This is a genomic window from Bacillus sp. SA1-12, assembly GCF_000981385.1.
Lineage (GTDB): Bacteria > Bacillota > Bacilli > Bacillales > Bacillaceae > Metabacillus.
In genome coordinates, this window is the sequence record NZ_LATZ01000120.1 from 1 (window position 1) to 115,343 (window position 115,343).

A 115,343-nucleotide genomic window follows, 5' to 3' on the forward strand; every position below is an offset into this window, starting at 1 on the left:
AACTTCTTTTACACTCGCATATTTATCCTCTCGATTTAATTGTTTTTCCCAATAATAGTATGTACTACGTGGAATGTCAGCGACTTTAACTAATTCCACGATATCAAATTCATTCTTTAGCTCAAAAATTACTTGCGCTTTGACTTTGTTTGTAATTTTTCCTGTGCTTGAACTAAAGCGTTCAACTTTTTTAAGTAGGCGTTCTCCATACGTAAACGCTCATTTTCAGCCTGTAGAGCCTCAAGCGATCCTTCAACTGGTAATTGTTTTTTAACATTAGTTTTTGTTTCTTTTTTCATGGATGATCGCCCCTTTTTCTTTGGATGTAGGGCATCAATTCCTCCAGTCTCAAATAACTTGCGCCAGTTTCGGATCAAGCCTGGTGAAGAAATATTGAAAATGGCAGCTGCGTCATAAGAGGATATACCCGTGTCTTTCATAAACTTGAGTACATTTAGTTTAAACTCTACAGAATAACTTGTATAGGATTTAATAAATGCTTCTAAACCAAATTGTTCATAAAGGCGTATCCATCCACTTAAGATAGGAGGACTAACATTAACTTCTTCCGCAACTTTATTAATACTTTCATTTCTTTTTAAATACCTTAATACAATTTGAATTTTTTCTTCCGTTGTAAATTTGGCCATTAAAACACCCCGTAAATGTTAGTTTGGTGTCTAACATTTACGGGGCAGATCAATTCTGAGATAGCTTTCTTTTAAAATCATTCTTCGCTTTCAGCAAGCATGCGCAGGGAAAAGACCGTTTTTTCCCCAGAGCTTTTCTTTAAGAACAACTCACCGCCGCCCTGTGCTTTTGCTAAAAGCTGGCTGAACGGCAAGCCAAGACCTAGTCCTCGTTCTACATGTTTTTTGTTTTCTCCTCGATAAAAGCGTTCAAAGATAAACGGTTGTTCTTGCTCAGAGATACCGTAACCATTATCCGATACATCAAGCGAAATAAAACGGCCATCTTTGTATAGCTCAACAGAAATTTCTCCCTTTTTTCTCCCTTTTACAGCATGAAGGCTATTATTTAATAAATTCACGAGGATTTGTTGTAATCTGACATGGTCTGCAATCGCAAAAAGCTGTGGTTCATGTGTTGTAAACGTAAGGTTTACGCCCGCTAATTGCTGCTGGTGAACAATTTCCCACTGATAGATGATCTCTTTTACAACACGGCATAGATCCATTTTTTCTGGATTTACTTTAATCGAACCTGCACTAAAGCTATTAAAATCTAATAAATCCTCCACCATCTTCTGCAGTTTATTTGATTCATTTAAGGCCATTTGGACAAATTCCTTACTCTGATCGCCTGTAACAACATTGTCTCTTACTGCTTGAATCAAGGCACTTACCGATGTAATCGGTGTTTTTAATTCATGTGTCACGCCAGCGAGCAATTCCGATCTCAGAGCTTCAAGATGTTTGAGACGATTCGTCATTTCCTTGAAGGAGGTGACAAGCTGATGTAGCTCTTTTTCCTTCACATCTTCGTTTAATTCAATTTCATAGTTTCCCCGCATTAGTTCTCCAGCCGCTGTTGCGACTTCTTCAACAGGTCTTGCTAATTTTCTGGACAATGAATAGATGACAAACCAGCCTAATATCGCTAATCCTCCTAAGAGTAAAGCAAGCAGCTGATATTCTTCACGATTCATATTCGTTAAATCTGTAATCGGTTGAATAATAATGATGGCACCAATGGTTTCTTCATCATACTTAATAGGCGAAATAACAGCATATGCTGTCCTAAACCGGTCTGATGAAATTTTTTCCACTGATAATGCTTCTGGTATTTCTAATAATCTAATAAGTTCATCTTGCTTATTAGGATCAACATGAGGGCCTCTCGGGCCAAGTGAACGTACTTCTCCATCATTTGTTTTCAGATAAAATTCCAACGGCTCACGATTATTTAATACTTTTTCTCGATCCTCGAGGAACGGGAGTTTATGGCTGAGCATTATGTTACCTTCCTCATCAACTTCAACTACTCGATCCGAGATCTCTTGTGCCAGTAATTTGGTTAATTCCAGCTTGTTTTCGATTGAACTATGCCGTATCCAAAAAATTGAAACGACTGCGATAATAAGTAAACCAATGACAAGCGTGATTAAATAACGTCTTGTCCAATAATATAATAGCGGAATTTTTGACTTTTTCTTATTTAACATAGAATTGGTAACCCAATCCGCGAAGTGTTTTAATCTCTCCATCTGCCTCATCCCATCCGCTTAATAATTTACGAATTCGTTTTATGGCAAGATCAACTGCCCGATCGCTACCTTCATAATCATATCCCCAAACATTTTCAATCAGCTGCTCTCGTGTAAAGGTTTGATTCGGATGCTCTGCCAAAAATAGAAACAAGGATAGATCTCTAGGAGTTAATTGAATTTCGATACCATTTAAGAACACTTGATGAGCAAGAAAATTTATTTTTAATGACCCATAAAGTTTTACCTTATCTGCTTCCTCAAGTTGCGGTGATCTTCTAAGAACCGCACTCACTCTTGCAAGCACCTCTTCTGCAATAAACGGCTTTGTAATGTAATCATCTGCACCGCTGTCAAATCCTTGTAACTTTTGATTCATATCGGATAAAGCCGTAATCATAATGACCGGACAGGAGCTTTTTTCACGAATTTTCTCTAATACTCCCCAGCCATTAAGCTCCGGCATCATGACATCTAATAAAATGAGCGCAGGCTTTAGTTCATCAGCTTTTTGTAAAGCTTCCACACCATTGTAGGCATAGTGTACTTTATAGCCCTCTTTTTCTAAATATGCACCTAACACCATAGAAATGGCGATTTCATCTTCCACGACTAAAATTGTTTTCATCATCTATTTCCTTTTTCCTTTGATTATACTAAAACTACCTTGATTGGAAAAAGGAGTTTGACATCATGATCAGTCAAACTCCACTAAAAATCTTTGTTTAATGTCGCAACGCAGCTAAAGGACTTAAGTTTGCCGCTTTGTTTGCAGGGAAGATGCCAAAAGCAACTCCAATTATTATCGAAAAGCTTACAGCCACACCTACCGCGATCCAAGAAATGGATACAGCCATATCTAATACTTGGGAAAGCGCCTCTGCACTTCCAATGCCTATTAGAACACCCAGCAATCCGCCCAGAGCGCTTAGGACGGTTGCTTCAATTAAGAATTGCGTTAAAATATCCTTCCTTTTTGCACCAATTGCTTTTCGAATACCGATTTCTCTCGTTCTTTCGGTTACAGAAACAAGCATAATATTCATAATTCCGATTCCGCCAACAATAAGTGAAATACTCGCAATACCTGCTAACAGGAGAGTCATTGTATCTGTTACAGATGTTAATGCCTCCTGGATATCTGATTGATTCCTAACATTGTAGCTTGTTTCATCACCGCTAAATTGATTGTAGAGAAAACGTTCAATTTTAGCCATTCCCATTTCTACTGTATCTTCAGTAATCATTTTCACATCCACTGAATTAATCACGGTTTGTCCTAAAAACCGTTGTGCTGTGGCAAAGGGGATAAGGACCATATCATCAACCGTGCCTTGCAGCTCTTCACCTTGTTCCTCAAGAACACCAATTACTTTAAAGGTGGTCCCATCTATTTTTACTTCATTCCCGACAGGGTTTGTAAATCCAAATAATTCTGTTGCAATGTTAGATCCTAAAAGGGCAACCTTGTTGCGGTTTTCTTCATCAATATTTAAAATAAAGCGTCCCGAGCTGACTGCAGTTTCTTGGACATTCTCATAAGATGGAGTAACACCGTTAATGGTGACGCTCTCCATACTTGCTGTGCTATTTTTCACTGTTCCGCTTCCTGAAACGGATGGTGACACAGCCTCTACTTCAGAATAATCCTCAAACCCCATAACCTCATAATAATCAACGACTTCTTCGCTTGTTGTATTACCTTGTATCGAAACTGATACCATTGTCGTTCCTAATGATGAAACATCTTCTGAAACAGATTGTGAAGCCCCTTGCCCTAGTGAAACAAGTGCAATAACTGCTGAAACCCCGATGATAATTCCCAGCATCGTTAAAAAGGCTCTAAGTTTATTGGTTACTATATTTTTAAAAGCAATTTTGATCGCTTGCCCTAGTTTCAATGGACAAGCACCTCCCTTCTCTCAGAGATTTTTCCATCTTGTATGCGAATCACTCGCTTTGCTTGTTTTGCAATTTGTAAATCATGTGTGATTAAAATGATGGTATGGCCTTGATGATTTAAATCCCGGATCAAATTCATCACTTCAATACCCGTTTTACTGTCTAATGCACCAGTTGGTTCATCTGCCAGCAAGATCGGCGGATTTCCAGCAAGAGCGCGGGCTATCGCCACACGCTGCTGCTGTCCTCCTGATAATTCGGTTGGCCTATGGCCTGCTCGGTCAGCCAATCCGACCTTTTCTAAAGCTTCCATCACAATTTCTTTCCTCCGATTGCTGTTTAAGCCACGGTAAATGAGCGGAAGTTCTACATTTTCAAAAGCAGATTGCTTAGGCAATAGATTAAATGATTGAAAGATAAACCCGATTTTTTGATTGCGAACCTCTGCTAGTTGCTTTTGTTTTAAGGAAAGAACATTTTTCCCATCCAGATAGTATTCTCCAGAATCAGGGACATCGAGGCAGCCAATCATATTCATAAGCGTTGATTTTCCGGATCCAGATGGGCCAATGATGGCGATAAAGTCTCCTTTGTTGACGGAAAAGCTGACATCATCTAAAGCTTTAACCGTTTCTCCGCCAAGCGTATAGTGTTTCCTAATATTTCTTATCTCAACGATTCGCTGCTCTTCTATCATTGACCGATTCCTCCCCGATTACCGCCTCCGTCTTGAGGCATTTGTCCGTTACCCATACTGCCTGGGAAGCCCCTTTGCATCATTCTGTCCATACTTTCTTCTGAATCATCACTGGACTGAAGGGTCGGAAGAACCACCTCATCACCAGCGCTTATACCATTGACTATTTCGGCCACTTCTTCATTTTGCAAGCCTACTTCAACCGTTTTTTGTGTAGTTTGTGTTGCACTTTTTGCATCAGTCGCCTCTACATCTGAATTTTGCTGACCTTCTGCTTGTCCAGATTCTGTTGTGTCTTCACCTTCAGCCGGAACAAGTACATAATATTGGTCACCTTGTTTTTGAACAGCTTCAATTGGAACGGTAACGACATTTTCCTTGCTTTCCGTTGTAATCACTGCCTCTGCAGTCATTCCTACTTTGATTCCCGTTGGTTTATTAATCTTTACATTGACAGCATATTGTGCCACACTGCTGCTTTCTGATTCATTTGCTTCTTTTGATACACTTGTTACAGTCCCTGTAAACTCTGTATTTGGAAGGGCACTAACATCAATCTGTGCAGTTTGACCAACCTTCACCTTGGAAATATCTAATTCATCCACATTTACAACCATTTCCAAATTACTGTAATCTGTAATTTCGATCATTTCCGTTCCCATTGAAATCGTATCTTCTGCCTTCACGTTTAATGTTGTTATCTCTCCTGAGAACGGCGCCTCTATTGGATCTAGGTCATCATCTTCAAATGTGATTAAATCATCACCTTCTTCAACCGTATCACCAACCTCAACTAAAACTTCTTCCACAACTGTATTATTTTCATCCGCTGTGATGAGCTCCTCATTAATTGTTGAAATGCTTCCTGTACCGCTTACCGTCACTTCGACATTCCCGGTTTCTGCAACTGCTGTTTGTGTCTCCAAGACAGGGGTGCTTGCTTCCTCCTTTTTACTACTGTAAATCCCATAAGCGGTTGCTCCGCCGCCAATAACTAATACAAGTACGACAACGCTAATGATCCATTTTTTCATCTTTTCTTCTTCCTTTCCTTTTTACAAGATAATCTTATCCTTCTAAAATTTGCTAGCAGAATTGTTTTGTTTTTTGACCTAAACTGTTTACATGTACAAGCATAAGCCCGTAATGTGTCAGGCAAATGTCAGGATAAAATTTACAAAAGGAAATTTGATGAAATAAAAATAACCCCAGGATTAATATCTGGAGTCAATGTTTCAAATCAATTACCTATTTAATAAGTCTTCACGAACCGGGGTAAATGTATCTAGTAAAATGGATTCTTCTAATGCTGTTACACCGTGTTTTGCATTGCTTGGAATATAAATCGTCTCCCCCTGGTTAAGAATTGTTTCCTCTCCATCAATCCTAAAGGCGATTTTTCCTTTTATACAATAGCTCATTTGTTCATGAATATGGCTATGTTGATAGCCTTCCGCCCCTTTTTCAAATTGTACCTCCATCATCATTAAGCCTTCTCCAGGCTGGAAAATCTTCCGCTTTACACCAGGCTCTGCAGACTCCCATTTGCCAATATTCTTCATTAACGCTTCCTCCTATGTAAGATCATGTTAACGCTTGCATACACCTCTACTACTATAGCATAATTGTATCTATGATTTATGTCTTTAGGGGAAAGTTAATTCCTTTTATTCTGAAAATTTAGTTAATAACGCTAAAATGTTAGAATGGAAGATTATCGGTCCGAATAAAAACAAACCATAAGGGGGATATGACATGACTCAGTTATTATGGCCTAATGGAACACCTTTTCAAGATGCAAACCAGGAATTTTCACCGACTATTACACCCTATTTTGCTGAGCGAAATGGAAAGCATGCTACAATCATCGTTTTTCCTGGCGGCGGCTATCAAAACCGGGCACCTCATGAAGGAGAGCCTGTAGCAAAGTGGCTGAACAGCCTTGGAATAACCGCTTTTGTCTTAAACTATCGAGTGTCGCCTTTTCGGCACCCTGCGCCGCTAGCAGATGCTCAGCGTGCCATTCGATATGTTCGTTATCATGCCAATGAATGGGATCTTGATGAACAAAAAATTGGCATTTTAGGCTTTTCAGCAGGCGGGCATTTGGCTTCCACCGCATCAACCATTTTTGAAATAGAAGGCTTGGAAGCGAGTGATTCTATCGATCAAGAAAACGGTCGCCCAGACTTAGCGATTCTGTGTTATCCCGTCATATCATTCACAAACTACTTTCATGAAGGCTCTGCCCTCAATCTTCTTGGGGAAAATCCATCGCATGAGTATCGAGTCTCGTTATCTAGTGAAAATAATGTTTCTGCTGCTACACCGCCAACATTCCTTTGGCATACAGCTGACGATGCTGCAGTACCTGTTGAAAATAGTCTTCTTTATGCACAGGCATTAAGCAAAAACAGCATTCCATTTGAATTGCATGTTTTCCCCAATGGACGTCATGGTTTAGGATTAGCAGAGGATGATGCAGTGGTTGGAAAGTGGACTGAGTTATGTGGTAGCTGGTTGAAAAAGCAGGGGTTTGCAGAATAGTTTATTCTAAAAATTTGCTTGTTGGTTTTCGCTCATGTGTTCCGCGGAAGGCTGCCAAACCTCCTGGGTACCGTTCGCTTGTGGTATCTCCGTTTGGCTCGCTTTTCTAAGCAGGAGTTTTCCACCTCTTGCTGCACTAAATATAGTGCCAAAATCTAAACAAAGAAGGTTAACTAAAGGCAATCGGTCATTCACCGATTGCCTTTAGTCCTGCACTTCACTTCTCACCTCTGCATAAGTAAGGGGAAAAGATGACCCTGCTCTCTCTTTTATACTCTTTTCAATTTTGTTACCCTGCCATCTGAAATCCACTCTACTACGTAAACATTTCCTTGTGAATCCACACAAACACCATGAGGAGAGCTAAATCTATCAGGACGGTAATAAGCTTTTGGCAGATTAGGCCAACCTTCTTGTTTATAGGCCTGTTGATCCTCCCCAAGATGGCAAACAAGACAGTCATGCTGATCAAGCACGGTTACCCGGCTATTTAAATCTGGAATATAGACGTCGTTGCCATAAAAATAGAAGCTGCAAGGTAAGTCTAAATCTTGATCTACAAATCGTTTATGTTCCCCTTCTAACGTAAAAACTTGAATTCTATGATTCCTTCTGTCAGCAACATAAACCTCAGGTTCAGGACCTCGTAAATTAATAGAGATGCCATGAGGCTCCAATAATTTACCAGGCTCGCTCCCGTGTCCTCCCCAAGATCTAATATAATCTCCTTTAGAATTATATTGATGAATATAATATTGCCCGTAGCCATCACTAATGTAGATATCCCCATTTGGCCCCACGCAAACATCTGTAGGGATATATCTGCGCTTTTGATCGTAAACATCCGGGAGCTCTGGTTGACTCAATTCCAGCAATATCTCTCCATTTATTGACGTTTTTACCACTCGGGAACTTGTAATATCTGTGATATAAAAATACTCTTTCCCGTCTCTATCTTTGTGAAGATAAAATCCATGGGCACCGCCCTCAAATTCACTTCCCCATGAGGTTATATAATTGCCTTCTTTATCAAACTTGATGATCGAATCTTTACTTGTATTGAATATGTATACATTATCGTTTGAATCGACACAAACTCCATGAGTATATCCGTATGTCATCCCTTCAGGAAGTTTCCCCCATCCAGATTCTACCTCAAAAAGAAGTGAACTATTCCCCACCGCAATGCTGCCAGTCATAAATAACATCCTCCTTCATCATCATTTATTCACCCTGCCTAAAAACGATTTGTACCATTTTTAAAGAATCATAGCTTCCTGCCTTGCAGCAGCTGTGTTTTCATCCACTCGTTTTCTACTAATCCGTCTCCTTCTGAATGAAGCCGTAAATAGAGCTTTTCCCTTAAATCACTTACTATATTTGAAAAAGCTGATTCGTAAATTTGATTGACAAGTTCATACGGGTCCTCTTTAAGAAAATATAATTCATCTACATCTGTTGTATTCCAAATATACTTCCAATCATGATTTCGAATCATTCTTTGTGTATATAAGCCGAATTGTTGTCCATTATAGGTTGATACAACCTCTGTTCTCCAATTTGGACTAGTATTATTTATTAATGGAACAAGAGACTGACCGACAAAGAAATCTGGAACATCAATCTTTAGCCATTCTAGAATAGTAGGTGGAAGATCCAAAAAATTATAGACAAAATGATTGCAAATTTGTTTCGATTTAATCATCCTTGGCCATCTAATAATGAATGGAACCTTCACTACTTCATCATATAAGACATAGTGTTTATCCAGCATTCGATGCCCGCCGCACATATCTCCATGATCACTTGTGTAAATGACAATTGTATCTTCAGCAAGCTCTAATTCATCCAAAGTTGCTAATATCCGGCCAATAGCCTCATCTACTTGACTAATGATTCCGTAGTACCTTGCTACAATCGGCGCCCAGTCATCCCATGTGAAATGCTCAATCTCCCAATTGTATAATTGCTGTTTTTGAATATATGGTTTATTTAAAAAATCATCATTAAAATTTCTCCAAATCGGGATCTCCTTCGGATCATACAAGTCAGAGAACGGCTTCGAAGGTCTACAAGGCAAATGAGGTTCAGAAAAATTGACTCTAATATGCCATGGCTCACTATTACGTGTAAACTCTCTAATCATTCCCATCGTTTTTTGGGCTGTCCAATGTGTCTGCGACTTCTCGACTGGAATAGGGTTATCTTCTCCAAAATAGGATTGTTTAAAAGTAACATCTGGATAATTCTCTTTTTGAAAATGGTTATACTGTTTTTCATCAATATATTGATCATAACCATAATGTGTTGGGTCGACTTTTGGATGTACTCCCCATTTCCCAATATAGCCGGATTGATAATTTACTGCTTTTAATTCCCTGGGCCATGAGTATTCAGACGGCTCTAATGCACAAATTTTTAGCCCATTGTTAAAATTCCATAAACATCCAATCTCCTCAGGCCGTCTGCCATTCATCAAAGATTGTCTGGAAGGGCCGCAAACAGGCAAATGTGAAAAGGCATTTGAAAACCATATGCCGTCTGATGCCAGCTTATCGAGATTCGGTGTATGTACAGGGTAGTTTTTACTATACCCGATGCAATCATATCGTTGCTGATCAACAATAATCATTAGGATATTGGGGTGTTTTTTCATTTACTTCACCTTTTCAGGACAACTTAATATGGTTATATTATCTCTTTCCGCGAAATATCCAAATCAATCTCATCATAATACCTTTTTTCTGGTTCATTCATTTCATAATAACTTAGCCTTACTTTTTTCTCATTGCCCATTCCGACATGTTAATGGTCTATTCAGCCATCTTTCTTTACCTTTCTATTAAATTTCAAGACTTTGGAGTTTATATTCTGTTGGCGTTAATCCAGTTTCTGATTTAAAGTTTCTGCAAAAATAGTGGAGACTCGTATATCCTAATTTTATAGAGACTTCTTCAATGGTTTTTACTTCTAATAATAGCTGTTTCGCTTTCCTTATTCGTTCTTGGATCAAATATTGTTTTGGTGAGCAGCCTGTTGTTTCTCTGAATAACGAAGCAAAATAGGTTGGGTGGTATCCGCATAGATCTGCCAATTCAGCTGAGGACCAGTTTATATTTGGCTGTTTTCGGATAGCTTCCAATGCAGGTGCTATCTTTCTCCTTTCCCCAGAAGAATGCTTCCCATTTATTTCGTTTCTAATAATGATTGTAATTAATTGAGTTAATAATCCTCTCAGAACAAATGTATATCCGGGTTCTTCAAATCGATATTCTCTTACAATTTGAGAAAATAGGCCTTCAACTATAGGCAAAATAAAATGGTTAGGAAATTTTACTTCACCATGTTCTTCTACTTGAATCAGATAAGAAGGCGAAACAAAATGAATAAGTTCTGTTGCAGTACAATTTTTAATTCCGGGTAATGGATGAATCGGTATTAAAGAATCCTCTTCCCAACTGAAATGAATACTAGTAAACGTAAATGGGTCTTTTTTTGAAGAAATCAGCTTGTGAGGACTCTCTCCCCCGTAAAACACACATTCACCTGGATTCAAGTGGTAAACATTTGTTCCAAGCATTAATTCCGCCTTACCCGATATTACGTAAATGAGCTGGCAATCGGGAATTGTCCTCGGCCCCCAAACTTGCCCCGGTTCAGCAGTCATTTTATTTGCGAAGTTTACAGTGGGCTTTAACATTGATAATTTCCCTATTTCTATTTTTTCTTTGGTTATCATAACGATGAATCCCCCGTTTTTTTGTCAATCGCAAACACCTGTGAAAAGTGCAAATAATTTTTCGAATATTCTAACGACATGTATAAGCCAAACTTGCTATCATCTACTTACAAAGAGAATAAAGAAAAAACAAAAGAGGAAAGAGGTGAAAAACCATCCTAAACAGCCATCCGATAAACCAAAGCGTTTTGTGCACAAGTGATGGTAATCTAAACAGTAAAATGAAAAGACATTGCAAAAACTGCAAAAAATGCAGCCTTTATTCTCAATACTCCGACTCCAAGACCGAGCCTCTCTTGCTTCATTCTCAAAATGAAAATAATAATCCCAATTAATCGAAAGGATGAAGAACATGTTAACAAACGAACAATTAAAGGAATTTGAAGAGTTTGGTTATATCAAAGGCGATGTTGTATTAAGCGATGCTGAAGTGGATAAACTTCGTGAAGAATTACAACTAGTCATGGATGGAAAATCAGTAAAAAAACCTGTCCTTAATCGTAATCTTTTAGATGGAGAAAAAGATTATGGAATGTCCATTTCTAAAAAAGAAACAGTAGTACAAATTGTTAACATTTGGATGGCTAGTGATGAATTTTTCCAACATGCCTGCAATCAGAAAATTTGTGAAGAGGTTGCCCAATTAACTAAAACAGATACATTAAGAATCTGGCATGATCAAATTCAATATAAACCGCCAGTTACTGGAGGACCTACTGCATGGCATCAAGACCACCCCGCATGGCCTATTATTCAACCAGCAGATCTTGTCAGTGCATGGGTTGCTCTTGATGATGCAACAATTGAAAACGGCTGCATGTGGATGGTGCCAGGAAGTCACAAATGGGGTAATCACCAAGAATACTTAGCAAGTGACGCTCAATTTATGCCGTACCATAAACAACCGGAACTTTTGCCAGTTGGAGCTAATACAAAAGCTGTTCCATTTGAAATTAAAAAAGGGCAAGTTGGATATCATCATTGTTTAACTTGGCATGGCAGTCCTAACAACCGTTCAGATCGAAAACGCCGCGCGATCGCAGTTCATTATATGCCTGGCCATACACGTTTTGAACCCACTGGTTCGCATCCGATGGAGGCTCATGTTCATGTACAGCCTGGAGAAATTCTTAAAGGTGATGATTTCCCAGTTGTATATAAGAAAAACTCAACTATAAAGATATAAAACAACTTTTCAGGCTGTCCCTTAGCATTAAACGTAACTAGGGGCAGTCCTTTTGTTTGGATATCATAGTAAAAACAAACTCTGTTTCTATGAAATAGGAGTGCGAAGTGATTGATTGCAGCGTGAGAAGCTCGCTTTCCATGGAGTGGGCAGTTACCTCCTCTGCTTATACGCATACGGTCTCACCTGTCCGTTCGCACCCCCGCTCCAATCAACCTTAAACAATTTTCGTCAAGAACCTCTTTAATATCAAAAATCTCTTAGAAAAAATCCTTAATGAATGGGCCTCTTCTCTAATCATATTGATCTGGTGAAACTCTGCAAACTAAGATCAGCCTTTACCTTTTTAGCTAACATATACCTCCTTGGGTATGAAGAAAATAAGAAATTCGACAAGCATATAACTTATCGAATCTCTCATTTTTCTATTTTAACGTTAGCGCCAGTTCATCAAATTTCACGACACGATCCCGGATTTTACAGAAGTTGTCCCTAGTAACATATTCTAAGATAAATGGAATGCCTTCTGTATGTTTATGATACAATTTTAAAAACAGTGGCCAATCTATGTCGCCATCACCTATTGCACGTCCATATGTATCATTTACTTTACGATCTTTTCCATGGAAGTAAGCAATATGCGGGGTTAAATAAGAAAACATTTCTTCCTCTGAATTATTGGCAATTAAATTGGCTGGATCAAGCAATACTTTAAGCCGATCAGAACCAACTTGATTAATAAAGTCCACTGTTCGTTTAGCACTTGGAACAACATCAAGAACACAAGGCTCTAATGCAATCGAAACATTATAATGCTTAGCTTTTTCTACTAACCATTTTACATTTTCAACAAGTCTCAAAAAGGCAGTTTCATAAGTTTCTGCATTTATCCCCCTCATACCAGGAATAAACCCGCACTCACTTGAAACATAAGGAACACCATTTATTGAAGCAATTTCCATTAAGCGTTCAAAGTAAGATAGATTTTTTTCCAATTCCTTTTCATCAGGTTCTAATAAATTGGTAAACACACCGATTGCCGTTACCTCAATTCCATTTATTCTATATGTTTCTACTATTTCTTTACTTCTCTCATCTGATAAACTAGAAAGGTCTGATCGACCGTTATATACCCAATAATTAGAATCACTTTGTGAAAAACATAATTCTGTCCACTTAAACCCATTCTTTGCCAATAGCTCAGCAGTTTCTTTGTTGCTTAGTGCAGGAAAACTTCTCGATACGACACCAACATTCATTATTGTCCCCTCCTTCTTATTGATCATTTCCTAAAGGCCGCTCAAAAAATGTTATAAGTACTCCATTAGGATCAAGCAGAGAAAATTCTTTTAATCCATAGGGTTTTAATTGTAATTTCCCATTGGGATGGAGAAATTCTCTTTCCTTATACATTTCATATAGGTCATCGATATTATTGGTTTCAATGCGAATAACCGACCAATCACATAAATGTTGATCAGATGTATGATAAAGATGAAATTCGACATGCTCGTTTTTCAAACCCGCATATGAAAGCGGATCACCGTCTCTTATATGATTTATAAATCCTAATTGATCCGTATAAAATGTTACTGTTTTTTCCATATGAATGGCAGGAACGAGCGGAACTAGACTTAACAGCTTTGATTTTCCCATCAACAATCCATCCTTTTTTAAAGTGACCTTCACTTAATCAATTAAGATGTTAAATTATTATTTTTGTTGATTAGCTTATTTCTTGTCATTTTCTTTGCCATAATGATTAATCCGGCTCCGGCTAAACATTCAATCATGGCGATCAGTATGTTACTAACACCTGCAGAATAACCAATGGAAATCATAATCAGCTTACAAATAAAAAATAACAGGGCCTGGGAACCAGATATAAGAAAAAACGCGGGCCATATTGCCCCTTCCCTATACCCTTTTCGATAATAAAAATTGCTTGCATAAACCAAAACTAACCATCCGATTCCAAGGAGCAAAAAGCTAAAATTATCAATGGCAGGGAGGCTCCAGAAATTAAAGGAAACATGGGTTAATGTAATCATCAGTGTTTCTCGAATCGTAAACCATAGAAGGATTCCAATCACCGCTGTTACAACAGAAAATAAATAGGCTAGAAACATAAGGAAGTAATTCTTTTTTCTCGTTGCAAAATTAGATCCCATTCTCTTTTCCTGCCTCCCATTTATTACGTGTTTTCTGTAAATCTGAAAGGATCATTGAACGTGTTTCTTCATTCTCTACTAATTTTGTTTTCTGAATATAATTGACGATCTTGTTAAGTTTTTTCATATATGTTTCATTTGCATCTTGTTTAAGTTTTGCCATTTTTTCGTGCTGTCCACGCTTCTGCAATTTCTTACACTTTTGTTTAAATCTTTCTGACCATAGTTTTGGTACTTCTCCCTTTGTAAGTTCCTCTAAAACCATATGCTTTTCGCCTATATATTTTCTTGAAAAGAAATTCATAAACCAAATGGATGCAATCATAATCAAAAAAACAGATAAAGCAAAGATTAACATCAGGAGAAAGATCGTATTCATATGGCGACTGCCCCTTTTAATTCGAGCTCATTAGCTAAGTGACAGGCAACTTGATGACCGCCGCCAACATCTTTAAATGCTGGTGCTTCCTGCTTGCAAATTTCTTTTGCATAAGGGCAGCGAGGGTGGAAATAACATCCTGAAGGCGGGTTTGCTGGATTTGCCACCTCACCTCTAAGAATAATCCGTTCCTTTTTTAGTCTCGGATTTGGCATTGGTTTTGCCGACAATAAAGCTTCTGTATATGGATGTTTAGGATTTGCAAACAACTCTTCTGTACTTGCCATTTCAACCATTTTTCCAACGTACATGACACCAACCCGATCAGATATATGCTGAATGACTCCTAAATCATGTGAAATAAATAAATAACTTAAATGAAATTCCTTTTGTAAATCCTGGAGCAGATTAATAATTTGCGCCTGAATCGAAACATCGAGAGCAGAAACTGCTTCATCACAAACGAGAAATTTAGGATTGGTAGCCAAGGCACGGGCAATACCAATCCTCTGCCTTTGCCCTCCGCTAAAAGCATGAGGATAACGCTCAAGGTGGCGGCTGTTCAGACCGACAACCTCCATTAAATCTTTCACTTTATTTTTAAGATCTTCACCTTTTGCGATTTTATTGCAAATAAGCGGCTCTCCGATAATATTTAACACAGTCATTCGTGGATTTAACGATGAATAAGGATCTTGAAAGACCATTTGCATATCTCTCCGGATATCGCGCAAACCATTGCCATTCAAATCCATTACTTCGACAACTTCATCATGACGATTTCTAAATGTTACCGATCCGCTTGATGGCTCAATCGCTCGTAATAAACTTTTTCCAAGTGTTGATTTCCCGCAGCCAGATTCGCCAACAAGACCAAACGTTTCTCCTTCATTTATATAAAAGGAAACATCATCAACAGCTTTGACATGTCCAACTGTTTTTTTTAGGAAGCCCTTTTTAATAGGAAAGTATTTTTTCATTGATTGTACGTCTAAAATCTTGTTAGGAATATACATGGCAGCTGTCTCCCTTTCGTCATTTTTACTCAGCAAGGATACATCTAACATAATGACCCTCCTTCACTTTTACTAAAGGAATGTCATCAACATTACATCTCCCATCCATCGCTTTTTTGCAGCGGGAATAAAATCCGCAGCCTTTTGGAAGATTAATAGGAGTAGGAACTGTGCCTTCAATTGATTCAAGACGTTGATTTTTCAACGCGATCGAAGGGATGGATTGTAACAATCCTTGCGTATATGGATGACGCGCGCCAAAAAATAACGTGTCAACATCTGTATATTCAACTACTTTTCCTAAATACATAACTGCAACATCATCAGCCATCTCTGCAATGACACCAAGATCATGTGTAATAAAAATAACTGCTGAACCAGAGTTTTCTTTTAACTGATTGATTAAGTCCAAAACTTGCGCTTGAACGGTAACGTCCAGTGCCGTTGTCGGTTCATCTGCAATTAATATAGATGGATGACAGCATAATGCCATCGCAATCATCGCCCTTTGCCTCATCCCTCCGGAAAGCTCATGAGGATATTGATCAATTCTTTGCTCAGGATTTGACATTCCTACCTTTCTCAGCGTATCTATCGCTATTTTACGGGCTTCCTTTTCATCATTAGTACCATGTAATAAAATAGCTTCAATTAATTGATTACCAACCGTATGAATCGGAGAAAATGCCTTCATTGGCTCTTGGAAAATCATTGATATTTCGCCGCCGCGAATATCACGCACTTCTTTCCCTTTTGGGTGTAATTTACCGATATCAACAATTTCACCATTTTTCCTTCTCCGAAATTTAATTTCTCCCTCTACCTGTCCTGGAGTTTCGACAATTTGTAAGATGGCTTTTGTTGTCACACTTTTTCCGCTGCCGCTTTCCCCGACAATTCCGAGTGTTTTCCCTTTCTTTAATTGAAGGTCTACACCATCGACCGCTTTTAACATCCCTTCATCTAATTTAAAATAGGTTTTTAAATTCGTTACTTCTAAGATAATTTCCTCATTATCGTGTATACTGGTTTCTTGTAACCTGGAAGTCTCTATTGTTTGCCGATTTCCGCGCAATTTCCATACCTCCTTTATTTATATGGGTCTGCAGCATCCCGAAGGCCGTCGCCAAGGAAGTTAAAGACAAGTACTGCTACAACAATAAAGGCCGCTGGCCATAGTAACCATGGGTGATGGGCTAAGTTTTCTAATTTTTGAGAATCTCCTAATAGCACTCCCCAGCTTACGACTGGAGGTTGTAATCCTAATCCAAGAAAGCTTAGTGAGGTTTCACCAAGAATTGTAGCTGGTATTGAAATCGTGACATTAATAATGATGTAGCTTGCAAAAGAAGGGATCAAATGTTTTGTAATGATGCGTAAATGACTTGCTCCGCATAATCTTGCAGCCATCGTAAAATCTTCTTCCCGCAATGATAAGATTTTCCCCCTGACTACACGGGCTAGCCCAGTCCAGCCGATAATTGAGAAAATCATGATCATCCCAAAATAAATCTTAGTTGGAGACCAATCAGCTGGAAGTGCTGCTGCAAGAGCCATCCATAACGGAATAGCAGGAATACATAATAAAAGGTCAATGAGACGTTGAATAATCGTGTCAGTCACACCACCGAAGTACCCCGAAACTCCTCCAAGAATAATTCCTAAAATGACTGTAAAGACGATTCCTAAAAATGCAAATGAGAGTGATATCCTTGATCCGTGCAGAATTCTTGTAAATAAATCTCTTCCCAGAGAGTCTGTTCCCATAACAAAGAAAGGTGCATCTTTTTCTTTTACCCCGATCAAATGAATATTTGTCTCGAATAGACCCCAAAATTTATACGATTCTCCCTTAACAAAGAAGTGTATTGGATATTTTTTTGATGCATCTTCTTGAAATGATTTTCGAAATGTTTCCTGATCCATTTCCTCCTTTATATCGTATACAAACGGTCGAAAACTAAAGCCCTTTTCAGGATCTACAAAATGGATCTTTTGCGGTGGAGCAAATTTATACTCGGAAAATCGTTCTAATGGAACATGCGGACTTAAAAATTCAGCAAACGCTGCAATAATAAGAAGTATTATCAAAATTGGTGCTGAAATAATGGCAAGCTTATGTTTTTTAAACTTCCACCACATCAATTTCCACTGTGATGCTACCTCATAATCATTTTCCAGTTCTTTATTGTTTGTGACATGAACAGGCTGTTTATTCTTTCTTAGAATGGGGATCATTCCTCAACACCTCCAAATCTAATCCGAGGATCCACCCACGCAAGTAATATATCTGAAAGTAATGTCCCTATAACCGTCAATATACTGAGAATTAAAATAAAGCTCCCAGCAAGATACATATCCTGCGTCATAAGGGCATCTAACAGCATCGGACCTGTAGTTGGCAAATTAAGTACAATAGAAACAATGGCTTCTCCGGAAATAATGGCAGGCAGCGTCCAGCCGATTGTGCTAATCAGCGGATTAATGGCCATTCTTACTGGATATTTGAATAATAGTTTTCCTTCTTGTACGCCTTTTGCACGAGCTGTTATGACATATTGCTTTTGCAATTCATCAAGGAGCATCCCCCTCATAACCCTGATTAAACCAGCGGTACCGGAAGTACCAATAATTAGTGTGGGGATCCAAATATGCTTAAGTAAATCGATGAATTTGGCAAAGCTCCATGGGGCATCTGCATATTCAGGTGAGAATAGACCTGTAAGGGCAACTCCTGTATTAACAAAAACAGTATAAATAGCAACAAGAGCTATTAGGAAGTTTGGTAAAGCGAGACCGATAAATCCAATGATTGTAAAGACATAATCCATAAAGGAGTATTGGCGCACTGCAGAATAGATACCAATTGGAATCGCAACGATCCATGTAAAAATTAACGTGCAAATTGAAATAATAACGGTTAATCCTAAACGTTCACCAATTACATCAGAAACCGGCTCATTCCAGGTAAAAGATCTTCCAAAATCCCCATGCAAAAGGATATTTTTAATCCAAATAAAATATTGAATATACATCGGTTGATCCAAGCCATATTGTGCTTTCAAACTTTGAACCGTACCATCAGATACATCTGTCCCAGCCATTTCAAGCTGCTGTATATAAGTTGTTAAATAATCACCTGGGGGTAATTGAATTAAGGCGAATGATATAATGCTAATGGCTATCAATAACGGTATAAGTTGGATGAGACGGTGACCAATGTATGTTAACATGATCCGGACCTCCTTTTTTCTTCAAAATGGAAGGAAGGAAAAACTTAAGCAGTGCTATCCCGAACTACCTAAGTTTTCCTTTTATTTTTAGCTTACTTATTTTTTAAAGTACATTTGCTCACCAGCGAAATTAATGCTGATCGCTGTTCCTTTATCTGTGATATTCCCGAGCTTTTTATTTACAATTAAAGGTTGTTTTACATTTTCAATATGAATGAAATAAAACACATTCTTCTTCATTTCTTCTCTAATTTTATCTTCAATTGCAAACGCTTCCTGAGGAGTGCTTACTTGAAGCTCATCCATCAGTTTGAAGAATGTTTTCACATTTTCAGGAGGCTCCTCTCCTTTTTGGCCGCCAGATTGCCACCATGAATCCCAAAGCGGTCCCCAGAAAGTTTCACCATAGTCTGACATGTAATAAAGCGGTGTATGTGTCCACATAATAGAAGCCTTTATTTCATTTGCTGTATTACGTGTGCCCCATAAAGTACCATCAATTGTTTTAACAGTTGCATGAATACCGACTTTTTTCCACATTTCTACTAACAGCTCTGCAAGCGGAACGATATCAGGTGCTGCAGCCTGTACTTCAATCGGTATTGAGAATCTCTTTCCATCAGGGCCGATACGATAACCGTCTGCCCCCTTCTCCATTCCCATTTCATCTAAAAGCTGATTAGCTTTATCAAGGTCTAATGTGCTATCAACCATTTCAGATGGTTCTGCAAATCCAAAGTAAAGTGACTCAATAATTTCTTCTCTGTCAATGGCATAATTTAAGGCTTGTCTGAATCGTACATCTTGTACAACTTTACGCCATACTGGATCATCATACGTTTGATTTAAAAACACATCAGACGGAGTTACGTGCATATTTGCTAATAATGCTTCATAACCGCCTTTGTCAGCATTTTCCCGATAAACCGGCATTTTATTTAATGCAGTTGTTTCACGAGAAAAATCAACTTCACCCGCAATCGTTTTCAAACCAACAACCTCTGTATCCTGTACAATCGTACTTTTGATAGAATCAATATATGGCAGCTGATTTCCTTTGGCATCAACCTTAAAGTAATACGGGTTTCGTTCATAAATGGCGAACGTCTTATCCATTTTTGTCATAACCCAAGGATATAATGAAGGAAAACCAACTGCATTGGCATGACTCATTTCTCTTTCGGTAATGTCCATATAGTTAAAGTAGTTTACCCATGTGGACTCTGTATCTTCGCCTAACTCAGCTTCAGCAATAAGCTTCTCTAGTTCTGCCTTGTCTGCATAATCTTTATGAAACTGCTTTAAGTAATGAGCAGGTTTCAAAAGATCCGCATATCCACGCCAGTTTTGAATGGCTAAAGCAATTGGAAAGCCCCCATACGGCTTGTCAAAGCTGATTTTAAATGTATACTCATCAACAACCTCAAGCTTCATGGGAGTTCCTTGGGCATTTCCGCCTGAATGCAGCCAAGCAGGCAATATTGGCATGATTTCTTTATTAAATAAAACATCCTCTACAGCAAACCTAACATCCTCAGTCGTAACCGGTTTACCGTCAGACCATTTCAATCCTTCCCTCATGAAGAATGTAAAGACCATCTGATCTTCACTGACTTCATAGTCCTTAAGAACATTTCCAGTAACCTCTTCACCGAGAATACCAGGGGTATTTAATAATGGCTCATTGCTCATAACAAACAAATCTGCATCCCAGTTAGGAGCACGTGTAACCGTGTTAAGCTGCCCGCCGTAGTTCCCAATTTCTAATTGGAGAGATTCTGCAGGCATTTCGTTAGGTAACTTAGGTTCCTTTGGCAGCCTTTCTTTTACATCGGGCAGTCCTTTATCATCGAGCACTGGTGATTGGTGAAATTCTGTAATTTGGGAAACATCCACATTTTTAGCAACTTCTTTATTCTCATCATTATTGCTGTTTGAATCCTGTTCCCCTTCGCTATTCGGCTTGTTGCTTGCACTTTCATTATTCGTGCAACCAGCTAGGATAAGGGATATCGATAATATAAATACAAAGGCCAACTTTATTACAGTCTTCATCCTTTTCCCCCTCGCGGATTCGCTAGATTTCATTCCACTCATTATTTTTCTATTCTAAATGTTCAGATATCTAATCTCTCACCTCCCTTTTCTCAAAAATTTTAAGTATATGGTGAGTTCATTCGTTAATGTTCAAAACGAAGAACGTTTACCATCTTTCATTTGGAAAATTTCGCTTCCTTAAAAATATTGAATATGGAATTTTTCATTCTATCAACTATTCTTCAAGCAAATCAATATCATTTACCTATTGCCGTGTGATGTAATAGCATCTATATTCTTCTTTTTCAAATGAATGGATACTAAATCAGTTTGGTTTTTATAGTGTTTGTGAGGTTCTTATGATGGTATAAAATTGAAGATTCTTTCATCTTTTATCAGATGTAGGCTTTATATTGATACCCACAAGTAAGCGCTATCAAAATATGTTTTTACATTTGTTGGAGAATATTTGGAGTTTAGCCAAATTAGTCCAAACTTCATGTTCCCTAAGAACCAATTTGACTGAAAAATAAACGTAAATAATTCTATCATTACATTTTTACTTAGTTTAATTTATGAAAAGTAATATATCGTGGTCTATTAGGACAAGTTTTTTGGTCTATTCGGTCAATTAACATGCTTTTCTTTTTCATTTCGTTTTCCGTATCATGTCTTTGCAATGTAGAGATATAAAAAAGCCCCATAAACATGGGACTTTTCAACCTATTATTTCATACCGGAAATCGTATATCCTTCGATAATATGCTTTTGGAAAAGTAAGAAGATAATAATAATTGGAACAACCATAAACGTTGAGCCGGCCATTTGTAATGCAAAATTTCCGCCGTATTGTCCTTTCAATAATGCAAGTCCTACTGATAACGTATATAGGCTCTCATCATTTGCGATAATTAACGGCCATAAAAAACTATTCCAGCCAGCTATAAATGTTAGTATTCCTTGCACAGCCAGAATCGGTTTGGAAATCGGCAAAATAATTTGGACAAATACCCTGAATTCACTTGCTCCATCAAGTCTTGCCGCTTCTAATAATTCATCCGGAATCGTGGACATAAACTGTCTGAATAAAAAGATCCCAAATGCTCCTACTAGACCAGGCAATACAATTCCTGGCATCGTATTGGTTAATTGTAATTGATTTAGGATCAAATACACAGGGATCATTGTTACTTGTCCGGGAATCATCATTGTTGCTAAAACTAAATAAAAAAGTGGCTGCTTCCCCATAAATTCATATTTTGCAAATGCAAAGCCTGCCATAGCATTTAAGAAAAGTCCAATAAATGAACAAAGAACAACGATAACTGTATTGATTGTATATTGTCCAAAATTCATATTATCAAACAAATAAGAAAAATTATCGAATGTAAATTCTTTTGGCCACATAGTCGGCGGAATTTGAAGGATTTCACTTTCAGGTTTAAACGCAGATAGGATCATCCAAATAAATGGGATAGAGACTAAAAATCCTCCGATTGTTAAAACAATGCCTAATATCCATTGCTTGGTGCGCTGATTATTAACATATTGATTTGCTTTCATTTGGGTCACCTCGGATTTCTCACTTAATAATCAACTTCTTTTTTCTGTAGCCTGAATTGAACCAGAGTCACAATGATTATGGCAATAAACAAGATAAAGGAACCAGCTGCAGCATAACCAAAGTTACTAAGTTGGAATCCATTGCGGTATATAAATAACGCTACAGATGTTGTACTATCAAGCGGCCCACCATCGGTCATGATAAACGGTTCTTCAAAAAATTGCAGCCATCCGATCATCGTTGTGATTGATACGAAGAAAATGGCGTATCTCAGTAATGGAATCGTAATTTTTGTTAACTGCTTCCAGTCACTTGCTCCATCTAACTGTGCCGCCTCATAATACGTTTTAGGAATCCCTTGCAATGCTGCAAGGAAAATAATCATATTTACTCCAATAGCTCTCCATAATGCTAAAGCGATTAAGGATATTTTGGCCATAAGAGGATCCTGCAGCCAAGGAACAGCAGGAATGTTAAAAAGTCCTAAAATATAATTAAAAAGCCCAAATTGAGGGTTGTATAAATAACTCCACACAACGGCAACCGCTACGACATTCGTTACCGAAGGCATATAAAATACTGCTCGAAAAGCTTTAAATATCGGTGCTTTTCCATAATTGATCAAAATGGCGATGCCTAATGAACATACAATAACCAATGGAACACCAAAAATAACATAAAATAAGGTGTTCAGAATAGACTTCAAAAAAATGGGATCGCTTAGTACATCCAAATAATTTTTTATTCCTATAAAAGAAATCGTTGACCAATCAGCTAAACCGGCCAAATCGATATCTGTAAAACTAATAATTAAAGCAACAAATATAGGAAACAGTGAAAACAAGCACAACAAAATAAGAGCAGGTGCAATAAAGAGATATGGAATTTTTTTGTTTATTGTACCTTTCATAGCGAGTCACTTCCTTTATTATGCCCAAAGAAACTTGGACAAATTTGGGCAACCAGCAGGAAACCCCTGCTGGTCAACCTCTTTGAAAAATTTTAGTCAGCTAAGATCTCTTCTGCTTTCTTATTGAAAGCATCCATCTCTTTTTGCACATCTTCTCCACCGCGATAAATTTTTTCGAAGCTGGTTAGATATGTTTGTGCAATCTCTTCCCATTCCTTAATGACCGGCATTGCTTGAGAGTTTTCCATTTGCTCGCCAAATGTTTTGTATAGCTCATTTTCTTGTAAGGATTTGTCTTCCCATGATTTTTTATTAGCCGGCAGTGAATTCGTCATTTCTTTCCACTCTATTTGGACTTCAGGCTTACTCATATACGCTAAGAATTTCAATGCTGCCTCTTCATTTTTTGTGTATTCAAATATAGACAAATTCGAGCCGCCTAATGCAGAAAGGTTATTTTCTTTAGTAGGAAGAACAGCTGTAGCCCATTTTCCTTCTAATTCAGGAGCTTGATCGTTAATTAATTTAACCATCCAAGGACCGCTGATAAACATTGGTAAAATTCCTTCACCTTTAAATGCTTGTACAATATCAATACCTAGATCTTGTTTAGGTGTTGAGCCATCCTCAAAGAACCCATTTAAATAAGAGACTGCCTCAACAAATTCTTTTTCATTAAATAATGGTTTATTTCCTTCACCAAGCAACATGGATCCATTTTGGCGGGCAAACATGAAGCCTAAGGTTTGTTCTTTTGTATCAATACTGATTCCATATTTACCTTCTCCGCGTTCAGCTAATTTTTTAGCAGCATCACGAAGTTCTTCCCATGTTTTTGGCGCTTCCTTATACCCGACTTCTTCTAATAAATCAGTACGATAATAAAGAACACGTGTATCTACATACCAAGGAACACCTACTACTTTATCTTCATATTTAGTTGTATCAACTGAACCCTCGAAAAAATTGCTTGCTTGGAGTTCTGGATAATCCTCCATATGCGGAGTTAAATCCTTTAATGCCTTAGCACTAGCAAATTCAGGAATCCACGTTGTACCCATTTGGACTACGTCAGGTCCCTTTTTGGAAGCAACTGCTGTTAATAATTTGTCATGTGCCGTATCCCAGGGAATTGCTTGTACTTCCACATCAATTTCGGGATTTTCTTTTTCAAATTGTTCAGCAATTTTTGGAAGTGATTTAGCCTCTTCCCCCATGCCCCAAACATTAATTGTTGTTTTATCAGAACCCGAATTACCTTCATTATTTGAACAACCTGCTAAAGCTCCTGAAAAAATTACTGAGCCAATTAATGCAATTGCCGCCACTTTTTTGCCAGCTTTTTTAACGAATATATTGTTCATTTCGTAATCCCCCTAATCTAACTTTTTTTAATTAAACAGTTTTCCTATTTTTAAGGTAAATCATTCACTTTGAAGATTGATCTCTTCCTATTTAGCCTGTTCCCTCCTCTTTAGTGAAACGTTTCTATATATAGGTTATTCTTGTATAAAAACGTCTCTTCAGTGTGGAAATAATATCCTGATGGAGATTTGAAGTTCGTAGAAACGTTTCGATGAGCATATTATAAAATAATCTGTAATCGGTTTCAACAAAAAATTTATAAATTAATTAAAAATACGGAAGAACATTTATCCTCATCCTAGAAAATATTGATAAATAGCCTTATTTTCTATTAAAATTAAATTCGGAGAAACGTTTCGATTTTTAATTGACTACTTTTTTGAAAGCGTCTATAATTTGATTCATATCAATTCGAAACGTTTCTATAAAAATGACTGGAGACAAATAGGAAAAGCAAATTGGAGGATTTATGATGAGAAACCAGCAAATTACTTCTCTATTAAAACAAATGACACTAGAAGAAAAAATTGCCCAATTATTGCAGCTGGCAACCCCATTCTTTAAAGGGTCTGAGAGCCAAGGAGAAATAACCGGTCCAATGGCCGAAATGGGTGTTTCCGATGAGAATATTCGCAATGCCGGATCTGTTCTTGGCGCTTCAGGTGCCCAGGAGGTCATGAATATTCAACAAACCCATTTAAAAGATAATCGATTGGGGATTCCCTTATTAATGATGGCTGATATTGTTCATGGCTTTAAAACAATTTTCCCTGTTCCATTAGCTATTGGCTGTTCCTGGGATTTGGAATTAGCTGAAAAAAGTGCAGAAATTGCAGCACTTGAAGCATCTGTTTCAGCTGTGCATGTTACTTTTGCACCTATGGTTGATTTAGTGCGTGATCCACGCTGGGGAAGAGTAATGGAATCAACAGGTGAAGACCCGTATTTAAACAGCGAATATGCAAAGGCGTTTGTTCGCGGATTCCAAGGTAAGGATTTAACAAAAGATAAAACAAGAGTTGCTGCCTGTGTTAAACATTTTGCTGCATATGGAGCTGTCGAAGGCGGAAGAGAATACAATACAGTGAATATGTCTGAGCGCCAAATGTATGAATCCTATTTACCTGCATATAAAGCAGCTCTAGATGAAGGCTGCGAAATGGTAATGACCGCTTTCAATACGGTCGATGGGATTCCGGCAACAGCAAATAAAAAATTGATGCGTGATTTACTTCGCGATGAGTGGGGCTTCAATGGTGTCCTTATTTCTGACTGGGGAGCAGTAAAAGAGATGATTCCACATGGAGTAGCAGAGAATGCGGCTGAAGCTGCGTTGAAAGCTATTCAGGCGGGACTTGATATTGAAATGATGACAACCTGTTATATTGATCATTTAAAAAAGTTGATTGATTCTGGAGAAGTCAATGAATCATTACTTGATGAGGCGGTCGTTCGGATATTACGCCTCAAACAAAAGCTGGGATTATTTGAAGATCCATTTCGCGGAGCAGATACTGATAAGGAAAAAGAAATCATCCTTTCAGAAAACCATCGCCAAGCAGCCCGCGAACTTGCGACAAAATCATGTGTGTTATTAAAAAATGAGGATGTCCTCCCTCTTAATAAAGAACAAAAGATTGCCCTAATTGGTCCCTTTGCTCAAAATGGAGATATTTTAGGCCCATGGTCTTGGCAAGGTTCAAAACAAGAGGCTGTACAGTTATATGACGGCATCTTGAAAAAAATAGAACCTTCCCGCCTTCTTGTTTCTAATGGATGTGGCATTGAAACCAGTTCAAAAGAACAATATGAAGAAGCACTAAAAATTGCCGAGAATTCAGATGTAATTGTTCTAGCACTTGGAGAACATTCGGGAATGAGCGGCGAAGCCTGCAGCCGTGCAGATATCCGCTTGCCAAAGGCCCAGCTTGACTTAATTGAAATATTGAAACAAACGCAGAAACCAATTGTAACTGTTCTATTTAACGGGCGACCGCTAGATTTGCACGGTGTTATTGAGCACTCAGATGCTGTGTTAGAAGCATGGTACCCAGGAACTGAAGGCGGTACAGCCATTGCAGATTTGCTATTTGGCGATGCAAACCCTTCTGGAAAATTAACAATGTCTTTCCCCTATTCTGTCGGCCAGGTCCCGGTATATTATAACTGTTTTAATACTGGCAGACCGCCTGCTGAAGCGAAGGATCACTATTTTTCTAAATATTTGGATATACCAAACGAGCCGCTTCTTCCATTTGGTTACGGTTTAAGCTATACATCATTTAGTTACAACAATGCCAACATTTCGGGAACTTCTATGACCCATGATCAATTGTTAGAGGTGTCAATCGACGTTACCAATAGTGGAAGAATGGCTGGAGAGGAAATTGTTCAACTTTATGTTCGTGATATCGCAGGTGAAGTTGTCCGCCCGCTTAAAGAGCTAAAAGCCTTTAAAAAAATCTTCCTTCAGCCAGGTGAAACGAAGAAGATAACCTTTCTCTTATCAGAAAAGCAATTGCGTTATTATCATTCCAATATGGAGTTTACAAGTGATGCAGGCTCTTTCGAAGCTTATGTTGGTTCAAATAGCCAAGAAGTATACGCATTACCATTTCAACTAGTAAAATAACAGAAATGAGGAATTTATGTATGACCACTTTGACTGATACACAGTTTCGAATAGATGCAGGTAATCTATCATTTACGTTTTTAAATAGCGGAGACATTTTTGAAATTTCTCATCAGACAACAATGGTTAATCAGCTGCTGACGAACCCGATTGATGGTTCGCTGAACAACTTATATTTGCGTCTTCATAAGGAGAATGGCATGCAGGTGTATCCGCTATTGGGAATTAAATCTGCCAGCAATGTCTGCTATTCTGAATCTCAAGTTACTTGGGATGGCATAGTTGAAAATATTAAATATACCATTACTTTTACTCTTACTGAACAAGGAATTTGGTTCTGGGATGTCAATGTTGAAGGCTATAACGTTGACGTTGATATCATTTACGGCCAGGACCTGGGAATCGCAGATAAAGGAGCGGTTCGCACAAATGAGGCCTATGTTTCTCAGTATATTGATCATACAGTTTTCGAGGATGCTCAAAAAGGTTATGTGGTATGTTCACGGCAAAATCAGCCTCAACAGGGCAACTTTCCATATATGCAACAAGGGGCACTAACAAAGGCGATAGGTTTTTCTACAGATGGCTTTCAGTTTTTCGGCTTATCTTATAAAGAAACCGATGAGCCTGAAGCGTTAAAAAAAGAAATGCTTGCTAATGAAATCTATCAATATGAATTTGCTTATACCGCCCTGCAGTCAGAGCGAGTCAGTCTGAATGGACAAGCTCAATTTGTATTCTATGGATTATTTAAAGAAAATCATCCTGATGCCGTTTCTTCACCAGAGTTTGCAGAAGAAATAGCTGCTGCATGGAATTCGGTTCAAGTAATCTCTTATAAAGAAATGAAGTCTCAAGAAAAGGTATGGATTTCAAGTCGAATTGGCAAGCCATTTCAAGCATCTTCTATGACACAGGAAGAAATTAATCGCTTCTTTCCCAAACGTCATCAAGAAGAATGGGATGGTAACACTCTCTTATCTTTTTTCACTGATAAGCATGAGCATGTCATTTTAAAAGAAAAGGAACAATATGTTGAGAGGCCGCATGGACATATTTTAATGTCAGGGCAAAATGTTCAAAACATAGAAACAGTCCTAACGACTACCTCATATATTTACGGAGTATTTAATTCACAGCTTGTAGTAGGAAACACTTCCTTTAATAAAATGCTTTCAAATACTCGAAATGCATTAAATATCATGAAAACAGCTGGACAACGAATTTATATCGAATTAGATGGGGCGCTTCGCCTCTTAACAATGCCATCTATGTTTGAGCTAGGGTTTAACTATGCCCGCTGGTATTATAAAGCAAATAATGAATTAATCATTATCACAAATTACACAATCGTTGATTCGCCAGAAATACATCTCACCATTCAAGCAACAAGCGGCAAAAAATACCGTTACCTTGTAACAAACCAGGTAACAATGAATGGAAATGAGTATGAGACACCTTTCCATGTAACCGAAACGGAAGATCATTTTTCGTTTTATGCAGACGGAGCAGCAATGAATGCTTCACATTACCCTAACCTAAGCTATCACCTGAAAGTGACAGGTGCAAAGGTATCGATGAAGGATGAAAGCCTATTCGCAACAAACATTGCCCCTTATGCTGCTTCTCTTGCTGTTTTTGAGATTCATGAAGCAAGCAACTGGACGATGTCAATTCAAGGTTTATTACATGAAGGTCATCTCCCATTTGCAGAGCGTGAAGCGGAGGCAGAAATCGAGCGCTATCGATTGTTTTTCAAATCAGTCATGAATGGTTTTCAATTGCAGCAAAAGGGCAAACCAACTGAAGAACTGGAAAAAGTGAACGCTTTAGCATGGTGGTATACACATAATATGCTTGTGCACTATTCTGTACCTCATGGACTTGAACAATATGGCGGTGCAGCCTGGGGAACACGGGATGTATGTCAAGGGCCGACAGAATATTTTATGGCTACTCAGAAATACGATACAGTTCGTGAAATTATAAAAACAGTCTATTCTCACCAATTTGAGGACGATGGAAACTGGCCGCAATGGTTCATGTTTGACAAATACTTTACGATCAAGGCAGAGGAAAGTCACGGTGATATTATTGTCTGGCCTTTAAAGGTTGTAAGTGACTATTTATCTGTAACAAATGATTTCAGCATTTTGGATGAAAAAGTACCGTATACAAGAAGGAGCAACCACCAATTTACAGAAGATGTTTATCCAATCTTAAGCCATATAAAGAAAGAACTCGCTTATATTAAGGACCATTTCTTGCATGATACATTCTTGTCTTCCTATGGGGATGGTGATTGGGACGATACTCTCCAACCTGCAAATGCGCAGCTGAAGCAATACATAGTGAGCAGCTGGACAGTTTCATTAACTTACCAAGTCTTTAACCAGCTATCAAAGGTATTAAGAAGGATAAATGAACAAGATGCAATAGAGCTTGAGACATTTGCAAAGGGGATTCAAGAAGACTTTTCAAAATATATGTTACAGTCAGATGTCATTCCTGGATTTGTTTATCTAGAACATCCTGATAACCCTGAGCTTATGCTTCATCCAACAGACTCAAAGACTGGGATCGATTATCGTCTCCTCCCGATGACACGCAGCATGATTAGTGAGTTGCTGACACCGGAACAAGCGGAAGATCATTATCACATAATAAAAGAAAACCTTTTTTGCCCAGATGGTGTCCGTTTAATGAATAAGCCAGCAAATTATCATGGCGGTGTTAGTTCGAACTTTAAACGAGCTGAACAAGCAGCGAATTTTGGCCGTGAAATAGGCCTCCAATATGTGCATGCACATATTCGCTATGTAGAAGCAATGGCAAAACTGGGAAAAGTCGATGAAGTCTGGAATGGTTTATTAATGATCAACCCAATCGGCATCCAAGAAGTGGTTTCAAATGCTGAACGCAGGCAAAGCAATGCATACTTCAGCAGCTCTGATGGTAAATTTAACACCCGTTATGAGGCAGATGAAAATTTTGATAAGCTGCGTACAGGATCAGTACCTGTAAAAGGCGGCTGGCGCATATACTCCAGCGGTCCGGGAATTTACATGAATCAACTCATTTCAAATTGTTTAGGTATTAGACAGGATAATGGGAATCTTGTCATTGACCCAGTATTGCCTGAAAAATTAAACGGACTGGAATTTCATTATCAGTATATGAATCATTCCATTGTGTTTAGTTATCACCTTCAAGGTCATGAGGTCAAAAAAGTGTTAATAAATGGGCATCCTGTTTCTGCAGAAACGGTATCAAATCGTTACCGAAGCGGCGGATTAATCATTTCAGCTCAAAATCTTGAGAAGCTTTTGACTGACACTACGAATAAGATCGAAATTTTTATATAAATGGCGGCGGCCCGTTTGGCCGCCTGCTAACTATTTAGGATCTCTTTTCCTGACCAAATGAAAAAGAATTGCATCGATCTAATATAGGTTAGCTTAAAAAATAACAGTATAATATAGGAAATGGCCAAAGGATAGATAGGAGAGATCGAACGTGGTTAGTATAAAAGATATTGCAAAAAAAGCAGGTGTGTCCATTTCAACAGTATCTTATGCATTAAACGGCAACCCAAAAGTGACACAAGAAACCTCTGCTAGAATTTTGGCAATTGCCAAGGAATTAAACTATATCCCAAATGCGGCTGCACGAAACCTAAAAAAACGGGAAACAAAAATATTAGGGGTATTTTTAACAGACTATAGCGGTGCTTTTTATGGACAACTCCTTCAGGGGATGCGTGAAACACTTAGCCAAAAAGGCTATGAACTCATCGTCTGCAGCGGAAAACGCTCGCATTTATTTCTGCCTGAGCGAATGATAGATGGGGCAATTATTTTAGATGAAACACTTTCAGATGAAGCTTTGCTTCAATATGCAGATTTGGGCCATAAATTGGTGGTATTAGATCGGGAGCTTGACCATCCAAATATAAGTCAAGTTTTACTGGATAATAAAGCTGGGGCTACCCTTGCGATTAATCATTTAATTGATAAAGGGCATCGAAAGATTTACGTTTTAACAGGTCCAAAAGGTACCTATGATTCGATCCAAAGATTAAAAGCAGTCAGACAAGCGGCAAGCAGGCATCCAGAAATTGAAATTACTGAAATTGAAGGGAATTTTAACAAGCCATCCGGTGAAAAAGCGGCCAAACAAATTCTCGAGGGATCCAACCAACCAGTTGCTGTCTTTTGCTTAAATGACGAAATGGCAATCGGTATTTATGATTATCTTTCAAAATCGGATTATAAAGTTGGAAAGGATATTCACATAATCGGCTTTGATAATATTGAAGTTTCTAATTACGTCCAACCCCGTTTAGCAACAATTGATTACTCTAAATGGAGATGGGGAGCTGTCGCTTCAGAGCAATTACTAAAACTGATCGCCAATGAACCTGTTGAACATGAGCGCATTTATGTTACTGTTATTGAAGGGGAATCCGTAACTAATATATAAATAAAAATCCAGCTTAGGGGCTGGATTTTTATATTTAAGAGCCTGAAGCAACCATTAATTTTTGCAGCAAAATGATTTTCCTATCTATTTTTTGACTGATTTTTAGTACGTCTGGATGTGTAAAACCTTTATTTTTGACCAATTTATACATCGTTAGACGATGGTCATCAATACACTTGCTTAAATAGTTGAGATTGTATTGTAAATCGTTCATATCCGGTCCTTTCATACCTAAGTAAATCACTGCATATTTTACTGGTGAAACGTTTCGATAACAAACATCATAATCCGAGATTATGTAAGCTCCAGAAATACATGTTACATATTTTATTGAAAACTATTTCTCAGCATGAAGTGCAGACCCACGACTATTGAATTGAGAAAACTTCTTTTTCTAACAATTCTTCTGGCTTTTTGCCAATTGGGTCGCTATGAAAATAGTCGCGAATAACACCATCATTTAAGAAATTAGCAATCGAGACCATGATCATTCCTTGATCAAGTGCAAGATATGCTTTTGCAAGCTCTCCCGTCTCTACGTTAACTGAATCGTAGAATCCATACTTCCCATACATATTAAAGCCTTTTAATGCTTTGATGTTTTTCTGAACCGCTTCGGGTGCATAGTCTAAAGCTAAAAATGTAGCATGTGCAGTAACTGTGGCTCCATCCTTATACCCTGAGGTACCAAGCGGTGTTGCCGCAAACTCGCTGTAGCCAGTTGGAGTTGCCGCTGGTGAGAAGCCCCATGCAGCGTATCCTTTTTCTTTTGCATACGCAATTTGAAGCTCTACATGACGTTTATTATTCAATCCCAATGCTTTTGTCCCAAGCTCTTTTTCTTTAAAAACAATTCCAGGCATAAGACCTTCAAACATGCTTCCCCCCCAGCTTGGAACGAACTTTACTCCATTGTATTCATAATGGCCTTCGAACACTGTAACTCCATCATATTGAACATCGTTTCCTTTTGGAATTTGAGCTTGCCAGTCCCACTCCTTTGGCATGGTTCGATACATCTTCCACCAGTGCTCTTTTGGTACGTCCCCTTTTCCAATTGAAATATAGCTTGCAACTCGCGGCTCAGTGTAAAACAAGCCATAATGATGGTCAGTCAGCTTTCCTTTAGCCACATCATAGCCGCCGCGGAACTGGCCAACCTCTGGATCATATAGTGTAGAATAATTCATGTTATCGACAAGCCTGCTGGTTTGCTTATTTAAATCCTCATATGCTTGTCCGACAACGATTAAGCCTGCTGAAAGCCAGCCATTATCAACTTGGGAGATAAATTGCCCCCAATCTTTTTTGATGCTGCCGTCAGCTGTATTGTACCAGTTATAAAAAAGGCCATTCCATTTTTCAAGCTCTTCTAACGTATTTAATGTTACCTTTATTCTTTTAACTGCCTCATCTTCTGTAATAAGCCCCATTTGTTGTGCTGAAACGGTGCTCATCATGTACATTCCGATATTCGTCGGTGATGTATGGTTTGCTTCTGTTTCCCCTGCTTCGGTGAAGCGAACCTCATCATATGTCAAACCTGTATTTGGGTCGGTATGATCCTGAAAATATTTATATGTTTTCTTTGCAATCGCTTCCAATTCTACCTGTAAAGCTCTATCCTTTTCATTTTCATTGGCTGAAGCCATATTAGTAAAAACCAAATTTGCCATTAAACAAAACACGAACAGAAAACTTACGATCTTTGCTTTTTTCATCATTTACCCCTTTCAGATCCTAATTATAAGTTTATCGAAACGTTTCACCAATATTTTACCATAAACTTCCGACATCAGTAAGTATATTTTTACTATTCGGAGAATTTACCTATGTCATTTAATAAACTCATAAAAAAAATAGGCCTAAGTATTTACTCAGACCTTTTTGGGAACTGCCCCCTATTTCCTCCTCTTATTTCTTCGGATTCCAGCCCTTCAACACATTCTCAACCGTATATTCCTTAGCCTCTACATCGGTTAACTGAGGTCTCTCTGTATTGACGCCTGCTCCTTTATTTTGGTATTCATAAAATCTGGCATCTTTTGCACTGAAGCCGGACATATCTGTCCATCCTTCTTCATGAATATGTGCGCCAAGTTCGCAGTTTTTAAAGACCACACTTGCAATCGCATTTGGGTCACCGCCAGGATGCCAAGGACGTCCTAAATATACAGTTCCATCTGCAGCTTCACTTGTTAAGCTGCTATTTAGAAAGAGGAAGCCATATGGTTCACTTATATTTGTACTTGCTGCTGTTATATAGCCATTATTCGTTGATGAGCCTCTATCCAGTGATACGATCTCGCAATCTTCAAATACCGCTCGAGCTCCGCCAAAAATAAAGTCGACATCTCCCTCGATATAACATTGATCATAATAGTGTGTTCCCGAGTGGGCTAATAGTGTATCCTGATTTCCGATGAAGCGGACATTGTGAAAGGCAAGTCTCTCGCCACGTGCATAGACGGCAACCGCCTGAGAGCCCCCCTCTACTTGACTCTCATCAAAGGAATTTTCCATTGTGAGATTTTTTGCGGTAAAATCATTCGCATAAATGAACACACTTGCACTTCCGCTAGTTCCATATGTGCCCCCATCCGGTCTTTGTTTTTTTGCATAGTTATCGTACGTTAGAATTGTTTTCTCTGCACTTTCACCAGTTAAGCTTATAAACGGCTTATCAGCAGGCACTTTGATAACTTCTTTATAAACGCCTTTTTTCACAAAAATTTCTACGGGGTGCAGGTTATTTGATGGCACAGCATCAACTGCTGCCTGAACTGTTTCGTAATCACCATTCCCATCCTTTGATACAATCAATTTCACTGAAACTTCCTTTAATTCTTTTGTAGCATCCCCCACTCTGATTAACTCTCCTTCTGCCAGCTCTCTGCCATATTTATCTTCCAATTCATTTGGCAAGACCTCTACATAAACATGCTGTTCAAAATAGCCGGTAGATTTCGCTATTTCAAGCAGTTTTTTTGCATAGCTGCCTCCCCATGAATAACCATCACGTCGCTCTTGTTCAATTTCTTGAATCGTATGTTTGATGACCCCATCTCTGCCAGAGAATATTGGTTTATTTGTACCAATTTCATAAAATCTATACCAGGTAACCGAGTTTGGATCCTCCACAAAATAAATACCATTAGAATCACCGCTTACATAGCGAATTCCCTCCAGCTTTCCTTCATCAAACCATTGCAGCGCCCCGAGAATGGCTTTTTGAATCTCTGGTGTTTGGTTCGGGCGTGACATGAGGAATCTTACAATCCCAACTGATTCACTGCCTGAAATCGAAGGATGCTCATAGGATCTTGCGTGCTGTGGTTCATACGTAACAGGATCATGCTGGGCACACCATGCTGTCAGCTTTCCATCTACTTCAATTTGCGATTTTAAGATATACCCAATCCCTTTATCCATTGCCTTTTGTATCTTTTGCTTCGCCTCTGTATTTAAGAAACCTTGATCAAACGGGTATGCTTCCCTTACTAAATCATCAAAAAGCTCTAAAACATTGATCATCGCGTTATCATTAAAGGTGACATAATTTGAATAATAGACAGAGTCTTCAGGGGATTCGGTACGTTTTGGGTACACCTGCGGCCATCCGCCTGTTTCCACTTGCATTGTTAATAAAAAGTCGATACCTTTTACTATACTGTCCTTCAGCTTTTCATCCTTTGTTTCTCGGTACACTTTGGATAGAAAGCGAATTTCCTTAATTGTTGCCGAATTATCGATTGTTCCTATTTCTTCGCCATTAGGTCCAAATTGTTTGGAACGTTTTTCTTGTCCATCCCAAGGACGGATGTACTCATTTTCCATGCTCTTTGTCCAACCGCCATGATCCATTTGCCAGGATACAAGATAATCAGCCTGCTTTTTCATTTCCTCTAAGTCTCCAGAGAATATATTTTCCTCTTTTCGAACCACTTTCCCCGCATCTAATGCCTCTTGTAACTCATAGATTACAACCGTATCTCCAAATGCATTTTCTCCAACCGCTGCCCGTGTTGGATACATATCTTGAAATTCAGGGTTCAAGGTTTTAAAGCTTCCGGTTGCCGCCTTTAATGCCAATGCTTTTACATCAAATTCATCAAAGCTGCCGTTCAGCAACACGGCCACATGCTTCTCTGTAACCGCTTGTGCACTTACAACATGAACCTTTTTTGTTTGGTGATTGATTTCAGCTTCTATTTTATTAAAAATGGCTTCAGCTTCTCCTAGAGTTACATAATCGTTCTTACCAAATCCCGTTTTACCAGACATATAGCCATTTGAAACAACAACTCCAACAGCTGCTTTACTTTTCTCAGCTGAATCATTTGTGCTATTGCCAGGCTGCAAGTCTAACACTTCAGCAATGATTTCTGCTGCGGCTCTGCGAGTGATACGAGCATTAGGATGAATGCTACCAGCTTGATCAGCCGTTACATAGCCTTCCTGTTTAGCAGTCTCAACTACATAGCTCCACCATTTTTCTTTAGATACTTCCCATACAGTGCCTTTTGCCTCGATATTTTTATAGACATGTTCCGGGTAGTAACCCATGACGTTATTAATATGAGCGAAAAATTCCAAACGCGTCATTTCATGCTTCTTATTATGCTGATCTGATGATAGAATTCCTGCTGTTTTTAATTTTTTTAAGGTAACTCCATCCACCAGCTCTTTCATCGCTACTTCTTTTACCTCTGCTGGCTGGGGTCCCCCATGTTCTTGTTCTAACATTTTGTTATGTATCCGCAGATGATCAATATTGGCTCCTCCGCTTCCCCCTGCACCTGTTGCTACAATATCATTTTCTCCAGCCTGCAGATTAACTTTCGTTAAAACTGTTTTCCAAGAAGTCCATTCTCCTGTCGAAGGAAAGGCAAGTTCTTGTTCTGCCACTTGATTATTTACCTTAATTACTGCCGGCCGATTTTCAGCTGCACCATTTGCATAGCGAAATTCTAACGTGTACTCGCCTGCAGCAGGGACATCTTCTACAGTCCATGTAATCGTACCTCCTGGAGCATTCGGCTTGTAATCAACAAAGCCTGTTCCTGTATATCCAGGGTGTTGGGAATCAATGATTGCATCCTTAATGACTGCATCTTCCGCTTCATAAATAGCATCGAAATCTTGAGAATCCCCTTCCGCGTAAGCCCTTTCATTTTGAAAAACTCCAAAACCTGGTGTAACAGTAAGTAAAAATACGATGGTGAGCAGTAACCCTTTTCGAAGACCACTCCACTTTTTCAAACGCATCCTTCCCTTCATCATTATATTTTCTTGCATGTTGATTATAAGGGAAATGATTTCAAGAAAAATATAATCAATTTATAAGAGATAGGGAGATCGACCTGCTATTTTAAAAAGATGAAAGATCATGAGCATGAAACGAGAGGGTGATTATGACTTTTAGACCAATCCATGCCGGTTCTTTTGTTAATGTTACCTGAAAATCGTGAGCATGATTGTACTATTTTCTTTTCACTAAGCGTATGATTATAGGTAGTTAAGAATCTATTAGAAAAGGGTGGTTTCCTTTTGTGTAAGAAGCTGTGCGGTTTAACTTCCACTTTAAACAAGCTAACGTATTCACTTCTGTTAACCGGTTATAAAACATGTCCTCCTGGCTGGAGCAGACAAGGAACGAAGCCACAGCATCATTCCCTTTGGTTTATCACGAAAGGAAAAGGAGAGGTGGTTTTAAATGGTAAGCGAACGAAGCTTAGTCCGGGGAAACTAATTTTCTTTACACCTGAGATGATTTGCGATAAAAAAGCATCCAGAAATCATTCCCTTGAATTTTATTTTGTCCGGTTTTCCTATGCATTAGCATTTGAGGAAAAAGGCGTGTGGCATTTTAAACAGGCAAAGGATATTAAATTTCCGCTTAGCGGTGTCTATTCCATTACGAATAGTTCAGCCATCATCTTATTATTAGATCAGCTCAATTCATTGTCAAAAAGACGGGGGGCATCTGTCACCTTTCAGAAAAAACTGCTGCTTCAGGAACTGTTATTAACTATTTCCCAGGACTTTCGCTCACAAATGATCTCTGGTGACAGTAAAAAAGCGATTGAAGGAACGATCGAATATATGATTGATCACTACAAAAATCCGATTACCTTATCCGACTTAGCAAATATTGCTGGATTAAGTACAAGCCATTACTCCCGATTATTCAAAAAATACATTGGCTTAAGTCCGATCGATTACTTAACACACTTGCGGATTGATCGGGCAAAAGAACTGCTTGTCCTTTCTGATATCCGCATTAAAGAAGTAAGCCAAACAGTCGGATACGCTGATGAGCTTTATTTTAGCAGAACATTTAAAAGGATCGTCGGAGTATCGCCATCCCAGTTTTGTGATGATCATAAACTCATTCCAGATACCGTACCAAAATAGCATACATAAATGATTTAGACTTTCATATTGGGCTTTTATTGCCCGATATGATTTGAAAACAAAAGAAAATGAAACGGAACCTCCTCACAGCGGAGAAAGTTTCGTTTCATTTTTTTATGCGTTTACTTTTGATAGAGACGATTTTCCTTGGCTCCTGCATAGCTGGTAATAATCCTGTTTGTTTCTTAATAATTCCTGATGATTGCCCATTTCGATCATCCTCCCTTTCTTCAAAACAATAATTTTATCAGCATGTTGAATCGTTGAAAGGCGATGGGCAATGATAATCGTCGTTCGGTTTTTGGAGATCGTTTTTAAGGTTTGCTGGATAACAGCTTCTGTTTCCGAATCAATATTAGCAGTTGCTTCATCAAGGATTAACACATCCGGATCCGCGATAATCGCCCGTAAAAATGAGAGAAGCTGATTTTGCCCAGTTGATAAGATGGTGCCCTGCTCACCAAGCATGGTTTCGTATTGCTGTGGCAGCGACCTGAAAAAGGAATCGATGTTAACCGATTTTGCTACCTCAATAATTTCCTCATCACTGATCTTCTGGTTATTAAGCCGAATATTATCAAAAACGGTGCCAGAGAATACAAAGCTGTCCTGCTGAATAATGCCAATATGCTTTCTTAGCTCTGAGAGATGTACATCTTTAATATCAACACCATCAAGTGTGATTCTGCCCTTTTGAATATCATAAAACCGATTGATAAGCTGAATAATTGAGCTCTTTCCGGCACCGGTTGCTCCAACAATCCCGACCGTTTCCCCTGGCTGAATCACGAAATCTATGTCATTCAGCACCCACTCATCCTCTTTATAGGCAAACGATACATGCTGGAACTGAATCTTACCGGATACTGTTTGCCCCAATGATTTTGGCTGTATCGGATTTAGAATCGTTGGTTCTGTATCAAGTGTTTCAAAAATTCTTTCTGCAGAAGCAAGTGCTGCTTGGATTTGATTAAAGTGATCAGCCAACCCACGTAAAGGTTCAAAAAATTGTCTTACGTATTGGGTAAACGCATACACAATTCCAAAGGTTATTGCTCCTTCCAGTACATTTCTGCCGCCATACCAAACAAGAAGTGCGAGTGACAGGTTTCCGAAAAGCCCTATGGAAGGATTAAAAATCGAATTAAGGACCGTTTGTCGCATACCTGCACGATAATGCTCATCATTTAATTTGTTAAACTGTTCTAATTGCTTCTCTTCCCTGGCAAACAGCTGGATAACAGTCATGCCGGAAAGATTCTCGGCAAGAAACGAGTTTAGTCTGGAAAGAATGAGCCGGATATATCTTTGCGCTTTTCTCATCACCGATTTAAAATAAAAGGTCGTAAGTGCAACAGCAGGTATCAACATTAAACTAATAAGCGTCAGCTTTACACTCATATGAAGCATAATCATGACGATCCCGATAAGAATAAAGATTTCTTTTAGTAAATTGACAATCACCTGTGAATATAACTGATTTAGTGCCTCTACATCATGGGTGATCCTTGTCACTAATCTTCCGATTGGATGCTGGCCATAAAATGAAATCGGCATTTTGGTTAGATGCTTAAAGAGCGTTTGTCTTATATCATAAATAATCGATTGCCCTGTATATTGGAGCGTATTATGTTGATAATACATTAGCACAGCCGCTCCAATGATCAATGATAAATAAAGAACCCCCATTAAAATAAGTCCTTGATAATCATTTCCTCGGAAAAGATCAATATCCTTTGAGCTTAATTGGCTTACTGGATACACCATTCCGTCGATCGTTATTTCATTTGCCTGTTTATTTATCTGATGGTTTTCTGACTCAGAAAGACCAGTATTCCAACCGTGTACGAGGTAGTGGCCGCCCGAGATGGTCACAATGGCAGCTTTTTCTGCATTATTGAGTAACTCATTTGAGGAAAGCGGTTCCTTTAATCGCAAGTAAATCCTATCTTCAAATAAGGCTGTTTCCTCAAAAGGTATCTTTTTCTCCTGCAGTTCTTTCAAACTATCTTCACTTGATGCCTCCATTGAAATCATAGGTGAATAAATTCCATTAATATATGAATCTATTGCCACCTTAACAATGTACGGCTGTGCTAAGCTGGTGATGACAATAACTACGGTTAACAATATAGCAAGGAGAATTTGTTTCCAATATGGTTTCGCAAAGGAAAGCATCCTCTTTAGCAGCTGTGTATCACTATATTCAACGGGTTTATGATCTCCCATGGCTTTGATGCTAACTCCTCCTCCTTTTTATTCTATCATTCTTTCATAATTAGACGGGAGGTTTGAAGACTCTGCTGAAAGCTCATTCGATTGCTGCATATGCATTTTATGATAGATACCCTTTTCCCTTAAAAGCGATTCATGTGTTCCTTGCTCAGCAATTCTCCCGCCATCCAGCACAATGATTTGATCAGCCTTACGAATTGTTGAGATCCGGTGACTGACAATGATCGCCGTTTTTCCTTCCATTTCGGTATTCAATGTTTTAAGAATCTTCTCTTCGGTTTTCGCATCAACAGCACTTAAGCTGTCATCAAAAATCATAATCGGAGAGCTTTTGATCATTGCACGGGCAATACTTACACGCTGTCGCTGCCCTCCTGATAAGGAGAGACCTCTCTCTCCCAGTGTTGTTTCAAAGCTTTTAGGAAAATCTGTGATGTCTTTGTATACATGGGCTTGCCTTGCTGCTTGATAAACCTGTTGTTTTTCATATGGATTTGGATCAAAGGCAATATTATCATGTATCGTTGAGGAAAATAAAAAATTCGTTTGTGGTACATATCCTATTGAAGTTCGCAATGATTTTAATGGAAGATCTCTTATATCAACATCATCTATGAACATGGTGTTTCTCGGCGGATTGTATACACGTAAAAGCAAGTTTACGAGCGTTGATTTGCCGCTGCCGATTTTTCCGACAATAGCCAGGCTTGTGCCTTTTTCAATGACTAGATTTATATTTTCCAAGGCATACCCTTTGCTATTTTTATATTGAAAGGTTAAATTCTTAATTTTTATATCCCCTTCGATCTTTATAGGGAGAATGTCTTCTTCATCTTTTATATCCGGTTTTGTTGCTAGTACTTTGCACAGTCTGTTGTCAGCTGCTTTTCCTTGCTGAAATAGATTAATCACTTTTCCAAGGTTCTCGATCGGTGCAATTAAAAAAGATAAATATGTATTAAACGCAACAAATTCTCCAAGTGAGATCGCACCTTTCATAACTAAAATAGAACCAAATACGATCGAAAGTAAATAGCTTAAGCCTACAATCCCTTGGCTTAGTGAGGCAAACAGAGAGTTGGAGCGAATTAAACGTTTATTTGCTTCTATATTCTCATCGTTTTCTATCGTAAACTTTTTTAACTCTTCCTGTTCTTGTACGTAGGTTTTAATAATCCGTATTCCTGTGCAAAACTCTTGCACTCTGCTTGTGAGCGTGCCAATTGCCTCTTGGACCTTATTTGAATGCATTCGAATCTTCTTGCGGAAGCGATAAGCGAGATAGGTTAAACCAGGTAATGGAAGTATAACAAGCAAGGTTAAAACAACGTCAATCGTACCCGCCATCATCGAAATCGCAATCGAGATTAACACCACTGCCTCAATGGATTGAAACATCCCTTGCATACCAATTTGACGAAGAATATTTACATCATTTATGGCATGTGCCATAAGGTTCCCAATCCGCTCCTGTTGGTAGTATTCAGCAGGCAGCGTCTCCCAGTGACTGAATAATTTCGTGCGCAAATCTCGTTCCAGCATTCGTGATAAACGAAAAATATAAATCCTTCCAGAGGAGCGAAATAAAAATATTCCTACACCTACCAGTACAAACCAACCTGCTAATTGAAGGAGATCTGTAACATCAATCGATAAATGCTGGATTCCATCTGTGAAATTCTCTAATAACATCGGAACGATTAATTGAAGAATAAGGGAAATCGATAATAGTCCAGAGCCAAGCAAATACCCCCATTTATGTTGAAAAAGGTGCTGATGGAAAATGGGTCGCGTTTTCAAAAAACCCCTCCTCTCTTACTGATGAATAGTGTTAGATTACAGCACCTGCCCTCTATATACAATGGATTTCCATATCATGTTATATGGATTATTTTGCTTTAAAAAGTAAAGTGACAAGTTATTTTTAGAAGGTAAATGTATTTTATGAAGATCCCTTTTTCAATATATCTATTGCATTTTCTTTGGAAACAAAGCCTAATTCCTTCCATGCATTTTCAGTTGACCATGGTTTGCCTGGATTGTTTGAAACACCATAATAGGTGCCATATTTTACGGTTGATTGAAGCGCCAAATCAAAAAGCTGGACTGTGTCTTCATGAGACAATAACGTACGGTGAAACCGTTCCTTTTCCTTTACAGCTTTTTGCTCATCATTTTGAACACTTCCGATCCGCAAATTAATGACAGAAAGGTTATGTTCCTTTTCTCTAGCTAAAATATGGCCGATATTTTCTGACGCAAGTTTAAGTACGCCATAAAGTCCACGTGAATACGGATAATCATCTGTAGTAATTTCCCTCCCTAATGCGGAAATTCCATTTTCCTCATAATAATCTGTCGTGTGGTTGCTGCTTGCAAACACGACTTTAGGGATTCCTAACATGATTGCGGCATGTAAAATATAAAATGACGCTGTAAAATGAATCTCTGTCATTTTATAAAACTGATCAATATCCTTTAAATCATTTTCCACTTTAATCGTAAGCAAATTGATCAATGCATCCGTATCCTTTGGAATGCTTTCAAGCAGCTCATGAAAATTAGTTGCATCAACCTGAATGGCGTCCTCCATTTGGTTTGAGACTTTTTTATCTAACACCGTAAACTCATATTTATCACTTAATCCATTTTGTACGATACTTCCGACCGTTCCTGCCCCGCCAATAATCGTCACTTTTTTCTTCATTTATTTCCTCCATTTATGTAATTAATACCATGTATAGCCTGCTTTAAGTCATTTTAAACATGGATTGCATGTAATGGTTGAAACCCTTCTTAAAAAGGTTACAATCTAAAAAATCGCAAGCTTTTAATTAATCAAAGACAACATACAGTTCTTTTAGCACCTAAATCCAATTCATTTTCTTGATTGCCAATCATCAGCAGCTAGTCCGAGGCTTTCGCAGATGTTCAAAAGTGCCTGAATGGCGATTTTTGCTTCTATACGTGCTGATGAAACAAGATAAAAGTGCGGGCCGTTAGCTGTTCAGGAAAATCAAATATGTTAATGAATTTCGATTATCAGTTAACAATTAAATGGTAAACTATTGATGATCTACCCTGTCTAACGTCTAGATTAATATTGAATGAAATCAGGACTTACCACATTAAATGTTTAACTGAACTGAATGATTTGGACAAAAAACCCCTTCTGATAACATCAGAAGAGGTTCTCTCTACTTATCCTTTGGATTACTTAAACACAAGATTCGGCTTTTTAACTAAGCTATGTCGACCATCAATAAAGCGGGCTGTTCCTGATTTTGCTCTTAACACAAGCGATTGAGTTGTACCGATTGAGCCTTTAAATTGTACGCCTTTTAAGAGCTCTCCGTCTGTTACGCCAGTTGCAGCGAAGATCGCATCGTCACCCGATACCAAATCTTCCATACGCAAAATCTTCTTTACATCAATACCCATTGCGGCACATCTATTGATTTCTTCTTCGTTTTGCGGGATCAGCCTTCCTTGAAGTTCTCCGCCAAGACATTTGAGGGCAACTGCAGCAAGTACGCCTTCTGGTGCACCGCCTTCTCCTAATAAAAGGTCTACTCCAGTATGATCAAAAGCAGTATTAATGGCCCCTGCTACATCACCATCATTGATAAGCTTAATCCGAACCTTTAATTCTCGTAATTCAGAAATAATTCTTTCATGTTTTGGACGATTTAGAATCGTCACAACAACATCTTCTATATCCTTATTTTTAGCTTTCGCTACAGCCTTTATATTATCAATTAGCGGTGCATTAATATCTATTTGTCCAACTGCTTCAGGGCCAACCGCAATCTTGTCCATATACATATCAGGTGCATGTAATAGATTCCCATGATCAGCAACCGCGATGACAGATAATGCATTCCAGCCTCCCGACGCAACAATATTCGTTCCTTCCAGCGGGTCAACCGCAACATCAACACGCGGACCATAACCATTTCCAAGCTTTTCTCCTATGTAAAGCATTGGGGCTTCATCCATTTCTCCCTCACCAATAACAACGGTCCCCTTCATGGGAATGGTATCAAAAACATCCCTCATCGCTGTTGTGGCAGCATCATCGGCCTCATCTTTTTTCCCTCTTCCCATCCAGCGTGCAGATGCTAATGCTGCGGCTTCTGTCACCCTTACTAATTCCATCGATAAACTTCTTTCCATCCCTATCACTCCCCTAGTTTCCTTATCTAGCAGTTAAAAACTAAAAAGTTGCTTAAAATTTTATTTTTCTATAGGTTCATTCTTATTATAAAGAAAATTCAATTATTTTTATATATAAAAGTATAACCTTTTCCTCTTAATCCGTTACACTATTTGAATTAAACCAACGAATTACGTTTTTACGAAGTGCGATTTATCTCTAATTGTGTTTATATTATAAATATGCAGTGTTGAAATAATAAAAAAATGATCGCCCCTGAAGGAACGATCATCTTTTTTACTCTTTCATTTTATGCACTATAACGTTCTTGTTCAATCTGTTTTAACGACTTTCCTCTCGTTTCCGGTGCCATGGCAAAGCCGATAACTGCAGCGATGACGAGAAATCCAATCATAATTAATCCCGAAATCTTAAAACCCAGCAGTGAAATCATGGTTGGAACGGCTAGTGAAATAAGTCCTACCGCAACACGAGCGATACAGAATAAAAATCCCTGTGCTTTTGCACGGTATTTCGTATGGAATAGTTCACTTGCCCATAACCCGTAGAAAGCTTGCGCACCAAAACCGGCAGCAACTCCCCACAGAATAACGAAAATGAAGAGTTCCGTATATCCCATGCTTCCTAATGAAAGAACCGCCCAAGCGATAATTCCCATGACAGCACCAACCGTATATAATACTTTACGGCTAACCTTATCACCTAATTTAATAAAGACAAAATAAGTTGAAGCGACGGTTAATACCCATAAAAATGCTTGCAGCAGATTTGCTTGTGCCGCTGATAGTCCGCCGACTGTTTCATATATATATGGCATGAAATAGCCCATCACACCTGCAACTAAATTCCAAAAAACATAGATTCCGAGCAATAATGTGATTGCTTTACGATTTGCTTTAATTGTAAAGAGTTCTTTAATTGGGTTTTCTGCTTTTTGACCAGAAGCCTTCATTTTAGCTTCTTTTTGTTTCTCTTCTTCCCAAATTGTTGATTCATTGATCTGTTGTTGTAAAATCCATGTTACTAAAGCGATTACAAACAGTTGAGCAAAAATAATCCGGCTTCCAAGTAGACCTAATGGCGCTAATGCGACAGACAATAACAATGAAACCGCCGGACCGACTGACCATGCTAATTGTCCATATCCGACCCGGGCAGCCCGTTCATTATCAGGCGCTTCCTCGGCAATATACGTCCATGCCGCCGGAATAGCAGCGCCAACAGCAATCCCTGTAATAATATAACCGATTAATAGCATCGGAAAATTAAATGAGAACGTTATTAACAAGACACCAAGCATATAGACAAGAAGATCATATTTATAAATTAATTTGCGTCCATATTTATCAACTAAAATCCCGCCAAATAATGCTCCGATTGCTGCACCAAATCCATTTGCACTTAATGCACCAAGTAAGCCTAGTTTAAAATCATCTAAATTTAAATATTCCATCCAAAGCGTTAACCCGCCGGCACCTGCTACGATAGAGCCTGCTTCCAAATAGTTTGACATTGCCACCGTAATCGTTGACTTCATTCCTTTTTTACCAGCCATAGATGTATCTCCTTTCTCGATTAAAATGATATTCTAAGCTAAATAAAATACATTCTTTAACTCTTTTGAAACCGGACTGTTATCTGGATTCGTTTCCATTAATGGCTCCATGTATGCCCACCATTTTTTGCAAATTTCCGTTTCAGCCATCTTGCTCCATTTCTCTTCATCTTCCACTTCTAAATAGGCAAATAACTGTCCTGTTTCGATATCTAAGAAGATTGAATAGTTATGGACGCCATGTGCTTTTAATTCCTTTTCCATCTCAGGCCAAATTTCATCATGGCGCCGCTTGTATTCTTCATATTGGTCTTTATATACATACATAATGCTCGCTTTTCTAATCACTTTCGCCCCTCCATTACCAACTTTTTGTACCTATCGTTCTGTTCTTTAGACCGATAGAGAATACCCTTTCATTTTTTCGCGGTTGCTGATTGCGCTTTCTATTGATTACTCTAACTATATTAAACTTTCATAATCGATGAAAGGAGACAATATTAAGGTTGGGGTGAGAATATTAAGATGTTTGGAAGGGATTTCATTAGAACAAAAGCGCAAGCGCCTTGAACAGCCTGGGGCAAATAAGAAGCTCATGAATAGAAGGTGTACTTTCCCTTGAATTCATGAGCTTTCGGACCCTAGAGCTTTAGGCACTTGCGCATTAGAACCTAAACATATGACAAATTTTACATTTAACAAAAGGGTCAGTCTCACAAACACAATAGTAAGATCTAAACTAATTAGAACCTTCCTATATTGGTGTATATTGAGTGACAAACCCTTAAATAACAGCCCCATTCATTACTGCTCCCTCGTTTTATGATGGAGTTCACGGTATTGGGAAGGAGACTGTCCGTACCATTGTTTGAACAAGCGGCTAAAATATTTCGTATCTTGATAGCCAAGCTTTGTTGAAATATCATAAACTTTCAGCTCTGTTGTGGCTAAAAGTTCTTTTGCCTTATCGAGGCGGCATTTTGTTACATAATCTAAGATGGTTTCACCGGTTTGCGCCTTAAAAAAGTTGCTGAAATAAGTTGGACTCATATAAACATGTTCAGCGATTTTCTTTATGGTAATGTTTTCACCAAGGTTTTGAAGGATCCAATCTTTTGCGCGTTGTATTGGATCTGAATCTTTGTTCTTTCTTTCGTCTATTTTCTCTTTCATCTGCAGAACCCAATGCTTGATACTGTCACTTAGTTGATGGAAATTTGCTGCACGCTTAGTCAGCTGAAGGGCTCCTGGCAATAGCTCAGGTGTATCGCCAAACCCAGCATATTCAAGCCAGCGGTTTATTATCTGCAAACATAAATAATGGATAGATTCTTCAATTAATGCCGGTGATTTTAACGCTCCAATTTCCTGAAAAAATCCTTGTAAAGCCTTCACGGTATCTGCTTCGCCTTTTCCTTCCAGGGCAGAAAGGATTTGTTGAACATCTTTATAAACTGAAGATGTCATATTCTTTGATTGTTGAACCGCAAGCTGTTTTACCATCTCAGAATGAAAAACTTTATTTCCGCCTTCAATAATTCGGTATTGTAGAAGAGATAAAAGCTGATCTTTTATCATTGTTAAACATGTCATATTATTAAATTTCTCACTTACTGCTATGGAAACGGTATAAGGTGTTATTCGCCCGATCCTGCCTTTAGCTTCACTTAATGCGTGACTCGTTTTTTCATCAAAGGAAGAATTTGGTTCCTCCTCATCAAATAGCAAAAGCCAGTATTGAAGCTTACCGCCCCTCCACCACCACTGGGTAAAACCATCCAGTGACTGTTTAAACATTTTTTCTATGTTATGATTCCAAATTTCCATATCATCATTCGCTTTTTTGGAGGAAGGATGCTGATCAACACTAATATAAGCTAATTTATAGGATCCTTTTGGAAAATGCCCAGTCCAATCGATAAGTGATAAGTCCAGTTCATCATTCCAGGTTACTTCACTTAAAAACTGAATTTGTTTTGTATAGGTTAATTGTGATACTTTTTCTTGTACATCGCTCCACTGTTGTTGTTCTTCTCGCTTATCGTAAATCTTTTGTTTGACTTCTTCCATTTGCTCTGCAAACAGGATTTTATCGATAGGCTTTAAAATGTAATTGACAGCTCCTTCGCGCATTGCGGTTTGCAAATACGAAAAATCATCATATCCGCTAATAATAATCGCTGTAAATGAATGTGTACGTTTTAATTGGTTTACGAGGGTTAAGCCATCCATTTCAGGCATCTGCACATCTGTAATGAGAAGATCGAATATAATGGATTGATTTGTAATTTCATCTAAAGCTTCCTTGCCATCTGAGAATGCAGCAATGATTTGCCATTCTTCACCACAAGATTGAACAAGCCGTTCAATTCTTCGTCGTATGCGGCTTTCATCATCCACAATAATTGTCCGAATTGAAGACATTATCCATCACCACTTTCCTTTTTAACTAACAGCGGTATTTTGATGATCACTTCTGTTCCTTGATCTTCCATGCTAGTGAGTGTTAATCCATAGTTACTGCCATACATCATGACAATTCTTGCATGAACATTGGTCAGCCCAAATCCTGAATCACGGTTAATCATCGGGTCTTTTTTCAATAACTCGTGTATTTTAACAAGGTCATCTTCCTTAATCCCAGGACCGTTATCACGGATCACAAACACCATTGCATGCTTAGTTCTATCTTGATTAACTTCTATTTCAATGTTAAGTGCCTTTCTTTTTTGCATGCCATATTTAATCGAATTCTCAACAATTGGCTGAAGAATAAACTTTGGAGTTAAGTATAACTCTTGTACTTGATCTTTATGAATGTTGAATGAAAGCCTTTCTTCAAAACGAAATTTTTGCAAAGTCATATAATCTTCAATATGTAGGACCTCTTGAGAAATCGGCACGATCTTATCCTTATTGCTTAGGGAAAAACGCAGCATTCTTCCTAAAATGGCCACCATATCTACAACTAATTCGGATTCCCCATCCTCAATTGATGCTCCAATCGTTTCCAATGTATTGTACATAAAATGAGGATTGATTTGGGATTGCAGTGCATATAATTCAGCCTCTTTTTGTCTAATTTCAATATTGTCATTTCTTCTAATTTGGTCTCTTAATTTTGTTATCATTGATTGAAAACTTGCAGCCAGCACTCCAACTTCATCTCTTGAATGTATCGGGATCTTTATATGAAGATTTCCTTTTTCAACATCCTTCATCTTCTTCCCGAGTACGTTAATAGGCTTTGTCACACTCCAAGCAACAATAATTGAAATCAAGGTTGTAATCACAACGAGGATAAGGAAAATAATAATGGCTACATTTCTTACGACATCTGTCCGCTCTGTTAAATAATTGATTGGAATACGATGAACCAATAACCATTGTTGTTCTGATGATTGGCTAATACTAATTAAGGTTCTTTCCTTTGCTGTGTTTGTCCGGAAACTCCCATTTAAAAGAGGGTATTGATCTAATTCTTCGAGATAGGTACCAATTTTGGTTTGATCCGGATGGTAGATAATCTGCCCTTGATCATCCATTACCCACATCAAGGCTTTTTCTTCTTCATCTAAATCCTCCAGGATTTCCTCAATAAACGTCAGCTTAACGGCCAAAAACAATGTGCCGAGCGTTTCCCGGTTATCAAGGTCGATAATTTCTTTTACTAACAACATATATGGCGGGTTTCCTTCAAACGTCAAGTTGACCTGGTTGGGCAGCAATACCTTTGTATCCCCTTCTAAATCGTGCGCCTCTCCATATGGCAAGGGGTTTTTTGTAAAATCAAAACCTTCATATGCCACGCGCGTACTAATAAAAGAACCATTATTTGATAATAAAAAAGCTCCTAAAATATTTGAGTTATTGCTCCCAAGATAGGACCTGGAAAGAAAGCTTTCAACCGTAAATTGATCTTGGAGCAATAAGGATCGGTCTTCATATGGGCTTGCTCGCAAAACAGACATAACATCACTGGAGTTGTAAATCATATTCGGTAAATTTCCAAGCTCATTGATTTCATTTTCAATGTTTTTATTAGCCTGATTTAATAATCTCGGGACATACTCCCCTACCTCTTCTTCAATTGCTTTTGTATTTTGATAATAGGTGATATAACCTAAAACAGCCATCGGAATAACTGTTAGGAGAATATAGGTTATGATTAGTTTTGTTTTCAACTTGAAGTTTTTTAACCGTATTTCCTCCATCATATTAGAAATCATATTGATCAATATTCTCCTTCGTAAAATCAATGGGCTGCCCCATGATGACAGTATCCTCTTTTACTCTGACATTGCCAATATTTGAAATATATTGATTATCACTAATCTTCTTACCATCCAATAATTCATTTGCAATACTGACTGTTAGATAGCCGAGCTTCTTTGGACTCCACAGGGTGACAACCTGCGCTGAACCATCTTTTATATATTCTCTCATCAAATTTGGAGTTGATAAGCCAACCACTGTAATTTCACCTGGTTTGTTAATGTCTTTTACAGCCTGAGCCGCTGCAGGGGGGCCTACAGATGAACTTCCAATAATTCCTGTTAGTTCCGGATGTTGTTTTAATAATTCTGTTGCGGCCTTATAGGCTTTTTTTGGGTCATCATTTGATTCAACAATATCAACGAGCTTCATGTTCGGGTAGTTTTCTTGCTGTTGGACCTTCATCCAATAGATCCACTCATTTAAATTAGCTGCCTCTCTGGAACCAGTGATAATGGCATAGCTTCCGCGCTCATTTACTCTTGATGATAACGCATCCATAATATGGCGCCCTAATATTTCCGGATCCACCATATTAATAAACAACTCGCGGTATTGGTTTTTCGTATCTGAATCCCATGTAATCACTCTTATTCCTTGTCTTCTCGCTTCCTTTAATACAGGACCAAGCTTTTCTGGATCATTTGCAGAAACAGCTATTAGGTCAACTTTTTGCTCCATATATCCTTCGATAATTGCCTCTTGCTGTTTCCAATCTGCAATCAAAGAACCGGAATAAAGCACGTTTACACCTAAATCCTTTCCAGCTTCAAAAACCCCTTCTTCTACTGCATTAAAATAAGGAATCCCGCTAACCTTTGGAATAACCGCAATCGTGTATGTTTTATGATATTGATTTTCTGGTTCTTGCTGCTGTTCTTTTTCACCGTTATAAATTACCTCATACCGTGTGGTTTGCGGGGTGAAATTGCACCCGCTTACAAATAACAGGAGGAACAGACATGATAATGCACGAAAAAACATATGCTTCTCTCCTAATACATGAAAGTAAATATTAATTTTTATTATATCAATAAAATCGCTCGTGTCTTCAACTTCAGTCATGAGAAACACAAATCTTACAAATTATTTTTTCCATATATCAACAAAATTTACAGGTTACATCCTTTTCCGATATGACATTTGTCATACATTGCACATGACAACTATGTCTGCAAAAACCATGCCATGCCCTCTATAATTTAAGGTAACAATGCTGAAGGGAACTAAAAAAATGACCAAACAATTACAAAAAAATTTACGGAAGCAAGTTGCTCCTTTTGAAAAATCGAATACAAAAGCTAGTGTGATACAGCTTATTAATACATTGGGTCCATTTCTTATTTTGTGGATTCTTGCTTATCAAAGCCTAAGTATTTCTTATTTTCTTACATTAGGTATAACCGTTATTGCTGCAGGATTTCTTGTAAGGGTTTTTATCATCTTCCATGACTGCTGTCATTACTCATTTTTTAAGAATCGGACGGCAAATAAAATTGTTGGGACGATAACAGGGGTGATAACACTGTTTCCTTATAGCCAATGGCAGCATGATCACTCGATCCATCATGCAACAAGCGGAAATTTAGATAAGCGCGGGACAGGCGATATTTGGGTTTTGACGGTTGATGAATATATTGCTGCACCGTTATGGCGTAAAATTGTCTACCGCCTATATCGAAATCCTTTTGTTATGTTTGGGTTAGGTCCAATATATGTTTTCCTTATCATGAATCGCTTCAATAAAAAAGGAGCGAGAAGGAAGGAAAGAATAAACACTTATATTACCAATCTTTCCATCGCAGCTTTAGCAGGAATTCTTTGTTGGACATTGGGAATTGAGGCATTTCTTTTGATCCAAGGACCAATCTTTCTTATTTCAGGCTCTCTTGGTATCTGGCTTTTTTATGTACAGCATACATTTGAAGATTCGTATTTTGAAGAAAATGAAGAATGGGAATACGTGTTAGCTGCCGTTGAAGGAAGCTCATACTACAAGCTTCCAAAGCTGCTGCAATGGCTGTCAGGTAATATCGGCTACCACCATGTTCATCATTTAAGCCCAAGAGTCCCGAATTATAAGCTAGAAGAGGCACACAATACGGCAGAGCCATTACAAAATGTCCCTACGATTACGTTAGCTACAAGCTTGAAGTCACTTAAATTCAGACTATGGGATGCACAAAACAAAAGGTTTGTAGGGTTTAATTATTTATCTCAAATCTCGAAATAATCATAACATTTTCAGGTAAGAGGATTTAATCTAATTACTGTGATAAAATAACAATAACATTATCAATGATTAAAGTAGGTTCAAGATGAAAAAAAGATTTGCGATTTTTCAAAAAAGCACTGGAATTTCCCCATATATTTGGGCATTTCTAAGTATATTACCGTTTTACTTTATCTTTCAATCGTCCTCTACGATTGAAATTATTGTTGGGATTATCCTGACCATTTTATTTTTTATTACCTTTCGATATGCATTTCTGGCAAAAGGATGGCATGTTATCGTGTTAACATGCATCCTTATTTGCATATCCTTTACTTCAACCTATCTTTTCAACTATTTTTATTTTTCATTTTATATTGCCTATTTTATTGGAAACATAAAGGTTCGGCTTTCATTTTTGACCTTATATATCATTCACTTGATTGGCACAGCTGTTTCCATAAATTTTAGCATCGTCTTGCATGAAGATTTGCTGTTAAAGCACTTGCCATTTGTTATTATTAGCTGTCTTAGTGTAATCTTTCTGCCATTTAGTATTTATAATCGGAATGAGCGCGGACAACTTCAAGAAAAACTGGAGGATGCCAACAAGAGAATTTCTGAACTTGTGAAGCTTGAGGAACGCCAAAGGATTGCTCGTGATCTTCATGATATATTAGGACAAAAGTTATCCATGATCGGGTTAAAAAGTGACTTAGCGAGAAAATTAATTAATAAAGACCCTGAACAAGCACGCAATGAAATGAAGGACGTACAACAAACGGCACGAACGACTTTGAATGAAGTGAGGAAGCTAGTTTCGGAAATGCGTGGGATTCGTTTAAAAGAGGAAATGCACCATGTTAGACAAATCCTCAAGGCAGCTGAAATACATTTAGTGAGTAACGATGACTTCGTGTTAAATAATATCCCTTTATTAACTGAGAACATTCTTAGCATGTGCTTGAAAGAGGCTGTTACCAATGTGGTAAGACATAGCGGTGCTTCTACATGCTTTATCTCCGTCAAACAAACTGCAAATGAGATTGAAATCACCGTGAAGGATGATGGAATCGGCATTGTGACTAATGATAAATTTACTAAGGGAAATGGGCTTGCCGGAATGAAAGAACGCCTTGAATTTGTTAATGGCAGCTTAGATATTATTTCCCAGGAAGGAACTACTTTGCTGATAAAAGTACCGAATGTCGTAAAACAGGCAGAGGAGGAGCTCTTATGATTCGAATTGTCATTGCTGAGGACCAGCAAATGCTTTTAGGTGCCCTTGGCTCTCTTTTAAATTTAGAAGATGACATGGAAGTGGTCGGAAAAGCAAACAATGGTGAAGAAGCCCTTGCACTTGTGCAAAAACACAAGCCGGATGTCTGTATCATGGATATCGAAATGCCTGGAATGACAGGCCTCGAAGCTGCCGAAAAGCTTAAGGGCGAGGACTGCAAAGTGATCATCCTAACGACGTTCTCCCGATCAGGTTATTTTCAGAGAGCGTTAAAGGCCGGTGTAAGCGGCTATCTATTAAAGGACAGCCCAAGTGAAGAACTTGCCAGCTCAATCCGGAGCATCATCTCAGGAAGACGCATCTATGCACCTGAGCTTATGGATGACATTTACAGTGAACAAAACCCTCTTACTGAACGTGAAAGAGAGGTTTTAGAGCTTGTAGCCGACGGCTTGAATACAAAGGAAATCGCCGACCATCTTAGCATCAAGACCGGAACTGTCCGGAATTATATTTCCACCATCTTAGAAAAGCTCGATGTAAAAAATCGGATTGAAGCAATTACACAGTCAAAGGAAAAAGGATGGTTTAAATAAGCTTAAAAAATGGGACTGTCCTCAAGGACAGTCCCATTTTTTAAGCTTTTCGCACTACTACTTATTAAATATTTAATCCCTCTTTAATATTTAGACCCTCTTTAATTGATTTCAGTGTTACTTCGTTGGACCATTCTGGTTTATCAGGATAAGCAAAGACTGAATTCGTTACAATTCCATCAAATTTCATTTCTCTTAATTTCCGATATAGGGCCTCAAAGTTTACTTCCCCTTCACCAGGGTTCAAATGCTGGTGAATGGTTACTTTTGCATTAGGAGGATTCACAATATAACGTAATCCAAATGCTGCTTTATGGTTAAGGGTATCGGCAATGAGAACATGAGCAAGTAAATCTCCTGCTTCCTCTAAGTGTTTCTCTACATCGCCTATCCCATCATCATAAAAGAAAGCATGTGCAACAGAATATACCAGCTTAATCCAATCTTTATCCAGTGCACGAATCATTCGAATGGCTTCTGTATTTAACTCAATAAAATCATTTGGATGTGATTGTAAATTAAGTTTAATCCCTTCTTTTTCAAATAGCGGCATCAGCTCTTCCATAGATTTAACGAAAGCAGCTTCACTGTCAAGCGGACGGCTTATGTCACCGGCAAATTCGCTGTTCATTAAATCAACACCTAATTCAGAAGTGATTTCAATACAACGTTTCCAATTTCTTACTGCAGCTTGACGTTCTTCTTCAATTGGTGAAGACCATTGTTGAACAGGCAGGACAGAAGAGATTTTAACACCGGCATCCAAGCAATATCTTTTTAAATCTTTAATCAGCTGCCTATCAACCTTTGGATATTCATAAAACCATATAAAATCTTTACGCGGTGATAGTTCTACATATTCATACCCTAATCTGGCAACTGCATCGATTGTATCTTTTAAATTTGTATTATCACGATAATGTGACGGATCATATGCTAAACGCAATATTAACATCCCCTTTTTTGGCTGATTTGATTTAGCCGTTTTCTGCTTTTCAAGTACTCATTTCATAATGCTTTTTAAGTGCATCCGTTTCTTTTCTGCTCCAGGTTATTATTAAAATGCTGGCTATAAACCCGACTATACCGGTAAAATAAAACCCTGCAGCAAGACCAAATTTAGTATTCAAGACACCTGCTATAAAAGGTCCAGAAAACATACCAATTGCATATAAAGCTTGATAGACTCCCATCGCTGTTGCTCGTTTCTCATGTGGTATCGTTTCAATTGCTAAACCTAATAGCATAGGGAATACGATTCCAAGAGAAAATCCATTCAAAGCTTGAATCACCATTAACAATCCTTTAGATTCAATAAAAGGGGTTAAAAGCGTAATCAATGCTGATGCAAAAAAAGCAATATTTAATGTCTTCCATTTCCCTAATAGCGGTACAATAAGCTTACCCATAAAAAGTGTTGCGATCGCATGAGGGATCATAAATGTAAAAACAAGCAAACTAATCTCACTAGCCGTAAGGCCAATTTTCAAGGCATACGCAGGAATAAAACCAAATGTCGTAGTGAAAATCATACTGTGAGCTAAAATAGACAACATCGACACTTTTATCAGCATTGGCTCTTTTATTACTGACGTTAGATCGATCACTTTTACCGGAGCTCGCGCATTCTCTTCTTTTACCTCATAAATGAAAAAAGAAAGAATTGCAGCTAGAAGACTGGTTATTCCGCCTATCCAAAACGGCGCATGCCAACCCCATTCATTGACGATGATGCCGCTTACACTCATACCCAAAAGTTGAGCTAAAACCACAACAAAAGAAATGCTGCTCATAGCGCGGTGAACTTCGCGATCAACAAAATAACTTGAATATAATACAGTAAAAACAACCCATGTTGCTGCTGCAATACCGGCCAGTGAACGGGCAATTAGCACCCATCCCAGGCTATCTGTTAAGGCAAATAACAAGCAGCTTGCAGTACTGATCAACATCCCTGTGACAATAAATGGTCTTCTTAGTTTAAAAAGATCTGAACAAATCCCAATAGGCAGCCTAAAGATAAATTGCATGAGGCCATAGCTGCTGAGCACAATGCCAATAAATGTGTATTTACCTCCCATCAACTCGATATGGGGCGTCAAGATAGGCAGATAAATAAAATGCGAGAACCATGGTGCAAACGAAACAATTAAAAAAATAACTTTATCTCTAACGGAATTAATCACTCAATTATCACTCCGTCTATTTAAAGCGTAAGGCGCCTGCCTATCGGCGACAAGCATAAGGCGAATAGGAATAGAAGGTGTTCTTTACCTTCCATTCCTATTTGACTAGACCCTAGAGCCGATGGCGCCTGAAGCTGGACACAAAAACTAAGTACAAAAAGTTATTCTTGAACTGTTAAGAAAAGCGCAAGCGCCTTGCTCAGCCCCGACAAGCATAAGACTTTCATGAATAGAAGGTGTACTTTACCTTCAATTCATGAGTGGCTTATGACCTCGAGGGGCTTGGCGCGGGAGCTAGACACTAAAACTAGATTCAAATTTTATACTTTCTTACCTTTTAAAATTACCAGCGCGCTGTTACCATTTTTTTGCGAGTATAGAACTCTACACCATCTGACCCGTTCGCATGAAGATCACCATAGAAGGATTTCTTCCAGCCTGAGAATGGGAAAAAGGCCATCGGAGCAGGAACTCCTAAATTTACTCCAAGCATTCCCGCATCGATGTCTTCACGGAACTTGCGAACATTGCTGCCATCTTTCGTATAAATACATGCACCATTTGCAAAATCTGATTCATTTGTAAGAGCAATGGCTTCATCTAACGTGTTCACTCGAACAACTGATAGAACCGGAGCAAAGATTTCTTCTTTCCAAATCGTCATCTCCGTTTTTACATGATCAAAAATTGTAGGACCGACAAAGTAGCCATTTCCAGAAGCTGCAGCATCATTACGTCCGTCACGAACTAATACAGCACCCTCTTCTTTACCAATTTCAATGTATTTTTCCGTTTTTGCTTTATGAGAATCACGAATAACTGGACCGAGGAATACGCCGTCATCCATTCCATTTCCAATGGTGATATTGTTAGCAGCATCCACTAATTTCTCCATTAATACATCTGCTACTTCACCAACTGCTACAACGACAGCTGCCGCCATACATCTTTCCCCGGCAGAACCATAAGCTGCGTTAATAATTTGATTAACTGCACCATCTAAGTCTGCATCTGGCATAACAATTGAATGGTTTTTTGCTCCCGCTAATGCTTGAACACGTTTACCATAATTAGAAGCTGTTTTATAAACATATTCAGCAACCGGCTGAGAACCAACAAATGAAATGGCTTTTACTCCTGGATGCTCAAGCAATCCATTTACAACATCATGAGCTCCGTGTACGATATTCAATACGCCGTCAGGCAATCCAGCTTCTTTAAATAATTCTGCCAAACGATTTGCCAAAAGTGGCGTGCGCTCAGATGGCTTTAACACAAACGTATTACCGCAAGCAATCGCTAATGGGAACATCCAGCATGGCACCATCATAGGGAAGTTAAATGGCGTGATTCCGCCGACGACACCGATTGGATAGCGGTACATTCCTGATTCAATATTCGTTGCGATATCAGGAAGCTGTTTTCCCATCATTAATGTAGGAGCACCTGCTGCAAATTCAACACATTCAATTCCGCGTTGAACCTCACCATATGCTTCGTTGTAGCTTTTTCCATTTTCGATTGTAACAAGGCGTGCTAACTCCTCCCAATTCTCCACTAATAATTGCTGATATTTAAAAAGAATACGGGCTCTGCGAGGAACAGCTGTTTTGCTCCAGGTTTTAAATGCTTCAGCTGCTACTTCAACTGCGTGATCTACATCTTCACGACTAGAAAGAGGCACATGTGCGATTGTTTCACCTGTTGCCGGATTTGGAACGATCTCGGTTTTTCCTGAGTTTGACTCAACCCATTGGCCACCGATAAAGTTTTTAAGGTTTTGTACAGTCACTGTGTTTGTCATAATAAAGACTCCTCCTAACTTTTATATCTGATTCTTAATAGACTGCCTTTCAGCCATTTATTAGGATATAACCTAAAAATGTCAACTAAATTGAATAAGGCAGCGTTATCATTCACAACTTCATAGTAAAGACTTTAAAACTTCTTTTTTGCAAAACCATTGGTTTTCAATGTAATCGATTTCAGTGAAAAGGAATAATTTCTTACCTTACAAGACTCATTTTATATGATTCTACTCTTTTTGTAAACGCTTTTTCTGTGAATTTTTTATTTTTTTCTGTTTCCATTTTTTAAAGAAACACAGTAAAATCACATACTTTATAGGGATAAGTTAGAAAACAAAGGATCTATAGTTTCATCTTCCGTTTGCATCATAATATTTCTTTTCTAAATCTAGTAATCAAAATGATTTAGAAATCGATTTCAAAAATATAGATCAAATACATTACCGCTGACATAGCATAGCTGTTAAATGTTAAATCAATTCCAAAGTTCTTTTTGCCATCAGATTAGCATTACAGGACTCCCTAATAACCAATTCATCCTTCATCACAATTTTCTTCTTAGTCAATTCTTCACCATTGATCAAATTTAACAACAATTCCATTGCTTTCATACCAATCTTATATTTTGGCTGATTAATGGTTGTTAATTTTGGTTCATGGATCATAGACATTTTTATATTATCAAAGCCTACCACTGCAAGATCCTCGGGAACAGATAAACCGCTGTCCTTTGCAGCCCTTATCGCCCCCATTGCCGTTTCATCATTAAAGGCAAAAACAGCTGTTGGCGGAGCTTCAAACGCCAGTAACTTCATCATTTGATGATAGCCGGATTCAACCGTTGAATCACCCTCTTGTATATAGGCTGTGTCTACCTCTAGATCATGGCTTAACAATGCCTGCTTATATCCTCTTATCCGGTCTCTGCTTAATATTATATGCAGCGGTCCCGAAATATGAGCAATTTTGGTATGTCCCAGCTTGATTAGATGTTCGGTCGCTTTCCTTGCACTGCTGACATTATCAATTGATACAGTTGGAATATTTAAACCATCCATGTATTCACAGGCAAGCACGATCGGGAAATGGTCAGCAATCTGTTCTAGTTCTGTTTTATTAAGCCTGGCTGTTAAAAGGACCATCCCATCAGCCTGCTTCTGCTGCAATAGATTAATATATTCCTTTTCCCTTTCAATATCATTTTCAGTGTCTCCTAAAATGACCTGATACCCATGGCTGACGGCCACATGTTCAATTCCGCGCAGCACCTTTGAAAAGAACGGGCTCGTGATATCTGGAACAACCACAAGAATGATTTTCGTTTCCTTTGTTCGGAATTGCCTTGCCACAATATGAGGCTTATAATTTACTTGATTAATGACAGCCATCACCTTTTCGCGTGTTTCTTTGCTGACAAGTTCAGGGTGGCTAAGCACCCGTGATACGGTAGCAGGCGATACCTTTGCCAGTTTTGCCACATCGCTCATTTTCATCCAATCACCTCTCTCACCTTTAGTTGTAGCTCATTTAATATTTCAAACGTTATTGTAATCGATTTCAAAAACTTACTTACATTTTATATGACAGACTAATTTTTGTAAACGAATACTTTGATGCAGTTGTACTTGCCAGTTAATTTTAATTCCATCGATAAAGGGTCAAAATACAATGAGTTTTTACATTGCAAAAAAATAACCAGAGACAGAAGAAGCATTACCTGCTTCAGCATCTCATGGTCTATATGTTTGTTTGTTCTTTTAATGGTGTTGCCGAGTCTCTAATAATGAGTTCATCCTTCATGACAAACTTTTTTTGTTTGATTGATTCCCCATTTATTAAATTTAACAATAGCTCCATCGCCTTTTTGCCGATTTCATACTTAGGCTGGTCAATCGTCGTTAAATTAGGTTCAATGACAGAGGACATTTTGATATTATCGAATCCTACAATTGATAAATCCTCAGGCACCTTTAGACCGCTATCTTTTGCAGCTTTTATCGCTCCCATCGCCATCTCATCATTAAAGGCAAAAATAGCCGTTGGCGGGGTTTCAAACGCTAATAATTTCATTGTCTGATGGTAGCCGGATTCATAGGTGAAATCACCTTCTTGAATGTAAGCTGAGTCCGCCTCTATATCATGGCTTAGCAATGCCTGCTGATATCCTCTCATCCTATCCCGGCTTAGGATGACATTGATTGGACCCGTAATATGAGCAATTTTCGTATGGCCAAGCTTGATTAAGTGTTCGGTTGCTTTCCTTGCACTGCTTATATTATCAATCGAAACAGTAGGAACATTTAAACCATCCATGTATTCACAGGCAAGCACCATTGGAAAATGACCGGCAATCTCTTCTAGGTTGGCTTTATTTAAGCGTGCTGTTAAGAGAACCATTCCATCAGCTTGTTTTTGCAATAATAAATTGATGTATTCTTTTTCTCTTTCAACATCATTTTCAGTATCACCTAAAATTACCTGGTATCCATGGTTAATGGCCACATGTTCAATTCCTCGTAAAACCTTTGAAAAGAAAGCGCTCGTTATATCAGGGACAACAACTAGAATGATTTTGGTTTCTTTTGTTCTAAATTGCCTCGCCACAATATGTGGTTTGTAATTAACTTGATTAATGACAGCCAAAACTTTTTCCCTTGTTTCTTTGCTTACCAAATCTGGATTACTTAGTACGCGGGATACTGTTGCAGGAGAGACATTTGCTAATTTTGCCACATCACTCATTTTCATACTACCTTATCACTCACTCTCACTGAAAACGATTTAGTGGGAATAAAAAACTTTTTTTGTTAAACATAATCTATATCGTTTTCTTTCTATAATAACCTTTTTTATAAACTAGTAACACTAGTAGCATTTTAACTCATTTTATCACGAAAGGTCTGGATTTGGATTTTTCATTTTTGTTGTTTTCGTAAATTTTGTGGCTATTTATATCAGATGCTCGCTTTCAGCAGGCTGGGCGGTGAGCCTTCTCGGCGTAAACGCTGCATAAGTCATACCTTTCGAACTGCTCCCTTGTCTTGCTTCAGCGCCCAGCCCCTCTAGGGTCTAGCCACTCTTGAATTGAAGATAAAAACGTCTACTATTCAAATGCATCTTATTAGCCCGAGACTGAACAGGCGCTTCCGCATTTTCGAACCAGGATTTTTCAACCAACTCCAATCACCCTTAAACAGTTTTGGTCAAAAAGCCTATTTGAAAACAACAATCTCTTTGAAAAATACCATCATTTTTCACACAAAAAGAAGGAGCTGTCTTATTCGAAAGGATTAAGCCCCAAACACGGTATGTGTCGGAGAGCAGATCCATTTTAGACAGCCCCTCTTCTTCTTTTTAATTTATACTTGCGCTGAATTTTTTGGCCTTATTACTGGAGCCAAACTCCCTCATTTTCCCTTTCACTGTTGCTACAATCGCTTCTTTCCCAGGTGTTGTGATGGCCCGGTGATCATATAGATCAAGATCACGATTTAGCTTTTCCCGGACAGCCTTGGTCCAGGCTTGTAAGCATTCGGTATTCACATTGATTTTGGCATGGCCTAATTCAATGGCTTTCTTGATTTGATATTCAGGTATGCCCGAGCCTCCATGCAAGACCAGGGGGATGCCTGTTAGTTCTGAAATCTGTTTCATTTCATCGAAGCCTAGTTCTGGTTCTCCTTGGTATGGTCCGTGAACAGACCCAAGGGCGGCAGCCAAGGCATCAATTCCTGCCTCTTTCACGATTTGCAAGCACTCATTAGGATCAGCATACTTCACTCCGCCAATCAGTCCATCCTCCATACCGCCGACCGTTCCTACCTCTGCTTCAACAGATACTTCCTTTAAACGAGCATAGTTGACAACCTGTTTTGTCATCGCTATGTTCTCTTCGACGGGATAATGGGATCCATCAATCATGACAGAAGTAAACCCGGCATCGATTGCCTGTATGCATCTTTCAACACTCATGCCATGGTCTAGATGCAATACCACCGGAACGGTAATCGACATTTCCTCTACAAGTGCTTTAACCATGGCAGCGATCGTTTTAAAACCGCCAAGGTACTCAACAAGCCTGTCAGAAGCAGCAACAATAACAGGTGATTGTTCTTCTTCTGCTGCCTCTAAGATGGCCTGTGCCCACTGCAGACTATTAAGATTAAATTGTCCTACAGCATAGCTGCCTTCTTTTGCTTTCAGCAGCATTTCCTTCATAGATACTAATGACACTTTTCTGATCACCTCTTTTTATAGATTTATAAAAGAATTTATTTTAAAAGCCTTTTCAATTTCGTCATACGTTAAGTAACTTAAAGCGTGGATTGATCATTTTTTAAGCATTGATATTGATCTTGTCTGTTGATTGCTTGTAAAAATCGGGTTGATCTTTTAACGAAACGACTTCTTTCTCACCTGAATGCTGTGCTTTAATCGCAGCATCTGCTGTTACAGCGGCAATATATCCGTCCCAAGAAGTCGGTCCATTTGGTTCACCTGTTTTATGAATGGAATCCATAAAATGCTGTAATTCCTTGTCATATGCATCAATAAAGCGATCCTTCCAATCCAATAGCACATTTGTGCCAAACATAGCATTTTTTCTGAACGATATACTTTGGAACTCCGGCAGGCTGACAATTCCTTCATCACCGATTACCTCACATTGAATATCATAGCCGTATTTGCAATTAACAAATATTTCAGCTGTAATAACAATGCCGCCCTTAGTTTCTAAGGTAACAATTTGCGGATCTCTCAGATTCTCATGGGCATTCTTTGATTTTTTCGGATAGGTCACTTGTACCGTTTTATAATCATCATTCACAAGCCAATGCAAAACATCAATTTCATGTATTAGCGTATCATGGATCGCCATCTCTGTTGTATATGTTTCAGGGACCTCACGATTTCGATGTACACAGCGGATCATCAGCGGTTCACCAATGAATTGGTTGTCAATTGCATCTTTTAATTGAACATAACCAGTATCATATCTGCGCATAAAGCCTACTTGCACTAAGCGCTTGCCATGCTTTATTTCAGCTTCGACAATTCTCATGCAGCCTTCAGCTGTTGTTGCCAATGGTTTTTCAACGAACACATACTTTCCAGCTTTAATCGCGGCAAGCACGCTTGCTTCATGTGCAGGTCCCCAGCTTGTTACAAGCACAGCATCAACGTTATCAGCAGCAATAAGTGCTTTATCATCCGGATAAACGACTGCATCTAATTCAAAGCTTTGTACAGCATTGATTGCAGACTCTTTGTTAACATCTGTGACAGCAACAATTTTGCCGCCTGATAATTTATTTTCAATTCGCTTAATATGTTCTCTGCCAATTGCGCCAGTACCAATTACCCCAAATCGAATGGTCATGTCTATTCCTCCCTTTAATTAATGGATATATCCAAATAAAACGGGCAGTAAATCCCACTTCAAGATTCAAAAGAGAAGCGGGGGTTAACTGCCTGTAAAGATCCGACAAAAGACAGGATGTCCAAGTCATGCTATTGCCAAGGAAGTGGAAATGTATGCGTGAAGTTCCGTTTTTGGATGTTAGCCCACAATTTCTGTCTTTTTCAGAGTAAGTAATGTTTCATCAATGTATTTTCTTGCAATTAATGCATATTCCAACGGATGTGCAACCGAAGGATCCTGCTCTGCTTCTATGACAATCCAGCCTTTATAATTATGGTCAAGCAGTATTTGGTAGACTTCTGTAAAATCAATGCATCCGTCACCAGGGACAGTAAACATGCCATTTAAAAAGGATTGTAAAAAGGATTCGCCTTTTTCCCTGCATTGTGCCAGCTGTTGATCTCTTACATCTTTAAAATGAACGTGTTTAATGCGGTTGATATGCTTTGTTAATAGTTTCATATAATCACCATCAGAAACATAAATATGACCTGTATCATAAAGGAGGTGAACATGGTTTGAATCGGTATTGTCCAGTAGGCGATCAATTTCTTCTAATGTTTGAACACCTGTGCCCATATGATGATGATAGACTAATTTTAAGTTATATTGTTCGGCAATTTTCCCAAGTTCGTTTAAGCCTTGGCATAATTGGTTCCATTCCTCGTCAGTAAAGACAGGCTTTTCTGTAAAGACATTTTTAGTTGTTCCTTGTATGCTGTATGTTTGTTCTGATACAACAGCAACGTCTGCCTTCACTTCCTGCAAATATTCACAATGTTGATGAAAAGCCTTTGAAGCCTCTTCAAGTCCATCGCGGATCAGGAAACTGCTGAACCACTGGCCTGCAATTTTTAAGTTGCGCAGCTTAATTTCTTTATTTAACACCTCTGCCTCAGGGAAGAAACCGCCAACCTCTGTCCCTTGGAAGCCAGCAACAACAATATCACTCAATAGATGTGACAACGTATTTTCCTTGCCGATCTCAGGCAGATCATCATTTCGCCAGCCAATTGGTGCAATGCCCCAACGAATCTCTTGATTACTCATTCTTATTCACCCTTTATTAATATTGCTTTGCATATCTTAATTTTTCTTGCTTAAGTTCAAATGTTTTTTGAACAAGTTCTTGCTCAGACACTTCCGGGAATCCTAAGTTCCACCAGCTGCCATCATAACCATCTGTCATTGTTTTTGGAAGCACTTTCATCTCAATTAGAGTTGATCGTTCCTGTTTCTTAGCATCCTCTAAAGCTGCTTTTAATTCTTCAACCGTATTTGCCCGGTACGCTTTAGCGCCATAACCTTCAGCAACTTTCGCATAATCAATATTCATAATTTGATTATCTGCTGTTCTGAATTCACAATGGAAACTGCCATTTCCAGAATCCATTTGAAGATTATTAATACAGCCAAATCCTGAATTATCGAATAAGAGCACATTTATTTTTTTGTTATACTGAATAGCTGTGATAAATTCTGAATGCAGCATGAGGAAGCTTCCATCACCGACGATTGTATACACCTCTTTTGCTGGGTCAGCCAGCTTTAATCCTAATGTACCGGAAACTTCATAGCCCATACAAGAGTACCCGTATTCAAGATGATAGGTGTTCGGAACTTCTGAATGCCATAAACGCTGCAGGTCTCCTGGAAGAGAGCCGGCTGCACAAATAATGATGCTGTCAGGATCGATCGTGTCATTAATCGCTAAAAGTGCAGTCGTTTGCGGAAGTTCTGTTTGTAAAGCATCCGCATACTCATTCAACACTTCTTGTGAAAAATGATTCTTAATTTCAGGATCAAAGTTTTCTCGATTAAATGTGACTTTGCTTAGGCGGTCACGTTCAATTAACCATTCTTCTTTTAATTCAGTAATCGCGTTGCCAAACTCGCTTTTATATCCTTCCAGCATTGGTGTTAAAGCCTCAAATGCTGTTCTAGCATCAGCTACAACTGGAAATGCATCCAATTTATAGGCTTGCATGCGGCTGACATTGATATTTAAAAACTTTGCAGTTTCAAAGTTAAATAGTGTTTTAGATGACGTTGCAAAATCAGTAAATCTGGTCCCGACGCCAATAATCAGATCGGCTTGCTGTGCGGCTTTATTTGCCGCTGATGTTCCTGTAATTCCAAGCCCGCCAAGGTTATTTTCGAATGAAGATTCGATTGCTGATTTTCCTGCTTGAGTTTCAACTAAAGGAATATTATATTTTTTTGAAAACTCCATTAGCGCTTCACGAGCTTCTGAATATTTCACTCCGCCACCTGCAACAATAACAGGTTTCTTGCTTGCCTTAATTAACTCGGCAGCACCTGTCAGCTCACGTTGTGAAGGAAGCTTGCGGTCAATGTAATGGACGCGCTTTTCAAAGAATTTTACATCATAATCAAAGGCTTCCCCTTCAACATCCTGAGAGATACAAATAGTTGCCGGACCAGCTTTTGCCGGGTCTGTCATCACTTCAAAAGCCCGAATTAAACTTGACATTAATTGCTCAGGTCGAGTGATGCGATCCCAATATCTTGATACAGGCTTTAATGCATCATTTGTTGTGACAGCTGTGCTGTATTCTTGCTCAATCTGCTGCAATACAGGATCAGGCTGGCGTGTCGCATAAGTATCTGCCGGCAGGAATAAAACCGGAATATTATTTGCAAGGGCAGTACCTGCTGCTGTAACTAAATTAGCAGAACCTGGGCCGCTTGAAGTTGAAACAGCATATATTTTTTTGCGCAGCATTTGTTTGCTATATGCGATCGCTGCATGTGCCATACCTTGTTCATTTTTCCCTGAAATGATTTTTAAATGTCCTGGGTCCTGTTCAATCGCCTGCCCAATGGCTAATACATTTCCATGGCCAAAGATTGTAAAAATACCTTCAACAAACGGAAACTCCTCACCATCTATATGGACATATTGCTGATTTAAAAACTTGAACAAGGCTTGTGCTGTTGTTAATCGAATTGTTTCCATCCCTCTTCACCTCTATGAAATTGAAATTGTCTCGTTTTTAGCTATTAATTCTTCAATCTCTTCCACTGTAGGCATTGCTTCTGATGAGCTATGCTTGCTAACAACAATCGATGCTGATGCACTGCCATATTTTAATGCTGATTCAATATCTTTACCTGTGATTAGTGCGAATAAGAATGCTGAAGCATAGGAATCACCGGCTCCAAATGTTTTTAATACGTTTGTCTTATAGGCCAAACCTCTAAAAATTTCACCCGATTTTGCATAGGCATATGAGCCTTCAACACCATGCTTAATCACGATAAGCTCTGGAGAATGCTTAAACAGATAGTTGACTGTATCCTCGTTTTTCCCTTCTGTCTTTCTGTTTTCCAATACATCAAATTCATCACGTGTCCCAACGACGACATCTGACTGCTCTGCAACTAATGAATAATAAACAGCTGTTTCTTCAGGTGTTTCCCAGGAATATGGACGATAGTCCAATTCGAAAATAACTTTTACATCATTTTTCTTCGCAAGATTAACGGCTTTTATCACCGCTTCACGAGACGGACTTTTTGATAATGCGGTACCTGAAACAAGCAGAACCTTCGATCTTTTAATATAATCCTCATTCACTTCAGAAGGAGTTAAATAAAGATCTGCTACATCCTGACGATACATGAGAATGCTGCATTCTTCCGGACTCTTAATCTCTGTAAAAGCTAAACCTGTTTTATGTCCCTCAGTATCGACCACCATATTGGACGTATCAATTCCAGCATCCCTCATATATTTTTCAATAAACCGTCCGTGCTGGTCATCGGAAATTTTACCGATGAACCCAGCTTTTAATCCTAGCTTGGAGCTTCCGATTGCAATATTTGCAGGAGAGCCACCAACATACTTTGAAAACGTCATGGTTTCTTCCATTGGGCGGTTATATTCCACTGCATTTAAATCAATGCAAGCGCGACCAATTGCAATAATATCGAATTCCTTATCAGCATGAAAATAAATATTCATTTTATCTAACAGCTCCTTTTTTTATCGATTTAAAATCCATTCATGATCAGGATCGTTGTAGAACTTCCAAATCCTCTTCGGACCTGCCATTACATTTAAGTAATAGGATGTGTAGCCTTCAGGAACACCTACTGGATGGTAGCCCGCAGGTACAAGAACCATGTCACCGCTCTCAACAGCCATTGTTTCATCCAATGAACGATCATCAGTGTATACACGCTGGAAGACAAAGCCCTGCTTCGGATTCATTTCATGGTAGTATGTTTCTTCTAAAAATGACTCCTCTGGCAAATTATCTTGATCATGCTTATGCGGAGGATAGCTGGACCAATTTCCGCTTTCTGTATATACCTCAACAACTAGTAAACTATTTGCAGAAGGATCGGAATCTGGTAAAATATTGTGCACCATACGCTTGTTGTTTCCAGTTCCTCTATGCTCGACCCCATTGTCTGCAGCACTGATTAATTTTGTCGGCAATTGCTTATCTGATGGCGAATAGCATAAAGCAACACGCGCTCCGCTTACTGCCTCTACTTTAAACGTTCGATCATTTGATACATAAACACTGTCTGTTGGTTTCTTTTCAAAGACAGATTCACGTGTACCAATTTCTTCAAAATTGACCTCTCCATCCGAAACATTTATCTTCCCAGTTAAGGCCACAATGCAGCATTCTTTGTTTCCCAGCTTTTCTGAATATGTTGCACCTGGAGCAAGGTCAATCATTTTAAATCCGACATATTCCAATGATGAATTTTCTGATGCTACTTCATGAATAAGTGTTACACCTTGTTCCAGCTCTTTTTGAACAGGCTTGCGCAGCAATTTACTCATTGCAATCTCCTCCTATTTTTATAAGTAAGATAAGAAATGTCACTGCAATCGATTTCATTGGTGGTTTTAAAAACAAAATAGAATTGTCTATTCAATCATACACTTTTCCTGATTTCTTCTACAGATTAATCGTTAAACCGTTTTCAGTCAATACTTTTTAGCGTTTTAAAGGTAATTTTTTCAGAAATTCCCACTTTCCAAGTTCACTTATTCGCAATTAACGTATATTTTACTGCAATCGATTTCATTGATAGTTAGATTTTTTTGATAAGATTAGTTTGATAGTACTTCTAACTAAGTAATCCTATCTTTAGATTTAATCTTACCATTTATATAAAACGCTTTCAATAGGTATCCTTAAATTAATAGATCAATAATTTCTAAGTCATTTTATTTACAATTTACCTGTTAAAAACTGTGCTTCGCCAAGACCAAAGCTCCAATCGGCCTCTCCATTTTCAGTGATTGAGATCATCAAGTCCTCTGGTGATATACCGCACTCCGTTTCAAGTCTATCTGCCAGCAGGGAATATAGTCTTTTTTTCTGTTCTTTTGTTCTGGCTTTACTTACAATACTGATGATCACCACATTATTTGTTCTATTAAAACCTAATCCTGTATCCTGGATAATAAGTTCATTGGCTGAATGCTGATGGACAATTTGATAACGGTCCCTTTCAGGCACGTTAAATGCTTCCACCATTGCATTGTGGGCGGTATCCAATAATTTTTTTAATGACTGCTCATCTCGGCCTTCAATTAAATCAAAACGTAATAATGGCATAAATAACTTCCTCCTTGAACATGTTTATATATAGTAAAACTTTTAAGCCATATGTTTGAAAAAGGCTTAAAAGTTTTCTTAACATCCTAAGTTAATTCAATTTGTCAGAAATGACAAGCTGGATATCATGCTTGTTTGCAAATTCCTGATAGGCATCACTTGGCAGCCGATCTGTAATAATCGCGTCAAGTTCAGATAAATCACAATAGGTCATTAACGCATATTGATCAAACTTTTCATGATCAACTAGTAAATAAACCTTTGAGCTTTTGTTAACAACGGTTTGCTTCATTTCATTTTCAACAGGTGATGAATGAGTAACACCGTTTGTGATGGAAAGTCCTGCAGATGCCATAAATGCCTTGTTGATATTGTATGATTTCAATAAGTCCAGATTTTTCAGGCTGACAAAAGACTTGGTTTTACGCTCTAATACTCCGCCAGCAGAAATGACATTTAAATTGTTGTATGGAAAAGATTTGAAAATAAAATCCAGATTATTAGTTAGGATTGTCACATTTTTCTGTTGCAGATAGTCCACCATCTCTAATGTAGTAGTACCTGAGTCAATATAGATAATATCCCCATCCTCAACAAAATCTGCTGCCGCTTTACCAATTGCCTTTTTTAGTCGTACATTTCTTGTTTGTCTCTCATGAAAGGATGTAAGTGTTGCATGATTGACAGAAATTCCGCCATAGACCTTAATAATCGTTCCGCGATCAACCAATTGCTGGATATCACGGCGAATGGTGTTTTTTGATACATTAAACACTTTACAAAGCTCATCCAATGATACTGTTTCATGGACTAAAACATATTCTTGTATCTGTTCAATCCGTTCTGTTTTTAACATGACTACCCCTTCTTGTTTATATTACCTATTCAAAAGCTCTAAGCAACATGAACCTTACCTACATATTAACAAAAACTACCCAAAAGTTCACCATATTTTTAAAAAAATATTAAATATTTAGTTATTACCTTTAGTATTTTGACCAAATTCATCTTAAAAGAACCAAAATATAACCAATATTAGCCATCATGTGATTAAATCATATACCCGCCTCTTTTGAAGATACCATCCAATCAAAAAAGGCGGGTGGATTTAAAATTGAACTGATCAATGTAACTGCTTTTGTTCAATAGCATGAATCGAATCATAGAGAATGCCAATTAAGCTTTTTATTTCTTCTTTATTGATGATGAGAGGCGGGGCAAAGACAATTGTATCTTGGCCATCAAAAACAACTGAGCGGCAAATGAGACCTCGCTTTGCAGCTTCTGAAACAATAACCGGTGCTAAAGGCGTTGAAAATTTTTCACGTGAGGACTTATTTTTAACAAGTTCAACCGCTCCCATTAACCCCAGCCCTTTTACTTCACCAACGATTTCACTCATCCTCTGAATAGAGCGGAATCCTTTTAGCATTTCTTCCCCCATGTCTTTAGCATTTTTCATTAATTGTTCATTTTCAATGATTTCAAGATTTTTCAATGCAACAGCACAAGCCATCGGGTGCCCGCTGTACGTATATCCATGTAAAAGCGTGCCTTCAGAAAGCTCAATGAATTGCTGGTGAATGTCTTTGGAGAGCATAACCCCGCCTAACTGAGCATAGCCGCTGGTCACACCCTTGGCAAAGCACATCATATCTGGAGTGACATCATAATGATCCACTCCAAAATACGTTCCTGTCCGGCCAAAACCAGTAATCACTTCATCGGTAATAAATAAAATTCCGTATTCATTACATATCTTTCTAACTTCCTTGAAATAAGATTCAGGAGCGATATGGACACCGCCAGCACCTTGGACTGGTTCAGCAATAAATGCCGCAATTGTTTCAGGCCCCTCCGCATCAATTAGGTCCTTTAAAGATTGTAATGAGAGGTGATCGACATAATGAAAATCCGGGGCTAATGAATTGGTAAAATCCCTAAATGGCTTGAGGCCGGTTGCGCTTGTCGCCCCCATCGCAACGCCATGATAGGACTTTGTACGCGAAATGATTTTTTTTCGGCTTGTCTGTCCCTTTAACATCCAATAATGGCGAGCCAGTTTATAGGCTGTATCATTGGCCTCAGACCCCCCTGAAGTAAAAAACGTGGCAGTTAGATCACCAGGAGCAACCTCGGCTAGCTTTGCTGCCAAGCGAATAGCAGGTTCATTGCTAAATGTGGCAAAACAGGAGGAAAAGGCCAACTTTGACATTTGCTCAGCAGCAGCCTGCCCCAATTCTGTTCTCCCGTGACCGATATTAACATTCCACAGGGAGGACATGCCATCAATCACTTTATTTCCAGCAAGGTCATGGAGATATACCCCTTTTCCTTCTGTAAAAATGAAGGACGGCCCTTGTTCTTGTTGTTGTTGAATCGGTGATGTCGGATGAAGGAAATGCTTTTTATCTAATTCGGCAAGCTCCCTAATGAGATTCGAATCTTTTTTCATTTTAAACACCCTTTCCTCTTTTAACCTCCTTGATATACTTCATTTATATGAGAAGGGAATGGCAAGGTATGTTTCCTACAGTGAAATATCAAGAGAAAATGAAGAGAGGAATGTAAGGAAGGAGTTTACAGTTCGCAATAGGCTATGAGCCTCTTTATATTCCTTTCTATTCTAATGCAAAGAAATCCCCACTTTACCTCATATAATGTGGGAATTTTTTAAATCTATGTCACTCCTAAGGAAAGAACGCAAAAAACGATCCGCCTCGCGAATAAAAGGCAATATGTTTAGATTTTTAGATTGTGATAGTTAGATCTCATAATCTACTACAATGACGTTATCTATTATTCCAGACAATGAGGAAACAAAAGCTTGATGGACTGGATGAGGTAAATAATCATTAAGCGCTTGTTTGCTTTCAAATGTTACGCGTAAGCCGAGAGTATAACCTTGTATTTGTTCAGTTTCTTCAGTCATGTTTATCCCTGCTGTGAGTTCTAAAATTCCAGGAATTTTCCCCTTAAAATCTTTTAGTTGCTTAAGAAGCTCCTGTTCTATTTCAGGCGTGATATTTTCATTAAATTTAAACGTAACGATGTGTTCGTACATGTTTCTTCCTCTTTTCTGCAGTAAGATATTTTGTTTAAAAAAGGTGTTATTAATTGGTTGACTTTGAACTTTTATGAGAAAAAGCCAGCATTTGCTGACTTTTTCATGTTTTTATAATCTACTATTTCTAAATCTAATTATAATAGATTTCATTGTAAATAAGAGAATTAAGATAAATCTTTTTCATTTTTCAAAAAGGCTGTTTTCACAAACTTTGTTGCTATTAACTAAGTTGTGTGAATTGGTTGATAGCAGTGAGAGATGCCACTTTGGTGAGCATCCTCAGCGAAAACACCCGTATAAGTTTCACCTTTCCCGTTGCTTTTGCCTGCATTCTCCTGAGTACACATAGTTTATTTCAAGAAAGGTGTGCATGTGGAGCGGCATATCAGCAAAACGGTGGTGTTTGCTAATATTAATCGGGCCTTTATCAAAAAAATACTTTTCCTGTAAACGGGGAATAGAGCTATCATTTTCAATGGCCAGCTCATTTCCATCATAATCATTTACATTTTCATAGGTGACGATTTGGATTTTTTCAATATTATCCAGCTTTCGCAGGAAGTGATCTAATTGTTGATGATTCATCTTCATTCTCCTGAACGATAGAAACTGATTACTTTTCTTTCATTGTAATTGAATTTCAGTTACCTTTCAAAATTGAAGGCGAAATCGCATAAAAAATCGAAGGGCCACCTAAGGATTCCCTTATAACACAATCGTATGAAAAGATTCTGCTTCTAATGTAAATGAATAAATTTCTCCATTTTCTTCGATTGTCAGGTCACGTGCATCTTTAAACGGGTTTGCAACGACAAGCACTTTTGATCCGTCGGGATTTTGAAAGGCAGTTGTATTGCCAGTCCATGGACCAATTGTTTCAAGCCGAACCGCTCCTTGTTTAACAAAATGAGAAAAATGCTTCATTACGTAATATTCCGGATTGTAATTTGTCTGCTTTGATTCTGGATCTACCGTGATCATGGAGTTTTGCTCCCAGCCCCATGTACTTCTGCCTTTTGGTTCTAATACCATGTTCCAATAAATATAGGCATTCGCTCCGTTCACAAAGTAATGGCGAAACAGATTATGAACATAATGAGCATATGCCCATGTATTTTCACCGTTTCCGCATTCGTTCTCGGTTTGCATGTATTTTATTTCAGGATAGCTTTGTACTGTTCGTTGGATGGCATATTTGCCTGCCCATTGATACCCGACACCTTTTACATAGCGATATGCCATCGGATCACTTAACACCGTATTTGCATAAGCATCATAATCTGAGGTTGTTCCCTTCATCAACTCTTCCCATGGTTCAGGCGCATTAATTGTTCCAAGCCAAATTTCAGTATCAATCTCATGTCTTTCAAAGGCTGGTCCTAAATAATCAGCAATAAATTCGCGAAGCTGATCCCCTGTCCAAAGACATGAAGGAAATTTCTGATCGGCCACTACTTCATTTTGAACATGAATTTGATGAATGGTAATTCCTTCTTCTTTATAGGCTTGAACAAATCTAACAAAATAAAGCGCATATGCTTCCAGAACTTTCGGTTCCCAGCGGAGTGTTCCGTAATTATACGCTTTCGGGAACTTCATCCATGTTGGCGGGCTCCAGGGAGAGGCAAATAGCTTTAGATCCGGATAGCGTTTTAAAGCCTCCTTGATATATGGAATTAAATATTTTTTATCGCGCTCAATGCTAAAATGGATCATTTCATAATCTTCAGGTGTTTCATTATGGCTATACCATTCAAGCGCATAGTCACTGGCCCCAATAGGCAGGCGGCAGATTGTGAATTGGCACTCGCCCTCTGGCAAAAATAACGCATCAAAAACTTTGTTGCGATCTTCTTCTGACAAGTGGCTCAGCGCTTCAAAACCAAGTTCATTAAAACAACCACCAAATCCATCAATAACGCGTTTTGTTTCATTGGTTACAATTAAATTCGGCGCTGCTCCTGCATAAGAAGGCTCCAGTTGTTGTTTTTTCCAAAGATGTTCCTTTGTTGTTGAAATCCAGCTCGTTCCCATGTCTCCCTCTCCTCTACTTCACTTCAAAAATCATAAATGACCAAGGCTTTAATAAGATTGAATCCCCTTGTATATATGTTTTATCAGTTACTAGTTCAATAGCCTCTTTAAACGGATACATCATCTCTTGGGATTCAGATGAATAATTAAAAATAAACTTTACCGTTTTACCTTGTTCATTCACTCCGCTCTTCACAATCATCGGGAAGCAAATTTCCTGTTCTGAATTCCAAATACCTGCCCGTTTTAGCGCTTGTGCAAGAATTCCAGACATCAATTCAGGAGATACAATACAGCCAATATAAGTCGCGAATCCTTTTCCATACTCATTACCAGTAATGGCTGCATATTCACCCCAAGTAGGATGATCATATGTTGCCAATACTTCTGCTGTGGTCGGTGTAAGCAGCTCCATCCATGTGTGAAGATGATTATGGTTTTCGTCCACTCCATAAGGATTACCCAAAAGCTTAACATTCTTTGGCTCTACAAACATCTGGTATTGTACTCCGCAAGACTTTTCAATGATTCCTGGCTGTGCAGACGTTCGAACCTTGATATGTTCGTTCGTAAATCCAGATTTAAAGGTAAAAATGGCATGACCGCCCTTTTCAACATATTGATTTAAGCGCTCAAGTAATTGATCTGAAGCGACATACAAACAAGGAACAATAATCATTGAATAATCATTTAAGTTCTCGGTATCCGGGTTGATAATGTCACACTCTATATTTAATTTATATAGTTCATCATAGATTAATCGAAAGATATCATTGTAATTCAACTCGGATTTTTGATTAAATTTAAACCAGCTAACACCCGTCAGAGCTTCATTGCTTACAAGAATCGCTGTTCTATTTTTCTTTTTAAGATTTACTAGTTTAGGTGATAATCGTTTGAAGTCAGCGCCAATTGTTTTAGCTTCATTGTAAACTGGATTCGGCTGAAAGTCGTGACTAAGAAGGCCTTTCCAATAGGTTTCAAACGAATTATGGATCGAATGCCAATGCCAGTATGCAACCATATTCGCTCCTGAGGCAACATGGCTGAAGGCCTGTAAACGCAGCTGACCTGGATAAGGTGTCCAGTTCGTAAAGGCTTGAGCTTCTGTTTCAAGGACAAGATAGTTTTGCTGTTTTGTTGATCGGGCGATATCCCCGCCAAACGAAATTTCCATTCCTGTTAAATCATCCTGAGATGGATGATAAATATCTACTCCGGTTATATCAAATGGTTCTGATGCAGTAAAATGGTTGACGTTCGGCTGAACCCCGAATGAATAGCCTCGCCATTCAAAGTCAAAGTTTTGCGTAATAAATTGTCCTTCTCGGCGATATTCTTTGACAATTTCAACCTGCCATGCGAGAAACTGATCAACAAGCTTACGCTGGAATTTAGAAAACTCTGCACCAAGGCTGCCATTTATGGTTCCAACAACAGATGGCATATCTTCCCAAGCATGAACATCATTGCTCCAATAAGCAAGCCCAAACGCTTTATTTAAGGCATCTGTTGTATTGAATTTCTCATTTAAATACTTCACAAATTGATGCTGAACATTTGGACCGGACGTATCATAATGCTTCGTTTCATTATCGATTTGATAACCGATGATGGCTGGATGGTCTTTTACATTTTCCATCAGCCTTCGAATAATCCGCTCTGCATAAAATAAATAGGTCGGATTTGTAATATCCATAATTTGTCTGGCTCCATACTTCCCCTTACCTTGCTTCGTGACAGCCAGTACGTCAGGATGTTCTTTTACCATCCAAGTCGGCACTGAATAGGTAGGGGTGCCGACGATAACTGAAATTCCTGCTTTATGCATGGCATCTAGTACTCTATTAACGGATGTAAAATCAAAGACTCCGTTTTGCGGCTCATGCGTACTCCATGTTGATTCTGCGATGCGGACGACATTAATTCCTGCATCTTTCATCATTTGAATATCAGTCTCCAGCCTGTCATAAGGCATATATTCGTCATAATAAGCGACACCATATAGTAATTGCTTCAACTTCCTCTCTTCCTTTCATCCGTTTATTTAATAGCGCCATCAGCAATGCCTTCAAGAATATACTTCTGGAAAAAGGCATAAAAGACCACGACAGGCAATGCCGTTAATACCAATGCAGCAAGGATCTTCGGCCAGTCTGCAACATATTGTCCGAACAGCATATTTATCGAAAGCATAAGCGTATAATTATTGACATCAGTCAGCATAATCAATGGCAATAGGAAATCGTTCCAGAGCCAGAGCACATTCAATACTAATATGGTTGCCGTTATCGGTTTAAGCAAAGGAAAAATAATTTTAATAAAAATTTGAAAATCGTTACAGCCATCAATTTTCGCTGCTTCCTCCAACTCTTTTGGAATCGATTTCACAAATCCATGATATAGGAACACAGCCATGTTTACACCCAGCCCAATATAAATGAGACCAAGACCATAAAGTGATCCTTGGAAGCCAAGAATTTTTGCCATTTGACTCAAGGTAATCATGATCGAGTGAAATGGCACAAGCATAGAGGCAATGAAAAGCGTAAAAATAAGGGCACTAAGTTTCCCTGATGTTCTAGCAAGCTTATAGCCAGCAAGTGACCCGCAAAATACAATCCCCGCAAGGCCAATCACGGTAACAATCAATGTATTAAAACCACTTCCTAATAGGTTTAACTCTGAAAAAACACCCATATAGTTTTCTAGTGAAAGTGACTTTGGCATCGATAACACCGAGTTAAAGATTTCCCCTTGTGTTTTGAAAGAATTGATCACGGCCATATAGATCGGAAAAAATGAAATAACCGCAAAAACAGTCAAGATTAGGCTAATGGAAAATGAAACTGCACGGTTCTCCCTCATGCTTCAACCTCCTTGCGCTTTAAGATGCTCACTTGAATCAATGTAATAATCAATACAACGAGGAACAGAATCATTGCTTTTGCATTAGCGTAGCCGAAACGGAAGTTATTCGAAAAGGCTTCTTCGTAAATATTCAAAGCCATTACTTGAGTAGAAGTCCCCGGACCGCCTTGTGTCAAAGCATATACAACATCGAATACTTTAAATGCTCCATTTAAGGTTAAAAAAGAACAAATGGTAATCGCATGCATAATCATTGGGATTACAACATGTCTTAATCGTTGAAAAACATTTGCACCATCGATCATCGAAGCTTCTTTTAATTGTTTCGGAACACCTTGTAACGCTGCCATATAAATGACCATCATATAGCCAATTCCCTGCCAAAGCGAAACAATTAAAATTGAGTAAAAAGATACACTGGCATCCCCAATCCACGACTGATCTAATATCGAGAAGATCGCCTGCTTTGAAAGCTCAGGAAAAACATTGGTAAAAATGAATGAAAACATTAACGAGCTTATGATTAAACTAATCATATTTGGCATAAAGAAAATAGTTCGAAAAAATCCTTTTGATTTCATTCGTGACTCTATTAATAAAGCTAAAAGCAATGCGGCAACATTTTGAATCACAAACATGAAAATCGTGTAACGCAAGGTAAACCAAAAGGAATGTCTAAATGCTGGATCATCACTAAAGGCCTCAATATAATTACTGAATCCAACAAAATTGAATGTTGGATTTAATCCATTCCAGTCCGTAAAGCTATACACTCCTGCACCAATCGTTGGGATAAACAGAAAGACAAAATAGAAAGCAAAGGCTGGAAGGACAAATAAAATCAAACTTAAATGGTTGCTTTTTGTTTTAAGCTTTTTCTTCGTTGCCGCTTCCTTTATAGGTACATTCGGTACATTCAATTCTTTTACTGGCACATGATTTCATTCCTTTCATTCTATGATTCTTAAGATAAGCAGAAGCCGCTAAGCATAAGGCAAATAGGAATAGAAGGTGTTCATTGCCTTCAATTCCTTTTTGACTGCACACTAGAGAGGCCGTCAAAAACTAGGGTCGTCCCTATCTCTTGCCTGCACTTGCACGTCCTTGCTTCACCGATGGCGCGTGGAGCTGGACATCAAACCTAAGTATCAAAAATTATCTTATCTTTAAGTGAAAGACAGTCTATAAAAAACTGTCTTTCACTGTTTATGCATATCTATTATTTGTTCACTTTGTTATACTCCTGCCAAGCACGGTCTAATCCCTCAATAACGTCTTCCTTAGAGGAATCGCCAGCATAGTAGCTTTGCAGTAATTTCTCAGAAGCCGATTTTACTGCCGCTGGAATAAGCGGATCCTGATACACTTTTCCATCTTCCACATATTTCGCCGAATCCTCTAACCAAGGGTAAGTTTCAAATGTATGAACTTCAGAAATCGGGTTAAAGCCTAAGCTCTCATAAAATGCACTGGAATCTTGTTCATCTAAAATATAGTTTACAAAATCTTTCGCTACGTCTTTTACTTTACTTACTTTTGATACGGCCAGTGATGTGGATGTACTTAAATTAATTAGCGTAGCATTTGGATCGTCATTGATTGGAAGAGCCGCCACACCAAAATTGAATTTCTCATTTGTCGCAAGCATAGACTCTGCCATCCATGGTCCTTGAACCCACATTGCTGCCTCACCGCTTGCAAAGGCTGCTGCTCCCTGATCCTGACCAACTTCAAATGGACGATCTGTTCCATGAGCATGAACCAGGTCAATGATCTCAAACATGGCTTTTAAATCAGCGAATGAGCCTTCTCCGGCATTCATGCTGTCGATAAAACCTTTATTTGATGTACTTTCTAAAGCACCAACCGTTAAAGGAAGGAAAAGCTGTGGAATATATGAATCTTTATAAGCACGAATGAATGGTGTAATTCCTTTGTCTTCAAGTGTTTTTATAACCGCTTTCATTTCTGTGAGCGTTTTTGGTACCTCTACGCCATTCTCTTTAAAAATGTCTTTATTGTAAATGAATCCCCATTGAAGTGTTTCTAAAGGTACAGCAAGAACCTTGCCATCTCTTGTAACCGCTGGTGATACTGTGTCATAAAGATTTTCCACAAATGGTTCACCAGATAAATCTTCTAAATATCCTGCCTTATCATATACCGGGATATCATTGACAGCATGAAGGGCAAAAACATCCGGACTATCACCAGAAGCTAGGCGTGTTTTTAATAACTGATCTGCTTCATTAACACTTGGCAATTCAAGCTTAACTGTAACCTCTCGTCCTTTTTCTTCTTTTTGTTTTTTAATAAATTGATCAATATATGTTTCGTATTGCTCCTTAAAACGAGGCTGTCCGATAAAGACCTTTAATTCTACCTTTTTTCCATCGCCTCCGCCTGCATCACCAGATGAACTGCTGCTGCCTGGTGCTGTACACCCAGCAAGCAAGCCTGCAAATAAAATGGAAACAAGAAATAATGTAAGCGCTTTTCTCATTTAGTAATTCTCCCCTTTCTGTTTTAATCATAATCTGTTTGCCTTGGTTATAAAATTGAAAATATTAACGCTTACATTTGGACTATTTTAAGTTTTCCGAATTGTCCCCGGGGATGTTCCAAAGTATTTTTTAAAAACGCGATAAAAATAAGAAACATCTTCATATCCAACCATTTCGGCGATTGTCTTATATTGTAACGAAGTAGTCTTGATCAGTTCTTTTGCCTTTTCCATTCGGGTCGTAATAATATACTCAGTCACATTGCAGCCATATCTTTTTTTAAAGACTGTCGTTAAATATTCTTTGCTGACAAAAAAGGTTTTAGCGATGATTTCAAGTGATAAATTCGGTGACGCAGAATGATCATCAATATAGTCCTTAATATCTTCCAAGTTCATTTTGTTTTTCTGCTTCCTAATTTCGTCAATTTTACTAATGATTTGTTTGCCGATATTTAATTGGTTTGTAAGCTCATCTTCAATCGTGCGGTTTGAAAGATGCCTTAATTGCTCCCAATCTAAACCGATATCCTCCATTCTAAGCTTGTGTTCCTTCAAAGCTTCCTTCAGGAGAAATAAAAATTCATGATGCAAGTGAAAGATAAGTGATTCATCTTTTTTGTGTGAATCCTTTAATTTGCTAAAAAACCGCTCTATACTATTGGAAAGCTCAGAGGCATTCAATTCCTTTAAGGAAAAAGCAAGTGTGTGATGAAAGGGTTTAATCAATTCCTCCATTTCAGGATGATTACCTGTGAATAATGGAAAACCTATTTGCTGCTGTTTCCATTTTCTTTTTTCATACATAGCCTTTTCTAACGCGTTATTTAGTTCCGTTCCATCGACAGGCTTTGGTAAATATTCAATGACACGTGATTTAATTGCTTGTCTAGTATAAACAAAGTCTTGATAGCCGCTTAGAACGATGACCGGGATATCTGAGTAATCTCTTTCAAGTACTTCAAGCAGTCCAATTCCATCAATTCCCGGCATCTTCATATCTGTTATAATGAAATCAGGTCGTTTGCGTTTAATGGATTCAAGGGCTTCTTCCCCATTTTTTGCTTCCATTAGATGTGTTATGTCCAATGAGTCGAAATCAATTAATGCTTTAACAGTTTCTCTGGTCCAGCTTTCATCGTCAACAAGTAATAAAGTATTCATATCAATTCACATCCCTTTGAATATAAGGCAATCTCAAAATCACTCTTGTATACTCAGCTTCCTTACTATATAGTTCAATCCCATATTCGTTTCCGAAATAAAGCTTTAGTCTTGCATCAACATTTTTTAAGCCAATACTTCTATTTTGTGTCCCTTCATCGATCAGCAGCTTTCTTCTTATCTCATCTAAAACAAAACTTGACATTCCCACACCATTATCTTCAATGACTATTTCAATTTCATCAAATATTTTTTGAATATCAATTTTAATCCTTCCTTTTTCAATTTGTGACTCAAAGCCATGTTTAAATGAGTTTTCAATAATCGGCTGCAGGGATAATAATGGAATAACGCCATCATTAACAGCTTCATCAACAAATAAGTGGATCGAAATATTTTCGCCAAATCTAACCTTTTGAATATATAAATAATTCTTCAAATGGCTAACCTCTTCACGAATAGGAACCAAGTCTCCGCGCTTATTTGTGATATAACGAAACATGTTCGCAAGACGCTGTGTCATTTGATACATGTCTTTAGCCTGTTTTTTCAAAGCCATCCCGCTGATGACTTGCAGTGTGTTATATAAAAAATGCGGATTAATTTGTGCTTGAAGGGCAAGAAATTGTGCATCGCGATTTTCCATTTCACGTTTATAATCCTTTTCGATCAATTCCCTGATCCGTTCAATCATTTCTTTATATTTTCTTTGGAGAATCCCTATTTCGTCTGTACGTCTATCGTTTATTTGAACGTTAAAGTTCGTTTCTTCCACATGTTCCATTGTCTTTGAGAGTGCTACAATTGGTTTGGCAACTTGATTTGAGACGATAATCGATAATAAAACCGTTAAGAAAATCGAAATAATAAGAATGACTAAACCAGATTGCCCAATATAAACCGCTCCAACCATCATCATTTCTTTCGGGACCACTTTTAATAAAATGATTTTTCCGTTCATCATTTCCTGAAAGAAATAATAATTCTTATCCTTCTTCAGGTAATGGCTTTCTTGCGAAGAAATGATTTCGTTGGAGATGTCTTTGCTGATCTCTCTCTTCATATCGAGCTGATCTGGATTAAAAAGCAAATTCCCATTGTAATCAAGGAGCAATACGGACTCTTCTTCATTACTTTGCAGGTTTTCGGCTATATGGTCCATAAATGAAAACATAACTTGTATTTCAAGTCTTCCAACCAGCTTTTGGTCCTCAAATCGATAGATATTGCGAGCTAAAGAAAAACTTTCTGTAGCTGGATCGACATTGAATATAGCGTCCTTCTGATTCTGATTCGATGGTGAGCTTATATCATTGCTTACATAAAAATCGTTCTTTTCTACTTTATATAGACGATGATCCTCATAGGAAACAAGTGATACGGATAAAATATCATCACTCCCATTATATAAACCAAATAGTTTATCTTTTAGATAGGACTGTGTATTAAATGCATTTATCGAGCTTATATTATCAACTGTCGTTATACTTGGCACCAGTTTTTCATCCACAAGAGCTGAAAATAAAAAGTCATTATACCAGTACATTTGCTCTTCAATATAACTCTTCGAAAGCTCCATGCGGGAAAGATTGGAGCTAATTTCTGAGGATTCAACGGTTCCCCTTGAAATATGAGTTGAGATTAGCATGAAGATTAATAGCGGAACCATCATGACAAGAAGCAGGGTTCCCATTAACTTGTGCTTAATGCTTTCAATTACGTATTTATTAAAATAATGTTTAACTCTGCTTCGAAATCTCATGATACTTCCTCCATTTTGGATTTCCCATCTTCTTAAACCGTTTTATTTATAATTTTATTTTACTGATATTTTGATTATTATAAATCTTAAAATGCTAGATAAAAAGACTATCTTTAAATAGATGGTTTTGTCTATTTAAAGATAGCCTTTTTTTTGACTTTGTCTCTGTTAACTTGGATGTTGATTTTTCTACTGGTTTTCGCTTTCCGCGGGAGTCTCACATATCTGTTCCAATCAAATAGTGCCAAAATCAGTAATTTACTTTAACATAAGACTTTGAATATACAAATCACTAAGTGTATAAGCAATCTCATGATGGAGGCCGCCTTCCATGGCAGCGCGTGTTGCCAAAGTGATTACGGTAATCCCGAGATTTTTTTGGTTCCGTAATAGGCTTTTCTTAGACAATACCCCCATTTGCCCGCGATCTGGAATTATTTTAAAAAGCTTTAAAAACTCATCCTTCCTTCCCTCTTTAATGCATTGAAAAAGTTTTTTCTCATACATGAAATCGTCCGTACGTAAAGGACAGTATACCGCGTTTCCATTTATATCTGACGCAGTTGTAAATATCTTACACAAGGACTCTTGAGCCCTTGCGAACTCCAAGTGCGTACACATAAAAGCGGCTAATCTAAAGGATCAGCCGCTGCTTTTACTATATGATATTAAGAGCCGGTAAACATTATTTCGCATGGTCACCTTTTAATAGATTGCTATCTGAAATTGGCAGGGCAATAATCTTCTCGCCAATTTGAACATGGACGGTATCATTAAATATAGCCTTAACAATCCCTTTTAAAGAAATAGTTGAATTAACAGCAATTTGTTTTGGAATATCTGTTGCCATCTAATTTCACACCTTCCTAGCTAAATTAGTCTTTAATAATTTGATAGTTTTTGTGAGAAACGACAGTTAATGGTGTTTCAACATTTATTTCTTCTGCATCGGATTTGCTAATCTGTACGATGACACTTTCATCTCTTACTTTTACTACTTCACCCAAAATCACCAATCCGTTCCGCTTAAAGCGGACCATCTCTCCTTCTTTAGCTACATTATTTTCCTTCATCCTGGCCTTACACTCCATTTTCTTTTTTCACTTTTAGATTTGGTTGTTGATTTCCGTTACATCCATTCGCTTTCCACGGACGGTCTGGGAGCCTTCTCGGAGGGTGCGCCTGCGGGGTCTCTCTTTGATCCGCTTCTCCCGCAGAAGTCTGGTGTATCCGTTCCAATCAACAAAGTGCAAAAATCACATTGAGCTTTAACATAGCCTTCACTTTAAATGAATTTATTCAAAGAATCATTGAATAATAAATCAAGTATTACACCAACTACTAGCTATGTCAATAAATATGAACTCGAGTTCACGTTTTGCTGTTTTATGGTATGATAAGTCCGAGGTGATCCTATGTCTGAGCATGAAGATGAACAGCTAGTTGGAGAATATCCTTACTTGCCAAAACAAAAACGGGCACAATTGAAACGACAGGCTTTGCTTGAAAGCGGTCGTGCTCTGTTTATTGAGAAAGGATATGAGCAAACAAACGCAAAAGAAATTGCATTACATGCCGGTGTTGCAATTGGAACATTTTACAGGTATTTCACTGATAAACGGCAGCTGATGTTGTCGCTTTTAGATGATCAACTGGCAAAGCTGCTTCCTCCTGAACCGAGCTGGTCAAATGTTAATCCAGAAGCATTTTTTGCCGCACTTTTGGAGCAGCATTACAATCATCTTGAAGTATTAGGTCTGCACCGTGTATTACCTGAATTGTTATTGAAGGATTCTCAATTAGCTGAGGTGATTTCTGCAGCTAGAAAAAAAATACATGCCAGAATTTATTCAAGCTTGAAAAAGGCTAAAGAAAAAGGAAAGGTATGGCAAGACCTAGATTTAGAGACCGTTTCATGGTCAATTATGGTGTTATCAGATCAAGTACCAGAAAAGCAAAAGGAAAGCGGCAATCAAACAGACTACTATGAACTAGCTAAAGTCATATGCCGGCTAGTATTCCCTCCAGAGGTATTGGAGAAATTAAAAAAGGAAAGTCATGAAGCATAGTTGAGTAAAACATTTAATAAGCATGTTTTAAAAAGAAGAATTTCTATATAATCATTATTATAACTCATCAGAACTTGTAAAGTCACGACTAAAAATATGAAAAACAGCCTTTATTGTGCATTCTATCAGCAAAAAGCGTAAAACAATGTGCCCCCCATTGTTTTACGCTTTTTTCATGGTAATCGATGTTAAGTTAGCATATTCGATTGAAACTATTTGATTTTCCCCCTCGTCAAATAAAGGAATACAGAAACGTTTAAAGAAATACTTTTTATCGTATATAAAGGGGGATTACTATGGAGAGAAAGAAGTTTCACTTTTTGAAACTTGCCGCCATCACATTAGGGTTTGCTGCAGTATCAGTATTCGGCCATAACCATGCAGCTGCCTCAACGATCTATCAATTGACTAAAGGAGATACCTTGTACAGTCTTGCAAGCAAAAATGATGTAACTGTTTCCCAATTAATGCAGTTAAATAACCTGACTTCTACAACCATTTATGCCGGCCAATTTCTTACTCTTCCTACTACCATCACCATTAAGAAAGACGATACCTTATTTAGTCTTGCTACAAAATACAAGACGAGTGTGTCCCAGCTCAAATCTATAAATCAGCTATCTTCTAATAAGAGTGATCCAGGTAAGAAACTAGTCATTCCTACAACTGCCATAGTTAAAAATGGCGATACACTTTTTCGGATAGCCAAAAATTACGGGCTGACAGTTGATGAGCTTAAATCCATTAATGGATTAACCTCCAATACGATAAAGAGTGGTCAAAAACTCATCGTTGCAAAGTATGGGGGTGTGACGGCTGCCCCTGGCCGCTATGATGCATCAAGGGTAAGAGTTGGAGTTACTGTAAAAAATGATTTCACCTTTCATGCAGAAGAACCAAGACGATTTATCGTCCAATACACGAAAAATGATGCTTATTTTTCTAGAATTGAAGTGCTTAATGCTAATGCCAATGTGAATGAGGTTAAGAAAAATTCAAAGGCTTATTTAAAAGGAAACGAAATAACTGACTTTTCAACCGATCGTATCGCCCATCCATTTTATAAAAATGCTGAATTCTTCTTACATGGCTCAAATACCAAAACACAAACAAATATTGTTGTGAAAGAAGTAGATGGAAAATTAATCAGATTTACAATCCATTACTTGAACAAGGAAGAATCTGAGGGAATTATGCCGCATATGATTGATATCTTAAAAACAGTTAAAGTGAGGTAGGTTAATTCCATCATAAAAAAACAGGCTGTCTTGAACCAAAAGGTCAAGACAGCCTTTGCATATACTTTAAATAGTTATCTTCTTAAAAAACACCATTTGCCCTGGCTGTATAAGAGATAACAGCGGCCGATCTTCTTTCATTACCTGTCCAATTACATTGACACGCTCATCAGCAGGAAGGTCTCTTAAAGCAATTTGCACTTCACCGCGATAACGGCCATAAAGGTCATTGTCCATGGTGATGCTGCCAAACGTTCGCTCAACTGTATTGTCAGGAACAACCGCTACTTTACTTCTTGTATCCATTAACCGCAGAACATCTCTTGCAAAGTCAGGTCGCGGACGAAATTCCCCTTCTTGGAGCCGTGATGATTGAATTCGAAGTGGAATCACTTTGTCCTCATCATATTTTACCAATTGTTCCAACAGCCCCTCTCCAGGATCAGGATCGCCGACATACACATCAGCAATACCCCAACGATAAAGCTCAACAGCTGCAACAAATGGATCCAGATAACGATGGCGTTCCAACGTTGGAAGTCCCTCAAACATCGGTCCCCGCTTCTCCCCTCGACCAGGCACATACGCATACACTGGAATATGATAGCGATTGAAAAGAGCCGTTTGATTTTGGAAAAACGTTTCATCTAGTCCTGTTTCACAGCGAGGATAAAAGTTATGCCAAGCAATTAATCGATCCGCATTGATCCCCTTCTCTAATAAGGAAATCAGATCTTTTTCAAGGATAATGCTTGCATTGATCGCAAGCCGATATTGCTTTGAAAGTTTAAGAATTGTTTCATCATCAAAAAAATCATCAAGTCGCAGTCCTACTACACCTAGCGACGATAAGTCCTCTAATGATTGAATTCCCAGGTGCTTTGGTGTTTTTTTTGATACATCAGCATATACATCGAGCCCGTAATCTCTTGCCACTTCAAGCAATTTTTTGGCTTTGCTTGCAAGATCACCTGTTTCTTCAGGAATGTGAAGCGAGGTAAATGCCCGCTTCACACCTTTCTTGCCCGCTTCCATTAGCCTCTGTTCAGCCTTTGGATCATTTAAATAAAACGAGATACCAATCACTCAAATTCACCAGCCATACGATCATTAAATCCGAATACAAACGTAAAGATGAAGCCTGCTGCATAAGCAATAACTAAACCAATCAAATATAAAACGATCTGTTGAGCATGAACTAAGAATGTTAACGGTATTCCTGAAACACCAACTGCAACCGTTGCTACATTAAAGTACGCCTGAAATGCACCGCCGACTCCTGCTCCAAGGCATGCTGTTAAAAAAGGTCTTCCTAGCGGCAACGTTACTCCGAAAATTAGTGGTTCGCCAATTCCAAGGATCCCAGAAGGAAGAGAACCGCCTATTGCTCGTTTTAAACGTTTTTTCTTCGTCTTCATATAAATGGCAAATGCTGCACCAACTTGACCAGCACCACCCATTGCTAAAATCGGAAGCAATGGATCATCACCGATAGAGTTAATTAATTCCAAATGAACCGGTGTTAATCCTTGATGTAATCCAGTAACAACAAGCGGCAGGAAGGTTGCTCCTAACACAAATCCAGCGACAATTCCTCCCATATCCAATACGGCAAGCAAGCCTTTTGTTAAACCGTCTGAAATAATTCCTCCGATTGGCATAAATACGAGATAAGTTAAAATACCAGTAATGAGTAAAGCAATTGTTGGTGTAAGAATGATATCAAGTGACTGCGGTACAAACTTGCGCACACGCTTTTCGACCAATGCAATAAAAATCGCTGCAAATAAAACCCCTATTAAACCGCCGCGGCCAGGCAATAATTCTGTACCAAAAAGACTGATGCCTGCAACAGCAGGATTTATTATTAAGATCCCTGCTAATCCTCCAAGCGCTGGTGAACCCCCAAATTCCTTCGCTGCATTTATCCCCACTAGAATTCCGAGATAGGCAAACAGTCCGCCACCGATCGTTGACAAGATAATCGCAGTTTGTGATTCTGCTGGCAGCCATCCTGCCTGAACAATCGCCTTTGTAATCCCTGTGATTAAACCGGATGCTACTAGAGCCGGGATAAGCGGGATAAAGATGCTCGCAATTTTCCGCAATAAAAGCTTAAATGGTGTAGCATTTTTTTCTTTTAGCTCTGATTTTTTCTGAGCGGCACGCTCTTTTAAATCGATGCCACCTGAATCATCTACTAGCTTGCCAAATTCTTCTGTCACTTTCCCAACCTTACCTGGGCCTAAAATAATTTGTAATGTTTCCTGTTCAACAAGTCCTAACACACCATCTATTTTTTTAAGTGCTTCTTTATTAACGCTCGTTCCGTCTATTGGTGTTACACGAAGTCGGGTCATGCAATGTGTATATGACGCAATGTTTTCGGCCCCGCCAAGCTGTTCAAGTATCTTTTTTGCTAATAATTGATTTTCCCCAGACATTTCAAATCCCCCTTTTTCCATTTCAGCAATCCTGCTGTTTTGAAAACGCTATTATTTTTCTGAAATAAAAGCCTGATTTAGAAGGTACAGGCGATTATTTATTCTCTTTTAAAAATTTTATGGCTTCTCTTGTTTTATCAATATATTGGACTGTCTCATCATACTGCTTAGCCGCCATGCATAAAAACAGCAAATCGATGACATAGAGCTGGGCAAGCCGGGAAGATGTGGCAGCACTTCGAAACGGTGCCTCGTTTGAGTATGATGTAAATAAATTAATTTCTGCTAATGACGAAACCGCTGACTGGCCATATTTCGTTAAGCTTATTGTTTTCACACCATTTTCTTTAGCCAGTGAAAGAACATTAATGACTTCTCTTGTTTCTCCTGAGAAGGATATGCCAAACACAACATCATCTTCATCAGCATTCGCAATCAGTGTTGCGACAAGATGTGCATCAGTAAAGGCGGTTGAACCTTTATTAATTCGAAGAAATTTTTGTTGTGCATCCATCGCAATAATATGTGAAGCACCAATTCCAAAAAAATGAACATTTTTTGCTTTAAGCAATACATGAACGGCTTGCTCAAGCTCATCATTGTTAATCAGTTCAGATGTATCGCTCAAGCTTTGAATACTGTTGCTTGTTGTCTTTTGAACAATCGATTGAATCGTTTCATCCGGCTCAATGTCCCGATAGCCTTGTTCAACCGGCTTTACTAAATCTCCGGCGATCCTTACCTTTAATTCTTGAAATCCTTTAACACCAAGCGACTTGCATAAACGAATAACAGCTGCACTGCTTGAACCAGCCAATGCCCCCAGCTCTCCAGCGGTACAATTCACCACCTCTTTTGGATGATCCAAAATATAATCTGCAATTTTCCGCTCAGATTCCGGAAGGCTTGGTATTACATTTTTAATTATATTTAATCCGCCTGATGCCATCTTTACTCTCCTTTAATTCTTACTAAGTTCAATTGCAGTTCTCACATATCCTTTAGCCTGTTCAAGCAGCTTTGCGGCTTCTTCATACTCTTTTCCTGCTGCAATCATGACGATTGCTGTTTTTACTTCATTATTTGCTAATTCCAGTGTTTCTTTCGCTTGTTCATATGAGACATTGGTAATTTTACGAATAATATTTGTCGCACGTTCCTTTAATTTAAAGTTACTCACATGCACATCAACCATTAAATTTTCATATGCCTTACCAAGCTTAATCATCGTCGTCGTTGAAATCATATTTAAGATCATTTTATGCGCTGTTGCAGCTTTTAATCTTGTTGAGCCTGTCAGTACTTCAGGACCAACGACAACTTCAATGCTCTGGTCTGCTACTTGGCTGATCGGTGCATTTTCATTGCATGATAATGCCACAGCTTTTGCTCCTACACTTTTTGCATATTTAAGCGCACCAACTACATAAGGTGTACGGCCGCTTGCCGCAATGCCAATAACTGTATCATTTGAACTTAACTGAATGTCCCTTAAATCCTGCTCACCAAGTTCTTCCTTATCCTCAGCACCTTCGACTGCTTTCACAAATGCTCTTTCTCCGCCTGCCATAATCCCTTGAACTAAGCTTGGATCAGTACTGAACGTCGGCGGGCATTCAACCGCATCCAACACACCAAGCCGTCCGCTGGTGCCTGCTCCAAGATAAATAAGCCGGCCGCCATTCTTCAATGACTCAAAAGCAAAATTGATCGCCGCTTCGACATCTGGAAGCACTTGTTGAACAGCCAAGGCCACTTTTTGGTCCTCTTCATTCATCACTCTCAAAATTTCAGCCGTATCGGCTGTATCTATATGCATGGTTCGATCGTTACGAGATTCTGTTGTCAATAAGGTGAGTTTTTGATCCATTGAATTGACCTCCATTTTCGTGTTGCAAAATCTACGTTCAGTATAGCGTGTTTGAAATTAAATTTCAATATATAAAATAAAATTTTAAAATAATATTTTAATTTCATAATAAAAACTTTCGTATTGCCTTTGCTACACCAGCTTCACCGTTCGTCTCTGTCATTACATCTGCTGCCACTTTCACTTCATCAGGAGCATTCCCCATCGCAATTCCTAAACCAGCTGCTTTAAGCATTTTCATATCGTTATAATTATCTCCAATTGCAGCTACCTTTGATAATGGAATACCTAATTGAGCGGCAAGCCTGGTAATGGATCCAGCTTTTGAAACGCCGCTTGGAGATATTTCTAAATTTGAATAATTTAGGCTGGTGGAAACTTCATAATCATTAGATTGCCCGGCAAGCTTCTTTGAAAATTCATAAAGTGAATCTTGTTTATGAAAAACAGCAATTTTTGATATGATTGAATTGTTATTTCCTAAGTAATGATTGAAATCTTCTACTAATTGAACAGAGCATTGATCCCGGTACCGCTGGCAAACATCCGGATTACCACCTGACCTTTGCAATGGCAAGATATTTTGTTCCACCCAGCTGACATTCCAATGATTTTCTTCAGGTACAAGAATCGATTCCCCTTCATAAAAATGGGCATACACACCATGTGACAGGCAAAAGTCAAGAAAACGAGGCAACGCTTTTTGTTCAAAATGAAATCTCTCTATAATGTTTCCATTATGAGTTTGAATAACTGCACCATTTAACGCAACAATAGGGTCTGTGATTCCGATTGTTTCAGCAATCCATCTTGTTGATAATGCCGTTCTGCCGCTGCATATCACAACCTTTCCGCCTTTGTCGCGATACTCATGGATCGCCTCAACCGTTTCCTGATCGATTTCATGTTCTTTGTTTAATAACGTTCCATCTAAATCAACAGCTAGTATAGAATACTCCATTTATAACACCTCACTGATTCATTTTGATTTTTTATTTTAATTATAATATACTATTAATAAAATATTATTTCAATTCTATTCTAAATTGCAGATGCATAGATTCATTTTTTAATAGAAGAAATTCAAAATTTTAACTATTTGATAAAGGTGTGAAATAAATGATTACATCCGATATAAAAACAAAATTAATCAAAATCGTTGGTTCTGAAAACTTTGATGATTCAAATGCTGGACGGCTTGTTTACTCATATGATGCAACTCCTCAGTTTCAATCGATGCCAGATGGAGTGATATCTCCGCGTAACACAAAAGAGATTTCAGAAATCGTCAGGATCTGTCTTAAACATAACATCCCTATCGTCCCCCGCGGTTCTGGCACAAATCTTTGTGCAGGCACTTGTCCTACTGAAGGCGGACTTGTTATCTTGTTTAAGCATATGAACCGCATCCTTGAAATAGATGAAGAAAACTTAACTGTTACGGTTCAGCCTGGTGTGATTACGCTCGATATGATTAATGAGGTAGAGTCACGCGGCTTATTCTATCCCCCAGATCCCAGTTCAATGAAAATTTCAACCATTGGCGGGAACATTAACGAAAATTCCGGTGGCTTGCGCGGATTAAAATACGGTGTTACACGTGATTATGTCATCGCTCTTGAAATTGTATTAGCAAACGGAGATATTATCCGCACAGGAGGAAAACTGGCAAAGGATGTAGCCGGTTATGATTTAACGCGATTATTTGTCGGTTCTGAAGGAACACTGGGGATTATTACAGAAGCTACCTTAAAATTAATTCCGATGCCTGAAACAAAAAAAACCATTCTTGCTTTATATCAGGACCTTGAAGCAGCAGCACGTTCTGTTTCAAAAATGATCGCAAGTAAAATCATCCCAACGACGCTGGAATTTCTTGATCAGCCAACGCTTCAGGTTGTAGAGGACTTTGCAAAAATTGGCTTGCCTACAAATGTCCAAGCCGTTCTCTTAATTGAACAGGATGGGCCTTCTGAGGTAGTTGAGCGAGATATAAAGCGAATTTCGGAAGTTTGCGCAGCGGAAAATGCGATTTCCGTTCAAGTCGCCGAATCAGAAGAACAGGCAATGGCCTTACGAACAGCACGCCGATCAGCCTTATCTGCACTCGCTCGTTTAAAACCCACAACGATTCTAGAGGATGCAACTGTCCCGCGGTCAGAAATTGCGAAAATGGTACGTGCCATTAATGAAATCGCAAATAAATACCAAGTCAACATTTGTACATTCGGACATGCAGGTGACGGGAATTTGCACCCAACATGTTTAACAGACTCACGAAACCAAGAGGAAATTGAACGAGTCGAAAAAGCATTCGCAGAAATCTTTGAGAAAGCAATCGAGCTTGGCGGAACGATTACAGGCGAACATGGTGTCGGTGTAATGAAAGCACCTTATCTGGAACTGAAGCTTGGAAAAGAAGGAATCGCAGCGATGAAGGCAATAAAAACGGCACTAGACCCAAACAATATTATGAATCCAGGGAAAGTCTTTGCCAAAGAATCTCGAAAACGGGTGGTGGTAACAAGATGACAACCTTAAAAGAACGTGACAAGATTCAACAACAATTTAAAGAACGGATGGATGAAGATGAGCTTTTAAATTGCATGCGCTGCGGCTTTTGTTTGCCATCTTGTCCCACTTATGTTGAATCAGGTTTTAAAGAATCCCACTCTCCACGTGGACGCATTGCACTTATGAAGGCAGTAGCAGACGGATTGATAGAACCAGACGAGGATGTGGAACGTTCGTTAGAGCTTTGCCTTGGCTGCCGCGCATGTGAACCTGTTTGCCCATCTGGTGTCAATTACGGTCATTTACTAGAGGAAGCAAGGGATATTATCAACCAAAATAAAAAACATTCACTGCCTGTCCGTGCCGTACGCAAGGCAGTCTTTGAAGGACTCTTTCCATATCAAAATCGTATGATCATGGCAACTGGCTTTCTAGGATTCTATCAGCGGTCAGGTTTACAAAGCATGATGAGAAAAACGCGCTTAATCAATATCCTGCCTGATCATCTCGCGACAATGGAAAAAGTGCTTCCTAAAGTACCGACAATAAAGGAAATGAAAAACCGGCCTACCCATCATCAACCAGAAGGGATACGTAAAAAAAGAGTCGCTTTTTTCTCAGGTTGTTTAATGGATACGATGTTTTTAGACACAAATAATGCAACAATCAAACTACTGCAAGCTGCTGGCTGTGAAATCGTGATTCCGAAAAATCAAGCATGCTGCGGCGCACTACATGGTCATAGCGGGGAAAAAGAACAGGCAAAAGAATTAGCAAAACGTAATATTCAAGCGTTTGAAGAACTTACCATTGATTATATTATTACAAATGCCGGAGGCTGTGGTGCATTCTTAATTGATTATGATCATTTACTAAAAGATGATCCAAAATGGAAGGACCGTGCCAAAGACTTTGTTAACAAGCTGAAGGATGTATCTGCTGTCCTAGTGGAGCTGGAATTCCATAAACGAAACTTGAAGCTGCCCGCACAAGTTGTTACGTACCAAGATTCCTGCCATTTACGGAATGTGATGAAGACCTCCAGTGAACCTCGCCTTCTGATGCAAGCAATAAAAGGCATTGATTTTCAGGAAATGAAGGATGCCGACCGATGCTGTGGTTCAGCCGGTATCTATAACATTGTCGAATCTGAAATGTCTATGCAGATATTGGATCATAAAATGGAACAAGCTAAAGCAACTCATGCTACAACGATTGTCACTGCCAATCCAGGCTGCTTATTGCAAATGAAGCTCGGTATTGAACGTGAAGGATTGTCGGATCGAGTACGTGCCTTGCATATTGTCGATCTGTTATTGGAAGCTCTGCAGGATTCTCAGGAAGACTAGTGGAAGAGTGCTGCCGATCGTGAGTGAGGCGTTTTGGAGAGAGTTTGCCGTTTTTATATTCTGGACTTTGCGGAATATAATGGCGGACTCTCTTTTTTTATGGTGGTATCGTCTGTTTTAGCGGCATCCTCCTTTAATAGGCGGGCTGCCGTTTTTGGCGATATGACCTATTTGCAGCGCGACTGGCTTTTTTCAGCGGATTGACCCAACTTTTCAGCGCTCCCCTCTTTTTTCAGCGGATTAGCACCTTTTCACCTCTCTTCTTATTATCGGCACAACCTCAAATTTATCAGCCATTTACCCTTTTCACAGCCTATTTCAAATAGACGAAGAACACTGATTAGCAAAATAAAAGGGCTGCAACCACTATTCCCTAGCAGTTGCAGCCCTTTCCTCTTATTTATCTTTTTGATAATACGTCTTGCTCATATTTCTTCACTTCTTCTAACCACGCTTCTTTTACTGGTACTCCCATTTGTTCGCAGTAGTAATCCCAGATTGCTCCGAATGGGTATGTTTTGAATTCCTCGATTAGCGCTAGTCTTTCAGTAAAGTTGCCTTCTTCTTGCAGTTGTTTTAAGTGGTTATTTGGTACAAGCATAGCGTACAGTAAGGATTTAATCATATTGCGTGTTCCGATTGCCCATGCAGCAACACGGTTGATGCTTGCGTCAAAGAAATCGAGTCCAATCATCACTTTGTCCAGTGCTTCGTTGCGAACAATCTCTAAGGCAATTTCTCTTAACTCATCATCAAGTGTGACAACATGGTCACTGTCCCAGCGTACCGGGCGTGAAACGTGCAATGCAAGCTTATCGCTGTATAATAACATGGACGAAATTTTATTTGAAACTGTTTCAGTTGGATGGAAATGTCCAGTGTCCAGCAGGCATAATTTGTTATTTTTCAATGCATAGCCTAAATAAAATTCATGTGAGCCGACAACATAGGACTCAGAGCCGATGCCGAACAATTTACTTTCTACTGCATCAATATTGTATTGCTCATCGATTTGCTCTTCAAAAATTTTGTCTAAAGATTCTTTTAAGCGTACTCTTGGTGTAAGGCGGTCGCTTGGTACATCTTTATAGCCATCAGGAATCCACACATTCGTTAAGGCTGGTGTTCCTAATTCTTTTCCAAAGTACTCGCCAATTTTACGGCTGGCAATACAGTGATTAATCCAGAATTCGCGAATTTCTTGATTCGGGTGTGCTAAAGTTAAGCCATCTGCTGCTTTTTCATGGGAGAAAAGCGTTGGGTTAAAATCAAGACCTAGTCCATTTTTCTTCGCCCAGTTTACCCAGTTTTCAAAATGCTTTGGTTCTATTTGATCTCTATCCACAGCTTCACCGTTTGTTTCAGCATAGATTGCATGTAAATTGACGCGGTGCTTACCAGGAATAAGGGAAAGTACCTTCTCTAAATCACTTCTTAATTCTTCAGGTGTTGTTGCTTTACCTGGATAGTTTCCTGTTACATCGATTCCCCCAGATAATTCACCTTTATTTACTTCAAAGCCGCCGATATCATCACCTTGCCAGCAATGAATGGATATAGGTACCTGCTTTAATTGTTCAAATACCTCATCAACATTGATGCCCCATTTTTCGTATTCCTTTTTAGCTAGTTCAAAACTTTCTTTTACTGACATCTTTCTCATCCTCTCACTAATAGTGGTTTATAGGTTTTTACTTCAAATGAATCTTTAATAATTGATCTTGCTTGAGTAATGTCTTCTATTTCTCCTAAAGCCATTAACTGTGCGACAATATTGCCAATCGCTGTAGCTTCAACTGGTCCGGCAACAACCTCTTTATTCGTCACATCAGCAATTAGTTGATTTAACATTTCATTTTGGCAGCCGCCGCCTATGACATTTACTTTAGGGAATGACTTTTCAAAGATTTCTTCTATTTCATTTATTGCTTGCTGATAACTAGTTACCAAACTCTCATACACGCATTTTGCGATTTGTCCCGGTGTTTGCGGTACCTGCTGATTCGTTTCTTTACAGTACTTCTGAATTTCCTCTACCATATTTTCAGGTTTTAAGAAACGGTCATCATCAACATTCACAATGGAGTTAAACTCTTTTTCCTCAAGGGCGAGGTTAACTAATTCAGCAAATGAGTATTGATCATTATAGTTTCGTTTCACCTCTTGAATCATCCAGAGTCCCATAATATTCTTTAGAAAACGGAAGCGGTAATCAACGCCGCCTTCATTGGTAAAGTTATATTCTAGCGCTTTGGGAACGCAAATAGGGAAACGATTTTCGACACCTATTAATGACCATGTACCAGAGCTGATGTAAATCGTATCCTTCAGTTCAGGTACTGAGAGTACAGCTGATCCTGTATCATGTGTCGCAGGTAGTACGACCTTCATATCAAATCCTACTTCATTTACTAGCTCTTCAGAGAGCGTTCCTAATACCGTTTTAGGAGGATGAATCTCTTGGAATATTTGTTTATTTATTCCTAATTGATCTAAAATCTCTTCATCCCATTTTTTCGTGAATGCATTCACGAGCTGTGTAGAGGTAGCATTTGTATATTCATTTACCTTTTTGCCAGTTAGTAAAAAGTTAAAGTATTCTGGTATCATCAAAAACGACTTGGCTTTATCAAGAATCTCCGGCGATTTTTGCTTTAAAGAATAAAGCTGGTAGATGGTGTTGAATTTTAGAAATTGAATACCTGTTTCTAAATAAAGCTTCTCTTTTGGAATAATGTTAAATACTTCCTCCATCATTCCATCTGTGCGGGGATCGCGGTAAGCTGCTGCATCTGTTATCGGATTGTCGTTTTCATCCAGCAGCATGAAGTCAACTGCCCAAGTATCGATCCCAATGCTTTCAGGTTTTATATCTAAATCATTGCACTTTTTGATTCCCGCTTTTATTTCATTAAATAGTTTTTCTACATCCCAACAATAATGCTCACCTTTTTGAACAATATTGTTTTCAAAACGATGAATTTCGTTTAATTTTAGCTTGCCATTTTCAAGATGCCCAAGAATCAATCTTCCGCTTGAAGCTCCTATATCTACTGCTAAGCTATATTTACTCATATTTTTCACCCTCTTCATTGAAAACGCTTGCTTGTCTTTATAATAAAATAGTTTAATGAAACATCCAATATCGCTATTCAACTATTTTATTGTCCTTATTTGCACTATTATCCTTTTTGTCATCCTGCGACAAAAAAAGCCATATTTTCTTATATAACAAGGAGAAATATGGCTAATTATGAAAACTATTTAATTGTCAGTTCTCTAAATTGTTTTGGTGTATATCCGTATTTGCTTTTAAACACCCGGTAGAAATAGCTGATATTTTCATACCCTACCTGTTCAATAATAGAAGCAATTGATAAAGAAGTATTTTCTAATAAATCCTTTGCAACACGTAATCTTTTTTCCTGAAGTAATTCTTTAAAGGTTAGATTCGTAGCCTTTTTTATTTGTTTACTTAAGGCATAGTGCGGCTGATTTAATTTTTCTGCTAAATGATATAAGGAAGCATCTTGATAGTTTTCTTCCACATATTTCAGAGATTCTATTATGGTATGATGTTTATCTGCATCCTCTTTATATTTCACCTTATCTGAATGCTTGATAAGCTCAACCATTAATAAACCCATATATAATTTAATTGTTGATTCAGACATTAACGAGGGCTGCATGATTTCTACGATTATTTTCCCAACCAGCTCCTGGATACTCTTAATCTCTGATACAGCAAAATAAAGATATTGTCCGTTTTGTGTATGATTAAAAAGGCTGTTAATTAAAAAATTGCTGAGCAAGTTTTCCGTTGTTAAATAGGAAAAGATGAAGGAGAAAAATTCTGGCTTGATGATAAAATTGATAATAATATCCTCTTCGCTACATGCCTCAAGCTCATGCTCTATATGTTGATTTAAAAACAGAAGATCGCCTTTTTTTAAGATGAAACGCTCATTTCCGACAGTTTGCTTAAGCGTTCCATGATACACATAATTCAATTCAATATAATTATGTTTATGCTTTGGAAAGTCAACAAATCTTATATGCTTTCGCACCATGATCATCGTATTATTGTTAAGAAATTTCTCACTCTCAACAATAAAGTGATCTTGGCTTGTGTACAGTTCTTTTTTCACTTCTTTTTTCTGTTGAAGCATTAGCTTTTCTTCGTCAGTCAATTGAAGTAATTCCTGTAAAAGATCAGAATTCACCTTAGATCCCTCATTTAAATTGGGCAAGCTTGTCATGCTGGCTGCCCGGTTTTATTCTGCAACCTTAACAGTTTTAACTTGGACACCTTTTTCCTCCAATGCCCTGCTGTATGAATCATCAATTTTGGAGTCAGTCAGTATAGAGCTAACCTGTCCGATGTTGGTGATATGCGCAAAGGTGCGAACACCAAACTTTGTCGAATCCGCCAATAGAATCGTTTGATCCGCAATTGACATCATTTGTCTTTTCAATAAAGCCTGCCATTCATTTGAATCGCTTAAGCCGCCTTCCAGGTGAACTCCTTTGCAAGAAATAAACGCCTTGTTTACATGATACATATTTAACGATCTTTCTGCTAAAGGGCCAGCATATGAAAGGGATCTTGCCAGGAGCATCCCTCCTGTAGAAATCACTTTCACCTGCTCTTTTTTGCTGAGCTCAACCGCCACTTTAATAGAGTTGGTTATGACAGTTAACGGGAGGTCAGGCATTTCTTTTGCCATATACCATGCGGATGTACTTGCGTCTAAAACAATTTGGTCCCCAGGCATAATAAGCTTTACCGCTTCAAGTGCAATAGCTTTCTTTTCTGCTGCGTTTGTAATTTCTCTTTCGGTATAAGAAACCTCTGATTGCTCATCCTGTATACTTACGGCACCGCCATGACTGCGGCGAAGCAAGTTTTCTTTTTCCAATTTTTCCAAATCGCGCCTAATGGTTTCTTCGGTAACTTTAAAAAGCTTACTTAGCTCTGTTACTCTTACACTTAATTTTTCATTTACAACTTCAACGATTTTCCGATGTCTTTCTGCTACAAGCATTTTGAATGAATACCTCCAAGTTATACTTACAATGAGGAATGACTAAAAGTGCCAGACCTTGTGCTTGTTGTCCCTAACTTCATATTATCACATAGTCTGCAAATGTCGTATAGTCGTTTAAGACTTCCATATTAAGCGTTTTCAAATCCTCAAAAAAATTTTTTCTTAAGGAAAAGGGTCAGACCCCTCAAACACATGATATAAGGATTTTGACTAAAAGAAAATTCCGTATACTAGTGTTTGTCGGAGGAGTCAGACCCTTTGGTATAACCTTACGATCGTCTATTATCTAGTAAATGCTGCTGGTACACCGCCGTCAACAGTAAGCATACAGCCAGTTGTACGATCTGATTTAGAAGAAGCAAAGAATAGAATGGATTGAGCAATATCTTTTGGATAGATATTCACTAATAAAGTTGTACGTTTACGATAGTGCTCTTCTAGCTGATCTGGGTGAATTCCGTATGCTGCTGCACGTTCCTCTCTCCAGCTGGATCCCCAAATAGCTGATCCTTGAAGCACAGCATCTGGAAGTACAGAGTTTACGCGAATACCAAATTCTCCGCCTTCTGCAGCAATACATCTTGCAAGATGAGTTTCCATTGCTTTAACAGAGCTGTATGCAGCTGCATTTTTACCAGCATATACTGAGTTTTTCGAACCGATGAATACCATGTTACCGCCAGTGCCTTGTGATTTCATTTGTTTGAATGCTTCGCGGGCAACTAAGAAATAACCTGTTCCAAGCACATTCATATTAAGATTCCATTCTTTTAAAGATGTTTCGTCAAATGGACTTGAAGTGGCAAGACCTGCATTGTTTACGATAATGTCTACACCGCCGTATGTTAATGCTGATTGTTTAAATGCTGCTTGAACAGCTTCTTCGCTGGTTACATCCATCTTAACAGCGAGTGCACGCCCCTCACCATATTTTTCATTAATTTCTGCTGCAACCTTTTCTGCACCTTCAAGATTAAGGTCAGCAATCACTACATGTGCGCCTTCTGCAACAAATTGACGGCAAGTTTCACTTCCGATACCGCCTGCTCCACCTGTAACAAATGCTACTTGTCTTGAGAATTCAGCTTCAGCTGGAGCTAATGATAATTTGTAAAGCTCTAAAGGCCAGTATTCAACATTGAACGATTCATTTTCATTTAAAGAAACAAAGCTACCTAGGGTCGTAGAACCCTTCATTACCGCAATTGCACGGTGGTAAAGAGCACCGCTTACGTTGGCCATTGCTACGTTTTTGCCAGTGTTCACCATTCCGATACCAGGAATTAAAATAACACGCGGAGCTGTTTCAGAAATTTGGTCACCTTCGTTTTTGTTTCTTTCGAAGTATGCTTTGTACTCTTCTTTGAAACTTGCAATTCCAGCTTTTACTTTTTCTATTAAACTTGCAGCATCTTGTTCTTGAGGATTCCAGTCAATGAATAATGGAGTCATTTTTGTATGAACTAAGTGATCAGGACATGCTGCACCTACTTGTGATAATTCTGGAGCATTATTGCTGTTTACAAATTGTAATACATCTTCAGCATCATCATACGTTAAAAGCATTTTCTTTTCTTCGCTCACAGCACCGCGGATAACAGGCATTACTTGAGCTAATACCTTTTTACGGTCCTCTTCTGGAAGTGACTCGTATTTTTGTCCGCCAAATACATTTTCTTCTACTACTCTAGCCTGAATATATTGTTCAGCTTCGTTGATAACTGAAATTGTTTTTTCATAACTCTCTTCTGCCGTTTCTCCCCAAACAACCAGTCCGTGTTTTTCCATAAGAACAAGCTCTGCATTTGGATTGTTTTTTACGCCTTCAGCAATCATTTTTGATAAAGTAAATCCTGGTCGTACGTAAGGAACCCATACAAAACGGTCACCGTAAATTTCTTCTGCAATTTGTCTGCCATTATCTGCACAGCAAAGGCTGATGATTGCATCTGGGTGTGTGTGGTCAACATGCTTAAATGGCAAGAATGCATGTAATAAAGTTTCGATTGATGCACGCGGATGCTTGCTGTCGATCATGCAGTGAGCAAGATATGCTACCATTTCCTCATCTGACATTTCGTCACGTTCAATTAATGGGCGAATATCTTCCATTCTTAATCCAGTGAAGTTGTGGGCTTTCATTGTTGCTAAATCTGATCCGCTTCCTTTAACGTACATGACTTCTACATCACGACCGCGGAAATCCTTTTCGATTGTTTTCATTGATGTATTTCCGCCGCCCCAGTTACAAACGGAACGGTCTGTACCAATTAGATTGGAGCGGTAAACTAGCTCCTCTAATCCTGGTTGTAATGCTGAAGCCTGTTCTTTATTCCATAAGCTTTGTACCATTTTTGTTTCCTCCTCTTTGTTTCTGTTTTCTCTTTTTATATCTTGTTTTTATTATACAATATGTTTGTTTATTTTTGAATACATTTTTTGTTTGTTTTTGAAACTTATTTCATTTATCGTTTACTAACATATAAGTGGCTTTTATCGGACCATGTACACCAACGATCAAATTGAGTTCGATATCAGCACTATTGCTTGGACCGGTAATGAAGTCGATACAAGAGGAGATGTTTTTCCCCTCCTGCACTTGTTTAGAAATGAGCGATGTTGCTTGTGTCATTCTAGGAACGAGCGTACTTTTCGGGATAATTGCAATATACGTTTTCGGTAATAAACTCACTGAACGGCCTTTATTTTCACTGCTGAATAAGACAACTGTACCTGATTCAGCTAGGGTGATATCACTATAGGTGATTCCGACATCCGCTTTTTCTGCTGCTTCAATATTCTTTTCCTTAAGGGCGGGATCCCAAATATGAACATCGATGCCCTCAGCAGGCCAGTTTTTTTGAAGTTCATCCTCCAAGCGAAATTCCTTATGACGGCTATCCTTCCAGGTTACTACGCTGTTAACTTCATATTGTTCAAAAACCTTGCGCAGATTTTTTGTTAAATCATTTGAATTCGTTTCGATAAATTGAGTATGGATCACATTACAATGCTTTTTTAGGACGTCTGCCAAGTCATCCTGTGATGCATCCTTTAACACATCATATTGCGGGGTAGTGTTCCACTCAGGCTTTGCAACAATTGATTTTCGTCCGCGACCGAGCTTTGCTGCAACAGTATTTAGAAATGGTTCGCGATTATGGACTTGTCCTTGTGCCATTTCTATTCCCCACCTTTCTCTCTCTTTTTATACCAATCTCTAAATCTTTCCTTACTTGGAGCTGGGAAATCACGAACATCTGTCCAAGGCTTCATTGGACCCGGGCCTTTTTGAATGCTGTTCGCTTGGGTAAATGGCGCCATCACGGTTGATGCTGATTTTGTTCCCGCCTTATAAATACTCGGTGAACTTGCAGCTAACTGGTAGCCCTTCATCGCAAGCTTTTCAGCAAATGGCGATTTCTTCTCATCTTCGACAATCTTTCTCCGATGCTTAATGAGCAATTCATGCAGCGGTATTTTCACAGGACATGCTTCCGTACATGCCGCACATAAGGATGATGCATATGGAAGCTCCTTATAATCTTCATAACCGCCTAATAATGGTGTTAAGACAGCCCCGATCGGACCAGCATATATTGATCCGTAGGAATGGCCGCCAATATGGCGATAAACCGGGCAAACATTCACACATGCAGCACAGCGAATGCAGTGGAGAGCACTTTGGAACTCAGTGCCTAATATATTGGAACGTCCATTATCAACGATGACAAGATGAAACTCTTCTGGACCATCAACATCCTCTTCATCCTTCGGTCCTGTTAAGCCTGTAATATAGCTTGTTAGTTTCTGACCAACAGAACTTCGGCAAAGTAAACTTACGAGGATATCTAGCTCTTCCCAGGTAGGAACAATCCGTTCCATTCCCATTACCGTAATTTGCGTTTTAGGTAAAGCGGTTACAAGTCCCGCATTCCCTTCATTTGTTACAAGGCTTATTGATCCTGATTCCGCAACGGCAAAATTACAGCCTGTAATGCCTAAATCCGCAGTTAAAAATTCCTGGCGAAGCTGCTCTCTTGCAAAAAGCGCCAGTTCTTCTGGAATCTCCGACTTATCATAGCCACGTTTTTCCTTAAACGTGTCCCGAATTTGCTCTTTATTTTTATGAAGTGCAGGGACCACAATATGTGATGGCGGATCATGATCATCAAGCTGGAGAATATACTCTCCTAAATCTGTTTCAATCACCTCACAGCCAGCATTTTCAAGTGCAGCATTTAAATGAATTTCCTCTGTCACCATTGATTTTGACTTTACAACCTTTTTAGCTTGCTTTTCTTTTACCACTTTGGAAATATACTCATTTGCTTCTTCCTTTGTTGAGGCAAAGAAAACATGGCCTCCACGTTTCGTAACATTTTCACTAAGCTGCTCTAAATAGTAATCGAGATTCTCGAGTGTGTGTGTTCTAATTTCTTCACCAAGCTTGCGCCATTCTTCCCAATTTCCTAATTCTTCAGCCGCTGCTAAACGTCTTCCCTGCATGCGTTCTTGAGCAGCAACAACCGCATTGCGCATAAATGTATTGTGAACACCTTTATCCACCCGTTCAAAAAACTTGTCATCACTTATTTTCATCGCCATCTTACTTCACCTCACTATTCAGTACTTCTGCAATATGCATCACTTTGATCGGCTTGCCCTTGCGGTTGATTCTTCCTCCGATATTCATTAAGCAGCCGCAATCTGCGCCAATTAAAATTTCTGCCCCTGTTTCCTCAATATGCTGAACCTTTTCATCGACCATTTGCTCAGAAATCGGCACCATTTTCACCGAGAACGTCCCGCCGAAACCGCAGCAATCCTGACTGTTCGGAAGCGGATTCACCTTTAAGCCTTCTACGTTGTCTAAAAGCTTTCCTGGTGCATCCTTCACACCTAGCAGCCTTGTCATATGGCAAGATCTATGATAGGTAGCGCATGCTGGCAAACTAGCATTCACGTTTTCTACCTTTAAAACTTCAACAATAAATTGTGTTAATTCATATGATTTACTTGCTAGTTTTTCTGCTTTTTCCTTCCAAACAGGTTCATTTTCAAACAAATGTCCGTATTCGCCAAGCATAGCAACACATGAGCCTGATGGACCGACAACATAATCAGATCCTTCAAACGTGCGAATCATATGCTTCGCCACTTCTTTTGTTTCTTTATGATAACCGCTATTAAAAGCGGGCTGTCCGCAGCATGTTTGCTGTTCAGGAAAATCGACTTCACAGCCCAGCTTCTCTAATAGTTCTACTGTATGCTTCCCAACATTTGAATAAAAAACATCTGCCAAGCATGTAATAAAAAGAGAGACCTTCATTTCATAACCTCCATTCAATATGAACCAATTTCCTTTTTCCTATCTATTAATATGATTATACTACTTTTCTTTTTGTTTTAATACCCGTTTTTGTCTGTTTTTTAGTTTAATAGTATTTGTTTGTTTTGTTTTAATTTGATTTTATTCCCTGCTAGTTTGTTTTAACACCTGCTTAAGCCTCCCTTTTCCAGCAGGAGTCTCGCGTTTTTGCTCCAATCAACACAGTAAAAAAAACGGTAAGCGTTAACATATCTTTAAAATAAAAAAGACCGACCATTTAAGTCAGCCTTTTATTAATAGAAATTCGTTATGATGCACGATCTACCTTCTCCCAGTTGATTAATTTTTCGCTGAATATATTTTCAACGCTTAGCACTTAACATTTTTGTAACATTTTCATTAATTAATCACGTAAATACCTGTTGACGAAAGTAAGAAAATATCATATGATTTACTCAAATAATAAATCGTATCTCCTAAAGGGGAGTAGCTTTTACAATAAAGTCGTCATTACAGAGTGAATTTTAGCTCTCGGCTTTGTTGGCAACATTCCGTTGTTAGCAAGACCTTTACTTTTTGGTAAAGGTCTTTATTTGTTTTCTAAAACCTTTACCAAGATGGTAAAGGTTTTTTCTGTTGATCCTTCTTTAGGGTAACGAAAGGAGAACTACACTATGAAAAAAATGTCGTTCGTAGAATTAATTAAAAAGAATAAAGAAGAACTTCTAAATGATAAAAAACAACTAGAAAAAATTGAAAAACGACTTGACCAAAAATATATTAAACAAAGCAAATAAAGGGAGAATACAGGAGGAACATGATGTTACTTAGAAAATATATGTCATTATTAGGTGTAGGTTCAGCAATTATTGACCTCATTTTGCCAAAGGAAACATATCGACGCGGCGAGCTTATAAACGGACATTTTTATATAAAAGGCGGTACCATTGAACAACAGCTTAAACGTATTGACTGTGATTTAGTGATGCTCAACCAAACGACTGGCCAAGAAAAGGTAATCGATACCGCAACCGTTTTATCATCAAAGCTTATTAATTCAGACGAATCCAATTCGGTTTCATTTACATTCAAGCTGCCTGAAACGATTCCTATTTCATCCGAAAAAATCTCTTATCGCTTTAAAACTCGGTTGACCTTTAACGAAGGGATTGAAAGTAAAGACCAGGACATGATCCAGGTTATTTAAAATACTAGTAAACAAATTGAAAGGATGATACACATTGTAAAGTCGACTTCTTAAATAATAATCATAATTAGAGTTTCTGGCATGATATTTACAAAATTGGAAGATTCTCTAAGATTTATACATTTTTAAGGAGAAGCGATTTTAATTGCCATTTAGGTTTGTACGTTCATTCTTTTTTTTGATGGTATTTGTTACTATTTTTGAAACAAGTTTGATCACATCTTTAACCTTAGAGACGAAAAACCCTCCGAGATTTCATTCTAGTATAATCTCAACGTTTCAAAGCTATTCAATTAAACCTTAAAAGGGGTGATTCGTTTGTTTAAGTTTTTTAAACGAATAAAATTTATCCTTAAGTTCTGGAAGTTCATCCCGTTCTTAAAGGAATTTTTTCTTTCACAAGAAGTTGTGCTTCATAAAAAGGTACTAGGGATTTTATTACTATTAACCTATGCATTTTTCCCATTTGATTTAATCCCAGACTTTTTATCATTACTTGGAATTGTCGATGATGTTGTGATTGCTGGATTTATTTTAGATGGAATGATTAAAATGGCTCCAGAATCATTAAAAGACAAATATCAGCTTTACTAACCAGATGGCGGGAGTTTCACAATTTTATAAAAAAATATCGTAACTGGTAGGTATTATCTTTTTTGTTAAGCTTGTAAAGAAAATGATTCTATTTTCTTTACAAGCTTTTCTTTTTTCAAAAAATTAATATACTATGAAACTTTTTGAAAATTTGGTACGTATATGTATCCAAAGAGAAATTCATTTTAACTAAGGAATAGAAAAATGGAGGATTATATATCAGATGGAATGGATTCAACAAACTGATGGAATATGGCAATATTTTATTTTATTTGTGCTTGCGGCCGCACCATTATTAGATGTTTTTCTTGTAGTGCCTCTTGGGATAGCATTGGGTTTAAATCCGATTGCAGTCGCGATTATTGGATTTGCTGGAAACTTTCTTATGGTGCTTCTTTTCGGCCTCTTTTTTAAGCAGCTTTCCTTGTGGAGAGAGAGGAGAAGACAAAGGAAGGGAATTACAGCACCATCAAAAAGGGAAACAAGGGCAAGAAGAATATGGGAACGATATGGGCTTCCAGGACTAGCTTTAGTAGCCCCAGGGATTGTTGGAACAGACTTAGCTGCAATATTGGCATTAACGTTCGGCTCTTCTCGTCCGTATGTTATCTCTTGGATGGCCGTTAGTCTTGCCATTTGGACCATCGCATTGACTATTGGTTCAGTGTATGGTTTCGAATACATGGACTTATTTTAATCATGAATTAATAACCAATTAGTTTTTATCCTTTAATTAAAAAGACTCTTTTCGAAGAGCTTGTTGCGGACTCCCCCTCCCCCGCTGAATGCAATCAATCAATCCGTCCGTACTACTTGGTAAATAGAATTGATGAAAAAAGCCATGAAAAAAAGATCGCTATCTAAAAGTAGCGATCTTTTTTAAGCTATGAAGCAGAAGTCACATCCATTTGGACTCGCGGTGAATTCCAAAGGTCCAGCCACTTCTTAATAGCTGATACCAAAATGATGACTCCTAGTATTAACATAATGACTGACAATATGGCATTCAAAACGTTAAAACCTGCTGCTTCAGGGTTTAAATAAACATTTTTCACCATCCAATAGCCTGCATAGTTAACAGTAATAAACAAATATGCCAGCGGAATAAGGCATGTTAGCATGTATCTGCGTTTATCTGCCATTTTCAAGATCACCGTTGCGCCAATGATTAACCCAATTGATGCCATAAGCTGGTTGGATACACCAAATAATGCCCAAACAGAGCCTATATCTCCTGAATAAAGAAGATATCCCCACATAAAGCAAGCAATGGCACTGGCAATAATGTTCCCAGGAAGCCAGTCTGTTTTCTTAAGCGGTTGATAAAACTCACCGAAGAAATCTTGTATAAGATAACGAGCAACTCGAGTTCCTGCATCAATAGCCGTTAAAATAAATACCGCTTCAAACATAATAACAAATTGGAAGAAGTAAGATGACAAGCTTTCAAACCAAGGAATACTTGTAAAAATATAGGTCATTCCCACAGCCAATGTAACAGCTCCTCCTGTTCTCCCTTCTAAATCAAGTCCGATTTCACGGGCAAGCTCAGGCAGGTGAACAACCTCCATTCCTAATGTTTTAAAAACCTCAGGTGTTGAGTTTATGGCAAAATAATCAGCAGGCTGAAGGGCAGTGGCTGCGATTAAAGCCATGATGCCAACTAAACATTCTACTAACATTGCTCCAAAACCAACAACTTTAATATCGCTCCATCGATTGAGCATTTTTGGTGTGGTGCCCGAACCGACAAATGCATGGAATCCCGAAATAGCTCCACAGGCAATTGTGATTGAGATAAACGGCCATACCGGTCCAGCTAAAATAGGGCCCCCTCCTCCAACAAACTCTGTAACAGCTGGAAAGTGAATAGATGGATTGATAATGAAAACTCCGATAATCAATGCAATAAAGACGCCAATTTTCATAAAGCTGCTTAAATAATCCCTTGGAGCAAGCAATAGCCATACTGGAAGGGCTGCTGCAAAGAAAGCATAGATAGGTAAAATAATAGCCAATGTTTTTGTATCAAAAGTAAGGAATTCCCCAAGTGCAGTACCTTGTATCGATGGACCTGCAAAGACTCCAATCATAAGTAAAATAAAACCAACTGTTGAGGCTAATTTTAGATTTCCTGTTTTCTTGTAAAAAAGCCCTACTCCCATGGCAATTGGAATGGTGATTCCTACCGCAAAGGTACCCCATGGATTATTTTCAAGGGCATGAAGAACAACCATCGATAAGCCGGCCATTGTAATTGTAATAATAAACAGCATGGCAAGACCAGTACAGAAACCAGCTACAGGACCTAGCTCTTCTTTTGCCACTTCTGAAAGGGATTTGCCTTTTTTGCGCATTGATGCAAATAGTACGACGGCATCATGTACAGCACCGCCAATAACCGCTCCAATTAATAACCAGAGCAAGCCCGGCAGATAGCCGAATTGCGCCGCAAGGATTGGTCCTACCAGCGGCCCTGCAGCTGCAATCGCTGCAAAATGGTGTCCAAAGGAAACCCATTTATTAGTAGGTACATAATCCTTCCCATCATTCAATTCATGCGCTGGAGTTGCCTTTGAATCATCAAGCTTTAAAACTTTAACAGCCATGAATGTTCCATACAGCCGATAAGCAATCATTAAAATACACATAGAAGCAATAACTATTGTAACCGCATTCATTTAATTGCGCCCTCCTTTTTATAACGTATAAGGTTATCTTACAATTTGTAAACGCTTTGTTAAGGATTTCAGCATAAAATGCAAGAATACAAGTTTGAGATACAATTTTTTTAAATTGAAATGCAGATTAAAAATCAAGTAATTGCTTAAGATCTTTTGTATATGTTCTACTTACCGGTACTTTTTCTCCATCTTGCATAATTAAATTGTATGTTGAATGAAACCATGGTTCAATTTCCACAATGGCATTCACATTTATAAGATAAGCTCTATGAACTCGAATGATATCATGTGAACTAAGTCTTCGTTCAAAATTTACAAGCGGTTCACTCACTTGATATTTGTTTTTATCCGTTACTACAACTGTTTTTCCCTCAACTGTACCTATATATAGAATTTCACTGACTTTTATTATTACAATCCTCTCTTCCACAGTTATGGCTATTCGATCATTTTCCTCTTTACGCTGACCCTTGTGAGCAATCACAGCTCCTCTTGAGCTAAACAAATGTGAAAGCTTATTTATCGTTAATTGAACTCTAGATTCATCAAAAGGCTTCAATAAATAATCAATGGCCTGCAGTTCAAAAGCCTTTAAAGCGTATTCATCATAAGCCGTCGCAAAAACAATCTCTGGTCGATGCTTTAGTTGCAGAATTTTGTTTGCTAAATCCAATCCACTTTCATCTGCTAACTGGATGTCTAGAAAAATGACATCCGCTTCAACAAATAAAAGCTGCTCCAATGCACTCTCAATCGATTCCGCTTCACCTGTTATTTCCACCTGTTTTGTTCTTTTTAAAAGATATGCTAACTCATCTCTTGCCAGAGGTTCGTCATCAACTAAAAACGCTTTTATCACCCTAACTCCTCCAATGGCTCCCATGATAATGGCAATGTAATGGAAACCTTCGTTCCACCATTCTCCATGCTATTTATTTGAAATGATCCTTCTTTTCCATATAGCTCTTCAATTCTTTTTTTGATATTCCAAAGAGCTGTACCGGTCCCTTCATCTGATTGAACCGTTCCCCTTCCGATTAATTCAAGCAAATGCTGGGGAATCCCTTTTCCATTATCCTCGGTTATGAGAATCATTTTTCCGCTTTTTACTTGCGCACTGACCAGCACTTTTCCATTTTTCATCCTTGGAAAAGCATGGCGAATCGCATTTTCTACTAAGGGCTGCAAGGTAAAGGGCGGGATTAAAACTGACATTAAATCGGGATCTATGTTAATATCGATCTCGTATTTATTTGGGAACCTAGCTTGTTCCAGATTTAAATAAGCCTTTACATGCTCAAGTTCTTTCTCAAGAGGAATTAATAATTGCCTCGCCCCCTGCAGATTACTCCGAAAAAAAGTACTTAAATTTAATAAAAGTTTCCTTGCTTGACTTGTGTCTGTGCGAATCAAGCTGGAAATGGTATTGATTGCGTTAAACAGGAAATGAGGATGAACCTGAGCATGTAAGGCTTTAATTTCGGCATCCTTCAATAGTTTACGCTGCAATTCTGCTTCCGCAAGCTCGAGCTGTGTTGAAAATAGCTTGCTAAGACCCTCAGCCAGTTCTTTTTCAACCTTGTCCAGTCTGCTTGCCTTCATATAATACAACTTTAAAGAACCTACAGTTTGCTCATGGGCTTTTAGTGGCAAGACAAGAGCTGCATGTAAAGGACAATCCTCCTTAAAACATTGGATCTCCTCTTTGGAAAGGGCAATTTCAATTTCTCCGGTCTTTAGCACTCGCCTGGTTAATCTAGTTGCTAGTTGATTTGAAGGCTTGTGATGGTCAGCTCCTGCCCCTACATGTGCCAGTGCCCGTTTTTGATTGGTGATGGCAATAGCATCAGCTTTCGTACCGTTCAGGATAATTTCTGCAGCCTCCCTGCATGAATGAGGGTTTAGCCCTTGCCGAAAAAAAGGAAGGGTCTGTTGTGCAATGTATAGAGCTTTTTGTGTTTGCAAAGCACTTGACCGTTCTTTTTCAAGAAAGATATTTTGAATGATAAAGATAAATAATAACGTCCCGAAACCGTTAATCACAATCATCGGAAATGCAATTACTTCAACAAGGTTGAGAGCTGCATGAAACGGCCTTGCAAGGAGTAAGATAATCCCCATTTGCACACATTCCATTAAGATCCCGATTGCCACAGCTCCCCAAGGCGTGCTGTTTTTCTTTATTCCAAACCTTTTCCCAATGAGTCCTGTTACGATTCCCGCTAAAATTGTGGATACGGCACAGGCAAAAGCTGTAAATCCTCCTAAGGTAAAACGGTGTATTCCTGCAATAAGTCCAACTCCAAGTCCAACAAAGGGACCTCCTAACAACCCGCCAATTGCAACGCCCATTATTCTTGTATTTGCTATAGCGCTATCCATATCAACATCTGTATTCCAGGTGTGCGCCATGATCGAACCATTATAGACTAAAACACCAGTATAATTACTAATAATCCCAAACAGTCCAAATACAACGATTAAGAGGACTTTTTCTTTTAATGAATGCTCATTATGAATAATTTGACGGAACGATTGCATCCTCGAGAGTAAAAAAGCAACAATAATGAGAATTCCCACACGCTCAATCATTAATGGCAATAGTTCAATCATATATAAGTCTCCCTCTTCCAAACTTGCACTCCTATTATACAATACTTGCATAAATGAAGAACATTTTCAAAATTTTATGAGCGGATAACAAAACAATGAATATAATAGTTCTTAATGAAACAGCAAGTTAATTTGGTTAAATTAAAACAACCTTAAACGGATTTTTAGAGTTCATTAGAATAGGGGGGGACCTGCCTGACTGGGAAAGCAGAGAAAGGCTCAAGTCCCTATAAAAGAACTTTGGCCTGTTAATGGAAATCAAAAAAAGTTTAACGGAACAATTTTTATCAAAAAAATTAGCTGAATAGTAAGAATTTTATTTACTAAACAAGCCTAATGGGTTAAAATCAGATAAACATACTCGGATTTTGATCAGGAGGATAACAAATGAGTATTAGTATTATGTTAATGGGATTGGCAGTCGGTATATTAGTAGGTTTAACAGGTGTTGGCGGGGCCGCTTTGTTAACTCCTCTTTTAATAGCTTTAGGTATAAATCCTACGATTGCGGTAGGAACAGACCTTGTCTATAATTCTATTACAAAATTGTTCGGATTTGCTCAGCATTGGAGACAGAAAACCATCAATTTCAAAATGGTTAAATATTTAGCTCTAGGAAGTATTCCCAGTGCAGTGCTTGCAATTGGAACTCTTCATTTATTTCCAGCACTGCACCAGCATCAAGAAAAAATTATTACCCATGCTCTTGGTTACGTGCTTACTTTAGTTGCTATTTCGATATTACTTAGAGTATTCTTCGATAAGAAAATACGTCCTAACAAGTGGCAGACCATGCCATTAGAAAACAAGAAAACCTTAACGATTTTCATTGGGGTAATCTTTGGATTCATTGTTGGATTAACATCGATTGGTTCTGGTTCTTTATTTGCGATCGCCATGTTGTATCTATATAAAATGAAGACATCCGAGCTCGTTGGTACAGATATTGCCCACGCCTTTTTGCTTGTTACAGTGGCGGGTATCTTAAATGCCAGCTTTGGAAGTGTAGATTATCTGCTTACACTTAACTTGTTAATAGGTTCAATTCCTGGAGTCATTGCAGGCAGTATGCTATCAACTAAGGTATCTCCAAAACCACTTCAAGCTGTGATGGCTACCATCATTTTAGTTAGTGGAATAAAGCTTATTTGAACGAAAAAACCTCTTCAATTAAGGAGAGGTTCTTTGTTATTCTTTTACAGTTTGAAATATAATTACTGAAGTGCCTGTTCTCAACAGAAGGGACCTATGTTAAACTTTCGTTATCAGAATTTTCCATATGTGTAAGTTCATGATATTCCGTTAGAAAGACTGAATATTAGAGCGAGTCTTAAAGGGGCGAATTATGAGTAAAGGGTTAATATTCTTTGGAGCAATGTTAATAGCTGGTTTTGGTACTAACTTTCTAATTCGTATGCTGCGAGATGGAGACTTTTATATTGCCGAATTCATCACGAGTATGGTCGGTGTTTCTATCATATTGATCGCATTATTTCTAAAAAAAAGCAATAAGTCCTCAGATAAATCTTATTAGTTTTTAGGAGATTTTATCAGACAAAGGAACTCCAAAGATTAAGGAGTTCCCTTTCTTTATTATAAAAATCAACACTATCTTTTAACATATCTCTTACTTAAAAAACCAGTAAAAAGGCATTACCGCAATATGCAGTAATGCCTAAAAAAATTTCGTAAACATCAACTAATACTGAGTGCAAAACAAAGGCTTCCTTACTCATAGGATTCATTTATTTTAATAAATCCATTAGGTTATTAGATTCAAACGTCTAATGACCTCCAAGATAAGCAAGTTTAATTTGATCACTTTCTTGCAGTTCTGCTGCTGTACCTGAAAGAACAACCTTCCCTGTTTCGATTACATAAGCACGATTTGCAATAGATAACGCCATATTTGCATTTTGTTCAACTAATAAAATAGTTGTCCCATTACGATTTATTTCTTCAATAATTTGAAAAATCGTTTTTACTAATAATGGAGCTAACCCCATTGAAGGCTCATCAAGGAAAAGCAGTTTTGGTCTTGCCATAAGGGCCCGCCCCATAGCCAGCATTTGCTGTTCTCCACCGGAAAGCGTCCCTGACATTTGCTTTCTCCGCTCATGAAGTCTAGGAAACAGCTCATATACTTTTTCAAAATCCTTACGAATTTCTGCAGTATCTTTCCTTAAATAAGCACCTAATTCGAGATTTTCCTCAACAGTCATGTTAGCAAATACCCTTCTGCCCTCAGGAACATGAGAAATTCCTGATTTTACGATTTCCTGAACAGGACGTCCCGATATGCTTTTTCCTAAATAGTGGATGGTTCCGTTTTTTGGTTTAAGTAATCCGGACAATGTTTTCAAAAGAGTGCTTTTTCCCGCTCCATTTGCCCCTATCAGGGTAACAATCTCACCTTCGTGCACTTCTAAAGAAACTCCTTTTAACGCCTGTATATTCCCATAATAAACATTTATGTCATCTACTTTAAGCATATTAGCTCGTGACCTCCTCTCCTAAATAAGCCTCAATGACCTTAGGATGATTTCGAATTTCCTCAGGAGTTCCATTTGCAATCAATTGACCATGGTCTAATACATAAATTCTTTCGCAAATCCCCATGACTAAATTCATATCATGCTCGATTAATAAAATAGTGAGCTGGAATTGTTTCCGGATAAAAGCAACAAGTTCCATAAGTTCATGAGTCTCTTGAGGATTCATGCCTGCCGCAGGTTCATCTAATAATAATAATTTTGGTCCAGCAGCTAAGGCTCTGGCTATTTCCAGTCTGCGTTGTTGGCCATAAGGCAGATTTTTTGCCTTTTCATCTTTAAACCGATCCAATTGAAAAATCTTAAGGAATTCGATGGCTTTCTCTTCCATCTCTCTTTCCCCGGAAAAATGAGACGGAAGGCGCAGGACAGAGCTTAAAATCGAATGTTTAGCCAATGAGTGGTAAGCTACCTTAACATTGTCCAATACAGATAGTTCGTTAAATAGGCGAATATTTTGAAATGTACGGCTGATACCCAATCTCGTAACCTGGAAAGGTTTCTTCCCATTAAGACGTTTTCCATCAAATACGATGTCACCTTCAGTAGGAACATACACTCCTGTAAGCAAGTTAAAACTAGTTGTTTTTCCCGCTCCGTTCGGGCCTA

Annotated in this window: 98 protein-coding genes (1 of these 98 running past the window's edge); 20 read left to right on the forward strand and 78 right to left on the reverse strand. The window is 38.4% G+C overall.

The window, feature by feature from the left end; all coding sequences use genetic code 11:
- Positions 1-128: 128 nt before the first annotated feature.
- The 7 genes from WQ54_RS22000 to WQ54_RS22030 form a co-directional block, all read right to left on the reverse strand.
- A complete protein-coding gene (locus WQ54_RS22000; protein ID WP_046585775.1) occupies positions 129-650 on the reverse strand; it encodes an IS3 family transposase in 522 nt (173 codons plus the stop codon).
- Between the two features lie 77 nt (positions 651-727).
- The gene (locus tag WQ54_RS22005) at positions 728-2,227 is read right to left on the reverse strand and encodes a HAMP domain-containing sensor histidine kinase (protein ID WP_197089651.1); all 1,500 of its coding nucleotides are present in this window, start codon (positions 2,225-2,227) and stop codon (positions 728-730) included.
- Positions 2,175-2,855, reverse strand: a complete 681-nt coding sequence (locus WQ54_RS22010; protein ID WP_046587405.1) for a response regulator transcription factor — start codon at positions 2,853-2,855, stop codon at positions 2,175-2,177. The genes WQ54_RS22005 and WQ54_RS22010 overlap by 53 nt, the downstream gene beginning before the upstream one ends.
- A gap of 97 nt (positions 2,856-2,952) precedes the next feature.
- On the reverse strand, positions 2,953-4,128 hold the full coding sequence (locus tag WQ54_RS22015) for an ABC transporter permease (RefSeq protein WP_046587411.1): 1,176 nt from the start codon (positions 4,126-4,128) through the stop codon (positions 2,953-2,955).
- The gene (locus WQ54_RS22020; protein WP_046587413.1) at positions 4,125-4,826 is read right to left on the reverse strand and encodes an ABC transporter ATP-binding protein; all 702 of its coding nucleotides are present in this window, start codon (positions 4,824-4,826) and stop codon (positions 4,125-4,127) included. The genes WQ54_RS22015 and WQ54_RS22020 overlap by 4 nt, the downstream gene beginning before the upstream one ends.
- Complete coding sequence (locus WQ54_RS22025; protein WP_052737916.1) at positions 4,823-5,860, reverse strand: efflux RND transporter periplasmic adaptor subunit; 1,038 nt, start codon at positions 5,858-5,860, stop codon at positions 4,823-4,825. The genes WQ54_RS22020 and WQ54_RS22025 overlap by 4 nt, the downstream gene beginning before the upstream one ends.
- Positions 5,861-6,070: 210 nt before the next feature.
- A complete protein-coding gene (locus WQ54_RS22030) occupies positions 6,071-6,388 on the reverse strand; it encodes a cupin domain-containing protein (RefSeq protein ID WP_046587416.1) in 318 nt (105 codons plus the stop codon).
- A gap of 193 nt (positions 6,389-6,581) precedes the next feature.
- Here WQ54_RS22030 and WQ54_RS22035 point away from each other — a divergent pair, with 193 nt between their 5' ends.
- Complete coding sequence (locus WQ54_RS22035) at positions 6,582-7,373, forward strand: alpha/beta hydrolase (protein ID WP_046587419.1); 792 nt, start codon at positions 6,582-6,584, stop codon at positions 7,371-7,373.
- Between the two features lie 269 nt (positions 7,374-7,642).
- On the opposite strand, the gene WQ54_RS22040 is transcribed toward WQ54_RS22035, so the two are convergent.
- From WQ54_RS22040 to WQ54_RS22050, 3 genes are all read right to left on the reverse strand, one after another.
- Positions 7,643-8,572, reverse strand: coding sequence for a hypothetical protein (locus WQ54_RS22040; protein WP_052737917.1), 930 nt, complete (start codon positions 8,570-8,572; stop codon positions 7,643-7,645).
- 68 nt (positions 8,573-8,640) lie between these two features.
- Positions 8,641-10,029 carry a sulfatase-like hydrolase/transferase gene (locus WQ54_RS22045; protein WP_052737918.1) on the reverse strand — a complete coding sequence of 463 codons (1,389 nt, stop codon included), beginning with the start codon at positions 10,027-10,029 and terminating at the stop codon, positions 8,641-8,643.
- A gap of 186 nt (positions 10,030-10,215) precedes the next feature.
- Positions 10,216-11,112, reverse strand: coding sequence for an AraC family transcriptional regulator (locus WQ54_RS22050; protein ID WP_046587422.1), 897 nt, complete (start codon positions 11,110-11,112; stop codon positions 10,216-10,218).
- A gap of 352 nt (positions 11,113-11,464) precedes the next feature.
- On the opposite strand from WQ54_RS22050, the gene WQ54_RS22055 reads away from it, so the two are divergent.
- On the forward strand, positions 11,465-12,298 hold the full coding sequence (locus WQ54_RS22055; protein ID WP_046587423.1) for a phytanoyl-CoA dioxygenase family protein: 834 nt from the start codon (positions 11,465-11,467) through the stop codon (positions 12,296-12,298).
- A 425-nt stretch (positions 12,299-12,723) separates the two neighbouring features.
- Here WQ54_RS22055 and WQ54_RS22060 read toward each other — a convergent pair whose 3' ends face one another.
- The 12 genes from WQ54_RS22060 to WQ54_RS22115 form a co-directional block, all read right to left on the reverse strand.
- Positions 12,724-13,557 (reverse strand): sugar phosphate isomerase/epimerase, encoded by an 834-nt coding sequence (locus tag WQ54_RS22060; RefSeq protein WP_046587425.1) that lies wholly within the window; start codon positions 13,555-13,557, stop codon positions 12,724-12,726.
- 16 nt (positions 13,558-13,573) lie between these two features.
- A complete protein-coding gene (locus tag WQ54_RS22065; protein WP_046587426.1) occupies positions 13,574-13,954 on the reverse strand; it encodes a VOC family protein in 381 nt (126 codons plus the stop codon).
- Positions 13,955-13,995: 41 nt separating this feature from the next.
- Positions 13,996-14,469, reverse strand: a complete 474-nt coding sequence (locus WQ54_RS22070) for a hypothetical protein (protein WP_046587428.1) — start codon at positions 14,467-14,469, stop codon at positions 13,996-13,998.
- Positions 14,459-14,848 (reverse strand): hypothetical protein, encoded by a 390-nt coding sequence (locus WQ54_RS22075; protein WP_046587430.1) that lies wholly within the window; start codon positions 14,846-14,848, stop codon positions 14,459-14,461. Before WQ54_RS22075 ends, WQ54_RS22070 begins: the two co-directional genes overlap by 11 nt.
- Positions 14,845-15,858 carry an ABC transporter ATP-binding protein gene (locus WQ54_RS22080; protein ID WP_269431587.1) on the reverse strand — a complete coding sequence of 338 codons (1,014 nt, stop codon included), beginning with the start codon at positions 15,856-15,858 and terminating at the stop codon, positions 14,845-14,847. Before WQ54_RS22080 ends, WQ54_RS22075 begins: the two co-directional genes overlap by 4 nt.
- A gap of 31 nt (positions 15,859-15,889) precedes the next feature.
- A complete protein-coding gene (locus tag WQ54_RS22085; RefSeq protein WP_231597616.1) occupies positions 15,890-16,939 on the reverse strand; it encodes an ABC transporter ATP-binding protein in 1,050 nt (349 codons plus the stop codon).
- A gap of 14 nt (positions 16,940-16,953) precedes the next feature.
- The gene (locus WQ54_RS22090; RefSeq protein WP_084822271.1) at positions 16,954-18,102 is read right to left on the reverse strand and encodes an ABC transporter permease; all 1,149 of its coding nucleotides are present in this window, start codon (positions 18,100-18,102) and stop codon (positions 16,954-16,956) included.
- Positions 18,099-19,097, reverse strand: coding sequence for an ABC transporter permease (locus WQ54_RS22095; RefSeq protein ID WP_046587432.1), 999 nt, complete (start codon positions 19,095-19,097; stop codon positions 18,099-18,101). The genes WQ54_RS22090 and WQ54_RS22095 overlap by 4 nt, the downstream gene beginning before the upstream one ends.
- A gap of 96 nt (positions 19,098-19,193) precedes the next feature.
- The gene (locus WQ54_RS22100) at positions 19,194-21,152 is read right to left on the reverse strand and encodes an ABC transporter substrate-binding protein (RefSeq protein WP_046587434.1); all 1,959 of its coding nucleotides are present in this window, start codon (positions 21,150-21,152) and stop codon (positions 19,194-19,196) included.
- A 708-nt stretch (positions 21,153-21,860) separates the two neighbouring features.
- On the reverse strand, positions 21,861-22,697 hold the full coding sequence (locus WQ54_RS22105; protein WP_046587436.1) for a carbohydrate ABC transporter permease: 837 nt from the start codon (positions 22,695-22,697) through the stop codon (positions 21,861-21,863).
- A gap of 23 nt (positions 22,698-22,720) precedes the next feature.
- Positions 22,721-23,608, reverse strand: coding sequence for a carbohydrate ABC transporter permease (locus WQ54_RS22110; protein WP_046587438.1), 888 nt, complete (start codon positions 23,606-23,608; stop codon positions 22,721-22,723).
- A gap of 92 nt (positions 23,609-23,700) precedes the next feature.
- Positions 23,701-24,972 (reverse strand): sugar ABC transporter substrate-binding protein, encoded by a 1,272-nt coding sequence (locus tag WQ54_RS22115; RefSeq protein ID WP_046587440.1) that lies wholly within the window; start codon positions 24,970-24,972, stop codon positions 23,701-23,703.
- 473 nt (positions 24,973-25,445) lie between these two features.
- Between WQ54_RS22115 and bglX the strand changes: the two genes are divergently transcribed.
- The 3 genes from bglX (at position 25,446) to WQ54_RS22130 (ending at position 32,087) form a co-directional block, all read left to right on the forward strand.
- Positions 25,446-27,605 carry a beta-glucosidase BglX gene (gene bglX, locus WQ54_RS22120; RefSeq protein WP_046587441.1) on the forward strand — a complete coding sequence of 720 codons (2,160 nt, stop codon included), beginning with the start codon at positions 25,446-25,448 and terminating at the stop codon, positions 27,603-27,605.
- A 20-nt stretch (positions 27,606-27,625) separates the two neighbouring features.
- Entirely contained in the window at positions 27,626-30,970 is a 3,345-nt protein-coding gene (locus WQ54_RS22125) for a glycosyl hydrolase family 65 protein (protein WP_046587443.1), read from the forward strand.
- A gap of 151 nt (positions 30,971-31,121) precedes the next feature.
- Positions 31,122-32,087, forward strand: a complete 966-nt coding sequence (locus tag WQ54_RS22130) for a LacI family DNA-binding transcriptional regulator (RefSeq protein ID WP_046587445.1) — start codon at positions 31,122-31,124, stop codon at positions 32,085-32,087.
- Positions 32,088-32,121: 34 nt separating this feature from the next.
- Here WQ54_RS22130 and WQ54_RS32975 read toward each other — a convergent pair whose 3' ends face one another.
- The 3 genes from WQ54_RS32975 to pelA all read right to left on the reverse strand — a co-directional run bounded on the left by WQ54_RS32975 (position 32,122) and on the right by pelA (position 37,349).
- Complete coding sequence (locus tag WQ54_RS32975) at positions 32,122-32,301, reverse strand: aspartyl-phosphate phosphatase Spo0E family protein (RefSeq protein WP_084822299.1); 180 nt, start codon at positions 32,299-32,301, stop codon at positions 32,122-32,124.
- A 154-nt stretch (positions 32,302-32,455) separates the two neighbouring features.
- Complete coding sequence (locus WQ54_RS22135) at positions 32,456-33,811, reverse strand: glucoamylase family protein (RefSeq protein WP_231597617.1); 1,356 nt, start codon at positions 33,809-33,811, stop codon at positions 32,456-32,458.
- A 190-nt stretch (positions 33,812-34,001) separates the two neighbouring features.
- Positions 34,002-37,349 carry a pectate lyase gene (gene pelA, locus WQ54_RS32980; RefSeq protein ID WP_197089652.1) on the reverse strand — a complete coding sequence of 1,116 codons (3,348 nt, stop codon included), beginning with the start codon at positions 37,347-37,349 and terminating at the stop codon, positions 34,002-34,004.
- A 288-nt stretch (positions 37,350-37,637) separates the two neighbouring features.
- Between pelA and WQ54_RS22150 the strand changes: the two genes are divergently transcribed.
- A complete protein-coding gene (locus WQ54_RS22150) occupies positions 37,638-38,504 on the forward strand; it encodes an AraC family transcriptional regulator (protein WP_231597618.1) in 867 nt (288 codons plus the stop codon).
- A 114-nt stretch (positions 38,505-38,618) separates the two neighbouring features.
- Here WQ54_RS22150 and WQ54_RS22155 read toward each other — a convergent pair whose 3' ends face one another.
- From WQ54_RS22155 to WQ54_RS22195, 9 genes are all read right to left on the reverse strand, one after another.
- Positions 38,619-40,733, reverse strand: a complete 2,115-nt coding sequence (locus WQ54_RS22155) for an ABC transporter ATP-binding protein (protein WP_046587448.1) — start codon at positions 40,731-40,733, stop codon at positions 38,619-38,621.
- Between the two features lie 27 nt (positions 40,734-40,760).
- The gene (locus tag WQ54_RS22160) at positions 40,761-42,539 is read right to left on the reverse strand and encodes an ABC transporter ATP-binding protein (protein WP_046587449.1); all 1,779 of its coding nucleotides are present in this window, start codon (positions 42,537-42,539) and stop codon (positions 40,761-40,763) included.
- Positions 42,540-42,681: 142 nt separating this feature from the next.
- On the reverse strand, positions 42,682-43,446 hold the full coding sequence (locus WQ54_RS22165) for an NAD(P)-dependent oxidoreductase (protein WP_046587450.1): 765 nt from the start codon (positions 43,444-43,446) through the stop codon (positions 42,682-42,684).
- Between the two features lie 506 nt (positions 43,447-43,952).
- Positions 43,953-44,915: a class II fructose-bisphosphatase gene (glpX, locus tag WQ54_RS22170; RefSeq protein ID WP_046587452.1), complete on the reverse strand. Its 963-nt coding sequence runs from the start codon at positions 44,913-44,915 to the stop codon at positions 43,953-43,955.
- Positions 44,916-45,205: 290 nt separating this feature from the next.
- Entirely contained in the window at positions 45,206-46,471 is a 1,266-nt protein-coding gene (locus WQ54_RS22175; protein WP_046587454.1) for an MFS transporter, read from the reverse strand.
- Between the two features lie 33 nt (positions 46,472-46,504).
- On the reverse strand, positions 46,505-46,819 hold the full coding sequence (gene rhaM, locus WQ54_RS22180; protein ID WP_046587457.1) for an L-rhamnose mutarotase: 315 nt from the start codon (positions 46,817-46,819) through the stop codon (positions 46,505-46,507).
- A 456-nt stretch (positions 46,820-47,275) separates the two neighbouring features.
- Entirely contained in the window at positions 47,276-48,895 is a 1,620-nt protein-coding gene (locus tag WQ54_RS22185; RefSeq protein WP_046587458.1) for a helix-turn-helix domain-containing protein, read from the reverse strand.
- Entirely contained in the window at positions 48,895-50,700 is a 1,806-nt protein-coding gene (locus tag WQ54_RS22190) for a sensor histidine kinase (protein ID WP_046587460.1), read from the reverse strand. Before WQ54_RS22190 ends, WQ54_RS22185 begins: the two co-directional genes overlap by 1 nt.
- The gene (locus WQ54_RS22195) at positions 50,690-51,730 is read right to left on the reverse strand and encodes an autoinducer 2 ABC transporter substrate-binding protein (RefSeq protein ID WP_046587462.1); all 1,041 of its coding nucleotides are present in this window, start codon (positions 51,728-51,730) and stop codon (positions 50,690-50,692) included. The genes WQ54_RS22190 and WQ54_RS22195 overlap by 11 nt, the downstream gene beginning before the upstream one ends.
- 250 nt (positions 51,731-51,980) lie before the next feature.
- Here WQ54_RS22195 and WQ54_RS22200 point away from each other — a divergent pair, with 250 nt between their 5' ends.
- The 3 genes from WQ54_RS22200 (at position 51,981) to WQ54_RS22210 (ending at position 54,794) form a co-directional block, all read left to right on the forward strand.
- A complete protein-coding gene (locus tag WQ54_RS22200) occupies positions 51,981-52,979 on the forward strand; it encodes a fatty acid desaturase (RefSeq protein ID WP_046587464.1) in 999 nt (332 codons plus the stop codon).
- Between the two features lie 85 nt (positions 52,980-53,064).
- Entirely contained in the window at positions 53,065-54,198 is a 1,134-nt protein-coding gene (locus WQ54_RS22205; protein ID WP_046587466.1) for a sensor histidine kinase, read from the forward strand.
- Positions 54,195-54,794, forward strand: coding sequence for a response regulator transcription factor (locus tag WQ54_RS22210; protein ID WP_046587468.1), 600 nt, complete (start codon positions 54,195-54,197; stop codon positions 54,792-54,794). Before WQ54_RS22205 ends, WQ54_RS22210 begins: the two co-directional genes overlap by 4 nt.
- A 64-nt stretch (positions 54,795-54,858) precedes the next feature.
- On the opposite strand, the gene WQ54_RS22215 is transcribed toward WQ54_RS22210, so the two are convergent.
- The 26 genes from WQ54_RS22215 to WQ54_RS22335 all read right to left on the reverse strand — a co-directional run bounded on the left by WQ54_RS22215 (position 54,859) and on the right by WQ54_RS22335 (position 84,293).
- Positions 54,859-55,740 (reverse strand): sugar phosphate isomerase/epimerase family protein, encoded by an 882-nt coding sequence (locus tag WQ54_RS22215; protein ID WP_046587470.1) that lies wholly within the window; start codon positions 55,738-55,740, stop codon positions 54,859-54,861.
- Between the two features lie 49 nt (positions 55,741-55,789).
- The gene (locus tag WQ54_RS22220) at positions 55,790-56,980 is read right to left on the reverse strand and encodes an MFS transporter (RefSeq protein WP_046587472.1); all 1,191 of its coding nucleotides are present in this window, start codon (positions 56,978-56,980) and stop codon (positions 55,790-55,792) included.
- Between the two features lie 343 nt (positions 56,981-57,323).
- Positions 57,324-58,784, reverse strand: a complete 1,461-nt coding sequence (locus tag WQ54_RS22225) for a CoA-acylating methylmalonate-semialdehyde dehydrogenase (protein ID WP_046587475.1) — start codon at positions 58,782-58,784, stop codon at positions 57,324-57,326.
- A gap of 474 nt (positions 58,785-59,258) precedes the next feature.
- Positions 59,259-60,281, reverse strand: a complete 1,023-nt coding sequence (locus tag WQ54_RS22230; RefSeq protein WP_046587477.1) for a LacI family DNA-binding transcriptional regulator — start codon at positions 60,279-60,281, stop codon at positions 59,259-59,261.
- 244 nt (positions 60,282-60,525) lie between these two features.
- Positions 60,526-61,536, reverse strand: coding sequence for a LacI family DNA-binding transcriptional regulator (locus WQ54_RS22235; RefSeq protein WP_046587482.1), 1,011 nt, complete (start codon positions 61,534-61,536; stop codon positions 60,526-60,528).
- A gap of 606 nt (positions 61,537-62,142) precedes the next feature.
- Positions 62,143-63,021, reverse strand: a complete 879-nt coding sequence (gene fba / locus WQ54_RS22240; RefSeq protein WP_046587484.1) for a class II fructose-1,6-bisphosphate aldolase — start codon at positions 63,019-63,021, stop codon at positions 62,143-62,145.
- Positions 63,022-63,124: 103 nt separating this feature from the next.
- Entirely contained in the window at positions 63,125-64,168 is a 1,044-nt protein-coding gene (locus WQ54_RS22245) for a Gfo/Idh/MocA family protein (RefSeq protein WP_046587486.1), read from the reverse strand.
- Positions 64,169-64,348: 180 nt separating this feature from the next.
- Positions 64,349-65,260: a myo-inosose-2 dehydratase gene (gene iolE, locus WQ54_RS22250; protein WP_046587491.1), complete on the reverse strand. Its 912-nt coding sequence runs from the start codon at positions 65,258-65,260 to the stop codon at positions 64,349-64,351.
- A gap of 16 nt (positions 65,261-65,276) precedes the next feature.
- Positions 65,277-67,190 (reverse strand): 3D-(3,5/4)-trihydroxycyclohexane-1,2-dione acylhydrolase (decyclizing), encoded by a 1,914-nt coding sequence (gene iolD, locus WQ54_RS22255; RefSeq protein ID WP_046587495.1) that lies wholly within the window; start codon positions 67,188-67,190, stop codon positions 65,277-65,279.
- Positions 67,191-67,202: 12 nt separating this feature from the next.
- The gene (iolC, locus tag WQ54_RS22260; protein ID WP_046587497.1) at positions 67,203-68,198 is read right to left on the reverse strand and encodes a 5-dehydro-2-deoxygluconokinase; all 996 of its coding nucleotides are present in this window, start codon (positions 68,196-68,198) and stop codon (positions 67,203-67,205) included.
- Positions 68,199-68,219: 21 nt separating this feature from the next.
- Positions 68,220-69,035, reverse strand: a complete 816-nt coding sequence (gene iolB / locus WQ54_RS22265; protein WP_046587500.1) for a 5-deoxy-glucuronate isomerase — start codon at positions 69,033-69,035, stop codon at positions 68,220-68,222.
- Positions 69,036-69,429: 394 nt separating this feature from the next.
- Positions 69,430-69,819 carry a tautomerase family protein gene (locus tag WQ54_RS22270; protein ID WP_046587503.1) on the reverse strand — a complete coding sequence of 130 codons (390 nt, stop codon included), beginning with the start codon at positions 69,817-69,819 and terminating at the stop codon, positions 69,430-69,432.
- 91 nt (positions 69,820-69,910) lie between these two features.
- On the reverse strand, positions 69,911-70,675 hold the full coding sequence (locus tag WQ54_RS22275; RefSeq protein ID WP_046587504.1) for a DeoR/GlpR family DNA-binding transcription regulator: 765 nt from the start codon (positions 70,673-70,675) through the stop codon (positions 69,911-69,913).
- 267 nt (positions 70,676-70,942) lie between these two features.
- Positions 70,943-72,274 (reverse strand): aspartate aminotransferase family protein, encoded by a 1,332-nt coding sequence (locus WQ54_RS22280; RefSeq protein WP_046587507.1) that lies wholly within the window; start codon positions 72,272-72,274, stop codon positions 70,943-70,945.
- A gap of 309 nt (positions 72,275-72,583) precedes the next feature.
- Positions 72,584-72,883, reverse strand: a complete 300-nt coding sequence (locus tag WQ54_RS22285; protein WP_046587508.1) for a Dabb family protein — start codon at positions 72,881-72,883, stop codon at positions 72,584-72,586.
- A gap of 306 nt (positions 72,884-73,189) precedes the next feature.
- Entirely contained in the window at positions 73,190-73,471 is a 282-nt protein-coding gene (locus WQ54_RS22290; RefSeq protein WP_046587510.1) for a hypothetical protein, read from the reverse strand.
- A 120-nt stretch (positions 73,472-73,591) separates the two neighbouring features.
- On the reverse strand, positions 73,592-74,920 hold the full coding sequence (locus tag WQ54_RS22295; RefSeq protein ID WP_046587512.1) for a glycoside hydrolase family 30 beta sandwich domain-containing protein: 1,329 nt from the start codon (positions 74,918-74,920) through the stop codon (positions 73,592-73,594).
- A gap of 13 nt (positions 74,921-74,933) precedes the next feature.
- Positions 74,934-76,940, reverse strand: coding sequence for a beta-galactosidase (locus WQ54_RS22300; RefSeq protein ID WP_046587514.1), 2,007 nt, complete (start codon positions 76,938-76,940; stop codon positions 74,934-74,936).
- A gap of 23 nt (positions 76,941-76,963) precedes the next feature.
- Entirely contained in the window at positions 76,964-77,788 is an 825-nt protein-coding gene (locus WQ54_RS22305) for a carbohydrate ABC transporter permease (protein ID WP_046587516.1), read from the reverse strand.
- Positions 77,785-78,636 (reverse strand): carbohydrate ABC transporter permease, encoded by an 852-nt coding sequence (locus tag WQ54_RS22310; protein WP_156178114.1) that lies wholly within the window; start codon positions 78,634-78,636, stop codon positions 77,785-77,787. Before WQ54_RS22310 ends, WQ54_RS22305 begins: the two co-directional genes overlap by 4 nt.
- A gap of 374 nt (positions 78,637-79,010) precedes the next feature.
- Positions 79,011-80,294 carry an ABC transporter substrate-binding protein gene (locus WQ54_RS22315; protein ID WP_046587519.1) on the reverse strand — a complete coding sequence of 428 codons (1,284 nt, stop codon included), beginning with the start codon at positions 80,292-80,294 and terminating at the stop codon, positions 79,011-79,013.
- Between the two features lie 87 nt (positions 80,295-80,381).
- Positions 80,382-81,458, reverse strand: coding sequence for a response regulator (locus tag WQ54_RS22320; RefSeq protein ID WP_046587520.1), 1,077 nt, complete (start codon positions 81,456-81,458; stop codon positions 80,382-80,384).
- Position 81,459: 1 nt separating this feature from the next.
- The gene (locus tag WQ54_RS22325; RefSeq protein ID WP_046587522.1) at positions 81,460-83,220 is read right to left on the reverse strand and encodes a sensor histidine kinase; all 1,761 of its coding nucleotides are present in this window, start codon (positions 83,218-83,220) and stop codon (positions 81,460-81,462) included.
- A 258-nt stretch (positions 83,221-83,478) separates the two neighbouring features.
- Complete coding sequence (locus WQ54_RS22330; RefSeq protein WP_046587524.1) at positions 83,479-83,727, reverse strand: hypothetical protein; 249 nt, start codon at positions 83,725-83,727, stop codon at positions 83,479-83,481.
- A 178-nt stretch (positions 83,728-83,905) separates the two neighbouring features.
- Positions 83,906-84,070 (reverse strand): hypothetical protein, encoded by a 165-nt coding sequence (locus tag WQ54_RS34365; RefSeq protein WP_197089653.1) that lies wholly within the window; start codon positions 84,068-84,070, stop codon positions 83,906-83,908.
- Between the two features lie 25 nt (positions 84,071-84,095).
- Complete coding sequence (locus WQ54_RS22335; protein WP_052737919.1) at positions 84,096-84,293, reverse strand: DUF2187 family protein; 198 nt, start codon at positions 84,291-84,293, stop codon at positions 84,096-84,098.
- Between the two features lie 342 nt (positions 84,294-84,635).
- Here WQ54_RS22335 and WQ54_RS22340 point away from each other — a divergent pair, with 342 nt between their 5' ends.
- Together WQ54_RS22340 and WQ54_RS32095 are read left to right on the forward strand one after the other, a co-directional pair.
- Positions 84,636-85,289, forward strand: a complete 654-nt coding sequence (locus tag WQ54_RS22340; RefSeq protein ID WP_046587528.1) for a TetR/AcrR family transcriptional regulator — start codon at positions 84,636-84,638, stop codon at positions 85,287-85,289.
- A 296-nt stretch (positions 85,290-85,585) separates the two neighbouring features.
- Entirely contained in the window at positions 85,586-86,527 is a 942-nt protein-coding gene (locus tag WQ54_RS32095; protein WP_052737920.1) for a LysM peptidoglycan-binding domain-containing protein, read from the forward strand.
- Between the two features lie 66 nt (positions 86,528-86,593).
- Here the strand turns inward: WQ54_RS32095 and WQ54_RS22350 are convergent, their stop codons facing one another.
- The 5 genes from WQ54_RS22350 to WQ54_RS22370 all read right to left on the reverse strand — a co-directional run bounded on the left by WQ54_RS22350 (position 86,594) and on the right by WQ54_RS22370 (position 91,802).
- On the reverse strand, positions 86,594-87,613 hold the full coding sequence (locus WQ54_RS22350) for a MupG family TIM beta-alpha barrel fold protein (protein ID WP_046587530.1): 1,020 nt from the start codon (positions 87,611-87,613) through the stop codon (positions 86,594-86,596).
- Entirely contained in the window at positions 87,610-88,971 is a 1,362-nt protein-coding gene (locus WQ54_RS22355; RefSeq protein ID WP_046587532.1) for a PTS transporter subunit EIIC, read from the reverse strand. Before WQ54_RS22355 ends, WQ54_RS22350 begins: the two co-directional genes overlap by 4 nt.
- 94 nt (positions 88,972-89,065) lie before the next feature.
- Complete coding sequence (locus tag WQ54_RS22360) at positions 89,066-89,920, reverse strand: MurR/RpiR family transcriptional regulator (RefSeq protein ID WP_046587534.1); 855 nt, start codon at positions 89,918-89,920, stop codon at positions 89,066-89,068.
- A 12-nt stretch (positions 89,921-89,932) separates the two neighbouring features.
- Positions 89,933-90,841 carry an N-acetylmuramic acid 6-phosphate etherase gene (gene murQ, locus WQ54_RS22365; protein WP_046587537.1) on the reverse strand — a complete coding sequence of 303 codons (909 nt, stop codon included), beginning with the start codon at positions 90,839-90,841 and terminating at the stop codon, positions 89,933-89,935.
- A 103-nt stretch (positions 90,842-90,944) separates the two neighbouring features.
- Positions 90,945-91,802 (reverse strand): Cof-type HAD-IIB family hydrolase, encoded by an 858-nt coding sequence (locus WQ54_RS22370; protein WP_046587538.1) that lies wholly within the window; start codon positions 91,800-91,802, stop codon positions 90,945-90,947.
- A gap of 158 nt (positions 91,803-91,960) precedes the next feature.
- On the opposite strand from WQ54_RS22370, the gene glcD reads away from it, so the two are divergent.
- The 3 genes from glcD to WQ54_RS33875 are packed head-to-tail and all read left to right on the forward strand — an operon-like array spanning position 91,961 to position 94,908.
- Positions 91,961-93,373 (forward strand): glycolate oxidase subunit GlcD, encoded by a 1,413-nt coding sequence (gene glcD, locus WQ54_RS22375; RefSeq protein WP_046587540.1) that lies wholly within the window; start codon positions 91,961-91,963, stop codon positions 93,371-93,373.
- A complete protein-coding gene (locus WQ54_RS22380) occupies positions 93,370-94,704 on the forward strand; it encodes a (Fe-S)-binding protein (protein ID WP_046587542.1) in 1,335 nt (444 codons plus the stop codon). Before glcD ends, WQ54_RS22380 begins: the two co-directional genes overlap by 4 nt.
- 33 nt (positions 94,705-94,737) lie before the next feature.
- Entirely contained in the window at positions 94,738-94,908 is a 171-nt protein-coding gene (locus WQ54_RS33875) for a hypothetical protein (protein ID WP_156178076.1), read from the forward strand.
- A 196-nt stretch (positions 94,909-95,104) separates the two neighbouring features.
- On the opposite strand, the gene rhaA is transcribed toward WQ54_RS33875, so the two are convergent.
- From rhaA to WQ54_RS22420, 8 genes are all read right to left on the reverse strand, one after another.
- Positions 95,105-96,358: an L-rhamnose isomerase gene (rhaA, locus tag WQ54_RS22385; RefSeq protein WP_046587543.1), complete on the reverse strand. Its 1,254-nt coding sequence runs from the start codon at positions 96,356-96,358 to the stop codon at positions 95,105-95,107.
- A gap of 5 nt (positions 96,359-96,363) precedes the next feature.
- Positions 96,364-97,779, reverse strand: coding sequence for a rhamnulokinase (gene rhaB, locus WQ54_RS22390; RefSeq protein ID WP_046587545.1), 1,416 nt, complete (start codon positions 97,777-97,779; stop codon positions 96,364-96,366).
- A 185-nt stretch (positions 97,780-97,964) separates the two neighbouring features.
- Positions 97,965-98,927, reverse strand: coding sequence for an AraC family transcriptional regulator (locus tag WQ54_RS22395; RefSeq protein ID WP_156178078.1), 963 nt, complete (start codon positions 98,925-98,927; stop codon positions 97,965-97,967).
- Between the two features lie 51 nt (positions 98,928-98,978).
- Complete coding sequence (locus WQ54_RS22400) at positions 98,979-99,749, reverse strand: DeoR/GlpR family DNA-binding transcription regulator (protein WP_046587549.1); 771 nt, start codon at positions 99,747-99,749, stop codon at positions 98,979-98,981.
- 285 nt (positions 99,750-100,034) lie between these two features.
- Complete coding sequence (locus WQ54_RS22405; protein ID WP_269431588.1) at positions 100,035-102,143, reverse strand: bifunctional aldolase/short-chain dehydrogenase; 2,109 nt, start codon at positions 102,141-102,143, stop codon at positions 100,035-100,037.
- Between the two features lie 70 nt (positions 102,144-102,213).
- Positions 102,214-102,933, reverse strand: coding sequence for a lactate utilization protein C (locus tag WQ54_RS22410; RefSeq protein WP_046587552.1), 720 nt, complete (start codon positions 102,931-102,933; stop codon positions 102,214-102,216).
- 2 nt (positions 102,934-102,935) lie between these two features.
- Positions 102,936-104,360: a LutB/LldF family L-lactate oxidation iron-sulfur protein gene (locus tag WQ54_RS22415; RefSeq protein WP_046587554.1), complete on the reverse strand. Its 1,425-nt coding sequence runs from the start codon at positions 104,358-104,360 to the stop codon at positions 102,936-102,938.
- Between the two features lies 1 nt (position 104,361).
- Positions 104,362-105,084, reverse strand: coding sequence for a (Fe-S)-binding protein (locus WQ54_RS22420; RefSeq protein ID WP_046587556.1), 723 nt, complete (start codon positions 105,082-105,084; stop codon positions 104,362-104,364).
- A gap of 674 nt (positions 105,085-105,758) precedes the next feature.
- Between WQ54_RS22420 and WQ54_RS32985 the strand changes: the two genes are divergently transcribed.
- From WQ54_RS32985 to WQ54_RS22435, 4 genes are all read left to right on the forward strand, one after another.
- Positions 105,759-105,881, forward strand: a complete 123-nt coding sequence (locus WQ54_RS32985; protein WP_084822273.1) for an FbpB family small basic protein — start codon at positions 105,759-105,761, stop codon at positions 105,879-105,881.
- Between the two features lie 20 nt (positions 105,882-105,901).
- Positions 105,902-106,291 carry a sporulation protein gene (locus tag WQ54_RS22425; protein WP_231597619.1) on the forward strand — a complete coding sequence of 130 codons (390 nt, stop codon included), beginning with the start codon at positions 105,902-105,904 and terminating at the stop codon, positions 106,289-106,291.
- Between the two features lie 318 nt (positions 106,292-106,609).
- Positions 106,610-106,885 carry a YkvA family protein gene (locus WQ54_RS22430; RefSeq protein WP_046587559.1) on the forward strand — a complete coding sequence of 92 codons (276 nt, stop codon included), beginning with the start codon at positions 106,610-106,612 and terminating at the stop codon, positions 106,883-106,885.
- Positions 106,886-107,108: 223 nt separating this feature from the next.
- On the forward strand, positions 107,109-107,582 hold the full coding sequence (locus WQ54_RS22435; protein ID WP_046587560.1) for a small multi-drug export protein: 474 nt from the start codon (positions 107,109-107,111) through the stop codon (positions 107,580-107,582).
- A 187-nt stretch (positions 107,583-107,769) separates the two neighbouring features.
- Here the strand turns inward: WQ54_RS22435 and cstA are convergent, their stop codons facing one another.
- The 3 genes from cstA to WQ54_RS22450 form a co-directional block, all read right to left on the reverse strand.
- Positions 107,770-109,566, reverse strand: a complete 1,797-nt coding sequence (cstA, locus tag WQ54_RS22440) for a carbon starvation protein CstA (RefSeq protein WP_046587562.1) — start codon at positions 109,564-109,566, stop codon at positions 107,770-107,772.
- A 127-nt stretch (positions 109,567-109,693) separates the two neighbouring features.
- On the reverse strand, positions 109,694-110,428 hold the full coding sequence (locus tag WQ54_RS22445) for a LytTR family DNA-binding domain-containing protein (protein ID WP_046587563.1): 735 nt from the start codon (positions 110,426-110,428) through the stop codon (positions 109,694-109,696).
- Positions 110,425-112,182 (reverse strand): sensor histidine kinase, encoded by a 1,758-nt coding sequence (locus WQ54_RS22450; RefSeq protein ID WP_046588004.1) that lies wholly within the window; start codon positions 112,180-112,182, stop codon positions 110,425-110,427. Before WQ54_RS22450 ends, WQ54_RS22445 begins: the two co-directional genes overlap by 4 nt.
- Positions 112,183-112,569: 387 nt before the next feature.
- Between WQ54_RS22450 and WQ54_RS22455 the strand changes: the two genes are divergently transcribed.
- A complete protein-coding gene (locus tag WQ54_RS22455; protein WP_046587565.1) occupies positions 112,570-113,334 on the forward strand; it encodes a sulfite exporter TauE/SafE family protein in 765 nt (254 codons plus the stop codon).
- A gap of 193 nt (positions 113,335-113,527) precedes the next feature.
- A complete protein-coding gene (locus tag WQ54_RS22460) occupies positions 113,528-113,716 on the forward strand; it encodes a hypothetical protein (RefSeq protein ID WP_046587567.1) in 189 nt (62 codons plus the stop codon).
- Positions 113,717-113,966: 250 nt separating this feature from the next.
- On the opposite strand, the gene WQ54_RS22465 is transcribed toward WQ54_RS22460, so the two are convergent.
- Positions 113,967-114,674, reverse strand: a complete 708-nt coding sequence (locus WQ54_RS22465) for an ABC transporter ATP-binding protein (protein ID WP_046587569.1) — start codon at positions 114,672-114,674, stop codon at positions 113,967-113,969.
- A gap of 1 nt (position 114,675) precedes the next feature.
- Positions 114,676-115,343, reverse strand: the 3' portion of a protein-coding gene (locus WQ54_RS22470; protein ID WP_046587571.1) for an ABC transporter ATP-binding protein. Its footprint extends 112 nt past the window's final position; the window shows 668 of its 780 coding nt (coding positions 113-780); its start codon lies off the right edge, out of view — the gene reads right to left on this strand; the stop codon is at positions 114,676-114,678.

What these genes read in the sequence shown, in the direction of transcription:
- WQ54_RS22400 (WP_046587549.1), bottom strand. Translation starts at nt 99,749, where the DNA reads ATGCTTGTAGCAGAAAGACATCGGAAAATCGTTGAAGTTGTAAATGAA.
- WQ54_RS22435 (WP_046587560.1), top strand. Translation starts at nt 107,109, where the DNA reads ATGGAATGGATTCAACAAACTGATGGAATATGGCAATATTTTATTTTA.
- iolD (WP_046587495.1), bottom strand. Translation starts at nt 67,190, where the DNA reads ATGGAAACAATTCGATTAACAACAGCACAAGCCTTGTTCAAGTTTTTA.
- glcD (WP_046587540.1), top strand. Translation starts at nt 91,961, where the DNA reads ATGATTACATCCGATATAAAAACAAAATTAATCAAAATCGTTGGTTCT.
- cstA (WP_046587562.1), bottom strand. Translation starts at nt 109,566, where the DNA reads ATGAATGCGGTTACAATAGTTATTGCTTCTATGTGTATTTTAATGATT.
- WQ54_RS34365 (WP_197089653.1), bottom strand. Translation starts at nt 84,070, where the DNA reads ATGGCAACAGATATTCCAAAACAAATTGCTGTTAATTCAACTATTTCT.
- WQ54_RS22225 (WP_046587475.1), bottom strand. Translation starts at nt 58,784, where the DNA reads ATGACAAACACAGTGACTGTACAAAACCTTAAAAACTTTATCGGTGGC.
- WQ54_RS22355 (WP_046587532.1), bottom strand. Translation starts at nt 88,971, where the DNA reads ATGTCTGGGGAAAATCAATTATTAGCAAAAAAGATACTTGAACAGCTT.
- WQ54_RS22090 (WP_084822271.1), bottom strand. Translation starts at nt 18,102, where the DNA reads ATGATCCCCATTCTAAGAAAGAATAAACAGCCTGTTCATGTCACAAAC.
- WQ54_RS22305 (WP_046587516.1), bottom strand. Translation starts at nt 77,788, where the DNA reads ATGAGGGAGAACCGTGCAGTTTCATTTTCCATTAGCCTAATCTTGACT.
- WQ54_RS22110 (WP_046587438.1), bottom strand. Translation starts at nt 23,608, where the DNA reads ATGAAAGGTACAATAAACAAAAAAATTCCATATCTCTTTATTGCACCT.
- WQ54_RS22035 (WP_046587419.1), top strand. Translation starts at nt 6,582, where the DNA reads ATGACTCAGTTATTATGGCCTAATGGAACACCTTTTCAAGATGCAAAC.
- WQ54_RS22055 (WP_046587423.1), top strand. Translation starts at nt 11,465, where the DNA reads ATGTTAACAAACGAACAATTAAAGGAATTTGAAGAGTTTGGTTATATC.
- WQ54_RS22200 (WP_046587464.1), top strand. Translation starts at nt 51,981, where the DNA reads ATGACCAAACAATTACAAAAAAATTTACGGAAGCAAGTTGCTCCTTTT.
- WQ54_RS22050 (WP_046587422.1), bottom strand. Translation starts at nt 11,112, where the DNA reads ATGATAACCAAAGAAAAAATAGAAATAGGGAAATTATCAATGTTAAAG.
- WQ54_RS22195 (WP_046587462.1), bottom strand. Translation starts at nt 51,730, where the DNA reads ATGTTTTTTCGTGCATTATCATGTCTGTTCCTCCTGTTATTTGTAAGC.
- WQ54_RS22175 (WP_046587454.1), bottom strand. Translation starts at nt 46,471, where the DNA reads ATGGCTGGTAAAAAAGGAATGAAGTCAACGATTACGGTGGCAATGTCA.
- WQ54_RS22270 (WP_046587503.1), bottom strand. Translation starts at nt 69,819, where the DNA reads ATGCCATTATTACGTTTTGATTTAATTGAAGGCCGAGATGAGCAGTCA.
- WQ54_RS22275 (WP_046587504.1), bottom strand. Translation starts at nt 70,675, where the DNA reads ATGTTAAAAACAGAACGGATTGAACAGATACAAGAATATGTTTTAGTC.
- WQ54_RS22000 (WP_046585775.1), bottom strand. Translation starts at nt 650, where the DNA reads ATGGCCAAATTTACAACGGAAGAAAAAATTCAAATTGTATTAAGGTAT.
- WQ54_RS22415 (WP_046587554.1), bottom strand. Translation starts at nt 104,360, where the DNA reads ATGGCGATGAAAATAAGTGATGACAAGTTTTTTGAACGGGTGGATAAA.
- WQ54_RS22465 (WP_046587569.1), bottom strand. Translation starts at nt 114,674, where the DNA reads ATGCTTAAAGTAGATGACATAAATGTTTATTATGGGAATATACAGGCG.
- WQ54_RS22025 (WP_052737916.1), bottom strand. Translation starts at nt 5,860, where the DNA reads ATGAAAAAATGGATCATTAGCGTTGTCGTACTTGTATTAGTTATTGGC.
- WQ54_RS22065 (WP_046587426.1), bottom strand. Translation starts at nt 13,954, where the DNA reads ATGGGAAAATCAAAGCTGTTAAGTCTAGTTCCGCTCGTTCCTGCCATT.
- WQ54_RS22070 (WP_046587428.1), bottom strand. Translation starts at nt 14,469, where the DNA reads ATGGGATCTAATTTTGCAACGAGAAAAAAGAATTACTTCCTTATGTTT.
- WQ54_RS22125 (WP_046587443.1), top strand. Translation starts at nt 27,626, where the DNA reads ATGACCACTTTGACTGATACACAGTTTCGAATAGATGCAGGTAATCTA.
- WQ54_RS22245 (WP_046587486.1), bottom strand. Translation starts at nt 64,168, where the DNA reads ATGACCATTCGATTTGGGGTAATTGGTACTGGCGCAATTGGCAGAGAA.
- WQ54_RS32985 (WP_084822273.1), top strand. Translation starts at nt 105,759, where the DNA reads ATGAAAAAAATGTCGTTCGTAGAATTAATTAAAAAGAATAAAGAAGAA.
- glpX (WP_046587452.1), bottom strand. Translation starts at nt 44,915, where the DNA reads ATGGAAAGAAGTTTATCGATGGAATTAGTAAGGGTGACAGAAGCCGCA.
- WQ54_RS32975 (WP_084822299.1), bottom strand. Translation starts at nt 32,301, where the DNA reads ATGAACGATTTACAATACAATCTCAACTATTTAAGCAAGTGTATTGAT.
- WQ54_RS22010 (WP_046587405.1), bottom strand. Translation starts at nt 2,855, where the DNA reads ATGAAAACAATTTTAGTCGTGGAAGATGAAATCGCCATTTCTATGGTG.
- WQ54_RS22005 (WP_197089651.1), bottom strand. Translation starts at nt 2,227, where the DNA reads ATGGAGAGATTAAAACACTTCGCGGATTGGGTTACCAATTCTATGTTA.
- WQ54_RS22335 (WP_052737919.1), bottom strand. Translation starts at nt 84,293, where the DNA reads ATGAAGGAAAATAATGTAGCTAAAGAAGGAGAGATGGTCCGCTTTAAG.
- WQ54_RS22370 (WP_046587538.1), bottom strand. Translation starts at nt 91,802, where the DNA reads ATGGAGTATTCTATACTAGCTGTTGATTTAGATGGAACGTTATTAAAC.
- murQ (WP_046587537.1), bottom strand. Translation starts at nt 90,841, where the DNA reads ATGGATCAAAAACTCACCTTATTGACAACAGAATCTCGTAACGATCGA.
- WQ54_RS22330 (WP_046587524.1), bottom strand. Translation starts at nt 83,727, where the DNA reads ATGTATGAGAAAAAACTTTTTCAATGCATTAAAGAGGGAAGGAAGGAT.
- rhaA (WP_046587543.1), bottom strand. Translation starts at nt 96,358, where the DNA reads ATGTCAGTAAAAGAAAGTTTTGAACTAGCTAAAAAGGAATACGAAAAA.
- WQ54_RS22045 (WP_052737918.1), bottom strand. Translation starts at nt 10,029, where the DNA reads ATGAAAAAACACCCCAATATCCTAATGATTATTGTTGATCAGCAACGA.
- WQ54_RS22205 (WP_046587466.1), top strand. Translation starts at nt 53,065, where the DNA reads ATGAAAAAAAGATTTGCGATTTTTCAAAAAAGCACTGGAATTTCCCCA.
- bglX (WP_046587441.1), top strand. Translation starts at nt 25,446, where the DNA reads ATGAGAAACCAGCAAATTACTTCTCTATTAAAACAAATGACACTAGAA.
- iolB (WP_046587500.1), bottom strand. Translation starts at nt 69,035, where the DNA reads ATGAGTAAATTGCTGCGCAAGCCTGTTCAAAAAGAGCTGGAACAAGGT.
- WQ54_RS22455 (WP_046587565.1), top strand. Translation starts at nt 112,570, where the DNA reads ATGAGTATTAGTATTATGTTAATGGGATTGGCAGTCGGTATATTAGTA.
- WQ54_RS22230 (WP_046587477.1), bottom strand. Translation starts at nt 60,281, where the DNA reads ATGAAAATGAGCGATGTGGCAAAACTGGCAAAGGTATCGCCTGCTACC.
- WQ54_RS22285 (WP_046587508.1), bottom strand. Translation starts at nt 72,883, where the DNA reads ATGTACGAACACATCGTTACGTTTAAATTTAATGAAAATATCACGCCT.
- WQ54_RS22425 (WP_231597619.1), top strand. Translation starts at nt 105,902, where the DNA reads ATGATGTTACTTAGAAAATATATGTCATTATTAGGTGTAGGTTCAGCA.
- WQ54_RS22100 (WP_046587434.1), bottom strand. Translation starts at nt 21,152, where the DNA reads ATGAAGACTGTAATAAAGTTGGCCTTTGTATTTATATTATCGATATCC.
- iolE (WP_046587491.1), bottom strand. Translation starts at nt 65,260, where the DNA reads ATGAGTAATCAAGAGATTCGTTGGGGCATTGCACCAATTGGCTGGCGA.
- WQ54_RS22325 (WP_046587522.1), bottom strand. Translation starts at nt 83,220, where the DNA reads ATGAGATTTCGAAGCAGAGTTAAACATTATTTTAATAAATACGTAATT.
- WQ54_RS22450 (WP_046588004.1), bottom strand. Translation starts at nt 112,182, where the DNA reads ATGATTGAACTATTGCCATTAATGATTGAGCGTGTGGGAATTCTCATT.
- WQ54_RS22380 (WP_046587542.1), top strand. Translation starts at nt 93,370, where the DNA reads ATGACAACCTTAAAAGAACGTGACAAGATTCAACAACAATTTAAAGAA.
- WQ54_RS22115 (WP_046587440.1), bottom strand. Translation starts at nt 24,972, where the DNA reads ATGAACAATATATTCGTTAAAAAAGCTGGCAAAAAAGTGGCGGCAATT.
- WQ54_RS22105 (WP_046587436.1), bottom strand. Translation starts at nt 22,697, where the DNA reads ATGAAAGCAAATCAATATGTTAATAATCAGCGCACCAAGCAATGGATA.
- WQ54_RS22040 (WP_052737917.1), bottom strand. Translation starts at nt 8,572, where the DNA reads ATGACTGGCAGCATTGCGGTGGGGAATAGTTCACTTCTTTTTGAGGTA.
- WQ54_RS22340 (WP_046587528.1), top strand. Translation starts at nt 84,636, where the DNA reads ATGTCTGAGCATGAAGATGAACAGCTAGTTGGAGAATATCCTTACTTG.
- WQ54_RS22210 (WP_046587468.1), top strand. Translation starts at nt 54,195, where the DNA reads ATGATTCGAATTGTCATTGCTGAGGACCAGCAAATGCTTTTAGGTGCC.
- rhaB (WP_046587545.1), bottom strand. Translation starts at nt 97,779, where the DNA reads ATGAGTAAATATAGCTTAGCAGTAGATATAGGAGCTTCAAGCGGAAGA.
- WQ54_RS22135 (WP_231597617.1), bottom strand. Translation starts at nt 33,811, where the DNA reads ATGATGAAAAAAGCAAAGATCGTAAGTTTTCTGTTCGTGTTTTGTTTA.
- WQ54_RS22020 (WP_046587413.1), bottom strand. Translation starts at nt 4,826, where the DNA reads ATGATAGAAGAGCAGCGAATCGTTGAGATAAGAAATATTAGGAAACAC.
- WQ54_RS22235 (WP_046587482.1), bottom strand. Translation starts at nt 61,536, where the DNA reads ATGAAAATGAGTGATGTGGCAAAATTAGCAAATGTCTCTCCTGCAACA.
- WQ54_RS22060 (WP_046587425.1), bottom strand. Translation starts at nt 13,557, where the DNA reads ATGAATGTTGGTGTCGTATCGAGAAGTTTTCCTGCACTAAGCAACAAA.
- WQ54_RS22280 (WP_046587507.1), bottom strand. Translation starts at nt 72,274, where the DNA reads ATGAAAAAAGATTCGAATCTCATTAGGGAGCTTGCCGAATTAGATAAA.
- WQ54_RS22095 (WP_046587432.1), bottom strand. Translation starts at nt 19,097, where the DNA reads ATGTTAACATACATTGGTCACCGTCTCATCCAACTTATACCGTTATTG.
- WQ54_RS22420 (WP_046587556.1), bottom strand. Translation starts at nt 105,084, where the DNA reads ATGAAGGTCTCTCTTTTTATTACATGCTTGGCAGATGTTTTTTATTCA.
- WQ54_RS22190 (WP_046587460.1), bottom strand. Translation starts at nt 50,700, where the DNA reads ATGATTTCTAATATGATGGAGGAAATACGGTTAAAAAACTTCAAGTTG.
- WQ54_RS22410 (WP_046587552.1), bottom strand. Translation starts at nt 102,933, where the DNA reads ATGGCACAAGGACAAGTCCATAATCGCGAACCATTTCTAAATACTGTT.
- WQ54_RS22460 (WP_046587567.1), top strand. Translation starts at nt 113,528, where the DNA reads ATGAGTAAAGGGTTAATATTCTTTGGAGCAATGTTAATAGCTGGTTTT.
- WQ54_RS22030 (WP_046587416.1), bottom strand. Translation starts at nt 6,388, where the DNA reads ATGAAGAATATTGGCAAATGGGAGTCTGCAGAGCCTGGTGTAAAGCGG.
- WQ54_RS22320 (WP_046587520.1), bottom strand. Translation starts at nt 81,458, where the DNA reads ATGAATACTTTATTACTTGTTGACGATGAAAGCTGGACCAGAGAAACT.
- iolC (WP_046587497.1), bottom strand. Translation starts at nt 68,198, where the DNA reads ATGAATATTTATTTTCATGCTGATAAGGAATTCGATATTATTGCAATT.
- WQ54_RS22155 (WP_046587448.1), bottom strand. Translation starts at nt 40,733, where the DNA reads ATGGGAGATCATAAACCCGTTGAATATAGTGATACACAGCTGCTAAAG.
- WQ54_RS22315 (WP_046587519.1), bottom strand. Translation starts at nt 80,294, where the DNA reads ATGAGAAAAGCGCTTACATTATTTCTTGTTTCCATTTTATTTGCAGGC.
- WQ54_RS22165 (WP_046587450.1), bottom strand. Translation starts at nt 43,446, where the DNA reads ATGAAGAAAAAAGTGACGATTATTGGCGGGGCAGGAACGGTCGGAAGT.
- WQ54_RS22295 (WP_046587512.1), bottom strand. Translation starts at nt 74,920, where the DNA reads ATGGGAACGAGCTGGATTTCAACAACAAAGGAACATCTTTGGAAAAAA.
- WQ54_RS22075 (WP_046587430.1), bottom strand. Translation starts at nt 14,848, where the DNA reads ATGAATACGATCTTTCTCCTGATGTTAATCTTTGCTTTATCTGTTTTT.
- WQ54_RS22290 (WP_046587510.1), bottom strand. Translation starts at nt 73,471, where the DNA reads ATGAATCATCAACAATTAGATCACTTCCTGCGAAAGCTGGATAATATT.
- WQ54_RS22360 (WP_046587534.1), bottom strand. Translation starts at nt 89,920, where the DNA reads ATGGCATCAGGCGGATTAAATATAATTAAAAATGTAATACCAAGCCTT.
- WQ54_RS22185 (WP_046587458.1), bottom strand. Translation starts at nt 48,895, where the DNA reads ATGTCTTCAATTCGGACAATTATTGTGGATGATGAAAGCCGCATACGA.
- WQ54_RS32095 (WP_052737920.1), top strand. Translation starts at nt 85,586, where the DNA reads ATGGAGAGAAAGAAGTTTCACTTTTTGAAACTTGCCGCCATCACATTA.